Source organism: Cognatishimia sp. SS12, from assembly GCF_028369055.1.
GTDB lineage: Bacteria > Pseudomonadota > Alphaproteobacteria > Rhodobacterales > Rhodobacteraceae > Cognatishimia.
Genome location: NZ_JAQNCZ010000002.1, coordinates 54,821 through 168,630, shown reverse-complemented (window position 1 = coordinate 168,630; position 113,810 = coordinate 54,821). Strand labels below are relative to the sequence as shown.

Annotated in this window: 107 protein-coding genes, 1 tRNA gene and 1 riboswitch (2 of these 109 running past the window's edge); of the genes, 67 read left to right on the top strand and 41 right to left on the bottom strand. The window is 58.8% G+C overall.

All coding sequences use genetic code 11. The features are described 5' to 3' along the window. The 5 genes in view from N6L24_RS05395 to N6L24_RS05375 are tightly spaced (at most 35 nt apart) and all read left to right on the top strand, a layout consistent with a single transcriptional unit that may run on beyond the window. Positions 1-591 carry the 3' portion of a ComF family protein gene (locus tag N6L24_RS05395; protein WP_271843638.1) on the top strand. Its footprint begins 138 nt before the window's first position, so the window shows 591 of its 729 coding nt (coding positions 139-729); its start codon lies beyond the left edge, outside the window; it ends in the stop codon at positions 589-591. A gap of 35 nt (positions 592-626) precedes the next feature. Then, on the top strand, positions 627-884 hold the full coding sequence (gene grxC / locus N6L24_RS05390; protein WP_271843637.1) for a glutaredoxin 3: 258 nt from the start codon (positions 627-629) through the stop codon (positions 882-884). After that, positions 884-1,723 (top strand): carbon-nitrogen hydrolase family protein, encoded by an 840-nt coding sequence (locus N6L24_RS05385; protein ID WP_271843967.1) that lies wholly within the window; start codon positions 884-886, stop codon positions 1,721-1,723. Before grxC ends, N6L24_RS05385 begins: the two co-directional genes overlap by 1 nt. Beyond that, entirely contained in the window at positions 1,704-2,156 is a 453-nt protein-coding gene (locus tag N6L24_RS05380; RefSeq protein ID WP_271843636.1) for a MarR family winged helix-turn-helix transcriptional regulator, read from the top strand. The genes N6L24_RS05385 and N6L24_RS05380 overlap by 20 nt, the downstream gene beginning before the upstream one ends. Next, positions 2,153-2,308: a hypothetical protein gene (locus N6L24_RS05375; RefSeq protein ID WP_271843635.1), complete on the top strand. Its 156-nt coding sequence runs from the start codon at positions 2,153-2,155 to the stop codon at positions 2,306-2,308. The genes N6L24_RS05380 and N6L24_RS05375 overlap by 4 nt, the downstream gene beginning before the upstream one ends. Here N6L24_RS05375 and ubiG read toward each other — a convergent pair. Continuing rightward, a complete protein-coding gene (gene ubiG, locus N6L24_RS05370) occupies positions 2,305-3,051 on the bottom strand; it encodes a bifunctional 2-polyprenyl-6-hydroxyphenol methylase/3-demethylubiquinol 3-O-methyltransferase UbiG (RefSeq protein WP_271843634.1) in 747 nt (248 codons plus the stop codon). The genes N6L24_RS05375 and ubiG overlap by 4 nt on opposite strands. A 49-nt stretch (positions 3,052-3,100) precedes the next feature. On the opposite strand from ubiG, the gene pip reads away from it, so the two are divergent. From pip to N6L24_RS05355, 3 genes are all read left to right on the top strand, one after another. Beyond that, a complete protein-coding gene (gene pip, locus N6L24_RS05365; RefSeq protein WP_271843633.1) occupies positions 3,101-4,072 on the top strand; it encodes a prolyl aminopeptidase in 972 nt (323 codons plus the stop codon). A 128-nt stretch (positions 4,073-4,200) separates the two neighbouring features. Continuing rightward, positions 4,201-5,730, top strand: coding sequence for an ABC transporter substrate-binding protein (locus tag N6L24_RS05360; RefSeq protein WP_334312313.1), 1,530 nt, complete (start codon positions 4,201-4,203; stop codon positions 5,728-5,730). Positions 5,731-5,797: 67 nt separating this feature from the next. Further along, positions 5,798-6,418: a CDGSH iron-sulfur domain-containing protein gene (locus N6L24_RS05355; protein WP_271843631.1), complete on the top strand. Its 621-nt coding sequence runs from the start codon at positions 5,798-5,800 to the stop codon at positions 6,416-6,418. On the opposite strand, the gene N6L24_RS05350 is transcribed toward N6L24_RS05355, so the two are convergent. After that, positions 6,373-7,101, bottom strand: a complete 729-nt coding sequence (locus N6L24_RS05350) for a hypothetical protein (protein WP_271843630.1) — start codon at positions 7,099-7,101, stop codon at positions 6,373-6,375. The genes N6L24_RS05355 and N6L24_RS05350 overlap by 46 nt on opposite strands. A 219-nt stretch (positions 7,102-7,320) precedes the next feature. Between N6L24_RS05350 and rimP the strand changes: the two genes are divergently transcribed. From rimP to infB, 4 genes are read left to right on the top strand one after another with little or no spacing between them, the layout of a single operon-like run. Beyond that, entirely contained in the window at positions 7,321-7,896 is a 576-nt protein-coding gene (gene rimP / locus N6L24_RS05345; protein ID WP_271843629.1) for a ribosome maturation factor RimP, read from the top strand. Beyond that, the gene (gene nusA / locus N6L24_RS05340) at positions 7,897-9,522 is read left to right on the top strand and encodes a transcription termination factor NusA (RefSeq protein ID WP_271843628.1); all 1,626 of its coding nucleotides are present in this window, start codon (positions 7,897-7,899) and stop codon (positions 9,520-9,522) included. A gap of 27 nt (positions 9,523-9,549) precedes the next feature. After that, complete coding sequence (locus tag N6L24_RS05335; RefSeq protein WP_271843627.1) at positions 9,550-10,182, top strand: RNA-binding protein; 633 nt, start codon at positions 9,550-9,552, stop codon at positions 10,180-10,182. Continuing rightward, on the top strand, positions 10,179-12,677 hold the full coding sequence (infB, locus tag N6L24_RS05330; protein WP_271843626.1) for a translation initiation factor IF-2: 2,499 nt from the start codon (positions 10,179-10,181) through the stop codon (positions 12,675-12,677). Before N6L24_RS05335 ends, infB begins: the two co-directional genes overlap by 4 nt. 391 nt (positions 12,678-13,068) lie before the next feature. Here the strand turns inward: infB and mutT are convergent, their stop codons facing one another. Genes mutT through N6L24_RS05315 form a run of 3 tightly spaced genes read right to left on the bottom strand, consistent with a single transcriptional unit; the run spans position 13,069 to position 15,569 of the window. Continuing rightward, complete coding sequence (mutT, locus tag N6L24_RS05325) at positions 13,069-13,467, bottom strand: 8-oxo-dGTP diphosphatase MutT (RefSeq protein WP_271843625.1); 399 nt, start codon at positions 13,465-13,467, stop codon at positions 13,069-13,071. 17 nt (positions 13,468-13,484) lie between these two features. Continuing rightward, positions 13,485-14,714 (bottom strand): bifunctional glutamate N-acetyltransferase/amino-acid acetyltransferase ArgJ, encoded by a 1,230-nt coding sequence (gene argJ, locus N6L24_RS05320; RefSeq protein ID WP_271843624.1) that lies wholly within the window; start codon positions 14,712-14,714, stop codon positions 13,485-13,487. A 3-nt stretch (positions 14,715-14,717) separates the two neighbouring features. Next, positions 14,718-15,569: a peptidylprolyl isomerase gene (locus N6L24_RS05315; protein WP_271843623.1), complete on the bottom strand. Its 852-nt coding sequence runs from the start codon at positions 15,567-15,569 to the stop codon at positions 14,718-14,720. A gap of 170 nt (positions 15,570-15,739) precedes the next feature. Here N6L24_RS05315 and secA point away from each other — a divergent pair, with 170 nt between their 5' ends. The 3 genes from secA to N6L24_RS05300 all read left to right on the top strand — a co-directional run bounded on the left by secA (position 15,740) and on the right by N6L24_RS05300 (position 21,112). Beyond that, positions 15,740-18,439 carry a preprotein translocase subunit SecA gene (gene secA / locus N6L24_RS05310; protein WP_271843622.1) on the top strand — a complete coding sequence of 900 codons (2,700 nt, stop codon included), beginning with the start codon at positions 15,740-15,742 and terminating at the stop codon, positions 18,437-18,439. Between the two features lie 110 nt (positions 18,440-18,549). Then, complete coding sequence (locus tag N6L24_RS05305) at positions 18,550-19,527, top strand: translocase (RefSeq protein WP_271843621.1); 978 nt, start codon at positions 18,550-18,552, stop codon at positions 19,525-19,527. Between the two features lie 25 nt (positions 19,528-19,552). After that, the gene (locus N6L24_RS05300) at positions 19,553-21,112 is read left to right on the top strand and encodes a phosphate ABC transporter substrate-binding/OmpA family protein (RefSeq protein WP_271843620.1); all 1,560 of its coding nucleotides are present in this window, start codon (positions 19,553-19,555) and stop codon (positions 21,110-21,112) included. Here N6L24_RS05300 and radC read toward each other — a convergent pair. From radC to dnaK, 3 genes are all read right to left on the bottom strand, one after another. Then, positions 21,109-21,858: a RadC family protein gene (gene radC, locus N6L24_RS05295; protein WP_271843619.1), complete on the bottom strand. Its 750-nt coding sequence runs from the start codon at positions 21,856-21,858 to the stop codon at positions 21,109-21,111. The genes N6L24_RS05300 and radC overlap by 4 nt on opposite strands. A 91-nt stretch (positions 21,859-21,949) precedes the next feature. After that, entirely contained in the window at positions 21,950-23,101 is a 1,152-nt protein-coding gene (gene dnaJ, locus N6L24_RS05290) for a molecular chaperone DnaJ (RefSeq protein WP_271843618.1), read from the bottom strand. Positions 23,102-23,181: 80 nt separating this feature from the next. Continuing rightward, entirely contained in the window at positions 23,182-25,098 is a 1,917-nt protein-coding gene (dnaK, locus tag N6L24_RS05285) for a molecular chaperone DnaK (RefSeq protein ID WP_271843617.1), read from the bottom strand. Positions 25,099-25,298: 200 nt separating this feature from the next. Between dnaK and N6L24_RS05280 the strand changes: the two genes are divergently transcribed. Beyond that, complete coding sequence (locus N6L24_RS05280) at positions 25,299-25,910, top strand: alpha-ketoglutarate-dependent dioxygenase AlkB family protein (RefSeq protein ID WP_271843616.1); 612 nt, start codon at positions 25,299-25,301, stop codon at positions 25,908-25,910. Positions 25,911-25,924: 14 nt separating this feature from the next. Here the strand turns inward: N6L24_RS05280 and N6L24_RS05275 are convergent, their stop codons facing one another. Both N6L24_RS05275 and N6L24_RS05270 read right to left on the bottom strand, forming a co-directional pair. Further along, positions 25,925-26,551 (bottom strand): SH3 domain-containing protein, encoded by a 627-nt coding sequence (locus N6L24_RS05275; RefSeq protein ID WP_271843615.1) that lies wholly within the window; start codon positions 26,549-26,551, stop codon positions 25,925-25,927. Continuing rightward, on the bottom strand, positions 26,548-27,369 hold the full coding sequence (locus N6L24_RS05270; RefSeq protein ID WP_271843614.1) for an ABC transporter permease: 822 nt from the start codon (positions 27,367-27,369) through the stop codon (positions 26,548-26,550). Before N6L24_RS05270 ends, N6L24_RS05275 begins: the two co-directional genes overlap by 4 nt. A 117-nt stretch (positions 27,370-27,486) precedes the next feature. On the opposite strand from N6L24_RS05270, the gene cysQ reads away from it, so the two are divergent. After that, positions 27,487-28,284 (top strand): 3'(2'),5'-bisphosphate nucleotidase CysQ, encoded by a 798-nt coding sequence (gene cysQ / locus N6L24_RS05265; RefSeq protein WP_271843613.1) that lies wholly within the window; start codon positions 27,487-27,489, stop codon positions 28,282-28,284. On the opposite strand, the gene N6L24_RS15570 is transcribed toward cysQ, so the two are convergent. Beyond that, positions 28,281-30,083: an SDR family NAD(P)-dependent oxidoreductase gene (locus N6L24_RS15570; protein WP_334312312.1), complete on the bottom strand. Its 1,803-nt coding sequence runs from the start codon at positions 30,081-30,083 to the stop codon at positions 28,281-28,283. The genes cysQ and N6L24_RS15570 overlap by 4 nt on opposite strands. Positions 30,084-30,177: 94 nt before the next feature. On the opposite strand from N6L24_RS15570, the gene N6L24_RS05250 reads away from it, so the two are divergent. The 4 genes from N6L24_RS05250 to N6L24_RS05235 all read left to right on the top strand — a co-directional run bounded on the left by N6L24_RS05250 (position 30,178) and on the right by N6L24_RS05235 (position 35,468). Beyond that, entirely contained in the window at positions 30,178-31,191 is a 1,014-nt protein-coding gene (locus N6L24_RS05250) for a glycosyltransferase family 2 protein (RefSeq protein WP_271843612.1), read from the top strand. Between the two features lie 164 nt (positions 31,192-31,355). Then, positions 31,356-32,342 carry a glycosyltransferase family 2 protein gene (locus tag N6L24_RS05245; protein WP_271843611.1) on the top strand — a complete coding sequence of 329 codons (987 nt, stop codon included), beginning with the start codon at positions 31,356-31,358 and terminating at the stop codon, positions 32,340-32,342. A gap of 14 nt (positions 32,343-32,356) precedes the next feature. Beyond that, entirely contained in the window at positions 32,357-34,036 is a 1,680-nt protein-coding gene (locus tag N6L24_RS05240; protein WP_442872585.1) for a DUF5927 domain-containing protein, read from the top strand. A gap of 4 nt (positions 34,037-34,040) precedes the next feature. After that, a complete protein-coding gene (locus N6L24_RS05235) occupies positions 34,041-35,468 on the top strand; it encodes a nodulation protein NodH (RefSeq protein WP_271843609.1) in 1,428 nt (475 codons plus the stop codon). A gap of 10 nt (positions 35,469-35,478) precedes the next feature. On the opposite strand, the gene N6L24_RS05230 is transcribed toward N6L24_RS05235, so the two are convergent. From N6L24_RS05230 to N6L24_RS05205, 6 genes are all read right to left on the bottom strand, one after another. Next, positions 35,479-35,943, bottom strand: a complete 465-nt coding sequence (locus tag N6L24_RS05230) for a PTS sugar transporter subunit IIA (RefSeq protein ID WP_271843608.1) — start codon at positions 35,941-35,943, stop codon at positions 35,479-35,481. Positions 35,944-35,982: 39 nt separating this feature from the next. Then, positions 35,983-36,549, bottom strand: coding sequence for a ribosome hibernation-promoting factor, HPF/YfiA family (hpf, locus tag N6L24_RS05225; protein ID WP_271843607.1), 567 nt, complete (start codon positions 36,547-36,549; stop codon positions 35,983-35,985). 246 nt (positions 36,550-36,795) lie between these two features. Then, positions 36,796-37,554: an LPS export ABC transporter ATP-binding protein gene (gene lptB, locus N6L24_RS05220; protein ID WP_271843606.1), complete on the bottom strand. Its 759-nt coding sequence runs from the start codon at positions 37,552-37,554 to the stop codon at positions 36,796-36,798. A 10-nt stretch (positions 37,555-37,564) separates the two neighbouring features. Then, the gene (locus N6L24_RS05215) at positions 37,565-38,053 is read right to left on the bottom strand and encodes an LptA/OstA family protein (RefSeq protein WP_271843605.1); all 489 of its coding nucleotides are present in this window, start codon (positions 38,051-38,053) and stop codon (positions 37,565-37,567) included. 8 nt (positions 38,054-38,061) lie between these two features. Next, complete coding sequence (lptC, locus tag N6L24_RS05210) at positions 38,062-38,670, bottom strand: LPS export ABC transporter periplasmic protein LptC (RefSeq protein WP_271843604.1); 609 nt, start codon at positions 38,668-38,670, stop codon at positions 38,062-38,064. Further along, positions 38,670-39,281: a ribonuclease D gene (locus N6L24_RS05205; protein WP_271843603.1), complete on the bottom strand. Its 612-nt coding sequence runs from the start codon at positions 39,279-39,281 to the stop codon at positions 38,670-38,672. The genes lptC and N6L24_RS05205 overlap by 1 nt, the downstream gene beginning before the upstream one ends. A gap of 180 nt (positions 39,282-39,461) precedes the next feature. Here N6L24_RS05205 and N6L24_RS05200 point away from each other — a divergent pair, with 180 nt between their 5' ends. Together N6L24_RS05200 and N6L24_RS05195 are read left to right on the top strand one after the other, a co-directional pair. Further along, entirely contained in the window at positions 39,462-40,025 is a 564-nt protein-coding gene (locus N6L24_RS05200) for a DUF4202 domain-containing protein (RefSeq protein WP_271843602.1), read from the top strand. A 128-nt stretch (positions 40,026-40,153) separates the two neighbouring features. Next, positions 40,154-41,371: a GAF domain-containing sensor histidine kinase gene (locus tag N6L24_RS05195; protein WP_271843601.1), complete on the top strand. Its 1,218-nt coding sequence runs from the start codon at positions 40,154-40,156 to the stop codon at positions 41,369-41,371. 73 nt (positions 41,372-41,444) lie between these two features. Here the strand turns inward: N6L24_RS05195 and N6L24_RS05190 are convergent, their stop codons facing one another. Beyond that, positions 41,445-42,509, bottom strand: a complete 1,065-nt coding sequence (locus N6L24_RS05190; RefSeq protein WP_271843600.1) for an ABC transporter ATP-binding protein — start codon at positions 42,507-42,509, stop codon at positions 41,445-41,447. Between the two features lie 16 nt (positions 42,510-42,525). Further along, on the bottom strand, positions 42,526-43,311 hold the full coding sequence (locus N6L24_RS05185) for an IclR family transcriptional regulator (protein ID WP_271843599.1): 786 nt from the start codon (positions 43,309-43,311) through the stop codon (positions 42,526-42,528). Between the two features lie 129 nt (positions 43,312-43,440). Between N6L24_RS05185 and N6L24_RS05180 the strand changes: the two genes are divergently transcribed. The 10 genes from N6L24_RS05180 (at position 43,441) to N6L24_RS05135 (ending at position 55,449) form a co-directional block, all read left to right on the top strand. After that, positions 43,441-44,706, top strand: coding sequence for an ABC transporter substrate-binding protein (locus N6L24_RS05180; protein ID WP_271843598.1), 1,266 nt, complete (start codon positions 43,441-43,443; stop codon positions 44,704-44,706). A gap of 132 nt (positions 44,707-44,838) precedes the next feature. Further along, complete coding sequence (locus N6L24_RS05175; protein ID WP_271843597.1) at positions 44,839-45,756, top strand: carbohydrate ABC transporter permease; 918 nt, start codon at positions 44,839-44,841, stop codon at positions 45,754-45,756. Position 45,757: 1 nt separating this feature from the next. Further along, positions 45,758-46,606 (top strand): carbohydrate ABC transporter permease, encoded by an 849-nt coding sequence (locus tag N6L24_RS05170; RefSeq protein ID WP_271843596.1) that lies wholly within the window; start codon positions 45,758-45,760, stop codon positions 46,604-46,606. Continuing rightward, positions 46,603-48,687 (top strand): alpha-galactosidase, encoded by a 2,085-nt coding sequence (locus N6L24_RS05165; RefSeq protein ID WP_271843595.1) that lies wholly within the window; start codon positions 46,603-46,605, stop codon positions 48,685-48,687. The genes N6L24_RS05170 and N6L24_RS05165 overlap by 4 nt, the downstream gene beginning before the upstream one ends. Beyond that, positions 48,684-50,393 carry an IlvD/Edd family dehydratase gene (locus N6L24_RS05160; RefSeq protein ID WP_271843594.1) on the top strand — a complete coding sequence of 570 codons (1,710 nt, stop codon included), beginning with the start codon at positions 48,684-48,686 and terminating at the stop codon, positions 50,391-50,393. Before N6L24_RS05165 ends, N6L24_RS05160 begins: the two co-directional genes overlap by 4 nt. Beyond that, complete coding sequence (locus tag N6L24_RS05155) at positions 50,393-51,163, top strand: SDR family NAD(P)-dependent oxidoreductase (RefSeq protein ID WP_271843593.1); 771 nt, start codon at positions 50,393-50,395, stop codon at positions 51,161-51,163. Before N6L24_RS05160 ends, N6L24_RS05155 begins: the two co-directional genes overlap by 1 nt. After that, complete coding sequence (locus N6L24_RS05150; RefSeq protein WP_271843592.1) at positions 51,160-52,086, top strand: 2-dehydro-3-deoxygalactonokinase; 927 nt, start codon at positions 51,160-51,162, stop codon at positions 52,084-52,086. The genes N6L24_RS05155 and N6L24_RS05150 overlap by 4 nt, the downstream gene beginning before the upstream one ends. Next, positions 52,083-52,688 carry a 2-dehydro-3-deoxy-6-phosphogalactonate aldolase gene (locus N6L24_RS05145; protein WP_271843591.1) on the top strand — a complete coding sequence of 202 codons (606 nt, stop codon included), beginning with the start codon at positions 52,083-52,085 and terminating at the stop codon, positions 52,686-52,688. The genes N6L24_RS05150 and N6L24_RS05145 overlap by 4 nt, the downstream gene beginning before the upstream one ends. Further along, positions 52,688-53,533 carry an SMP-30/gluconolactonase/LRE family protein gene (locus N6L24_RS05140; protein ID WP_271843590.1) on the top strand — a complete coding sequence of 282 codons (846 nt, stop codon included), beginning with the start codon at positions 52,688-52,690 and terminating at the stop codon, positions 53,531-53,533. The genes N6L24_RS05145 and N6L24_RS05140 overlap by 1 nt, the downstream gene beginning before the upstream one ends. 8 nt (positions 53,534-53,541) lie before the next feature. Beyond that, positions 53,542-55,449 (top strand): beta-galactosidase, encoded by a 1,908-nt coding sequence (locus N6L24_RS05135; protein ID WP_271843589.1) that lies wholly within the window; start codon positions 53,542-53,544, stop codon positions 55,447-55,449. Positions 55,450-55,549: 100 nt separating this feature from the next. Here N6L24_RS05135 and N6L24_RS05130 read toward each other — a convergent pair whose 3' ends face one another. The 3 genes from N6L24_RS05130 to petA are packed head-to-tail and all read right to left on the bottom strand — an operon-like array spanning position 55,550 to position 58,238. After that, positions 55,550-56,341 (bottom strand): cytochrome c1, encoded by a 792-nt coding sequence (locus N6L24_RS05130; protein WP_271843588.1) that lies wholly within the window; start codon positions 56,339-56,341, stop codon positions 55,550-55,552. A gap of 14 nt (positions 56,342-56,355) precedes the next feature. Then, entirely contained in the window at positions 56,356-57,669 is a 1,314-nt protein-coding gene (petB, locus tag N6L24_RS05125; protein WP_271843587.1) for a cytochrome b, read from the bottom strand. An 11-nt stretch (positions 57,670-57,680) separates the two neighbouring features. Next, positions 57,681-58,238, bottom strand: coding sequence for a ubiquinol-cytochrome c reductase iron-sulfur subunit (gene petA / locus N6L24_RS05120; protein ID WP_271843586.1), 558 nt, complete (start codon positions 58,236-58,238; stop codon positions 57,681-57,683). Positions 58,239-58,456: 218 nt separating this feature from the next. On the opposite strand from petA, the gene N6L24_RS05115 reads away from it, so the two are divergent. Next, entirely contained in the window at positions 58,457-59,113 is a 657-nt protein-coding gene (locus N6L24_RS05115; RefSeq protein WP_271843585.1) for an outer membrane protein, read from the top strand. A 57-nt stretch (positions 59,114-59,170) separates the two neighbouring features. Here the strand turns inward: N6L24_RS05115 and N6L24_RS05110 are convergent, their stop codons facing one another. Then, positions 59,171-59,776 (bottom strand): glutathione S-transferase, encoded by a 606-nt coding sequence (locus tag N6L24_RS05110; protein ID WP_271843584.1) that lies wholly within the window; start codon positions 59,774-59,776, stop codon positions 59,171-59,173. Between the two features lie 73 nt (positions 59,777-59,849). Then, positions 59,850-59,993, top strand: a riboswitch (FMN riboswitch). 80 nt (positions 59,994-60,073) lie between these two features. Here N6L24_RS05110 and N6L24_RS05105 point away from each other — a divergent pair. Beyond that, positions 60,074-60,514, top strand: coding sequence for a 6,7-dimethyl-8-ribityllumazine synthase (locus N6L24_RS05105; RefSeq protein ID WP_271843583.1), 441 nt, complete (start codon positions 60,074-60,076; stop codon positions 60,512-60,514). A 4-nt stretch (positions 60,515-60,518) separates the two neighbouring features. Here the strand turns inward: N6L24_RS05105 and N6L24_RS05100 are convergent, their stop codons facing one another. Genes N6L24_RS05100 through dapF form a run of 3 tightly spaced genes read right to left on the bottom strand, consistent with a single transcriptional unit; the run spans position 60,519 to position 63,234 of the window. Beyond that, entirely contained in the window at positions 60,519-61,151 is a 633-nt protein-coding gene (locus tag N6L24_RS05100; RefSeq protein WP_271843582.1) for a glutathione S-transferase, read from the bottom strand. Next, complete coding sequence (gene mtaB / locus N6L24_RS05095; protein ID WP_271843581.1) at positions 61,148-62,407, bottom strand: tRNA (N(6)-L-threonylcarbamoyladenosine(37)-C(2))-methylthiotransferase MtaB; 1,260 nt, start codon at positions 62,405-62,407, stop codon at positions 61,148-61,150. The genes N6L24_RS05100 and mtaB overlap by 4 nt, the downstream gene beginning before the upstream one ends. Next, entirely contained in the window at positions 62,404-63,234 is an 831-nt protein-coding gene (gene dapF / locus N6L24_RS05090) for a diaminopimelate epimerase (RefSeq protein ID WP_271843580.1), read from the bottom strand. Before dapF ends, mtaB begins: the two co-directional genes overlap by 4 nt. Before the next feature lie 114 nt (positions 63,235-63,348). Between dapF and N6L24_RS05085 the strand changes: the two genes are divergently transcribed. After that, a tRNA-Lys gene (locus N6L24_RS05085) sits at positions 63,349-63,424 on the top strand. Between the two features lie 147 nt (positions 63,425-63,571). Here N6L24_RS05085 and N6L24_RS05080 read toward each other — a convergent pair. Continuing rightward, positions 63,572-64,552: an ABC transporter substrate-binding protein gene (locus tag N6L24_RS05080; protein WP_271843579.1), complete on the bottom strand. Its 981-nt coding sequence runs from the start codon at positions 64,550-64,552 to the stop codon at positions 63,572-63,574. 283 nt (positions 64,553-64,835) lie between these two features. Here N6L24_RS05080 and N6L24_RS05075 point away from each other — a divergent pair, with 283 nt between their 5' ends. Continuing rightward, positions 64,836-66,974, top strand: a complete 2,139-nt coding sequence (locus N6L24_RS05075) for a putative bifunctional diguanylate cyclase/phosphodiesterase (protein WP_271843578.1) — start codon at positions 64,836-64,838, stop codon at positions 66,972-66,974. Between the two features lie 48 nt (positions 66,975-67,022). Here the strand turns inward: N6L24_RS05075 and N6L24_RS05070 are convergent, their stop codons facing one another. Further along, positions 67,023-68,177: a winged helix-turn-helix domain-containing protein gene (locus N6L24_RS05070; protein WP_271843577.1), complete on the bottom strand. Its 1,155-nt coding sequence runs from the start codon at positions 68,175-68,177 to the stop codon at positions 67,023-67,025. Positions 68,178-68,223: 46 nt separating this feature from the next. Next, complete coding sequence (trhO, locus tag N6L24_RS05065; protein ID WP_271843576.1) at positions 68,224-69,132, bottom strand: oxygen-dependent tRNA uridine(34) hydroxylase TrhO; 909 nt, start codon at positions 69,130-69,132, stop codon at positions 68,224-68,226. A 96-nt stretch (positions 69,133-69,228) separates the two neighbouring features. On the opposite strand from trhO, the gene pncA reads away from it, so the two are divergent. Together pncA and pncB are read left to right on the top strand one after the other, a co-directional pair. Then, positions 69,229-69,825 (top strand): bifunctional nicotinamidase/pyrazinamidase, encoded by a 597-nt coding sequence (gene pncA / locus N6L24_RS05060; protein ID WP_271843575.1) that lies wholly within the window; start codon positions 69,229-69,231, stop codon positions 69,823-69,825. 40 nt (positions 69,826-69,865) lie between these two features. Next, the gene (pncB, locus tag N6L24_RS05055) at positions 69,866-71,158 is read left to right on the top strand and encodes a nicotinate phosphoribosyltransferase (protein WP_271843574.1); all 1,293 of its coding nucleotides are present in this window, start codon (positions 69,866-69,868) and stop codon (positions 71,156-71,158) included. An 8-nt stretch (positions 71,159-71,166) separates the two neighbouring features. On the opposite strand, the gene N6L24_RS05050 is transcribed toward pncB, so the two are convergent. The 3 genes from N6L24_RS05050 to N6L24_RS05040 are packed head-to-tail and all read right to left on the bottom strand — an operon-like array spanning position 71,167 to position 75,566. Beyond that, positions 71,167-72,174 carry an ACP S-malonyltransferase gene (locus tag N6L24_RS05050; protein ID WP_271843573.1) on the bottom strand — a complete coding sequence of 336 codons (1,008 nt, stop codon included), beginning with the start codon at positions 72,172-72,174 and terminating at the stop codon, positions 71,167-71,169. Next, positions 72,171-74,354: a dehydrogenase E1 component subunit alpha/beta gene (locus tag N6L24_RS05045; RefSeq protein ID WP_271843572.1), complete on the bottom strand. Its 2,184-nt coding sequence runs from the start codon at positions 74,352-74,354 to the stop codon at positions 72,171-72,173. The genes N6L24_RS05050 and N6L24_RS05045 overlap by 4 nt, the downstream gene beginning before the upstream one ends. Before the next feature lie 3 nt (positions 74,355-74,357). Further along, complete coding sequence (locus N6L24_RS05040) at positions 74,358-75,566, bottom strand: acyl-CoA dehydrogenase (RefSeq protein ID WP_271843571.1); 1,209 nt, start codon at positions 75,564-75,566, stop codon at positions 74,358-74,360. Between the two features lie 155 nt (positions 75,567-75,721). On the opposite strand from N6L24_RS05040, the gene N6L24_RS05035 reads away from it, so the two are divergent. From N6L24_RS05035 to N6L24_RS05020, 4 genes are all read left to right on the top strand, one after another. Continuing rightward, on the top strand, positions 75,722-76,570 hold the full coding sequence (locus tag N6L24_RS05035) for a LysR family transcriptional regulator (RefSeq protein WP_271843570.1): 849 nt from the start codon (positions 75,722-75,724) through the stop codon (positions 76,568-76,570). A gap of 44 nt (positions 76,571-76,614) precedes the next feature. Then, entirely contained in the window at positions 76,615-76,938 is a 324-nt protein-coding gene (locus N6L24_RS05030; RefSeq protein WP_271843569.1) for an ArsR/SmtB family transcription factor, read from the top strand. Beyond that, entirely contained in the window at positions 76,935-77,366 is a 432-nt protein-coding gene (locus N6L24_RS05025) for an SRPBCC family protein (RefSeq protein ID WP_271843568.1), read from the top strand. The genes N6L24_RS05030 and N6L24_RS05025 overlap by 4 nt, the downstream gene beginning before the upstream one ends. A gap of 95 nt (positions 77,367-77,461) precedes the next feature. Beyond that, positions 77,462-77,776 (top strand): hypothetical protein, encoded by a 315-nt coding sequence (locus tag N6L24_RS05020; RefSeq protein WP_271843567.1) that lies wholly within the window; start codon positions 77,462-77,464, stop codon positions 77,774-77,776. 46 nt (positions 77,777-77,822) lie between these two features. On the opposite strand, the gene N6L24_RS05015 is transcribed toward N6L24_RS05020, so the two are convergent. Continuing rightward, positions 77,823-78,824, bottom strand: a complete 1,002-nt coding sequence (locus N6L24_RS05015; protein ID WP_271843566.1) for an asparaginase — start codon at positions 78,822-78,824, stop codon at positions 77,823-77,825. A gap of 166 nt (positions 78,825-78,990) precedes the next feature. Here N6L24_RS05015 and N6L24_RS05010 point away from each other — a divergent pair, with 166 nt between their 5' ends. From N6L24_RS05010 to N6L24_RS05000, 3 genes are all read left to right on the top strand, one after another. After that, positions 78,991-79,521 (top strand): invasion associated locus B family protein, encoded by a 531-nt coding sequence (locus N6L24_RS05010; RefSeq protein WP_271843565.1) that lies wholly within the window; start codon positions 78,991-78,993, stop codon positions 79,519-79,521. Between the two features lie 125 nt (positions 79,522-79,646). Further along, positions 79,647-80,831 carry a 23S rRNA (adenine(2503)-C(2))-methyltransferase RlmN gene (gene rlmN / locus N6L24_RS05005; RefSeq protein ID WP_271843564.1) on the top strand — a complete coding sequence of 395 codons (1,185 nt, stop codon included), beginning with the start codon at positions 79,647-79,649 and terminating at the stop codon, positions 80,829-80,831. A 34-nt stretch (positions 80,832-80,865) separates the two neighbouring features. After that, positions 80,866-81,048 (top strand): hypothetical protein, encoded by a 183-nt coding sequence (locus N6L24_RS05000; RefSeq protein ID WP_271843563.1) that lies wholly within the window; start codon positions 80,866-80,868, stop codon positions 81,046-81,048. A gap of 3 nt (positions 81,049-81,051) precedes the next feature. On the opposite strand, the gene N6L24_RS04995 is transcribed toward N6L24_RS05000, so the two are convergent. Continuing rightward, positions 81,052-81,897, bottom strand: coding sequence for a TIGR00730 family Rossman fold protein (locus N6L24_RS04995; RefSeq protein ID WP_271843562.1), 846 nt, complete (start codon positions 81,895-81,897; stop codon positions 81,052-81,054). 205 nt (positions 81,898-82,102) lie between these two features. Between N6L24_RS04995 and dapD the strand changes: the two genes are divergently transcribed. After that, positions 82,103-82,930, top strand: a complete 828-nt coding sequence (gene dapD, locus N6L24_RS04990) for a 2,3,4,5-tetrahydropyridine-2,6-dicarboxylate N-succinyltransferase (protein ID WP_271843561.1) — start codon at positions 82,103-82,105, stop codon at positions 82,928-82,930. Between the two features lie 70 nt (positions 82,931-83,000). Continuing rightward, a complete protein-coding gene (locus N6L24_RS04985) occupies positions 83,001-83,363 on the top strand; it encodes a hypothetical protein (protein ID WP_271843560.1) in 363 nt (120 codons plus the stop codon). 2 nt (positions 83,364-83,365) lie between these two features. Here N6L24_RS04985 and N6L24_RS04980 read toward each other — a convergent pair whose 3' ends face one another. Further along, on the bottom strand, positions 83,366-84,547 hold the full coding sequence (locus tag N6L24_RS04980; RefSeq protein ID WP_271843559.1) for a Hint domain-containing protein: 1,182 nt from the start codon (positions 84,545-84,547) through the stop codon (positions 83,366-83,368). Between the two features lie 57 nt (positions 84,548-84,604). Between N6L24_RS04980 and dapE the strand changes: the two genes are divergently transcribed. Genes dapE through rnr form a run of 4 tightly spaced genes read left to right on the top strand, consistent with a single transcriptional unit; the run spans position 84,605 to position 89,052 of the window. After that, on the top strand, positions 84,605-85,750 hold the full coding sequence (dapE, locus tag N6L24_RS04975) for a succinyl-diaminopimelate desuccinylase (protein ID WP_271843558.1): 1,146 nt from the start codon (positions 84,605-84,607) through the stop codon (positions 85,748-85,750). Continuing rightward, on the top strand, positions 85,747-86,169 hold the full coding sequence (locus N6L24_RS04970) for a GNAT family N-acetyltransferase (protein WP_271843557.1): 423 nt from the start codon (positions 85,747-85,749) through the stop codon (positions 86,167-86,169). The genes dapE and N6L24_RS04970 overlap by 4 nt, the downstream gene beginning before the upstream one ends. Beyond that, positions 86,166-86,759, top strand: coding sequence for a TIGR04282 family arsenosugar biosynthesis glycosyltransferase (locus N6L24_RS04965; protein ID WP_271843556.1), 594 nt, complete (start codon positions 86,166-86,168; stop codon positions 86,757-86,759). Before N6L24_RS04970 ends, N6L24_RS04965 begins: the two co-directional genes overlap by 4 nt. 31 nt (positions 86,760-86,790) lie before the next feature. Further along, positions 86,791-89,052, top strand: a complete 2,262-nt coding sequence (gene rnr / locus N6L24_RS04960; protein ID WP_271843555.1) for a ribonuclease R — start codon at positions 86,791-86,793, stop codon at positions 89,050-89,052. Here rnr and N6L24_RS04955 read toward each other — a convergent pair. After that, positions 89,049-89,468: a DUF1801 domain-containing protein gene (locus tag N6L24_RS04955; protein ID WP_271843554.1), complete on the bottom strand. Its 420-nt coding sequence runs from the start codon at positions 89,466-89,468 to the stop codon at positions 89,049-89,051. The genes rnr and N6L24_RS04955 overlap by 4 nt on opposite strands. An 81-nt stretch (positions 89,469-89,549) precedes the next feature. On the opposite strand from N6L24_RS04955, the gene N6L24_RS04950 reads away from it, so the two are divergent. Together N6L24_RS04950 and N6L24_RS04945 are read left to right on the top strand one after the other, a co-directional pair. Then, positions 89,550-90,248: a helix-turn-helix transcriptional regulator gene (locus tag N6L24_RS04950; protein WP_271843553.1), complete on the top strand. Its 699-nt coding sequence runs from the start codon at positions 89,550-89,552 to the stop codon at positions 90,246-90,248. A 71-nt stretch (positions 90,249-90,319) separates the two neighbouring features. Beyond that, a complete protein-coding gene (locus tag N6L24_RS04945; RefSeq protein ID WP_271843552.1) occupies positions 90,320-91,666 on the top strand; it encodes a lytic murein transglycosylase in 1,347 nt (448 codons plus the stop codon). Here the strand turns inward: N6L24_RS04945 and N6L24_RS04940 are convergent. Further along, positions 91,640-92,518 (bottom strand): phosphotransferase, encoded by an 879-nt coding sequence (locus N6L24_RS04940; protein WP_271843551.1) that lies wholly within the window; start codon positions 92,516-92,518, stop codon positions 91,640-91,642. The two genes, N6L24_RS04945 and N6L24_RS04940, sit on opposite strands and share 27 nt — an antisense overlap. 214 nt (positions 92,519-92,732) lie before the next feature. On the opposite strand from N6L24_RS04940, the gene polA reads away from it, so the two are divergent. Then, on the top strand, positions 92,733-95,552 hold the full coding sequence (gene polA, locus N6L24_RS04935; RefSeq protein WP_271843550.1) for a DNA polymerase I: 2,820 nt from the start codon (positions 92,733-92,735) through the stop codon (positions 95,550-95,552). Between the two features lie 9 nt (positions 95,553-95,561). Here the strand turns inward: polA and N6L24_RS04930 are convergent, their stop codons facing one another. Together N6L24_RS04930 and N6L24_RS04925 are read right to left on the bottom strand one after the other, a co-directional pair. After that, a complete protein-coding gene (locus N6L24_RS04930; protein WP_271843549.1) occupies positions 95,562-95,939 on the bottom strand; it encodes a VOC family protein in 378 nt (125 codons plus the stop codon). A gap of 74 nt (positions 95,940-96,013) precedes the next feature. Next, positions 96,014-96,586 carry a DUF1285 domain-containing protein gene (locus tag N6L24_RS04925; protein WP_271843548.1) on the bottom strand — a complete coding sequence of 191 codons (573 nt, stop codon included), beginning with the start codon at positions 96,584-96,586 and terminating at the stop codon, positions 96,014-96,016. Between the two features lie 66 nt (positions 96,587-96,652). Between N6L24_RS04925 and N6L24_RS04920 the strand changes: the two genes are divergently transcribed. The 11 genes from N6L24_RS04920 to N6L24_RS04870 all read left to right on the top strand — a co-directional run bounded on the left by N6L24_RS04920 (position 96,653) and on the right by N6L24_RS04870 (position 110,888). Next, positions 96,653-97,660 (top strand): AAA family ATPase, encoded by a 1,008-nt coding sequence (locus tag N6L24_RS04920; RefSeq protein WP_271843547.1) that lies wholly within the window; start codon positions 96,653-96,655, stop codon positions 97,658-97,660. Further along, complete coding sequence (locus N6L24_RS04915; RefSeq protein WP_271843546.1) at positions 97,657-98,529, top strand: DUF58 domain-containing protein; 873 nt, start codon at positions 97,657-97,659, stop codon at positions 98,527-98,529. The genes N6L24_RS04920 and N6L24_RS04915 overlap by 4 nt, the downstream gene beginning before the upstream one ends. After that, positions 98,529-101,270 (top strand): DUF4159 domain-containing protein, encoded by a 2,742-nt coding sequence (locus tag N6L24_RS04910; RefSeq protein ID WP_271843545.1) that lies wholly within the window; start codon positions 98,529-98,531, stop codon positions 101,268-101,270. Before N6L24_RS04915 ends, N6L24_RS04910 begins: the two co-directional genes overlap by 1 nt. After that, positions 101,267-103,306: a hypothetical protein gene (locus tag N6L24_RS04905; protein WP_271843544.1), complete on the top strand. Its 2,040-nt coding sequence runs from the start codon at positions 101,267-101,269 to the stop codon at positions 103,304-103,306. The genes N6L24_RS04910 and N6L24_RS04905 overlap by 4 nt, the downstream gene beginning before the upstream one ends. Before the next feature lie 81 nt (positions 103,307-103,387). Beyond that, on the top strand, positions 103,388-104,908 hold the full coding sequence (gpmI, locus tag N6L24_RS04900) for a 2,3-bisphosphoglycerate-independent phosphoglycerate mutase (RefSeq protein ID WP_271843543.1): 1,521 nt from the start codon (positions 103,388-103,390) through the stop codon (positions 104,906-104,908). Beyond that, a complete protein-coding gene (locus N6L24_RS04895; RefSeq protein ID WP_271843542.1) occupies positions 104,905-106,041 on the top strand; it encodes a murein hydrolase activator EnvC family protein in 1,137 nt (378 codons plus the stop codon). The genes gpmI and N6L24_RS04895 overlap by 4 nt, the downstream gene beginning before the upstream one ends. A 2-nt stretch (positions 106,042-106,043) precedes the next feature. Further along, on the top strand, positions 106,044-107,369 hold the full coding sequence (locus N6L24_RS04890) for a S41 family peptidase (protein WP_271843541.1): 1,326 nt from the start codon (positions 106,044-106,046) through the stop codon (positions 107,367-107,369). A gap of 60 nt (positions 107,370-107,429) precedes the next feature. Then, on the top strand, positions 107,430-107,912 hold the full coding sequence (locus N6L24_RS04885; protein ID WP_271843540.1) for an RNA pyrophosphohydrolase: 483 nt from the start codon (positions 107,430-107,432) through the stop codon (positions 107,910-107,912). A 75-nt stretch (positions 107,913-107,987) separates the two neighbouring features. Continuing rightward, positions 107,988-108,464: an SsrA-binding protein SmpB gene (gene smpB / locus N6L24_RS04880; protein WP_271843539.1), complete on the top strand. Its 477-nt coding sequence runs from the start codon at positions 107,988-107,990 to the stop codon at positions 108,462-108,464. Between the two features lie 382 nt (positions 108,465-108,846). Continuing rightward, positions 108,847-109,704 carry a 3-mercaptopyruvate sulfurtransferase gene (sseA, locus tag N6L24_RS04875; protein ID WP_271843538.1) on the top strand — a complete coding sequence of 286 codons (858 nt, stop codon included), beginning with the start codon at positions 108,847-108,849 and terminating at the stop codon, positions 109,702-109,704. Then, complete coding sequence (locus N6L24_RS04870) at positions 109,704-110,888, top strand: amino acid aminotransferase (protein WP_271843537.1); 1,185 nt, start codon at positions 109,704-109,706, stop codon at positions 110,886-110,888. Before sseA ends, N6L24_RS04870 begins: the two co-directional genes overlap by 1 nt. Before the next feature lie 132 nt (positions 110,889-111,020). Here the strand turns inward: N6L24_RS04870 and N6L24_RS04865 are convergent, their stop codons facing one another. Next, on the bottom strand, positions 111,021-112,352 hold the full coding sequence (locus N6L24_RS04865) for an ammonium transporter (protein WP_271843536.1): 1,332 nt from the start codon (positions 112,350-112,352) through the stop codon (positions 111,021-111,023). Positions 112,353-112,380: 28 nt separating this feature from the next. Then, on the bottom strand, positions 112,381-112,719 hold the full coding sequence (locus tag N6L24_RS04860) for a P-II family nitrogen regulator (RefSeq protein WP_271843535.1): 339 nt from the start codon (positions 112,717-112,719) through the stop codon (positions 112,381-112,383). Between the two features lie 265 nt (positions 112,720-112,984). Between N6L24_RS04860 and N6L24_RS04855 the strand changes: the two genes are divergently transcribed. Then, a protein-coding gene (locus N6L24_RS04855; protein WP_271843534.1) for a transglycosylase domain-containing protein crosses the window boundary here: on the top strand, positions 112,985-113,810 show its 5' end (the start). Its footprint extends 1,337 nt past the window's final position; the window shows 826 of its 2,163 coding nt (coding positions 1-826); its start codon is at positions 112,985-112,987; its stop codon lies off the right edge, out of view.

Sequence of the window (113,810 nt, the reverse complement as noted above, 5' to 3'; positions counted from 1 at the left end):
GATTTATGTGGTGCGCCCCAGCTCTCCAGCGCACCTGCAGAAGCGCTGATCTGTGATGCGTGTCAGGCCATGCCGCGCCCGTGGAGACAGGGGCGGGCGGCGCTTCTTTATCAGGGAAACGCGCGGCGCTTGATCCTCGCGCTCAAACACGGGGATCGCACCGAGCTGGCGCGCCCGATGTCCCGTTGGCTGTTTGAGGCAGCGCAGCCGCTGTTCCGGCCTGATCTGATCGTGGCCCCGGTGCCGCTCCATTGGCGGCGCCTGCTCAAACGACGTTACAATCAATCGGCGTTGCTTGCGGCGGGGCTGGCCAAAATGATGCACGTCGAACTTTGCCCGGATCTTCTGCAGCGCACCAAGGCGACACCGTCGCTCGAAGGGATTTCCCGCGAGGCCCGTTTTCAGACGCTCCGCGATGTCATTCAGGTGCATCCGCGCCATGTGGACCGGATCAAGAATCGCTCTATCCTTTTGATTGACGATGTTATGACAACCGGCGCGACACTGGATGCGGCCAGCCGCGCGTGCAAGATGTCACAGGCCAATGACGTTTGCGTCATTGCTCTGGCGCGTGTGGTAAAGCATATCTAAGTCAAGGCCGAACACGCGAACTTAGGGACCGACCCATGCCGAACGTTGAAGTTTACACCCGCCCGCTTTGTGGGTTTTGCGCAGCCGCCAAAAGCCTGCTGACCAAAAAAGATGTCGCTTTTGTCGAGATTGATTGCTGGAAACACCCCGACCGCAAAGAAGAGATGATCCAGCGCAGCAATGGCGGCCGTACATTCCCGCAGATTTTCATTGATGGCGAACATATTGGTGGCTGTGATGATTTGATGGCGCTGGAACGTGCCGGCAAACTTGATGGTTTGCTTGCCGCATGATGAAAGCCGCGCTGCTGCAGATCACCTCGTCTGATGACCCGGCGGAGAACCTTGAGGTGGTTCGCGCCATGGTGGGCGAGGCCGCTGCAGCAGGCGCAGGTTATGTGCTGACTCCTGAAGTCACAAATTGCCTGTCCGGCAGCCGCACGCATCAGCGCGAGATCCTTGTGCGCGAGGCCGAAGATATCGTTCTGGCGGGGCTGCGGGCGGCGGCCAAAGCGCATGGCGTCTGGCTGACCATCGGCTCGCTTGCCCTGCGGACGGATGATGCAGATGGGCGGTTTGCCAATCGGCAATTCCTGATTGACCCCCAAGGGCAGATTGCCGCGCGCTATGATAAGATCCACATGTTTGATGTGACGGTGTCTGAGGGCGAAACTTACCGCGAATCCGCCGCGTATCGCCCCGGCACAGCCGCTGTGCTGGCCAAGACGCCATTTGCGACGCTGGGGCTGACGATTTGCTATGACCTGAGATTTCCGGCGCTACACCGCCGTTTGGCGCAATCGGGGGCCGATGTGCTTGTGGCGCCAGCCGCCTTCACCCATGTGACGGGAAAGGCGCATTGGCATGCCTTGTTGCAAGCGCGGGCCATTGAAACCGGATGCTGGGTATTGGCGCCGGCACAGACAGGCACCCATAAGGCGCGCCGCGGGCCAAACCGCAAAACATTTGGGCATTCGCTGGCCATTACGCCTTGGGGCGAGATTGTTGGTGAGCTTGGGGAAGAGCCCGGCATACTATACGTTGATATTGACCTGAAAAAAGTGGCACAAGCGCGTGAGCGTATCCCGTCCCTCACCCATGACCAAGAGTTTGATGGCCCAGACATCCAATGAATCCAATGCGCTGGCAATTTCGCTTTTCAGCGAAATTCTGATGGCCGACCAGCTGGCACGGAGCCGTCTGTCCAAGGCGCTGCCCAAGGGGATGGAACTGTCGCATTTTTCGGTTCTCAATCATCTTGCCCATAGTGCGAGCGAACGTAGCCCGGCGCAATTGGCGCGGTCTTTTCATGTGACGCGCGGCGCGATGACCAATACGCTCGGCAAGCTTGAAACCGCGGGCTACGTGCATATTCGCCCAGATTGGGATGACGCGCGGCGCAAGATGGTGGCCATCAGCCCAGCGGGCCTGCAAGCGCGCGACGCCGCGCTGGCCAGTATCGCGCCGATCATTTCCGAGGTGGTCGCAGAGATCGGAGAGAGCCGCGTGCGCGCCGCGCTGCCCATCTTGCGCGAAATGCGCATCAAACTGGAAACAACAGGGTGAAACGCAAGGCGGGGATGAACCTTGCCGCTGTGATCGTGGCGATCATCTTTATGCTGGTTTATTCTGTGCCCAGCATTCGATCGGCCATGGCGGTTGATGATTGTACCGCCACCGGCGGGCGATACGATCATCAACGTGCAACCTGCAATTAGTTGGCCTTGGTGCTGGTGGTCACATAGTTCACACTCAAGTCGCGGTCGGAAATCGACCAGCGCCAGCTCAGCGGGTTAAACACAAACCCCTTGCGATCGACTGGCGTCAGACCGGCCTTGGCAAGCATATCAAACAACTCGTCCGGGGTGATGAATTTGTGCCATTCATGGGTGCCCTTTGGCAGCCAGCGCATGATCCATTCCGCTCCGATAATGGCCGCCCCAAAGCTTTTGGCCGTGCGGTTGAGCGTTGAGCAGATCATCATGCCACCCGGTTTCACCAGCTGCTGGCAGGCGGTCAGAAACCCCTGCGGGTCTGCGACATGTTCCACCACTTCCATGTTCAGCACGACATCAAATTGTTCGCCCGCCTCGGCCAGCGCCTCCGCAGTCGTATGGCGATAATCAATCGTCAGCCCGCTTTGTTCGGCATGGACCTGCGCCACCGGGATATTGCCAGCCGCAGCATCGGCGCCAACCACCGTGGCCCCCAGACGCGCCATGGGTTCACTCAGCAATCCGCCGCCACAGCCAATGTCGAGCAGTGTCAGACCGGCGAAAGGCTGATCTGACGTTAGGTCGCGATTAAATTCCGCTGCGATCTGCTGTGTGATATAGTCCAAGCGGCAGGGGTTGAGCATATGCAGCGGCTTGAATTTGCCGGTCGGGTCCCACCACTCGGCAGCCATGGCCTGAAACTTCGCGACCTCAGCCGGATCGACGGTATTCAACGTGGGTTGCATTCTGGTCTCCATATGCTCATCTGGGCGCCCAATACTATATAGATCGACTATGGACAAACACACGGGTCAAAAACGCGCAATCCAATATTTATTTCCGCCGATCGACCCCTTCGATCAGCGCATGATGGACATGGGCGATGGCCATTCGATCTATGTCGAACAGTCCGGCAATCCAAACGGCTTGCCTGTCGTCGTGCTCCATGGCGGTCCGGGGGGCGGATGCAGCCCCGCGATGCGGCGCTATTTTGATCCCAGAACCTATCGCATCATCCTGTTTGATCAGCGTGGCTGTGGCCGCTCGCGCCCGCATGCTGCGGTGGAAAACAACACCACCTGGCATCTGGTGGCCGACATTGAACGGATTCGCGAGGCGCTGGGCATAGAGCAATGGGTCGTGTTTGGTGGCAGCTGGGGGGCCACGCTTGCGTTGATTTATGCGCAGACCCACCCGGATCGGCCGGCGGCACTGGTGCTGCGCGGCGTGTTTCTCATGACAGAGGCGGAACTGCGCTGGTTCTACGGTGGTGGCGCTGGCGCGTTTTGGCCCGAAACCTGGGCGCGCTTTGAAGGGTTGATCCCCCCGGAAGAGCGCGGTGACATGGTGCGCGCCTATCATGATCGTCTGTTTTCTGGCGACCGGGAGACCGAGGTCCGTTATGCCCGCGCTTGGGCGTCGTGGGAAAACGCAATGGCTTCGATGCAATCGGCGGGCGCTACAAGCCATGCACCAGCAGAATATGCGCGGGCCTTTGCGCGGCTGGAAAATCATTACTTCATCAACAATGGGTTTCTGGATTTTGATGGTCAGATCCTCGCGCATATGGATCGGATCAGCCATATTCCCGGGGCCATTGTGCAGGGGCGCTATGATATGATCTGCCCGCCGCGCGCCGCCTATGAATTAGCCAAACGCTGGCCCGCTGGGCGCTTGCGGATGATCGGCGATGCGGGTCACGCGCTGAGCGAGCCGGGCATCAGCGCCGAACTTGTTGAAATCATGAAAGAACTTCCAAAGCTCTGACTGGTCGGGTGATTTTGGCACCTGTACGCTCGGGCTTGAATATCTCTGCAAAGCAGGCTTTGCTGACCCGGGGCACGCGCGCGACAGAAAGGCATGAGTGACGGATGCAGCGGTTTGACAGACGGAGTTTGCTAAAGACGGGTGCTGCCGCCGGTCTGTTTGCGGCTGCCGGTCTTCCGCTTACTGCCGGGCCAAAGCGTGGCGGCGTCTTACGTCTGGGCTTGGCCGGGGCCCATCCAACGGACAGTTGGGACAGCCGCAGTCATGTGGATGCCTTTATGATCATCGCGGGTCACGGCGCGGTGTTTGACACGCTAACCCAGGTTTCGGCCACCGGCGAATTGGCGGGTGAGCTGGCCGAAAGCTGGCAGGCCGCGCCGGATGCGCAAAGCTGGGTGTTCAAACTGCGGCGCGATGCCGAATTTCACAATGGCAAACCTTTTGTGGCCGAAGATGTGATCGCATCGCTTCGTTTGCATCTGGATGTCTCCGCCGCCTCGCCGGCCCGTCATATCGTTGCGTCGATTGCGCAGATGACGGCCGTGTCCGATCACGAGCTGCGGTTTGACCTGACAGCGCCAAATGCGGATTTCCCCTTTCTTTTGTCAGACTATCACCTGTGTATTTATCCTGCGGGGCAGATCGCCGAGGCGATGCGCCAAGGCATCGGCACCGGGCTTTACAAAGTGATCCGCTTTGAACCGGGCCAACGCGCGCTGTTGGCACGGGTATCGGGGCATTACAAAGACGGACAGGCAGGCTGGTTTGATGCCGTGGAGTTGCACGCGATGCCCGACCATGCACAGCGCATGGCAGCGCTGAGCAAAGGGCAGGTGGATGCCATCAATCAGCTCGCTCCCGGCGCGAGCGATCACATCTCACGGACTCCGGCGCTGGCGCTGGCAGAGGTGACAGGCAGCCAACATTTTGGCCTGCCGATGCGCAGCGATATCGCGCCCTTTTATGACCCCGACGTGCGCCGCGCGCTGAAACATGCCATCGACCGGCCGACCTTTTTGGATCAGGTTTTGGGCGGGCATGGTGCCATTGCCCATGACCAACCCATTGGTCCGGCCAATCAGTTTTACCTGCCCGAGCTATCAGGCCATAGCTATGACCCCGAAAAGGCGCGGTTTTTGCTGCGTCGCGCTGGGCTGGGTGGGCATCGCTTTGAGCTCACGCTTTCAGAGGCGGCCTTTCCACTGCCCGAGGCGGGCGTTGCGCAATTGAAAGATGCCTTTGCCAAGGCGGGTGTGAACGTTGGTTTCCGGCAGGCTCAGGCACCGGGCTATTGGGCTGGGGCATGGGGGGCCTCCCCTTGGCGCGCCAGCCGGTGGTCGGGCCGCGCCACCGAGGATTGGATGTTCAGCGCCTCGGCGCAGACGGGTGCCGCCTGGAACGAAACCCACTGGGATAACGCGCGCTTCCAGCAGATGCTGCTGGCCGCGCGCGCCGAGCTTTCGACAGCGCGGCGCCGGGCGCTTTACCATGATATGCAGGTTCTGATGTCGCAAGAGGGCGGCGCATTGATACCTGTGTTTGCGAATTTCCTGGATGCGCATCACACGCGGCTGGCGCATGGGCCGGTGCTGGGCAACCTGCATGGCATGGACAGCGCGCGTTTGATCGAACGCTGGTGGCTGAAAGAAAGCGCCTGAACCAAGCGCCGATTAGGGGATCGCCGCGAATCCCGCTAACGTGGTCTGGCAGTGGAGGAGGACCATTATGAGCGATAACCCCAGTATCACCGCGCGCGAAAACGGCCCGCTTGTGGTCAAAGGCGTGAGCCGCATGCAAGGGCGCGACGGCGAAGAGGTGGAGTGCAAACCCGTTATGGCGCTGTGCCGCTGCGGTCATTCCGGCAACAAACCCTTTTGCGATGGCAGCCACAGTAAGGTGGGGTTTGACAGTAGCGCTGGCACCCCGGCCGGGCGCGACCGCCTGCTGAACTACGTGGGCAAAGACATCACCGTGACGTTCAATCCGCTGCTTTGCTCGCATGCCGCGCAATGCGGCAAGCTGGCGAAACATATCTTTAATGCAGCGGAAAAACCTTGGGTGCAGCCAGACAATGGCACGGTAGAGGAGGTGCGCGAAGTGATCGCTGCCTGTCCCTCGGGCGCGCTGGCGCTGACAGAGGAAGAGGGGCCGCATCTGTTTCCAGACCGGGCCGAGATCACAGTTGAGAAAAACGGTCCCTACTGGGTGCTGGATGTGACCGCGCCCGCGCCAACACAGGCCGAACGTCAATCGGAACGTAAATTCGTGCTCTGTCGGTGCGGCAAATCTGGCAATAAGCCTTATTGCGACGGCACCCATCGCGACGCCAAGTGGCGCGACGACTGATCAGCTTGGGCGGGCAGGGCGATTTGCCGCTCTGCATATCCTTTGCGCAGCCAGGCGAGGCAAAAGGCCCAAATGCCCAGAGCTTCGAGCCAGAAAATAATATGCAGGTTTTCCACCAGACTGCGGGCGGAAAACCAGTCAAAGGCGCGCATGAATGAGGCAAATGTAGCGGCGAGCCCGGCTGAGATCACCATCCAGCCGCAGATGCGATAGATGCGCCGGTCTGCGGCGCTGGCGGTTTCGGCAAAGCGGATCAGGCAAAAGGCGGTGAGTGCCGTCAAAAACACGAAGGACGACAGAAAATGCAGCGTCACGCTGATCCGGTCGTCCATGATGGCGTGAAAAAAGGTTTCGACGCCGCGTGTGTGCGGCTTGTTTGGAAACAGCGCCAACCCGATGGAGGCCAGCCCGGCTGACAGGCCCAAAACATCCTGCTGCCACGCTGATCTGCGCGGCCGGTCGCCGCGATAGAACATCAGGAATATCCCGATTGCCACCAGCGCCCCAACCACAAAATCGCGCATTGAGGAAAAGTAATAATCGCTGATCGAGGGCAACACCGCCCCTTCGGTGATATATCCGCCAAGCAGGATCACAATGGGAAAGGCCGCCGCAATCAGGCCAAGGGCGGTACGAATTTTGAAATAGGTCGTCAAATAGGCTGTCGTATCAATCTGGTGCATTGCAAAGCCGCTCTGAAAATCGAAAATTGGTTTGGGCAAATAGGCCTGTCCATTTAGGCGTGCATCGGTTTAAGAAGCAGTTAAATGACAAGGGTCTTGCAGACTCAGAACGAAGCTCGTATACCGCCCCTCAACAGCGGCGCGCTTAGCTCTGGTTTGGCGCACCACCGAGAAATATCGACGGGCCGCGGGCCCGTTTTTTTGTGTTTGGATGAATTCATGAGCACCCTGATTGCAAAATCTGCGATGGATCGCCGGCTGGCCGATATCGTGGCCCCTGTCATCGAGGACATGGGCTTTGAATTGGTGCGCCTGCGGTTGCAGGGCGGTAAGACGCACACGCTGCAGATTATGGCCGAACGCCCCGATGGCGGCATCGAAGTGGATGAATGCGCGCAGATCAGCAATGCGATCAGCGCGGTGTTGGATGTTGAAGACCCATTGGTGGACTCTTATGTCCTCGAAGTGGGCAGCCCCGGCATTGACCGGCCGCTGACCCGGTTGAAGGATTTTGAGACCTTCGAAGGTTATGACGCCAAGATCGAAACCACTGAGTTGATCGACGGGCAGCGCCGCTTTCGCGGCATTCTGGCTGGCGTTGAGAACGAAGAAATCCTGATCAACATTGATCAGGGCACCGTTGGACTACAGTTTGATTGGCTGTCCGACGCCAAGCTGGTCCTGACCGATGAGCTGATCGCCGAGATGCTGAAACAGCGCAAGGCGACGGGTGCTTTGAACGAAGATAATTTTGACGATATCGAAACCGAGTCCGGTTCTGAGGAGACTGAGTAAATGGCAATTACTTCTGCAAACCAGTTGGAGCTTTTGCAAACCGCTGAGGCCGTGGCCCGCGAAAAGATGATCGACCCGGGTCTGGTTGTCGAAGCGATGGAAGAGTCGCTGGCGCGCGCCGCCAAGTCCCGCTACGGCGCGGAAATGGATATTCGCGTGTCCATCGACCGCAAGACCGGCAAAGCCACTTTCACCCGTGTGCGCACCGTGGTCGAAGACGAAGAGCTGGAAAACTATCAGGCGGAAATGAGCGTCGAGCAGGCCAAGCAATATCTTGAGGCCCCTGCTGTTGGCGACACCTATGTCGAAGAAATTCCGCCGGTCGAATTGGGCCGGATCGCGGCACAATCCGCCAAGCAGGTTATTCTGCAGAAAGTGCGCGAAGCAGAGCGTGACCGCCAGTACGAAGAATTCAAAGACCGCGCCGGCACCATCATCAATGGTTTGGTGAAGCGTGAAGAATACGGCAACGTGATTGTGGATGTGGGTCGCGGCGAAGCGATCCTGCGTCGCAACGAGAAAATCGGCCGCGAATCCTATCGCCCGAATGACCGTATTCGTGTCTACATCAAAGATGTGCGCCGCGAGACCCGCGGCCCGCAAATCTTCCTGTCGCGCACCGCGCCAGAGTTCATGGCGGAACTCTTCAAGATGGAAGTGCCAGAAATCTATGACGGCATCATCGACATCAAGGCCGTCGCGCGTGATCCGGGTTCTCGTGCCAAGATCGCCGTGATCTCCTATGACAACTCGATTGATCCGGTCGGGGCCTGTGTTGGTATGCGCGGCTCGCGCGTGCAGGCGGTTGTAAACGAACTCCAGGGTGAAAAGATCGACATCATTCCTTGGAATGAAGATCAGCCAACCTTCCTTGTGAACGCGCTGCAACCTGCGGAAGTGACCAAGGTGGTTCTGGACGAAGAAGCCGGCAAGATCGAAGTTGTCGTGCCCGAAGAACAGCTGTCGCTGGCCATCGGTCGCCGTGGTCAGAACGTGCGTCTGGCCTCGCAGCTGACGGGTCTGGACATCGACATCATGACCGAAGCGGAAGAATCCGCCCGGCGTCAGAAAGAATTCGAAGTGCGCACCAAACTCTTTGTGGATGCGCTCGATATCGACGAATTCTTTGCCCAGCTTCTGGTCTCCGAAGGCTTCACCAACCTGGAAGAAGTCGCCTATGTCGAAATCGACGAGCTTCTGGTGATTGACGGCGTTGACGAAGGCACCGCAGGGGAGCTTCAGGCGCGTGCGCGCGATTATCTGGAAGCGGCAGCAAAAGCAGCCCTCGAAGCGGCCCGTGCGCTCGGCGCAGAGGACAGCCTGATTGAATTTGAAGGCCTGAGTGCCCAAATGGTAGAAGCACTGGCAAAAGACGACGTGAAAACGCTCGAAGATTTTGCCACCTGCGCCGACTGGGAACTGGCCGGCGGCTGGACCACGGTGGATGGCCAGCGCAGCAAAGATGACGGTGTTCTGGAACCTTTCGGTATCACCCTCGAAGAAGCGCAGGACATGATCATGACCGCGCGTGTGATGCTGGGCTGGGTTGATCCCGAGGAGCTTCTGGGCACCACCGAGGAGGAGGACGCGAGCGAAGACGCTGCTGAAACCGAGGCGGACGCCTGATTGACACCTCTGTAGGAACGGCACGACATGGCGCGCGGCGGACAGGATAAACACCGGGAAGATGGCCCGGAACGCAAATGCATCGCCACTGGCGAGAGCCAGCCCAAATTTGGGCTGGTGCGTTTCGTGGTTGGCCCGGATGACATGGTTTATCCCGATATCCTGGGCAAATTGCCCGGGCGCGGGATGTGGGTTGCGGCGGACCGCAAGGCCATCGAAACCGCCGCCAAGAAAGGGCTGTTCGCGCGGGCGGCCAAGCAGCAGGTCAAAGTGCCTGACGGTTTGGTCGACGAGGTGGAAAAACAATTGGCCCGGCGCGTGGTTGACCTGATCAGCCTCGCCCGGAAATCCGGTGACGCGATCACGGGATATGAAAAAGTGAAGGACTGGTTGTCCAAAGAGGTGGCCGAAGTCCTGATTCAAGCCGTGGACGGTTCTGGCCGCGGTAAGACCAAACTGAGCACGCCACACTACGGTTCTTATATCGGGTGGTTGACGGCAGATGAGCTTGGTTTGGCTTTCGGACGACAAAACGTGATACATGGGGCGCTTGCGTCTGGTGGACTCACGCAACGTGTTGTAGAGGAAGCCCAACGACTAAAGGGCATACGCGAAATTGCGGCGGCAGGGGCCGTCGGAAAGGGTAAGACAGCTACATGAGCGATAACGACGGTAAAAAGACACTGGGTCTGCGAGGCGCTGGCGCCCGCCCTGGCAATGTAAAGCAAAGCTTCAGCCACGGCCGGACCAAGAACGTCGTGGTAGAAACCAAACGCAAACGTGTTGTGGTTCCCAAACCCGGCGCGTCCAAGCCGGGCACCGGAGGCTCCCGTCCGGGGGGCGATCCTTCCAAGCGACCGGCCGGCATTTCTGATGCTGAAATGGAGCGCCGCCTGAAGGCACTTCAGGCCGCGAAAGCGCGCGAAGCCGAAGAGGCAGAGCGCCGCGCAGCGGAAGAAAAGCAACGTGAAGAAGAACGCAACCGCCGTCGTGCCGAGGCTGAGGCCAAGGAACGCGAGCAGCGCGAAGCTGAACAGCGGGCCCGCGAAAAGGCCGAGGCCGACGAACGCGCGCGTGTCGAAGCGGAAGAGGCCAGCAAACGCGCGGCCGCTGCGGCTGCGGCAGCGAAAGAAGCGCCAAAAGCGGACGCAGCGCCACGCCGCGATCTGTCCAATAAACCTGCGCCGGCCGCAACGCCGCGCAAATCTGATCGCGAACGCGAGCAGCGCGGCCGTGGCCGCGGCCAAGACGATGGTCGCCGCTCTGGCAAGCTGACGCTGAGCCAGGCAACCGGCGGGGCCGGTGGTCGTCAAAAATCCATGGCCGCGATGAAGCGCAAACAAGAGCGCGCGCGGCAGAAAGCCATGGGTGGCCCGGTTGAACGTGAAAAGGTGATCCGTGACGTGCAGCTGCCAGAGGCGATTTTGGTCTCTGAATTGGCGAACCGCATGGCGGAGCGTGCAGCTGACGTGGTGAAATCGCTCATGCAAATGGGCATGATGGTGACGCAAAACCAAAGCATCGACGCGGACACTGCCGAACTGATCATCGAAGAATTCGGCCACAAGGTCGTGCGTGTTTCCGACTCGGATGTCGAAGATGTCATCACCGACGTTGCGGACCAGGACGACGACCTGAAGCCGCGTCCGCCGGTCATCACCATCATGGGCCACGTTGACCATGGTAAAACTTCGCTCTTGGACGCGATCCGCGACGCTAAGGTTGTGGCGGGCGAAGCTGGCGGCATCACCCAGCACATCGGTGCGTATCAGGTGACAACCGACAGCGGCGCTGTCCTGTCGTTCCTGGATACGCCGGGCCACGCGGCCTTCACCTCCATGCGCTCGCGCGGGGCACAGGTCACGGATATCGTGGTTCTGGTTGTGGCGGCGGATGACTCGGTCATGCCGCAGACCATCGAGGCGATCAACCACGCGAAAGCGGCCGAAGTGCCGATGATCGTGGCGATCAACAAGATCGACAAACCCGCAGCAGACCCGAACAAAGTGCGCGCAGAACTGCTGCAGCACGAGGTGATCGTCGAAGCGATGTCCGGCGAAGTGCAGGATGTTGAGGTTTCGGCCGTGACCGGTCAGGGCCTGGACGAGCTGCTGGAAGCCATTGCGCTGCAGTCGGAAATTCTGGAACTGAAAGCCAACCCAGATCGCGCCGCACAGGGTGCCGTGATCGAGGCGCAGCTGGACGTTGGCCGCGGCCCTGTTGCCACCGTTCTGGTGCAAAAGGGGACGCTGCGCCAAGGCGATATCTTTGTTGTGGGTGAGCAGTACGGTAAGGTCCGTGCGCTGATCAATGATAAGGGCGAGCGCGTTCAAGAAGCGGGTCCATCGGTTCCTGTAGAGGTTCTGGGCCTGAACGGCACACCCGAAGCCGGCGACGTTTTGAATGTGACCGAGACCGAAGCGCAGGCGCGTGAGATCGCGGAATATCGCGAGCAGGCAGCCAAAGACAAACGCGCTGCGGCCGGTGCGGCCACCACGCTTGAACAGCTGATGCAGAAGGCCAAGGATGATGAAAGCGTCTCCGAGCTGCCAATCCTGGTGAAAGCTGATGTGCAAGGGTCCGCCGAAGCGATCGTGCAAGCCATGGAAAAAATCGGCAACGATGAGGTGCGCGTGCGCGTGCTGCACTCCGGTGTGGGTGCGATCACCGAATCCGACATCGGTCTGGCGGAAGCCTCCGGTGCGCCTGTCATGGGCTTCAACGTCCGGGCCAACGCCTCTGCACGCAACACTGCGAACCAGAAGGGCATCGAGATCCGCTATTATTCGGTCATCTATGACCTTGTGGATGATGTGAAAGCTGCGGCCTCTGGCCTGCTGTCTGCCGAGATCAAAGAGAACTTCATTGGCTATGCCAACATCAAGGACGTCTTCAAAGTGTCCAATGTGGGCAAGGTTGCGGGTTGTCTTGTGACCGAAGGGGTGGCGCGCCGCTCTGCTGGTGTGCGCCTCTTGCGCGACAACGTGGTGATCCACGAAGGCACGCTGAAAACCCTCAAGCGCTTCAAGGACGAAGTGGCTGAGGTGCAATCCGGTCAGGAATGCGGCATGGCCTTTGAGAACTATGACGATATCCGCGCTGGCGATGTGATCGAGATCTTTGAGCGCGAAGAAGTTGAGCGTTCGCTGGACTGATCATTGTGACATGAACAAGAAAACGCCGCCTCAAAGTGAGGCGGCGTTTTTGTTTGCACCTAACCCAATCTACAGATCCAACTCAGCATGCGCCTGGTGAGAGTGGGATGGGATCGGCTTATACGGGTTTGCCCTGAAAGTTTTGATTGCCAACGCGCACGACAATCCGGCCGTTTGGCAGAGATTTCACAAAGAATCCCTGAACAGAGATGCAACTTCCCAGGATGATTGTCTTCAACATATGCATTCCCCCATAGCGGCATGGATTTTGATATTGCGCTGTAAAATGTGGCAAAGCCGTCATGGTATCGCCACATTATTGACATAATATCAAAGACACGGGGCTAATCCAAAGGATTAGTATTGATCTAACCGATAGGATAGGGGCGGCCTACAGCCAGTCGCGCAATATCGGGATCAGCGGAATGTCTGCTGGTGGCATCGGATAATCGCGAAAATCCTTTGGATAGACCCACTTAAGCACTTGCCCCTCTTTCGGTTGGGGTGTGCCATCCCATTTGCGGCAGGCGAAAAGTGGCATCAAAAGATGAAAATCATCATAGCTGTGCGATGCAAATGTCAGCGGCGCAAGGCAGCTTTGCCAGGTATCAATGCCCAATTCTTCATGCAGCTCGCGAATCAGCGCCGCTTCGGGGGTTTCTCCGGCTTCGATCTTGCCGCCCGGAAACTCCCACAGCCCCGCCATGGATTTCCCCTTCGGGCGCTGCGCCAGCAGCACCCGCCCGTCGCGGTCAATCAGCGCCACGGCAGAAACTAAAATGGTTTTCATCGGTCAGCCCTTGCGCGTCAGGAGCGGTAATCCGCATTGATTGAGATATACCCGTGGGTCAAATCGCAGGTCCATACTGTGGCTGTGCCCGACCCCAGTCCAAGGTCAACGCTGATCTGAAGCTCTTGCGCTGTCATATAGCTGGCACCCGCCTCCTCAGAATAGCTTTCGGCGACCCAGCCATTTTCGGCCACAAGAATGTCGCCAAACCGAATGGCCAGTTTGTCCCGATCTGCGGCGGCCCCGGATTTGCCGATCGCCATGACAATGCGGCCCCAATTGGGGTCTTCGCCCGCGATCGCGGTTTTCACCAGAGGTGAATTGGCAATTGCCAGCGCGTGGGTGCGTGCGTCCGCATCGTCCGCAGCGCCGGTAACGGCAACCTCGACGAATTTGGTTGCGCCTTCGCCGTCCCTGACCACCAGATGCGCCAGCTCAAGCATCACGTCATGTAGCGCACTGCGAAAGCCGCTGTGGCCTGCATCCACAACAACGCCTGAGGCCCCTGTTGCGCCCAGCAGAAGTGTGTCGGAGGTCGATGTATCGCTGTCCACGGTGATGCTGTTAAAGGTCACATCTGTCAGATCAGAGAGCAGGCTCTGCAGGTCCGGCTGGGCAATCTTGGCGTCGGTAAAGATATACACCAGCATTGTGGCCATATCCGGCGCAATCATGCCCGAGCCCTTGGCGATCCCCGCGATTTTCACCGGCTGGCCGTCGATCTCAACTTGCGCGGTGGCCCCTTTGGCAAAGGTGTCGGTTGTCATGATCGCTTGCGCGGCGGCTTCGATCTCACTTTCGGACAGCCCGTCCACCAATTCGCCGATCTTGGCCGTGATACGGTCATGCGGCAGCCGCTCCCCGATCACGCCGGTCGACGAGGTAAAGACCCGCGCCGCAGGCAGACCGGTGCCCTCAGAGACCGCATCGCAAATCGCCGCCACGGAGCCTTCGCCCGCCTTGCCGGTAAAGGCATTGGAGTTGCCCGAATTGATGATAAAGGCCGCGCCCGCGTCTGAGGCGCTGCCAATCTTGGTCTGACAATCCAGCACATTGGCCGAGCGGGTGGCGGATTTTGTGAACACCCCCGCCACGCTGCTGCCCGGGGCCAACGTGATCAGGCAGACATCTTTGCGGTTTTGGTATTTCACACCCGCTTCCACCGCCGCAAATGCCACGCCGCCAATCACCGGCAGGTCTGGAAACGTGGCAGGGGCCAGCGGCGAGACTTTGTCGACTTTTGCCAAAGATCAGTTCTCCAGAATATCGGCTTGTTTCAGCACCGCAGGGTCCAGACCCTCAGCACCGGCACGGTCAATCTCTGCTGTTTCGGTCAAGCGTGCGATTTCCGCTTCGATCACGGCGCGCTGTACATCGCCTTCGATCTCGGCGCGCACTGCGTCAAGCGCTGGCGCCGCCTGGGTGCGGCTATCGTTCAGGCGAATGACATGCCAGCCAAACTGGGTCTGTACGGGGTCAGAGACCTCTTCGACCGCGAGGCTCGCGACCGCAGTTTCAAAGGCGGGCACCATCTGGCCCGGTCCAAACCAGCCGAGTTCGCCACCATTGGGGCCAGACGGGCCGGTGGATTTTTCCTTGGCGGTTTCGGCAAAATCTGCGCCGCCCCGCACCGCTTCGGCGATGGCGGTGGCCTCTTCTTCGCTGGCCACGAGGATGTGGGACGCATTGTATTCCGGCGCACCTTCGAAATCTGCGTATTTCGCGTCATAGGCGGTCTGAATGGCGGCATCCGTCACCTGATCCTCGATGAGGTCTTGCAGCACTTCGGCGGACAAGAGCGCAACACGCTGGTTTTCCAGCGCCAGCGTCACACGTTTGGGCGCATCGGCCCCAAAGCTTTGCGCCAGCATCTGTTGCTGGACAAGCTGATCCAGAATGCCGTTGAACAAAACGTCATCAGGAAGTGAAAGATACTGCGGGTTCAGCGTTTCGCGCACTGCGGCCATATGGCCAAGCGTGATGTCTTGGCCGTTTACCGTTGCGACAACCGTGTCTGCATTGGCCGAATCGTCCGAAAGTGCTGGCGTTGCAACGAGCAGGGCAAGCGCTGCACCGCGCAGAAAAGTGGTGGTTTTTGACATCGTATCGTCCTTGGCTTTGGCTGCATGAGCAGGTGACGTTGACACTGTTATATAGGCCCCTTACATCGCTTTGAAGCTTGCGCAAGGTTCGTGTCCCCGTTTGTAGGAGCAGGGGGCCAGACGAGCAAGCGTTAGCGGCGCAAGAAATTGTCAACAAAGGACAAGTGAACATGTTGGGTTTTGGAAAATTGACCAAAATGGTCTTCGGCACACCGAATGACCGCAAGATCAAAGCAACCCGACCGATCGTCGCCAAGATCAACGAGCTTGAAACCGAATATGCGGCGCTGTCCGATGCGCAGCTGATTGCCAAAACCGAAGATTTCAAAGCGCGAATTGCCAAGGGTGAGGCGCTGGATGATATCCTGCCCGACGCCTTTGCCAACTGCCGCGAGGCGGCCAAGCGCGCCCTGGGCCTGCGCGCCTTTGACACCCAGCTCATGGGCGGCATCTTTCTGCATCAGGGCAATATTTCAGAAATGAAAACCGGCGAGGGGAAAACCCTTGTGGCCACCTTCCCGGCCTATCTGAATGCGCTGACTGGCAAGGGCGTGCATATTGTGACGGTGAATGATTATCTTGCCCGCCGCGACGCTGAATGGATGAGCAAGGTTTACAGCGCGCTTGGCATGACCACCGGCGTTGTTTATCCGCAGCAGCCGGATGACGAAAAAAAGCAGGCTTATGCCTGCGACATCACCTATGCCACCAACAACGAGCTGGGCTTTGATTACCTGCGCGACAACATGAAATCCGAACTGGCCGACATGTATCAGCGCGACCATCATTTCGCGATTGTTGACGAAGTTGACTCGATCCTGATTGACGAAGCCCGGACCCCGCTGATCATCTCTGGCCCGGCGCAGGACCGCACCGAGCTTTATCAGTCGATTGATGCGGTGATCCCGGCGATCAGCGAAGAGCATTACACGCTGGATGAAAAAACCCGGAACGTGTCTTTCACCGATGAAGGCAACGATTGGCTCGAAGCGCAACTGCTTGAGCGCGGCATTCTGCCCGAAGGCCAGTCTCTGTATGATCCGGAAAGCACCACGATTGTGCACCACGTCAACCAGGGTCTGCGCGCGCACAAGCTGTTCACCAAAGACAAAGACTATATCGTGCGCGACGATGAGGTGGTTCTGATCGATGAATTCACCGGCCGCATGATGGCGGGCCGCCGCCTGTCCGAAGGGCTGCACCAGGCGATTGAGGCCAAGGAAGGCTGCTCGATCAAGCCGGAAAACGTCACGCTTGCGCAGGTGACATTCCAGAACTTCTTCCGCCTTTATGACAAGCTGGGTGGCATGACCGGCACCGCGTTGACCGAGGCCGAAGAATTTGCCGAGATTTACGGCCTTGGCGTGGTCGAAGTGCCAACAAACCGCCCCATCGCCCGCGTGGACGAAGATGACGCGGTCTATCGTACGGCGCAGGAAAAGTTCAAAGCCATCGTTGAAACTGTCAAAGAGGCCCATGAAAAAGGCCAGCCGACTTTGGTGGGCACCACGTCGATTGAAAAATCCGAATTGCTGTCGCAGCTTCTGCAGCAGGAAGGCATCCCGCACAATGTTCTGAACGCGCGCCAACACGAGCAAGAGGCGCAGATTGTGGCCGACGCTGGTAAGCTGGGCGCTGTCACCATTGCCACCAACATGGCGGGCCGCGGCACCGACATCAAACTGGGCGGCAACGTCGAGTTCAAGATTATGGAGGCGATTGCCGCCGATCCGGACGGCAACCCAGATGAAATCCGCGCGCGTATCGAAGAGGGGCACAAAGCCGATGAAGATGCGGTGAAAGCCGCCGGTGGCCTGTTTGTTCTGGCAACAGAACGTCACGAAAGCCGCCGCATCGACAATCAGCTGCGCGGCCGCTCTGGCCGCCAGGGCGACCCGGGGCGTTCTGCTTTCTTCCTGTCGCTGGAAGATGACCTGATGCGCATCTTTGGGTCTGATCGCCTCGACAAGGTGCTGTCGACACTCGGGATGAAAGAGGGTGAGGCGATTGTGCACCCTTGGGTCAACAAATCGCTGGAGCGCGCGCAGGCCAAAGTCGAGGGTCGCAACTTTGATATCCGCAAACAGTTGCTGAAGTTTGACGATGTGATGAATGACCAGCGCAAGGTGATCTTTAGCCAGCGCCGCGAAATCATGGAAGCCGAGGACCTGTCGGAAATCGTCACCGATATGCGCCATGAGGTCATTGATGATCTCGTGAACCAATATATGCCGCCAAAAACCTATGCGGACCAATGGGATACCGAAGGTCTCGCTATGGCCGCCCGCGAGCAGTTGGGCATCAACGTGCCCGTGGTGGAATGGGCCGCCGAAGAAGGCGTGGACGACGAAGACATTCAGGAACGGCTGGAAAAGGCTGCGGATGAGCTGATGGCGCAGAAAGCGGCGCAATTTGGTGTGCCGCAGCTGCGCAATATCGAAAAGCAGATCCTGCTTCAGATCATCGACAACAAATGGCGCGAGCACCTGTTGACCTTGGAACATCTGCGTTCGGTCGTGGGTTTCCGCGGTTATGCGCAGCGTGATCCGCTTAACGAATATAAGAACGAAGCCTTTCAGCTGTTTGAAAGCATGCTGGATTCGCTGCGCAGTGATGTGACCCGCAATCTTGCGATGATCCGCCCGCTCACCGAAGAAGAGCAGCGCAACATGATCGCAGAAATGCAGGCGCGTCAGGCGGCGATGATGCAAGCGGCGCAGCCCAACGAGCCCACCGCCGAAGCGCCAGAAGCGCAAGTGGCCGGGTTTGATGAAAACGATCCGAACACCTGGGGCAATCCGGGCCGCAACGATGCCTGCCCTTGCGGGTCGGGCAAGAAGTTCAAACATTGCCACGGCAAGCTGGCCTGATCGTTTAGATCGGGGCGACAGCCCAAATCTTCAGGGATTCACCATAAGGGCGCCACATCGGCGCCCTTTTTTCTGTGCAGGCTTGGCCGGTCAGTTTTGGGAGAAATCCGATGAAACTAGTGAGAATTACAGAACGCAGCCGCCGTATCGTTATGGCGGGCGCAACATTTTCGGTTGCGGTTGCCGCCGGGCTTTTTGTGCAGAGCGGCGCGCCGACCGAAGCCGCAGCCGTTGTCGAGGCCCCCGCCAAGACCATAGCGCCGGCAATAAGTGCGTCAAACGGGCTGCCGCAATGGCCGCGTTTTGACGATACCAACACCGCCTTTCCGATCCAGCGTGTGGCGCTGAATGTGGCCAGTGATCAGCCCACGCGCAGCATGCCATCTGAGGTCGCGACACCGCTGTTGCAATGCAGCCCGCGCCTAAGCGCGCAACCGGCTGTTGCCGCGCTGGTCAATCTTGAGGTCACGGCGTCTTGCCTGCCAGGCGCGCGCGTGGTGATTTCGCATGCGGGTCTGAGTTTTACCGAGTTGCTGGATGACGAAGGCGCGCTCGCCATCACCGTGCCTGCGCTGCACGAAGAGGCGCGTTTTGACGTTACATTTCCAAATGGCAACGTGATTGAAACCTCTGCCGCTGTACCCTCGCTGCGGTTTTATGATCGCGCCGCGCTACAGTGGCAGGGCGAAACCGGGCTACAGATCCATGCGCTTGAATTTGGGGCCGAGTATGGCGGCACCGGGCACGTCTGGTACGGCCATAGCCGCGACCTCAGTGCGGTCATCGGCGGCAATGGCGGCTTTCTGCTGCGTTTGGGCGATGGGCTGAGCGAAGTCTCGCAGATGGTTGATGTCTATACCTTCCCTTCAGGCAGCGCCGACCGTGACGGCACCGTAGCGCTTTCGGTCGAAGTGGAGGTGAACGGCAGCAACTGTAACCGCGATATCAGCGCCACAAGCCTGCAAATGCAACGCGGCGGTTCGCCAACCACGCGCGCGCTGGAAATTGCAATGCCAGATTGTGGGGCGACAGGCGACTTTCTGGTGTTGAAAAACCTGCTCCAAGACCTGACAATCGCGCAGAAGTAAAAAAGCGCAAAGCAGGGTTCCAGACATGAAGATCATGCGTGCGGCGGTTTTCGCCGCACTTTCCATTTGCCTGAGCGGTCTGCCAAGCTGGGCGCAAGACATCACCCTGCGCTCGCCCGACGGGGCGGTTGAAATCAACGGCCTGCTCCTTGGCTTTGACGGGGAATTCTATCGCGTCCAAACACGCTATGGGGAGCTCAGCATAGATGGCTCTGGCGTGCAGTGTGAGGGGCCGGGCTGCCCGAACCTGACCGAGTTTGTGGCCGAGGTTTCGATCTCGGGCGCGGCGGGCATGGCGGATGTGTTGATGCCTGCGCTGCTCGACGGTTTTGCGCTGCGTAATGGCTTTAAAGTCGCGCGCTATTCCCATGACCGAACGCATTTCACCTATGAATTCAGCGATCCAGACAGCGGCGCGGCCTTGGCGCGGTTTCACCTGCGCGCCGCCACGAGCGCAGAGGGTTTTGCCGATCTGCTGGCCAACGAAGCTGACATTGCAATGTCCCTGCGCGAAATCCGCGAGGCTGAGGCACGGCTGGGGTATGAGGCCGGGCTCGGCAATCTGCGCGGCAAGAACCGCAGCCGTGTTGTGGCCCTTGACGCGCTGGTGCCCGTCGTTGCGGCAGGCAACCCGGTCACGCGCATTTCGGCGCGCGATCTGGCCTTGGTTTTTGCGGGGCAGATCACCAATTGGCAGGACATTGGCGGCCCGGACGCTCCGATCGCGGTGCATGTGCCCCAGCGGGACACAGGCCTGCTGGAGGCGCTCGAGGACCTTCTGATCCAGCCCGCGAACGTGGCGCTGAGTGACGCTGTGGTGGAACACGCCCAGATGGCCGCGCTGGTAAGCGCGGTGCAGCGGGATCCGTTTGCGATCGGCATGGCCACCCATTCCAGCGCGCGCAGTGCGTCTGTTCTGCCGCTTTCGGGTGGCTGCGGCTTTGGTATTCATGCCAGTCGCCGGGCGATCAAGACCGAAGATTACCCGCTCAACGCGCCCATGTTCCTTTATCTTCCGGCGCGCCGCTTGCCCAAGATGGCGCGGGACTTTCTGGCCTATATGCGCGGGCCTGCCGCGCAGATCGTGATCCGCCGCGCAGGGTTTGTCGACCAATCCCCCGAAGAGATCACTGTTGCGCAACAAGGCGAACGATTTGCCAATGCCATTGCCCAGGCCGGGCAGGCGGTGCCTTTGGAAGATCTGCAGTCTATTGTCGCGCGTCTGGGCCAGCACAGTCGCCTGACGACAACATTCCGCTTTCAGCCGGGCGTTTCGGCGCTGGATGCGCAATCGCGCTCCAACGCCCAGCAGCTGGCGCGGGCGCTGGAGCTGGGCACGTATGACGGGCGCGAGCTTGTGTTTGTCGGGTTCAGCGATGGCGCGGGCTCTGCCGAGGCAAACCGCGAGATTGCCCTGCGCCGTGCCAATGCCGTGAAAACCGCCGTGCTTGCCGCAGCTGAAAACGCCGATACGACCCGGCTTGCGATTGCCGTCGAGGCCTATGGCGAGGCGCTGCCCATGGCCTGTGATGAAAGCGCCTGGGGGCGGCAGGTGAACCGCCGGGTTGAGATCTGGTTGCGCTAAGCGTGCAGCAGCCCTTCGCTGGCAAAACTGATGTGGGTATTGCGCCCAATGATCAGATGGTCGTGCAAGGTGATCGACATCGCCGCCGCGGCCGTGGCGATTTGCGCGGTCATGTGAATATCGGCCTGCGACGGTGTTGGATCGCCGGATGGATGATTGTGCACCAGAATGAGCGCGCTGGCATCCAGCTCTAGGGCGCGTTTGATCACTTCGCGTGGATAGACCGGGACGTGATTGACCGTGCCCTGCGCCTGTGCCTCATCTGCGATCAGCGTGTTCTTGGTGTCCAGAAACAGAATGCGGAACTCTTCGGTGGCGCGATGGCCCATGGTGGCCCGGCAATAATCCAGCAGGGCCTCCCAAGAGCTGAGGACGCGCCGCTGCATCACCCGTGCGCGGGCCAGGCGATGCGCGGCCGCCTCAACGATCTTGAGCTCACAGATGACAGCTGGACCAACCCCGTTGATCTCTCGCAGGCGCGGGGCTGGCGCGGAGATCACAGCATTGAAACTGCCCAGAGATTTCAGCATGCGATGCGCCAGCGGCTTGACGTCTTGCCGGGGCAGGGCGCGAAAAAGCACCAGTTCCAGCAATTCATAATCCGGAACCGCGTCGGCCCCGCCGTCCATGAAACGCGCGCGCAGGCGCTTGCGGTGGTCCGCCAGATAAGAGGGGGTCTTGCCAACGCTGGCCGCCGGCGCGGGCAGATCAAACAGAGGGGGCTGTGGGTGTTTGGAGGCAGGCATAACCGCAGCATGCAGCCTGCGCGTTAGCAAGGGCTTAAAACAAAAAAGGGCGCATCCGCGGATGCGCCCTTTTTGGTGCATTCTCTGCCAATTAGCTTTTCATCGAATCCCAGAAACCTTTGACCGATTTGAAAAAGCTGCTGCTTTCCGGGCTGTTTTCTTCGGACAGCTGATCAAATTCGCGCAGCAGTTCCTTTTGGCGGCTGGTCAGATTGACCGGGGTTTCCACCGCCAGTTCAATGAACATGTCGCCCTGACCTGCGCCGCGCAATGCGGGCATGCCCTTGGAACGCAGACGCATCTGACGGCCTGATTGGCTGCCAGACGGGATCTTTACACGGCTGCGGCCGCCATCAATGGTGGGCACTTCGATGTCCCCGCCGAGTGCAGCTGCGGTCATGGAAACAGGCACACGGCAAAAGAGGTTGGTGCCTTCGCGTTCAAAGATGCTGTGTTTGGCCACTTCGATGAAGATATAAAGATCCCCCGAAGGCCCGCCGCGCAATCCGGCTTCGCCTTCGCCTGCAAGGCGGATACGCGTGCCGGTTTCAACACCAGCCGGGATATTGACCGACAGGGAGCGATCCTTTTCGGTGCGCCCGATGCCGCCACAGTTGCCGCAAGGGTTTTTGATAATCTGGCCAAGGCCGGAACAGGTCGGACAGGTGCGTTCAACGGTAAAGAACCCTTGTTGCGCGCGCACTTTGCCCATGCCGGAACAGGTGGGGCAGGTGGTCGGCTCTGCGCCGCCCTCTGCGCCTGATCCGTTACACGAGGTGCAGCCAACCGAGGTTGGCACCTGAATGGTTTTTTGCAGACCGGAAAAGGCCTCTTCCAGCGTGACGCGCAGGTTGTAACGCAGATCAGAGCCGCGCGCGGCCCGTTGCCGCCCACCGCCACCGCGCTGGCCGCCCATGAAGTCGCCAAACAGGTCGTCGAATACATCCGAAAATGCGCTGGCGAAATCGCCATTGCCGGGATGGCCGCCGCGTGCGCCGCCGCCGCCGCCCATGCCGCCTTCGAAGGCCGCATGACCATATTGATCATAGGCCGCCTTTTTGTTGGCGTCCTTCAGGATCTCATAGGCTTCGTTGGCTTCTTTGAATTTTGATTCTGCGTCCGGGTTGTCGGCATTGCGGTCCGGGTGAAATTCCTTGGCCTTCTTGCGATAGGCCTTTTTGATTTCATCCGCAGAGGCCCCTTTGCCGACGCCGAGCACATCATAGAAGTCGCGTTTTGCCATGGGTTACTCCTCTGGGCCGGAATATGAAAAGGGCCGATCCGGCGAGCGGACCGGCCCGATGTCATGATCCGACCACGTGCTTAGCGCTTGTCGCCGTCCAGATCTTCGAAGTCCGCGTCAACGATGTCGTCATCCGCCGGACCCGCTGCGTCGTCAGCTGCGGCGGGTTCATCCGCGGCTTCCTCAGCAGAGGCTTTGTAGATCGCTTCGCCCAGTTTCATGGCCGCTTCGGTCACGTTCTGAACGCCAGATTTGATCTTGTCGGCGCCTGCTTTTTCGTCTTCCAGATCGTCTTTCAGCGCGGCAATCGCCAGCTCGATCGCTTCGATGGTGGTTGGGTCAACCTTGTCAGAATGCTCTTCCATCGACTTTTCGGTCGAGTGGATCAGGCTTTCTGCCTGGTTGCGTGCTTCCACCAGCTCTTTGCGTTCTTTGTCGGCCTCGGCGTTGGCTTCGGCGTCTTTCACCATTTGCTCAATATCCTCGTCGGACAGACCGCCGGAGGCTTGAATGGTGATGTTCTGCTCTTTGCCGGTGCCCTTGTCCTTGGCGGATACAGACACGATGCCGTTGGCGTCAATGTCAAAGGTCACTTCGATCTGTGGCATGCCGCGCGGTGCGGGCGGGATGTCTTCCAGATTGAATTGGCCAAGGATCTTGTTGTCCGCTGCCATCTCACGCTCACCCTGGAACACACGGATGGTTACGGCGTTCTGGTTGTCTTCGGCGGTCGAGAAGACCTGAGACTTCTTGGTCGGGATGGTGGTGTTGCGGTCAATCAGACGGGTGAACACACCGCCGAGGGTTTCGATACCCAAGGACAGCGGGGTCACGTCCAGCAGAACAACGTCTTTCACGTCACCTTGCAGAACACCGGCCTGAATGGCGGCACCCATGGCCACAACCTCATCCGGGTTCACACCTTTGTGCGGCTCTTTGCCAAAGAATTTTGTGACCTCTTCGATCACCTTTGGCATCCGGGTCATACCACCAACAAGAACAACCTCGTCGATGTCACTTGCGGACAGGCCAGCATCTTTCAGAGCAGCTTGGCATGGTTTCAGCGAGTTTTTGATCAGATCAGAAACCAGCGATTCCAGCTTGGCGCGGGTCAGCTTCATCACCAGGTGAAGCGGCGCGCCGTCTTTGCCCATCGAAATGAACGGTTGGTTGATTTCGGTTTGGGAGGCAGAGGACAACTCGATCTTGGCTTTTTCTGCTGCTTCTTTCAGACGCTGCAGGGCCATCTTGTCTTTGGACAGATCAACGCCGTGCTCTTTTTTGAACGTGTCAGCCAGATAGTTGACGATGCGCATGTCAAAGTCTTCACCACCCAGGAAGGTATCCCCGTTGGTGGATTTGACTTCGAACAGGCCGTCGTCGATCTCAAGGATGGTCACGTCAAATGTACCACCACCAAGGTCATAGACCGCGATGGTTTGGGTTTCTTCTTTGTCCAGACCATAGGCCAGGGCTGCCGCAGTCGGTTCGTTGATGATGCGCAGCACTTCGAGGCCGGCGATTTTGCCGGCGTCTTTGGTGGCCTGACGCTGAGCGTCGTTGAAGTACGCAGGCACGGTGATCACCGCTTGCGTGACTTCTTCGCCAAGATAGGACTCGGCGGTTTCTTTCATTTTGCCCAGAGTGAAGGCAGAGATTTGCGATGGCGAATATTTCTCGCCTTTGCATTCAACCCATGCATCGCCATTGCCGCCGTCGACGATGGCATATGGCACCATTTTCTTGTCTTTCTCGACAGCGGCGTCATCAAAACGGCGGCCGATCAGGCGTTTCACGCCAAAGATGGTGTTTTCTGGGTTGGTGACGGCCTGGCGTTTCGCCGGCTGGCCTACAAGGCGCTCGTCATCCGTGAACGCAACGATCGAAGGCGTAGTGCGTGCGCCTTCGGCGTTTTCGATCACACGTGCTTGTGACCCATCCATGATGGCCACACAGGAGTTCGTTGTACCGAGGTCGATACCAATAACTTTGCCCATATTTGATCCCTTCTGACTTAAGGCGATTTTCAGAGACGCGGACCCATTGCGGCATCCGGCCCCGATCCTGGGCGCAGGGGCCTTTGGCCCTTACGCTTCGGAGGGTATATAGGGAGCAGAAAAAGCCGCTGCAAGCATCAGATGCGGGATGAAAGCGTAAAAACGTGGGAATCTCGCCCCAAGACGGAGCGTGGGGGACAATGGCCGATGTTACACCGCTGACAATCCGCGATTTTCAGGTTTTCAAGGGGTTTCTGTCACCCCAAGCGCAGGCAGATATGGTGGAGGATATTCGCCAGATCGCAGCGGTCGCGCCCTTTGTTGCACCCGTCACGCCGCGTGGCCAGCCCATGTCGGTGCGCATGACTTCGGCGGGTTCTGTCGGCTGGGTCACGGATCGCGCGGGCTATCGCTATCAGGCGCATCACCCGGGCGGACAGGCTTGGCCGGATATTCCCGCGTCGGTGCTTTCGGTTTGGGCTGCGGTCAGCGGCGTGGACCGCGCGCCGGATTGCTGCCTGATCAACTATTATGGCGAATCTGCCCGGATGGGTATGCACCAAGACAAGGATGAGGCCAGTTTTGACTGGCCGGTTGTCTCGATTTCTCTGGGGGATGACGCGCTGTTTCGCATGGGCAATCGGTCGCGGGGCGGCAGAACCGAGTCGCTCTGGCTCACGTCAGGGGATGTGGTGGTGATGAGCGGGGCCGCGCGGCTTTGCTATCACGGCGTCGATCGTATCCGCTATCAAAGCGCGCGGCTTCTGCCCAAAGGCGGGCGCATCAATCTGACGCTGCGTGTGGTGACATAGGATGAGGTGATGCCCTAGGGCGAAAGCGTGCAGCAGCCGTCAAAGCCGGAGGTCGCGCCATCGCGATGCAGATAAAGCCGCAGGCGCAAGGCATCCGTGCGATCGGACATGCCATCATTGCAGATCTGGTTTTCTATCAGCGCTGTAAAACCTTCGGTCAGATCGCCGCCGCCCATAGCGATACTGTCTACCCAGCGCGCCGCAATGCTGGACTGCCAGTCTACGGCATAGCTGCGCAGGTCGGTATCGATCGCTTCAAAATGGGTTGCGGCTGCGCCTGCCGCGATGTCAAAATCCCAAAATGGTTCGGTCCCGGTACAGCGCAGGGGGCGCTCAAACCTGTGCCAGGGTGCCTGCGCGGGCACGTCGAAATACCGCAGGCTGATCCAGCCACTGCCTTCGCCGGTGTTGACCCGTCCCCAGCGCTGATCCGCGCTTTTGTCGACCAGTTCGATATTATCGCTGTTCGGCGCAAGGGTGCCGATCACCTCGCTTTGGGCCGATGGGTCTAGCCGGATATTCAAAACATCATCTGCGGCGACATTCACAACCTGCCCAAGCACGGGAAACGCATCCGGCATATGCCCTTCGGCCAGAGCGAGGCTGGGCAGCACTGCAAATATGCCAAGCCAGCGCCTCACCGTTTTGACCCCCAGCTGAGCGAGGCCTGGCGGCGGGTGTAAAATTCGCCCATCAGGCCAATCATCAGCAAAATCAGCCCCACCACCAGCGGATAGGTGGTGCTGGTATTGCGCGGCACATAGTTAATGAACGTATAGCCGCGCGCCTGATCAATGGTGTGAAACAGCGGGTTCCAATCAAACATCGCCAGCATGAAACTTGGCAAAGTATTGGCGACGAACATCTTGCCCGAGGCGATCATGTTGACCCGTGCATAGACCGTATTGGCAATGGAGACAAAGGTTGGATACCAGGGTTTGATCGCCAGCAGCACCAGCCCGATGCCAAAGCCTGTAAACCAGGACAGCATCATCATGCCCAGCGCATGGATGGGCTGCTCAATCACGATGGGGGTAAAGCCGACGTGGTAGACAAACAAAATCATGACCATCGACAGCGCCTGGATATATAGCGTCCCCAGCGCGGCCGCGAGAATGGCAATCGCCGTGTTCATCGGCGCATGTTTCATCATCGGCGAAGATGGCCCTTCCGCCCCGACCACAGCCCCCATGGTTTTGGTGTGGGTCATGAACATGAAAATTCCGGTCATCATGTAAAGCAGGAAGTCGCCGCGAATGGCCGCCCCCTTGAGACCCAAGACCGAAAACATCAGAAAGAAGGCGAGCACAAAAATTACCACCTGCAGCATATTCAGCAGGATCGACAAAACCGCATTGTTATGGGTCTTGCGCACTTTGCGCACAATCGAATGATACACCAATTCTGAAATGGTGAGGGCCGATTGCAGCGTGGTTTTTGGGCCGGTTTGCTCAAACATTAACGATTGGCGGCCTTTCTGCCTCTGTCAGGGTATGGATTTCTTGCTGTTCCGTGTTGCTCGCAGCATAAGGGCGCCATGTTAAATTTTCAACAAATCCCTCTTTAGGAGTCTGCCGTGAATTATGAAACACTTGTCCCGCTGATGCGTCGCCTGTCTATCGAAGCGGGCAACAAAATCATGGAGATCTACAACTCCGATGATTTTGAGGTGAAGGTGAAGTCAGACGACAGCCCTGTGACCGCAGCAGATGAGGCCGCAGATGCCATCATTGCCGCCGGTCTGCGCGCGGCATTTCCGGATGTGATGCTTGTGACCGAAGAGCAGGCCGATAGCCACAAGGCCAAGGGCGATACCTTCCTGATTGTTGATCCGCTGGATGGCACCAAGGAGTTCATTCACCGCCGCGGCGATTTCACGGTGAATATCGCCTATGTGGAAAACGGCGTGCCGCAGCGCGGGGTGGTCTATGCCCCGGCGCGCGAACGCATGTTTTTTACCCAGGCCGATGGACAAGCAGTCGAAGAGACCGGCAGTTTTGATCCAGAAACGCTGGGGGCTGTCAGCCCGATCAACGTCGCTGAGGCGGACAATACGGCGCTGATGGTGGTGGCATCAAAATCCCACCGTGATCAGGCGACCGATGATTACATCAATAAATACGCCATCAAAGACAGCAAAAGCGCTGGCAGTTCGCTGAAGTTCTGTTTGGTCGCGACCGGCGAGGCGGATCTTTATCCGCGTGTTGGCCGCACCATGGAGTGGGATACAGCCGCCGGTCATGCCGTCCTGCTGGGCGCGGGCGGTGATGTGGTGCGCTTTGATGACCACACGCCGCTGGTCTACGGCAAGGAGGATTTCGCCAATCCGTTTTTCATTGCCTATGCCCCAAGTGTAGAGCTGAAAGAGGCTTAAGCTTTTCTTTCATGTCGATGTTCGGCGGTGGTGTTCACTGGACCCGTCGCCCATTGGTCAATAACCGCTGCGGCCTCTGCGTCGCAGCGGTTTTTTAGTGCCTGATCCAGCTGTCTTAGCAGTGTGGCGACCTCGATTTCGGTCGGGCACGGGTCAGGTGCGCGGTGAATGCGTGGATGGGGTGTGGGGTGCAAGGCCCCTGATAGTGACAGTTCTTCTGAAAGTTTTTCGCCAGGGCGCAAACCTACATAGGTGATCGCAATGCCGTCACGGCGGCGCCCTCGCGCTTGTGGCGTTTTGCCTGCGCTGCGGATCATACGTTCTGCCAACGTGGCAATCCGCACCGGCGGCCCCATCGTCAAAACGTTGATATCGCCATTTTGCGCCGTTTTTGTTGTGGTCAGCACAAGGTCCACCGCTTCGGACACGGTCATCAGGTAACGGGATATGTGCGGGTCGGTGACGGTGACGGGCCCGCCCGCCGCGATCTGCGCCTCAAATCGGGGCACCACAGAGCCGGAACTGCCCAGCACATTGCCAAACCGCACGATGGAAAAGCAGGTGGCTCCGCTGCGGGTGGCCATATCTTGCAGCACAATTTCAGAAAGGCGTTTGCTGGCCCCCATCCGGGATTTGGGGCGGACAGCCTTGTCTGACGAGATCAGCACAAACCGCGCCACCCGCGCCTTGCGCGCCGCCTTGGCCAGCCGCACTGTGCCGCGCACATTGTTGTGCAGCGCTGGGCGCAGGTTATCTTCAAGCAGGGGCACATGTTTGTAAGCCGCGGCATGCAGGACCACATCAACATTGCGGCTCTCAAACAGCTCCTCCAGCAGCGCGGAATCGGTGACAGAACCAAGGATTGGCATCACCGTCATCTGGGGCCAAATTTCCGTCAGCTCTTGGCAAATCTGGTGGAGCGCCAATTCGCTCTGCTCAAGCAGGATCAACTCGCGTGGATGGCAGCGGGCGAGCTTGCGGCAGATTTCTGACCCGATTGATCCGCCTGCGCCGGTGATCAGAATGCTGCCCCCGGCAAATTCTGCCGCATAAAGGCCCAACTGGCTGCCCATCGGGGCGCGGGCCAGCAAATGGGCATGGTCCGCGCGCGGCGCGGGGCCGCGGCGCTGGGCGCATTTGGCGATTGGGCGAATGTGCGGGAAAACGGTGGCCGCAATAATTCTAAGATCTGTCGCAAGGCTCTGATGGGCAACGTAAATCCGATCAAGCTGTGCCTTGCGCGGCACGCAACGGCGCAAGTAGACCTGATCATTTTCTTCGGCCGATCGGCTGCGCGCCAGCAGGCGCCCCTCGGTCTTGCGGTAGACCACGGTCGCCAGCCCGGTGAGGCCCGGGCGTGCTTGTAGCACAGCGCCATACAGATCCGGGCGCGCCTCCACATATCGCCGAAGCGGCGCGCGCGGGCCGACAAAGGACATATCGCCCTTCAGGATATTTAAAAGCTGCGGCAATTCATCCAGGTGGGTGCGCCGCAGAAAGCGCCCGTACCAACCCAATGATGGCATTTTGTGACCGCCGGTGGCTTTGCCATCGTTCTGCTCACCGGGCATGCTGCGCAGCTTGATCATCTGAAAGCCGTGCGTGGGCGAAGCCATGCGCTCTGACACGAAAAAAACCGGACGCCCATGGGTCAGCACCGCCAGGAGCGCCAGTAGCCCCAGCAATGGCAGCGCGAGCGGGGCCAGAATGAGCACAAGGCTGACGTCAAACAGCCGTTTGTGCAGGGCCTGGAAAGGAGGGCGCGTTGACGCAGTTGCGGTGCTTGAAAGATTTAGCAATTGATCCGCGCCCCCATAGTCGTGCAAAGCTGAAGGGGACTTGCCCCGCCTGTGACGCACTATGCAGAAAAGATCGTTAATTGATGCTTACCGGATGCGCTTGAAACGGCGGCGGCTGTTGTGGCGCGCGTTTCGCGCGCGCCATGCGCTGACGCCGGTCAAGGACCAGACCGGCGATCTTGCGGCTGATGACATTATTGCGGTGTCGGTCATGCGCAACGAAATGACCCGGCTGCCGTTTTTTCTGGCGCATTATCGTGCGCTGGGCGTGGCGCAGTTTTTGATCGTGGACAATGGCAGCGACGATGGCAGCCTGGCGTATTTGCGGGCGCAACCAGATGTATCCCTTTGGCAAACCGATGCGGGGTATCATGCTGCGCGTTTTGGGCTGGATTGGCTGACATGGCTGCAATTCAAACATGCCCACAATCGCTGGTGCCTCATGGTGGATGCGGATGAGGTGCTGGTCTATGCGGCGCAGGATCAGGTGCCCTTGAAAGGATTGACGCAGTGGCTGGATTCGCAGGGCCGGCGTGCCTTTGGCGCGATGATGCTGGATCTTTATCCTAAAGGTCCCGTGAACGGCCAAAGTTATACGCCCGGCGATGATCCGCGGGACATTCTGCAATGGTTTGATGTCGGCCCCTATCGCGCGCAGCGCCAGTGGCCGCTCGGCAATTTATGGGTGCAGGGCGGCGTGCGGGAACGGGTGTTTTTTGCCGAGGATCCGCATCGCTCACCCACGTTGAACAAATTGCCGCTGGTCAAATGGCACCGCAAATTTGCCTATGTGAATTCCTGCCATTCCATTCTGCCGCCGAAGCTGAACTATCAATATGCGGGCCCTGGCAGCGCAGGGCCGTCTGGTGTGTTGCTGCACACAAAATTCCTGCCTGAGATTGCTGCCAAATCGGAAACAGAAAAGCAGCGCAAACAGCATTTCAACCGGCCCGAGGATTTTGACGGCTATTATGATCAGATCATGACGGCCCCGGATCTTTGGCATACTGGATCCGTCGCCTATGAGGGGCCAGAACAACTGGTCCAATTTGGGTTAATGTCCCCGCCAATGTGGACCGAAGCGCTTTTGCCCTTTCAACTGGGTTAAGGGCTGTCGCCGATTGGCGACAACCGGGGCTAACGCTTTCTAAATCCATTGCTTTCAAGATTATGACTGTGACATAACATTGAAACGCGGGCGCACAGGCAGGGCGTCACGGAATAGCAATTAAGAAGTGGTGTGCAACGGTGGGGCTTTGGGACTCGTATCGCATGCGGATTCGCCGCAAACGCCGGATCATCCGGGCGGTGCGAAAGTCACGCCAACTGCGGTGCAAACAGGATCACACGGGGCATATCAAACCCGGTCACACACTGCTTGTGACAACGGCCCGCAACGAAGCCATCCGCTTTCCCTATTTCCTGCAATACTACCGCGACATGGGCATTGATCATTTCCTGGTCGTGGACAATGACAGCACAGATGGGTTGATGGACCTGTTGCGCGGTATGCCGGATGTGTCGGTCTGGTATACCAAGGGCAGTTACAAGGCGGCAAATTTTGGCGTGGATTGGATGAACGCGCTGAAACGCAAATACGCCCATGGGCATTGGACGCTGGTGGTCGATCCGGATGAGTTTTTCATCTACCCCTTTTGTGACAGCCGTCCGATCAAGGCACTGACCGATTGGCTGGATAGCGGATCGCTGCGCAGTTTTTCTGCGATGCTGCTGGATATGTACCCCAAGGGGCGGATCGACGAATTTCCCTATGCGGCGGGTCAAAACCCGATGGACATCGCCAGTTGGTTTGACGCGGGCAATTACTCCATCAAAAAGAACTATGAGTATGGCAACCTCTGGATTCAGGGCGGCCCGCGCGCGCGTGCTTTTTTTGTCGACAAGCCCTATCAGGCGCCAGCGCTGAACAAAATTCCACTGGTGAAATGGGACCGCCACTATGCCTATGTCAGCTCAACCCATGCGCTGTTGCCGCGCGGGCTGAACCGCGTTTACGAAGAATGGGGCGGAGAGAAAGCCAGCGGAATGCTCTTGCATACCAAGTTTCTCAATACCTTCCCGGTGAAAGCGCAGGAAGAGTTGGCCCGCAAGCAGCACTATGGCGATAGTGTCGAATATGAGGCCTATGCCGCGACGCTGCAGCGCAACCCTGACCTTTGGTGCAAATGGTCCGAGCGCTATATCAATTGGCGCCAGCTTGAGATTTTGGGGCTCATGTCGAAAGGAAACTGGGCGTGACGCTGGGGGTGATCATGCTGGTCCATGAGGCGCTGCACCGCGCGACAGAGGTGGCGCGCCATTGGACGGCATCAGGTTGCCCGGTTGTGATCCATGTGGATGCATCGGTGCCGCGCAAGACCTATCGCAGTTTTCGCGAGGCTTTGGCACAAGACCCGCTGATCACATTCAGCGCGCGCCATAAATGCGAATGGGGCATGTGGGGGCTTGTCGCCGCGGCACAATCGGCAAGCGAGTTGATGCTGGAGCGCTTTCCTGACGTGCGCCATGTCTATCTGTCCTCTGGCTCCTGCTTGCCGCTGCGCCCGGTGGCGGAGCTGAAAGACTACCTTGATGCCCGCCCGCGCACTGATTTCATTGAATCAGCCACCACGGCGGATGTGCCTTGGACGGTTGGCGGATTGGACGCAGAGCGGTTTACCTTGCGCTTTCCCTTTTCATGGAAAAAGCACCGCTTCTTGTTTGATCGTTACGTGAAATTTCAGCGCCGCATCGGGATGAAACGCCGCATACCCAATGGTCTGGTGCCGCATATGGGGTCGCAATGGTGGTGCCTGACGCGACAGACGTTATCGGCCATTTTGCAGGACCCGGAGCGTCCGGCTTATGATGCCTATTTTCAGAAAGTGTGGATCCCGGACGAAAGCTATTTTCAGTCTCTGGCGCGGCTTTATTCCACGGATATCGAAAGCCGCTCACTGACCCTGTCCAAGTTTGATTATCAGGGCAAACCACACATCTTTTACGACGATCATCTACAGCTTCTGCGTCGATCCGATTGTTTTGTTGCGCGCAAAATCTGGCCGGGGGCCGACCGGCTTTATAGCGCGTTCCTCAAACCCGAGACCGCCGAGCGCCGCACAGCCGAACCCAACCCGACAAAAATCGACCGGCTTTTTGCCAAAGCGGTAGAGCGGCGCACGATTGGCCGGCCCGGTCTATACATGCAGTCACGCTTCTTGCACCACAGCTGGGAAAACGGCGTGACCTCAGCCCCCTATTCGGTGTTTCAGGGCTTTGCGGAACTGTTTGAAGATTTCGAACCCTGGCTGGCGCGCGCCACGGGCTGTCAGGTGCACGGGCATCTGTTTGCACCCAAGCGGGCAGAATTTGCCTCCGGGCAGCATATCCTGAACGGCGCGCTGACCGACAACGCGGCATTGCGCGATAACAACCCGCGCGCGTTTTTGACCAATCTGATCTGGAACACCCGTGGGGAACGGCAGTGTTTCCAATATGGCCCCGGTGACAAGCAAGGCAACAATTGGCTGATGGCCAAGGATTCCAATGCGCAAATCTCGGTCATTTCCGGGGCTTGGGCCGTGCCTTTGTTCAAATCCAATCTCAACTTTGCAGATATCCGCAAGGAAGCGGCAAAACTGCAGAAAATCGAATCTGAATTTCTTGATGTTCTGCGGTCACCCTGGGCCAAGGCGAGGGTGCGCATCTGGACCATGGCCGAATTTATTGAGGCCCCGATGGAGCCTTTGCAAAGCGTGGTTGACGAAATTCGCATCCGCTCTCCGCATCGCCTGACCGAGGCCCCGCGCATGACTGATCTTACAGGATTTGGGAAGTTTCTGCAGAACCTGAAAAATCAGGGCATGCATCCTTATCTGATGGGTGATTTTTCTGTGACGCCGGATGACCCAGATTCCAGCAACCTGCCGCGTCGCCCCTATTTGGTGCAGTGACTTCATGACCCAACAGTTCGACTATTTCGTTGTTTTTGCAGAAATGCGCACGGGCTCCAATTTTCTGGAAGCGAACATCAATGCTTTCCCGGGGCTGGCCTGTCTGGGCGAGGCCTTTAACCCGCATTTCATTGGCTACCCCAACAAACAGGACCTGCTGGGCGTTTCCCAGGCCCAGCGTGACGCAACACCAGAACTTGTGTTGGATGCCATCAAGGCCACGCCCGGCACGCTCAGTGGGTTTCGGTTCTTTCATGATCATGATCCGCGCATCTTGGATGGCTGCGTACAGGATCCGCGCTGCGCCAAGATCATTCTGACCCGCAATCCGATGGACAGCTACGTCAGCTGGAAAATTGCCCAAGCCACCGGGCAGTGGAAGCTGACCGATGTGCGCAAGCGGCGCGACAGCAAGGTGACGTTTGAGGGCGACGAATTCATTGAATTCACCGCCCGCATGCAGGGGTTTCAGGTCTATCTGCTGAACGCGCTGCAACGCAGTGGCCAGACGGCGTTTTATGTCGCCTACGAAGATCTGCAGGATGTATCGGTGATGAACGGCCTGGCCCGCTTTCTGGGGATTGAGGCGCAGTTGGAGATGCTGGACAACAAGCTCAAGCGCCAAAATCCCAGCCCGCTTGCTGACAAGGTCGAGAATTTTGACGACATCCCCGCGGCCCTGGCCCAGTATGATCTGTTCAACCTGAACAGAACGCCGAATTTCGAACCACGCCGTGGGCCTGCGGTGCCCTCTTATGTGGCAACCCCGGAGTCCGGGCTGATGTTCCTGCCAATTCAAGGGGGACCGACTGAACAGGTCAAAGCCTGGATGGCGGCGCTGGATGGGGTGCCCGTTGACGCGCTGCTGACTGAGCTGAACCAGAAGGCGGTGCGCCAATGGAAACGCCGCAATGTACCGCATCGGGTGTTCAGCGTGCTGCGCCATCCGGTGGCGCGGGCGCATGCGTCTTTTTGCCAGATGATCCTGCCGCATGATCGCGGTTTTCCCAAGATCCGGCGCACCCTGCGCAATCGCTTCAAACTGCCCATCCCCGAAGAGATGCCAGACGCCGGATATGATGCCGCCGCCCATCGGGCTGCCTTTAAATCCTACCTGGAATTCACCAAGGCGAATCTCGCCGGGCAGACCGCGATTCGCCAAGATGGCTATTGGTCGACGCAGGCCAGCATCCTGTCTGGATTTGGTGTGCTGGCGGTGCCGGATATGGTGCTGCGCGAAGATGATTTGGCGCGTGATCTGGCCTATCTTGCCGCGAAAGTTGGCCGCTCGGATGCGCCCGCGCTTGGGGCGGCTGAGCCGATTGGACCGATCCCGCTGGCCGAGATCTATGACGCAGACATTGAGGCGCTGGCGCGAGATGTCTACCAGCGCGACTATATGGCGTTTGGATTTGAAAACTGGCAGCCCTAAGCGCGCTGGCCTAAGCGGCCTGAACCGAATCCGTTTCGGTCAGAATGGTGAACAGCGTCGAGGCTTCGGGGTTGGCCCGCAGTTTGGAGCAGGTCGTGGGTTCACGCAGGGTACGTGACACGAAGGCCAAGGCTTTCAGATGTTCAACACCCGCGTCCATCGGCGCAAAAAGCGCAAAGGCAAGATCGACGGGTTGGCGATCTACAGCGTTGAAATCAACAGGTTTTTCCAGAAGGATAAAGGCACCGGTCACGGTGTCGATGCCATCAAGCCGCGCGTGGGGCAGCGCAACGCCCTTGCCAACTCCGGTTGGCCCAAGGCTTTCACGTTCTTGCAGCGCACTCACGACCTCAGCCGGATCAAGGCCATAGCAGCTTCCGGCGATTTCGCCGAATTCTTGCAGCAAGCGTCGTTTGCTAGAGGCGGCCGAAATCACTTTGACCGCCTCAGGGCGTAGAAATGTAGATAGGTCCATCGAGCCTGTATCTCCGGCCGGGATGGTCCCCGACACTCTTTACTGCGGATCGATCCAACCGATGTTGCCATCGTCGCGGCGGTACACCACGTTCAATCCGTTTTTCCCCTCATTTCGGAACACCAGAACCGGTGCGCCAGCAATTTCCATCTGCATCACAGCTTCGCCAACGGACAGGGACGGGATCTGGGTCTGCATCTCTGCCACGATAATCGGCTGCAGTGTGTCTGGTTCCGTCTCATCCTGAGCGTTGTCGGTGGCGAGGATATAAGATGATGCCCCCGAAAGTTCAACCGGTTCGCTGCGGTCCTTGTGATGGTCCTTCAGGCGCCGCTTGTATCGGCGCAGCTGTTTTTCCATTTTTTCAGTGCAATTGTCGAAGGCTGCATAGATTTCTGTTGCGCGACCTTTCGCTTGTGCCGTCAATCCGGTGGACAGATGCACCGTGGTTTCACAGACAAATTCATGAGCGCTTTTGGAAAAGACGATCTGGGCGTCGGTCGGGCGTTCCGCATATTTGCCGACAATTCCGCCAAGCTCTCCCTGCACATGTGTTTGCAGAGATTCGCCGATATCGATCTGTTTTCCTGAAACTTGATAGCGCATGTTGTCTCCTTCTTAGTGAACATTGCTGAAAACGGTCTGCCCCTGCGAAGCGCAGGGCAGGCGAGGTTCAGAATGTTGGAATGGGACGCAGGTGCAGCTTGCTCTCAAGGGTTCCCAGAATTGAGAGCGCCAAGATCAGCAAGGAAAAAGTCACGAGCGTCATATCCACATTGGGACAGGCAGGGCGCGAATTGTCAATCGCGACTCACATTGAATTGGAAGAAATTCGCTGACGATTTGATCGGATCAGGAAATTTTGAAGCTGTCGCCAAGGTAAACGCGGCGTACATTTTCGTTTTCCACGACTTCATCCGGGCTGCCGGACATCAGGACTTTGCCGTCATGCAAAATATAGGCCCGATCGACGATCTCCAGCGTTTCGCGCACGTTGTGATCGGTGATCAGCACGCCGATGCCACGTTTTTTCAGGTCAGACACAAGATGGCGGATGTCACCGACGGAAATGGGATCAACGCCCGCAAACGGTTCATCCAGCAGCAGGTATTTCGGGTCCGCAGCGAGGCAGCGGGCGATTTCAACCCGGCGGCGTTCCCCGCCCGACAGCGCCAGCGCCGGCGCGCGGCGCAGGTGTTCGATCGAAAATTCTGACAGCAATTCTTCCAGCCGTTCGCGGCGCTTGTGGCCATCAGAATGGGCAATATCAAGGATCGCCATGATATTGTCTTCAACGCTCAACCCGCGAAAAATCGACATTTCCTGCGGTAGATACCCGATGCCCAGCTTGGCGCGGCGATACATCGGCATCGTGGTCACATCGCGCCCATCAATGCTGACCTTGCCGCCTTCGGGCACAACCAGCCCGGCGATGGCATAAAAACTGGTGGTCTTGCCGCTGCCATTGGGGCCAAGCAGCGCCACGACCTCGCCGCGCTGCAATTCAAGCGCGACATCGCGGATCACCACACGTTTGCGATAGCTCTTGCGCAGGTTCTCGACGCGCAGGCCAGAGCGGCCATCCGTGACAGTAAGTTTGGGTTTCGCCATGTGATCCCCGTCAATTTGCATTGGGGCGCAACACGGTGCGCACCCGGCCGTGCATTTCGGCGGTTGAGTTGGTCACATTCACGGTCATGCGTTCTGCGCTGATGGAATTGACGCCCTGCACCAGCAGAACCTGACCATTCATGCGGATCAAACCGGCATCAACATCGTATTCTGCATTTTGCGCTTCGGCGGTGTCCTTGCCGCTAAAGATCGATACGCCGCCACTGCCAACAAGACGTGCGATGGCGCTTTGGTCTTCGTTATAGAACACGTCAACCACGGCGGCTTCCATACGCATGTCACCCTGGGTGATGATCACATTGCCATCAAATTGGGCGGCCCCGGTGTCCTGCGTGATTGACAGCGCATCCGCATTGACTTCGATGGGGGCATCTGGGTCCTGGCTGGAAATACCGAAGTCGACCTTAAAGGTCTGAGCCTGCGCCGTGGCGACGGCGCACAAGCTAAGACCTATGGCCAAGATGATGAAACGCAGCATTTCAGACCTCATTCTTTTGCAGGTGTGTATACCAGCTTGACGCCGTTTGTGAAAAGGAAACGGCTATTCTCGCCCTCGGGTGGATTGAGCAGCTCCATCGCTCCCGCAGTGAATGTGCCGGCGGGGCCCGTTCCCTGTACCTCGGTTTCAGAGGTGGCGCTGCCCGCATCCATATTCAAGGCCAAGCTTTCTGTAACCATCTTGTAGCCGTTGCTAGAAGTGATGGTCACAACGCCCGACAGGTCGGCCAAACGGTTCAAACTGTCGACCTCGGCGCTTTGCGCATTGAGGTCGACAATATTGCCGTCCGCCAGTTTGATGGTCGCAGCCACGGATTGCGCTTCGGTCAGGCGCGGGTCTTTCAAACCTGGCTGTGCAAAATCCGCTTTCACAGAAATATCGTATCCGGCGCTGGTCTGGCCGGCAAAAAACGGCGCGGTGATGCGCTGATCACGCGCCCGCTCTTCCAATTCGAAATCCGCAAAGGGCAGGGCACCAGAAGGGGCGTTAGAGCGCGAGAACAGAAACATCGTCGACAGCAGGGCCAAAGCGATGACCGGCAGGCCAACCTTGAGCCAGGCAATCACCCGGGAATATGTCAGCCCGCGCCGTGCCATCAGTGCGAAAAGATATCGATTTCAGGCCAGCCTGCGAGGTCAAGCTTGGCGCGGGTCGGCAGGAAATCAAAACAGGATTGTGCCAGATCCATCCGCCCCTCGCGGGCCAGCCGCGCATTCAGCTTGTTGCGCAACTCATGCAGGTAAAGCACATCAGAGGCCGCATAGTCCAACTGTGCGGCGGTCAGTGTTTCCGCGCCCCAATCGCTCATCTGTTGTTGTTTTGAGATGTCGACATTTAGCAGCTCTTGCAGAAGGTTCTTCAGGCCGTGGCGGTCCGTGTAGGTGCGCACCAGTTTGGACGCGATTTTGGTGCAATAGACCGGCGCCGTCAGCGCGCCAAAGGCGTTGTACATGGCGGCGATATCAAAGCGTCCAAAGTGAAACAGCTTGAGCACGTTCGGGTCTTCGAGCATTTTGCACAGGTTCGGCGCAGCGGTCTGGCCTTTGGTGACCTGCACCAGATGGGCATCGCCGTCGCCGCCTGACATCTGGATCACACACAGGCGGTCGCGGTGCGGGTTCAGCCCCATGGTTTCACAGTCAATTGCCACAACCGGGCCCAGATCAAGCCCGTCGGGCAGATCGCCCTGATAAAGATGGTTCGCCATAGTCGCCTCGGTTTTCTGTTCCCTGTGGACTTACGGCTTTGATCTGCTGGTTTCAATCATATCCCAAGGGGAAAAGCCGTAATTCAGGATCATGTTCACCATATAAGCGGCGATCCGCACTGGGAGGCAAGCCATGCGCTGTGTTAACCTTTGCTTGCAGTAGAAAAGGAATATCGGCAGATGAGCGACCGGCTGACACAGGTTCTGAACGCGATTGATGCGGCAAATGAAAAAGATCCGCGACTAGACGAAGGGCAACCAGAGGCCCTGCTTTACGGACAACGCATGAGTCAGCAACTGGCCCGTCTCTTTCCGAACGCCAGTGAAGAACTGCAGATCGCAGCGCGCGGCCAGCACGTCGAGCGCTGGGTTCTGGCCCGTGCCGATTATCCCGATGGGCGCGCGGGCTATTTGACCTGGCGCAAGGATTTGGCGGCGCATCATGCCAAGCGGGTTGGTGGTTTTATGGCAGCGGCCGGTTATGACGCCGAGGCCATCGAAGAAACCGAAAAGATGCTGCGCAAAGAGGGCATCAAGCGACATGAGAACGTGCAGGCGCTGGAAGATGTCATCTGCTTTGCGTTTCTCACATGGTATTTTGCACCCTTCGCCGCAAAACACCCGGAAGACAAAGTCCAGCGTATCGTGGAAAAAACCGCGCGAAAGATGTCGGCTGAGGCGCGGGCGCGGGTGTTGAAAGAGTTTGAGCTGCCAGAAAATCTGGCCCAGGCATTCGCGATCTAAGAGAAAATTCATGGCTCACCCGGCAGGGTGGGTCGTCCGTGTCTCAATTTGGAACCAATTTAAACGCCAAATGAACCGAATCACCCTGTCTTGTTGGGGCAAGGCGAACAGATTTTGGATTTTGAGACATGAGAACATACCCCATCCCATTTAATGAAGAGGCGCGCGTGCGCGCCGTTTCGGCCGTCAAAGGCCTGTCGCGTGACAATGATGTGCTGTTTGACAGCCTCTGTGACGCCGCGCGCAAACTGTTTGATTGCCCGATTGCGCATATCAGCGTGATCGAGGATGCCACGCAGTGGTACAAATCCGTGGTCGGCATTGAACTTGGCGAGATGCCCAAAAACAATTCATTCTGCACCCACACCATCATGTCCGGTGAGGCGATGGTGATCCCGGACCTCAGCAAAGACGCCAAATTCGCAGAGCACCCGATGGTGGCAGCAGGCGGTCCCCAAGCGCGGTTCTATGCGGGCGTGCCGCTGGTTCTGTCTTCCGGGTTTCGGTTTGGCAGCTTGTGTGTGCTTGATGTGAAACCCCATGAGCCGCCGAGCGAAACACAGATGGCCGTGCTGCATGATCTCGGCAAAGCCGTGGTGGCCGCGCTTGAGCGGGAACCGGCGGCCCCGGCTGCGCCTGCGGATTCGGCAGCAAAGTCGACCTTTATGACCCTGGTCGGTCATGAGCTGCGCACGCCGTTGACGGTGATCAAAGGTGGATTGCAACTCCTGGAGCTGCGCACACGGGATGAGGCAAACACCAAGATGGCACGCGGGGCCCTGCGCTCTGCAGAGCATCTGATGCGTTTGGTGGAGGCTGTTCTGAGCTTTAGCAACACGACCACGGGTGAATTGCAATTGAACGACGCGCCGGTGTCACTGAAAGAGCTGTTGGGCGAGCTGCAGGACATTCACGCCAGCGCAGCAACCGAAAGCAGCAAGACCCTGCGCTGCGATACGGATTTGCCAGAGGTTCCGGTCACGCTGGACGAAAGCCACATGAAAACCTGCCTGTCTGCATTGCTGTTAAATTCGCTGTTGCACGGCGGCACAGAGATCAAGCTGGGCGCGCAGATTTCGGAAGGTGGCTATCTGGAATTGAGTGTGACGGACAACGGCCACCTACATGACCATGTGGAGCTGGCGCAGCTGTATGAACCCTTTGTTGTCGGCGGGAATATGGATCACCGCGGCACCGGCGGCGGGCTGGGCCTTGGTCTGCCGCTCACGCGCAAGCTGGTGGATCTGCACGGGGGTGAGTTTGAAGTGCATACATCTGAGGACAGCACCACAGCGCTTATTCGTCTGCCAAAATGGCGCAGCCAGCCTGTCGAGGATGTGGCCTAAGCGCGCTGAAATTTACGCACAAAAAACGCCCGCTGACCTTGCAGCGGGCGTTTTGCATTGATCAGCCGATGCCTCAGCGCAGGCGCGCTTCGGTTTTGGCGTCAAAGAACATGACGCGGCTCGGATCGAAAGCGACCTTCACGGTATCGCCTTTGGGCAGCACATCGTCATCTTTGGATTCTACGATGATCCGCTCGCCGGTTGCTGCGCGCAGGTATTCATAGGACACGCCGCCGAGTTGCTCGGCCAGTTCGACCTTGACGCTAGAGGCCGCATCAGAGGTCACGCCCAGATGTTGCGGGCGCATGCCGACGAGAACTTCGGTGCCGTCTGCTGGCAAAGTTACCGTGGTTTCGATCACTTCGTCATTCAGCGCCGGGACGCGCACGCTGCCACCCTGAACCACGCCAGTGAGGAAGTTCATCGACGGTGAACCGATGAAGCCAGCGACGAATTTGTTGTCAGGATCACGGAACAGATCCATGGGTGCGCCAACCTGTTCAATATGACCGGCGCGCAGCACCACGATCTTGTCTGCGAGGGTCATCGCTTCGACCTGGTCGTGGGTGACGTAGATCATGGTTGCGCCGATTTCGCTGTGCAGGCGCGCGATTTCAACACGCATGTCCACACGCAGTTCGGCGTCAAGGTTGGAGAGGGGTTCGTCAAACAGGAACACCTCTGGGCCACGCACAATGGCACGGCCGATGGCCACACGCTGACGCTGACCGCCCGAGAGCGCTTTGGGTTTGCGCTTCAAATATTGGTCAAGCTGCAGAATCTGCGACGCCTCGGCGACCTTCTTTTCGATTTCCGCCTTGGGCACGCCGTTCATTTTCAGACCGAACCCCATGTTCTCTTCGACGGTCATATGCGGATAAAGCGCATAGGTCTGGAACACCATCGCCACACCGCGTTCGGACGGATCAGCGTGGGTCACGTCGCGGCTGCCAATTTCGATGGTCCCGCCAGTGGTTTCTTCAAGACCGGCCACCATACGCAACAACGTGGACTTGCCGCAGCCCGATGGGCCAACAAATACACAAAATTCCCCGTTGTCGATTTTCAGATCGACCCCGTGAATGACCTGGGTTTCGCCGTATTTCTTGATGACGTTCGTGAGTTCTACACCCGACATTTAGATTCATCTCCACTTAGTTTGGTGAGGGAAACTGCCACGTGGTGGCCGCATCGCCGATTTTTTTCGTTGTTTCAGTCAACAGAGCCTTAAAATCCTGAAGATCGCTCAGCGAATGACGTGTGGTGGACGTTGCGATTGAAACTGACCCTACAACTTTGCCGTTGTTCAACAAAATGGGTGCCGCAATCGAAATGATCCCTTCTTCATGCTCCTCCCGATCGAATGCCACACCACTCTCTCGGATTTCCTCAAATTCTCCTATTAGACTGTCGCGGTCCCGATGCGTTGCCTTCGTATAGGGGACGAAAGCCTGCTGTCGCAGGGCCCGTTCAAGCCTTTCCGGGCTCATAAAAGCCAGAATTACTTTGCCAACGCCAGTACAATGTGCAGGGGCCACCCGGCCGGTTTGGGCCAATGTATCAAAGAGAGATGAGCTTCTGCGCTTGTCCACGAAGAGGACCTGACCATTCTCCATTTGTGCTAAATGAATGGTTTCGTGTACATTTTTGGCCAAATCGTCCATTATTTCCGAGGCGATTGGAGCGAGCGAAGCGTTCTTCCAGGCGGCATGTGCAAGGCGTAAAACTTTTAGTCCGATTCCGTAGGTTTGATGCGATTCATCATACGAAAGCATCCCCTGATTCGTTAAAGTCTGTAAGAATCGATAGACGGTCGCCTTTGGATGATCACTGCGCGCCAGCAATTCTGAAAAGCGCACAGGTCTTTCGAAATCCGCGACGAGCTCGAGAATTTCCAAAGCTTTACCGACCGTGCCGTCCTTTTTTTCCGGCTTGATCATTCTATGTTCCTCCCTGTCCCGGCGTTTCCCCGCCGCCGAAACATGTTGACAACGTTACTTCTACGTTTCATTGTTTTCAATAGTTAAAACTTGGTCTCAATATTTGGAACCTAAATGGGGAGGAAAACCATGTTCCTTAAATCGAAGTCTGTTTTGGCGTCACTTGCTGCGACAGTTGCCCTTACTACGGGCGCGTGGGCTGAAAGCCACGCTAAACTGTCTGGCGATCTCGTCATTTTCTCGGATATGTCCAACCCGGCACCCCGTGCCGTTATGGAGGGCATGGTTGAGCGGTTTGGGGAAATGCACCCCGACCTGAACATCGAACTGACAGTGATTGATCGCGAAGCTTACAAGACGCAGATTCGCAACTTCCTGACAGCCAATGCGCCAGACGTTGCAAACTGGTACGCGGCAAACCGCATGAAGCCATATGTTGACGCGGGCCTGTTCGAAGACATCTCTGATGTTTGGACCGACCCAACGCTGGCAGATCTGGCATCCACCAAAGGTGCGATGACTTTGGATGGCAAACAGTGGGGCGTGCCCTACACCTATTATCAGTGGGGTGTTTACTATCGCAAAGACATCTACGAAGAGCTGGGCCTGAACGAACCAGCAAACTTCGAAGAAATGAAGTCTAACTGTCAGGCAATCTTGGATTCGGGCCGCAAATGTTATGCGCTGGGCTCTAAGAACTATTGGACGACAGGTGGTTGGTTTGACTATCTGAACATGCGTACCAACGGCTATGACTATCACGCAAAGCTGACCGGCGGCGAAATTCCATGGACCGACGAAGGCGTGGCAAAGACCTTTGCAAACTGGCGCGAACTGCTCGATATGGGCGCATTCATCGACAACCACACCGCCTATAGCTGGCAAGAATCTTTGCCGTTCTTCGTTTCAGGCGATGCGGTCGAAATTCTGAAGGGTAACTTCGCGGTGGCACCGCTCCGTGATGCAGGTCTGGATGACAGCAAGCTGGACTTCTATCAGTTCCCAGCGATCAACCCAGATGTGGAGCTGGCGGAAGACGCGCCAACCGATACTTTCCACATTCCTTCGGGCGCTCAGAACAAAGAAGCGGCAAAAGAATTCTTGAAATTCGTCGTTTCTGCCGACAACCAGACCCTCATCAACAATGGGGACAACCTGGGTCAGCTGCCTGTGAACGCGAAATCTTCTGTGGATGACGACAAGTTCCTGAAAGAAGGCTTTGTCATGCTGTCGCAAAACAGCCCAGGCGGTGTTGCGCAGTTCTTTGACCGTGATGCACCTGCTGAAATGGCGAAGGTCGCCATGGAAGGGTTCCAGGAATTCATGGTGAAACCTGACAACCTCGATAAGATCCTGGATCGTTTGGATCGCGCCGCAAAGCGCATCTACAAGTAATCCATCTTGGAAAGGCGCAGCACAGCCGTGCTGCGCCTTTTTCTCTGAAAATTCGCGCCGTCATCAGGCCCACACCAGACTTTCCGGCCTCAGATTTACGAGACGCGAATCCCCTTTATATCGGAGATCGACATGTCTTTATCCACTGAGACCCCGACGCAATCGTCGTGGTACAAGCGGAATGAGATCGCCGTAACGCCTTGGCTCTTTCTAATTCCTGGCGTCGCGTTCTTTCTGCTTTACGTAATTTATCCCATTTTCTCTTCTGTCAGCGTCTCTTTCTATGATTGGGACGGGCTTGGCGAGGCGACCTGGGTTGGCCTTGGCAACTATGAAGAATTGTATTGGGATGATGCGTTTTACGTTTCTTTGCGCAACAACCTGATCTGGCTGGTCCTGTATCTCTTGGCCATTCCGGCTGGCTTGCTGATTGCGCTTTTCCTCAACCAAAAAGTGACGGGCATCCGACTTTACAAAGCGCTGTTCTTTTTCCCATTCGTTATTTCGCAGGTTGTCGTTGGGCTGGTGTTCACCTGGTTTTATGATCCGAGTTTCGGCTTGCTCAACCAGTTCCTCGGCCTCTTCGGGATCGACCCGGTGAATGTTCTTGGCGATGAACGCTATGTGACCTACGGCATTATCGCTGCGGGCCTTTGGCCGCAGACGGCCTATTGCATGATCCTGTATCTGACGGGTCTGAACGCGGTTGATCCAGAACAGATCGAAGCGGCGCGGCTTGACGGTGCAAAGGGGTGGCGCATGCTTTGGCACATCATCGTGCCGCAGCTGAAGCCGGCGACCTTTATTGCCTTTGTTGTGACCATCATCGGTGCGTTGCGGTCCTTTGACCTGATTTCGATCATGACCAATGGCGGTCCATTCGGCGAAAGCCGCGTGCTGTCGTTCTACATGTTCGAAGTGGCGCTGTCTGAATATGGTTTCCGTATGGGCTATGGCGCGGCGATCGCCGTTGTCCTTTTCATCATCATGCTCTTCTTCATCGCGTACTTCCTGTACTCGATGTACCAAGACGACAAAGGGGGCCGTTGATATGTTTCCGACACCCATCGATAAAACCTCCCGCAGCTGGCAGCTGACCTATCAAGCGCTGCTGCCGATCGCCCTGGTGCTGTGGCTGCTGCCATTGCTTGCAGTGGCGGTCTTTTCCATCAAGCCGGATGCAGATTTCACCACGGGTAACTACTGGGGTCTGCCGACGTCTTTTGAGCTGCTGGAAAACTATGGCAAGGTCTTCTTTGCCTCGGACATGCCGCGCTACATGTTGAACTCGGTCCTGATCACGGTGCCCACCATGGTCGGCTGTGTGGTCCTGTCGTCCATGACGGGATTTGCGCTTGGGATCTATAAGTTCAAATCGAACCTCTGGATCTTTTTCATGTTCGTGGCCGGCAACTTTGTGCCGTTTCAGATCCTCATGGTGCCCGTGCGGGACATTACGTTGGATATGGGGCTGTATAATACCATTCCAGGTCTTGTACTTTTCCACATCGCGTTCCAAACCGGCTTCTGTACGCTGTTCATGCGCAACTTCATTCGGGCGCTGCCTTTCGATCTGATCGAGGTGGCGCGTGTGGAAGGTGTCGCAGAATGGCGGATCTTCTGGTATGTGGTTCTCCCGCTCATGAAACCCGCGCTTGCGGCCATGGCGGTGTTGATCTTTACCTTCATCTGGAACGATTTCTTTTGGGCAATCGTGCTGACGCAGGGGGCTGAAAGCCAGCCCGTCACCGCAGGGATCACGAGCTTTAATGCTCAGTATCGTGCGGCGTATCACCTGATGAGTGCGGGGTCCATTGTCGCCGCTTTGCCTCCGGTTGCTATGTTCTTCCTGATGCAAAAGCACTTTATCGCAGGCCTCACCTTAGGAGCCGTTAAATGATTCGATGCTGGCGTCTTGATGACTCGCGTCAAACGCTCGTTCTTGGGTCCCAAAATGACCACCTCGCTGAGGTGGTCTATTGGGGCCCAAGGCTTTCTGATTCCGAAAATCTAACCACCCTGTACCAAGCCCAAGTGCTGGATGTGACAGGGGGGATGCTGGACCAAAATCCAGAGCTTTCCATATGTCCGGAGGCAACGCGCACGTTCCCCGGGCAGCCGGGTATGAGTATCCGGGGCGCAGACGGTTCGCCGCTGCTGCCAAAATTCTGTTTCCAAGAGGCCAAGGAAGAGGACAACGCCCTGACGTTGACCTTTGTCGACAAATCCCTGTCGCTGACCTACGCAGCCTCGTTCACCATTGATGCGTTCACGCATGTAATCGAGGCGCAGGCCTCGGTTCAGAGCGAAAAGCCCGTGCACCTTCACTGGTTGTCTGCGCCCGTATTCCCGGGCCCGCAGTTTTCTGACGAGATGATTGATTTCGCCGGCCGCTGGTGTGGTGAATTCCAGATGAATCGCACGCCTTGGTCTGCCGGTATGCGGTATCGTGAAAATCGCACGGGGCGCACCGGGCATGAACATTTCCCCGGCCTGATCGTGCCCTGCCGTGGCGCAACCAATGCCAGTGGGCATGCCTATGCCTTCCACTACGGCTGGTCCGGTGGCCATCGCATGGCGGCCGAAGAATTGCCAGATGGGCGTCGCCAGATTCAATTTGGCCATGCAACCCGTGTTGAGATGACGGCACAAAAAAGCTTCAGCACCGCGAAGCTTTACGCGATGTTCTCTGACGATGGAATCAACGGTTGCGCCGTGGCATTCCAGCGCCATCTGCGCGATCGCGTTGTGGATTGGCCCGGCGGCGAGATGAAGCGCCCGGTGCATTACAATTGCTGGGAAGCGGTCTATTTCAACCACAACCTGCCAGAGCTGAAAGATATCGCGGACCGCGCGGCCAAGCTTGGGGCGGAGCGTTTTGTGCTCGATGATGGCTGGTTTGGCAACCGGGATGACGACACGCAGGCGCTTTCAGATTGGGAAGTCGACCCGCGCAAATACCCGGATGGGCTAAAGCCGCTGATCGACCATGTGCAAAGCCTCGGCATGGGGTTTGGTATCTGGTTTGAGCCGGAAATGATCAACGAGAATTCCAACATTCACCGCGCGCACCCGGAATGGGCGCTGGGCGGCGAAGATCAGATCCTGGGTCGTCAGCAAAAGGCGCTGAACATGGCGCTGCCTGAAGTGCGCGATTTCCTGTTTGAACGTATTGGGGCCATTCTGCGCGATCACGAGATCGAATATATCAAATGGGATCACAACCGCGTCCTGCCGATGCCGGATGCAGCGCAGACCCGGGGCTCTTATGCGCTGATCGACCGTCTGCGCGCCGCGTTCCCGCATGTCGAGGTCGAGAGCTGTGCCTCAGGCGGTGGCCGCATCGACTTTGGCATTCTCAGCCGCACGCACCGTGTCTGGCTGTCGGACTCCAACGATGCGCTTGAGCGTCTGCGCATGCAGCACAATGCGGCGATTTTCTTGCCGATGGCTGTGACCGGCTCGCATGTGGGTCCGCGTGAATGTCATACCTCTGGCCGCGTGTTTGATATTCGCTATCGGGCTTGGGTCGCGGCACAGCGTCATATGGGGTTTGAAATGGACCCGCGTGAGTTGACGGAAGATGAGATCCAGGTTCTGACGGATGTCACGCAATGGTGGAAAGACAACCGGGACTGGACGTTGCGCGCCGACATCCTGCGACTGGACAGCCCAGACCCGGCGGTGATTGCCGAACAGCAGCTGGCCGAAGGCGGCGGGCGCTTTGTCGTGTTCGCCGGGAAGGCGGATACCTCGGCGCAGATTGCGCCCCGTCCGCTGCGTCTGACCCGGCTGACACCAGACGCGACCTATCGCATTGAGCTATTGAACCGGGCGGATGCACCTGAGCTGTCCCGTGGGACACCGCTGTTGAAGTCCGAGGCACTGGAAATCAGCGGGGCCTATCTGATGAACCACGGACTGACCCTGCCGTGGAGCTTCCCCGGAACTATGTGGGTGATCGAAGGAACTCGGCTATGACCAAGGAAAGACGCAATCGCAATTGGTATGGCATGATGGACAAAGATGGCTTCATCCGGCGCAGCTGGATGAAGAACCAGGGCTTTCCAGATCATGCGTTTGACGGTCGCCCGGTCATCGGAATTTGTAACACCTGGTCCGAACTGACGCCCTGCAACTCTGGCCTGCGCGAGTTGGCCGAGGGGGTCAAACGGGGCGTCTGGGAAGCTGGCGGGTTTCCGGTTGAATTTCCGGTGATGTCGCTGGGCGAAACACAGATGAAACCCACGGCCATGTTGTTCCGCAATCTGCTGGCGATGGATGTCGAGGAATCGATCCGCGCCTATGGCATGGATGGTGTTGTTCTGTTGGGTGGGTGTGACAAGACCACGCCGGGCCAACTCATGGGCGCGGCCTCGGTGGATCTGCCGACCATCGTTGTGTCCTCCGGCCCGATGCTGAACGGCAAGTGGAAGGGGCGCGATCTTGGCTCGGGCACCGACGTACGCAAATTTGCGACCGCGGTGAAAGCGGGTGAAATGACGCTGAAAGATTTCATGGCAACCGAATCCGGTATGAGCCGCTCCAAAGGGGTCTGCATGACCATGGGCACCGCCTCAACCATGTCATCTCTCTCCGAAGCGATGGGGCTATCCTTGCCGATGAACGGCTCTTTGCCGGCGGTCGATGCGCGGCGCATGGCGCTGGCGCATATGACCGGCAAACGCATCGTTGAGATGGTGGATGAGGACCTGAAACTGTCTGATGTTCTCACCAAGGCAAATTTTGAAAACGCCATTGTCGCCAATGCCGCGCTGGGTGGCTCGACCAATGCGGTGGTGCATCTGCTGGCGCTGGCGGGCCGTGTGGGCATCGACCTGACCATGGAAGACTTCGAGATCGGTGGAGAGATCCCGCTGCTGGTCAACTGCATGCCGTCCGGCAAATACCTGATGGAAGATTTCTGCTATGCGGGGGGCGTGCCTGTGGTGCTCAAGGAAGTGAGCCACAAACTGCGCGCGGCCAATACCGTAATGGGCAAAGATATCTCGCATTATTACGCCGAGGCCGAGTGTTACAATCGTGATGTGATCTTCAGCTATGATGAACCGCGCAAGCCAGCCGCGGGCCTGCGTGTGTTGCGCGGCAACATTGCCCCCAATGGGGCGATTGTGAAGCCATCGGCGGCCAGCGATCATTTGCTGGAACACGAGGGCGAGGCCTATGTGTTTGAAACCATCGAAGAGCTGAAAGCCAATATCGACCGCGATGATTTGCCGGTGACGAAGGATAGTATTCTGGTGCTGAAACACTGCGGCCCCAAAGGCTATCCGGGCATGCCCGAGGTCGGCGACATGCCAATCCCGGCCAAACTGGCCAAAGAGGGCGTGCGCGATATCGTGCGCGTATCTGATGCGCGCATGTCGGGCACCGCGTTTGGGACGGTCATTTTGCACGTCGCCCCCGAAGCGACGGCAGGCGGGCCGATTGCCTTGGTGCAGACCGGCGACCGCATCAAAATCTCGGCTTCGACCGGGGTTCTGGAATTGCTGGTCTCTGAAGAAGAGCTTGAAAAACGGCGTGCAGCCTGGGTTGCGCCGGAACCGTATTACACCCGTGGATACGCCAAAATGTACGTCGATCACGTATTGCAGGCGGATAAAGGGGCCGATCTGGACTTTTTGGTGGGGAAAGACACCCGCCCAGTGACGAGGGAGAGCCACTGATGTCGATCAATGCAACATTTCATGACCTGAAGGGCAAATCTGTCTTCATCACCGGCGGCGGGGCTGGCATCGGTGCCTTCCTGACCGAGGGCTTTTTGGAGCAGGGGGCCAATGTCGCCTTTGTACAGCGCTCAGACAGCACCGCGTTTTGCGATGAGATGGAACAGAAACACGGCAATCGTCCGTTGTTCATCAAATGCGATATCACCGATATCCCGGCGCTTAAGGCCGCCATTCAGCAGGCCTCTGCGGCGCATGGCCCTGTGACCGCGCTGATCAACAACGCAGCCAACGACAAACGCCACAGCACCGACGAGGTGACAGAAGAGTTCTGGGACTGGTCTCAGGCGATCAATCTCAAGGCTTATTTCTTTGCCTGCCAAGAGGTTGTGGCGGGAATGAAAGCCGCTGGTAGCGGTACCATTGTGAATTTCACATCCATATCGTATATGATGGGCAACGCGGGCTATCCGGCCTATACAACTGCCAACTCGGGCCTCAATGGCATGACCCGAAGCCTGGCGCGCGAATTTGGTCCGGACAAGATCCGTGTCAACGCATTGGCACCGGGCTGGGTCCTTACGGACAAGCAGAAAGAGCTTTGGGTTACGCCCGAGGCGCTCGACGAACATCTTGGCCGCCAGTGTCTCAAAGATACTTTGGGGCCCGAAGATATCGTCGGCGCGACGCTTTTCCTGGCGTCGGACGCAAGCAAGATGATGACTGGTCAGGCCCTCGTTGTGGATGGCGGAGTAGTGGTTACAGGATGACCAAAACAATTCAAGACAGCGTTGCGCTGGTGGCCGTGGACTGGGGAACCAGCAATCTGCGGCTTTCTTTGCTGGATGAGGCGGGCCAGGTTCTGGCCGAACGCGGATCCGACCGGGGCATGGGGTCGCTCGACCCGTCCGAGTTTGAGGGCGCGCTGCTTGAATTGATTGATCAGGATCTGCCAACTGGCAAAGTCACACCGGTGATTTGCTGCGGCATGGTAGGCGCTGCGCAGGGCTGGAAAGAAGCCACCTATCAAACCGTGCCTTGCGCCCCGCCGGATGGCAAAGGGGCCACGCGCGTTTCCGCACAGGATGCGCGCATTTCGGTTTGGATTCTGCCGGGGCTGAAACAACAAAGCCCGGCTGACGTCATGCGCGGCGAAGAAACCCAGATCGCTGGTTTTCTGGCCGACAACCCGGATTTTGATGGCGTCTTGTGCCTGCCCGGCACCCATACCAAATGGGCCCGCATCTCTGCGGGCGAGGTTGTCAGCTTTCAGACCTATATGACCGGAGAGGTCTTTGCGCTGCTGTCCAAACAATCGGTGCTGCGCCACACGGTGAACGGCGACGAATGGGATGCAGATGAATTTGCAAGCGCTTTGGCGGACACCATGAGCAGGCCGCAAGGCGTGGCCAGCAAATTGTTTGGCCTGCGGGCCGAGGCACTGGTTGCGGGCATGTCCGCTTCAACGGGCAAGGCCCGGTTGTCCGGCTATCTTGTTGGCCTTGAGCTGGCCGGCGCGCGCCCCTACTGGCTGGGCATGCCCGTCGCTTTGATTGGTGCCCCGGCGCTGTGCAAGCTCTATCAGGCTGGCTTGGCGACGCAGGGCTGCGAGGCAACGCTGCATTCCGTGACTGAAATGACCCTGAATGGCCTGAAAGCGGCCTATTCTGACGTAAAGGATATGAACACATGAGCCGAGAAGTAATTGCGATCCTGCGTGGTGTGAAACCCGATGAAGTGGTCGGAATCTGCGCGGAAATCCTCGAGGCGGGCATCGACCGCATCGAAGTGCCGCTGAACTCGCCGCAACCTTTGGACAGCATTGCTGCCATTGCAAAAGAATTCGGTTCAAACGCATTGATCGGTGCGGGCACCGTGCTGACGCCAGACGATGTTCAGCGTGTCAAAGATGCGGGCGGCGAGCTGATCGTATCGCCTGATGCCTGCGTGCCCGTGATCGAAAAAACCAAAGCCCTGGGCATGCAATCTTTTCCCGGTGTGATCACCCCAACCGAAGCTTTCGCTGCCCTGCGCGCGGGGGCCGATGGGCTCAAGATTTTCCCGGGTGATTTGCTAGGCATCGCGGGTTTGAAAGCCATGCGCGCTGTGCTGCCACCTGAAGTCGGCGTTTATGCCGTTGGCGGTGCTGGCCCGGACAATTTTGCAAAATGGATCGAAGCAGGAGCCAACGGCTTTGGCATCGGCAGCGGCATCTACAAGGCTGGCATGTCGGCATCCGAAGTGCGCGCCAAGGCTGACGCGATTGTCGCGGCCTACGACAAGGTCACAGCCTAATGGCCCCCAGGGTATTTGACGCGCGGCCATGTGCCCTTGGCGAAGGGCCTTTGTGGCACCCGCTGCGCCGTCAGATGTTCTGGTTTGATATCCTGGGCAAAAAGCTTTTGACCCAGGAGCAAGGCAGTGAGCGAGAGTGGGCTTTTGACGAACATGTCTCCGCCGCCGGTTGGGTGGATGCGGATACATTGATCATCGCGTCTGAAACTGGCCTTTACCGGTTTGATCTGACCAGCGGTGCAAAGGATCTCTTGGTTTCGCTGGAAGCGGACAATGCAGTCACGCGGTCAAATGATGGCCGCGCTGATCCGCAAGGTGGCTTTTGGATCGGCACCATGGGGTTTAACGCAGAACCCGGCGCAGGGGCGATCTATCGCTTTTATCGCGGTGAGCTGCGTCAGGTTTTGGGTGATATCACCATCTCAAACTCGATCTGCTTTTCGCCCGAAGGCGATCTGGCTTATTACTGCGATACGGCTACCAAAAAAATCATGAAAGTGTCCTTGGACGCGGCGGGCTGGCCCAATGCGGACCCTGCCGTATTTGTTGATCTGACCGAAGACGGTTTGAACCCGGATGGGTCGGTCGTGGATGCGGCGGGCAACCTTTGGAATGCGCAATGGGGCGTTCACCGCGTCGCGTGTTACAACCCCGAGGGCATCTTTCTGACGGCGGTGGAATTTGACGCCGAACAGATCAGTTGCCCGGCCTTTGGCGGTGACACTCTCAATGAGCTTTATGCCACCTCAGCAGCGATTGGGCTGACGGGGGACGCAGAAGGCAAAACATTTGTGATCGAACTGCCTGACGCAACGGGGCAGGCCGAACATCAGGTCATCTTGTGAGCTAATCCATGAAACGAACCCTAGGGACGTGTTATTACCCTGAGCACTGGTCAACAGAGCTTTGGGCCAAGGACGCTGAGCGTATGGTAGAGGCGGGCCTGACTTGGGTCCGCATCGGTGAATTTGCATGGTCGCGGCTGGAACCGACACCTGGGGATCTGCACCTTGAGTGGCTCGATCAGGCGATTGAGGTCCTTGGCCAGGCGGGCCTGAAGGTGGTGCTGGGCACGCCAACGGCGACGCCCCCGCGGTGGATGATCGACAAATACCCCGACATGCTGGCCCATGACGCCGAGGGGCGTGCGCGCAAATTCGGCTCCCGCCGCCATTATTGCTTTAGCCACGCAGGCTACCGCCGCGAATGCGCCCGCATCGTCGAGATTTTGGCCAGGCGCTACGGCAAGAACCCGCATGTGGCGGCCTGGCAGACCGATAATGAATATGGCTGTCATGACACCACGATTTCTTACAGCGAGGCCGCGCGGCGCGCGTTCCAGGAATGGTGTCAGGCGCGCTATGGCGATATCGCCGCGCTTAATGCGGCCTGGGGCAATATCTTCTGGTCGATGGACTATAATGATTTTGCACAGATCGAGCTGCCCAATCTGACGGTGACAGAGCCGAACCCGGCGCATGTCTTGGCGTTCCGTCGCTTCTCTTCTGATCAGGTTGTCAGTTTCAACCGTCTGCAGGCCGAGATTATTCGGGCGCACTCCGCTGCGCCAACGGCCCATAACTACATGGGCCGGATCACCGATTTCGACCACTTTAAGGTGGGCGATGATCTTGAGATCGCCAGCTGGGACAGCTACCCCATGGGCTTTCTGGAGGATCGCGTTGGCGCAGAACCTGCGCATCAGAAGGCCTATGCGCGTCAGGGCGACCCGGATTTTCAGGCGCTGCACCACGATCTTTATCGTGCTGTGGGGCGCGGGCGCTGGTGGGTGATGGAGCAGCAGCCCGGCCCAGTCAACTGGGCCCCCTATAATCCCGCCCCGCTCCCGGGCATGGTGCGCCTCTGGTCCTGGGAGGCCTTTGCCCATGGCGCTGAAGCGGTGTGTTACTTCCGCTGGCGGCAGGCCCCGATGGCGCAGGAACAGCTGCATGCGGGGCTCTTGCGCCCTGACAGCGTGGATGCGCAGGCCATGGACGAAGTGCGCGCTGTGCGCGATGAAATTGCGCAGGCGCCGGATGTGGCCCCGCATCAGGCGCGGGTTGCGCTGATCTTTGATTATGACGCTGATGCGGCCTGGGCCGTGCAACCGCATGGCGCTGGGCTGAGCTACTTTGGTCTGGTGTTTGACGTTTACAAAGCGCTGCGCGCCATGGGGCAGTCCATCGACATCCTACGCCCAGAAACGCGCGATTTCTCGGGCTATGATCTGATCCATGCGCCGGGTCTTATGCATATGGATGCCGCGTTGAAAGCCGCGCTTATTGCGGCGCAGGGGCATGTTGTGTTTGGCCCGCGCAGCGGAGCGCGCGATGCGGATATGACCATCCCGGTGCCGTTGCCGCCAGCGATTGCTGGGCTGGATGTCACGGTAGATCGGCTGGAATCCCTGCGCCCGGATTCGCCCATCGCGCTGGAAGGTGGCGGGGCTTTCACAGGCTATCGCGAACTGCTGCAGGGGGGCGCGGATGTGGTGCTGCGCACGGCTGATGGTGAACCTGCGGTGATGCGCAGCGGCCAGCTGAGTTATGTGGCCGGCTGGGCGGATGTCGCCGGCTGGCGCGCGATCCTAACGCCGCTGTGCCAAGAGGCAGGGCTGACGGTGCTGGATCTGCCGGGCGGGCTGCGCCTGCGCGACACGGCGTCTGAGCGGTTCTGGTTCAACTATGGTGCCGCGCCGATCAACTATGAAGGCCGCCAGTTTGCGCCCGCCTCGGTGCTGCGCGAAACCCGCAAAGATTAGACCCAAGACTGCGCCCCTCGCGGGCGCATTTTTTTGGTGCCGCAACGAAAAAGCCCCGCCGAAATGGCGGGGCTTTCGTTTTACGTATCGGGGACCAATCTTAGGCTTTCTTTTTGCCTTTGATCGGGGCCCAGATCCGTTTGTTGGTCAGATAAAGCAGCACGGTGGTGATCAGCAGGATCAGCACGCCGACAAAGCCAGCCTGCTTGCGCGCCATCATCTTTGGCTCTGCAGTCCACATCAGGAAGGCCGCAATATCTTCGGCTTGATGATGCAGGCTGTTGTCGTGACCATCGTCAAATTCGACCAGACCGTCTTCCAGTGGTGGGGCCATGGAAATCCAGCCACCTGGGAACGCGGTGTTCTCATAGAAGGTGGTGCCAGCGGACTCCATGGTTTTGCCGGTGTAGCCCGTCAACAAGGACACGATGTACTCTGGGCCACCGATGCCTTTGAAGAACTGGTTGATGCCGGTGCCTTGCGGGCCGTGGAAGCCAGAGCGTGCCTTGGCCATCAGAGACAGGTCAGGCGCGTTTTCCAGGTTGGAGCCAGGGAAGAAATCCGCTGGCTTGGCTGGGCGCGTGTCGTCGATTTCGGCGTCGAAGGTTTCAAAGTTCTCCGCTGCATAGGCGCGTACCTGTGCTTCGGTGAAATGTGGGCCACCTTCGTCTGACAGGGTGCGCAGTGGCACATAGCGCAGACCGTGACAGGCGGCACAAACCTCGGTGTAGACTTTCAGACCGCGCTGCAGCTGGTTCTGGTCAAATTTGCCGAACGGACCCTCAAAGGAGAAATCCGTGTCGTGCACATGACCAGCGCCACCAGCGGCGACTGCGGCACCTGCCGAAAGGGACAGGGCGGCAACTGCGGAGATCGCAATTTTCTTAAGCATGTTCCTGTATCCTCTTATTCGGCTGGTTTGCCGTAGTGGGCATTAAAGTCGTCTTCGATTGTCGCGGGGGCCTCGGTTGGCTTCTCAATCACACCCAGCAGCGGCAGGATGACGAGGAAGTAAGCAAACCAATAGGTCGCGCCGATCAGCGAGATGGTGGAGTAAGGCGGCTCTGCTGGCATCGCACCGGCCCACATCAGGACCAGGAAGTCGAGCACCAGCAGGCGGTACCACCATTTGAACATCGGGCGGAAACGGCCCGAGCGTACACTAGACGTGTCCAGCCATGGGGTCAGCGCCATAACTGCGATCGCGCCGAACATCGCCAGAACCCCAAAGAACTTCGCGTCGATGATGCCGCCGGTGATCCAGCTTGCGAACATCACAACCCAAACGTCGCCGGTAAAGGCCCGCAGGATGGCGTAGAACGGCAGGAAGTACCATTCAGGCACGATGTGTGCCGGTGTCGCCAGCGGGTTGGCTTCGATGTAGTTGTCCGGGTGGCCCAGGTAGTTTGGCATAAAGCCAACGATGGTAAAGAACACAACCAGCACCACGCCCAGCGCGAACAGGTCTTTGATCACGAAATAGGGCCAGAACGGCAGCGTGTCTTTTTCGGCCTCTTCTTTGGAGCCGCGACGCACTTCAACACCAGTTGGGTTGTTGTTGCCAGTGTGGTGGAAGGCCCAGATGTGAACAATCACAAGGCCGGCAATCACAAACGGCAGCAGATAGTGCAGCGAGAAGAAGCGGTTCAGCGTTGCGTTATCAACCGCAGGCCCACCCAGCAGGAAGGTCTGCAGCGACTCGCCGATGAACGGGATCGCGCCAAACAGGCCGGTGATAACGGTCGCACCCCAGAAGGACATCTGACCCCAAGGCAGAACATAGCCCATGAAGCCGGTCGCCATCATCAGAAGGTAGATGATCATCCCGATGATCCAGGTGATTTCACGTGGTGCCTTGTAGGAACCGTAGAAAAGACCGCGGAACATGTGGATGTAAACGGCAAGGAAGAACAGAGATGCGCCGTTTGCGTGCAGATACCGCAGCATATGGCCGCCGTTCACGTCACGCATGATGTGTTCAACCGAGGCAAAGGCCATGTCAACATGCGGCGTGTAATGCATCACCAGAACGATGCCGGTAACGATTTGAAGTGCCAGGCAGAAAGCCAGCACAATGCCCCAGATCCACCACCAGTTCAGGTTTTTCGGAGTTGGGATCATCAGAGTGTCATAGAGAAGGCCAACAACCGGAAGACGGTGGTGGACCCATTTCTCAATGCCAGACTTTGGCTCGTAGTGATCGTGTGGAATACCAGACATGATCGCGTTCCTTATCCAAGCACCAGTTCGCTGCCCTCGAAACGAGCGACAGGAACAGGAAGGTTTTCAGGTGCCGGACCTTTGCGGATACGGCCGGATGTGTCGTAATGCGAGCCGTGGCACGGGCAGAACCAGCCGCCGAACTCGCCAGCGCCGTCACCCAGTGGGACGCAGCCCAGATGGGTACAGACGCCCATCATCACCAGCCATTCGCCGGATTCGTCCATGGCGCGGTTTTCGTCGGCGGCGTCAGCGGCGCCAACGTTGGCGTTGCGGGCTTCGCCGTCGATCAGATCACCGAGGTCAACATTGCGGGCCGCCTCGATCTCTTCCGGGGTACGGCGGCGGATGAAAACCGGTTTGCCGAGCCATTTGACGGTGAGTTGAGTGCCAGGCGCAATGCCGGCTGTATCAACACGGATCGAGGCCAGAGCCTTAACGTCCGCGGAGGGGTTCATCTGATTGACCAGCGGCCAAACAGCGGCGCCTGCGGTCACTGCACCTGCGCCAGCGGTGGCGTAATAGAGGAAATCCCTCCGGGTGCCTTCGTGATCTTCTGCGTGGGACACGAGGTTTACTCCAATTTTTTGGGCCGGACTGGCCTATACCGGTTCGGGCCGCGCAATGCGCAGCCTCTCCGGATCGCTTATTAGCGAAGCGAAAACACTGCGTCCAGCGCACATTCACAAGATCAGGTGGAAAGCGTTGATCTGTCGCGCTTGCGACCTATGTAAAGGCGATGTATTGGCGCATATGACGCGCGTATTTGGTATTTATGAGGTTCGCGATGCGGCAATTTGGCTTTCACACACTCACAGCGCTTGTGATTCTGGCGACTCCGGCGGCGGCTGAAATGGAAATCAGCCTGTATCTTGGCAGCCAATCGCTGCCACACAGCAATTTTTCCGGCGATATTGCGGGCACCCCGGTGAACCGCACCATGAAACTGGAAGGGCGCAGCTTTGAGCTGCCGCCGTATTACGGTGCGCGCGCCGTCTACTGGCGCGAAAGTGGCTGGGGTTATGGCCTGGAGCTGACCCATGCCAAAGGCTATGCCTCGGATGCTGACCGGGCCGCGCTCGGCGTGGATCGGTTTGAATTCAGCGATGGGCACAACATCATCACCGCCAACTTGCACCGCCGCTGGGACGATCTGTGGTGGAATGGCCGCCTGACGCCTTACGTTCTGGGCGGGGTCGGCGTGGCCTTGCCGCATGTCGATATCGAGCCGACCGGCGGTGCCCATACCTATGGCTATCAGCTCACTGGCGCAGCCATGCGGGTAGGGGCAGGCGTTTCGATTGACCTGACCGACCGTATCAGCGCGTTTGGGGAATATCAGTTCACCTATTCGCAAAACACCGTTGACCTGAATGGCGGCGGCACAATCAATGCCGACCTCAAGACCAACGCCATCAACCTTGGCGTCAGCTACCGCTTCTGAGGTCACATCGCTTTCACGACAAACCCCCGCCAACGGCGGGGGTTTTTTGTGCGGGGCTTATTCTTGTGGCACCGTGGCCTGCATTGAGGGGCGCTCGGAAAACGCTGCATACCACAAGGCCAAAGCAGTGTTGTCAGCCCGCCAATTGCGGTCTGAATGGCGAAAATCCAGATATCCCAGCGCAACGCCCACGGCGACGTGGCCCATCGTGAATTGCCCCTGCAGGTGGCTCATCCATTTGCTATTGAGCGTCGCCACCGAGGCCGTCACCTTGGACCATTGCGCCTCGATCCAGGCGTCGCTTTGCTGCGTGTCTGGCCGCAGACGTTTTTCATACACCATCAAAAGCGCGGCCTCGATGATGGCGCAGGCCGTGGCTTCCAGTGTCAGCACCTCCCAAAGATGTGCCTCGGGGTACAGGCCAGCCGCGGCCCGTGCGTCCAGATAGCGGCAGATCACGCGGCTGTCGTAGATCGCCGGACCGTCCGGGCGCAGCAGAACTGGGATCTTGCCAGCCGGGTTGGCCGCCTGAACGATCGGGTCAACCGCAAGGGGCGTTGTTGCCGGGCTGATGATCTCAACGGAGTCATACTGCCCCGTCTCGTGCAGCAAGACTTTGACCAAGCGGCCAAACGGTGAGGTGGCGGAGGATAGAAGCTTCATGACTATTCTCTATTTTTTACGTCACATGGGTCACTTTGGATGTTGCAAGCTGCCGGACGGATTGGCAAGGTGCGCGCGTTCTCAGGGCGGGGCGAAATTCCCCACCGGCGGTATGTGGCGCAGGCCATAAGCCCGCGAGCGGCGCGAAGTTCGCGTGTCAGCAGATCTGGTGAGAGGCCAGAGCCGACGGTTAAAGTCCGGATGAAAGAGAGCGACGGAAAGACGTGCAGGGCTCCTGCGCGGCTTTGTGTTCGTGATCGCCTTGGGTGACGTGTCAGTTGCTGAAGGAGAAATGAAATGACACACACCCGATTTGCTTTCATCAAGGCGCAATGGCATGCCGACATCGTTGACCGCGCGCTCGACGGGTTTTGCGAGACTATTCCAGCCGAACAGGTGGATGTCTTTGACGTGCCCGGCGCTTTTGAAATGCCGCTTTTGGCCAAACAACTCGCGGCATCGGGGCGCTATGGCGCGGTGGTCTGCGCGGCCTTTGTTGTCGATGGCGGCATCTATCGCCATGATTTTGTGGCGCAGGCCGTGGTTGATGGGCTTATGCGGGCCGGGCTCGACACCGGGGTGCCGGTCCTGTCGGTGTCCCTGACCCCGCATCAGTATCAAGAGACCGATCATCACAATCAGATCTATCGCGCGCATTTTGTCGAAAAAGGCCGCGAAGCGGCGCGTGCGGCCCTGATGGTGACGCAACCCAATGCGGTGGCGTCAGCCGCCGCCTAGGGGTTTAGGTTTCTGATAAAAAGAAAGTGGGCGGATCGCCCGCTTTCCACATCGGGTATTTCGACATGATACGCGCGAAGGCCTCAGATGTGACAAAGGCTTCGAGCCAGCGCGAAAGATTAGGCCAGGGCTGCGCGTCAAACCGTGGCTTGTCGATATTTGCGAACTGCCGCACAAACGGCAGGATCGCCATATCCGCAAGGCTCGGCGTATCGTTAAAAAGAAACGCGCCCGTCAACTGCGCGTCAAGCGCGTGCAGGAATTCATGCGCCTTGGCGCGCTCTGCCTCGGGGTCTTTGTCTGGATGGCGCACCGCGTATTTCGTGTGATCAAGCGCCTTTTTGAAGGGGCCGTCTGCCTTGGCAATCAGGTCATGTCCCGCCTCTGGCATGTCGAGCCATCCTTCGGGATCACATTGCCGCAAGGCCCATTTCATGATGTCGAGCGATTCATCAATCACCGCGTCCGGGGTTTGCAGGCAGGGCACCGTTGCGCTGGGGCTGGCGGCTAGAAATTCAGGTGCTTTGTCGCGCAGCAACACTTCGCGCAGCTCGACCTGCACACCAGAGGCCGCGATGGCCAGCCGGGCGCGCATCGCATAGGGGCAGCGCCGAAAGCTATAGAGGATCACGCTCATGCGGTCAGCTGCGCACCGCGAGTGCCGGTGATGGCAGCGGTCACGATGCTGCCTTCAACCTGCGGCAGGTCAAAGCGCACTTCGGTAAATTGTTCGGTCCGGCCCATATGCGGATTTTCCATCAGGATGCGATGGGTCTTGCCGATTTGCGATTTCAGATGGGCCGCCACCTGTGCATCGCCAGCGGCCCGCAGCGCTGCCGCGCGGGTTTTTATGGTGGCCCCGTTCACCTGATTGGGAATTTTCGCCGCCGGCGTGCCGGCGCGTTTGGAATAGGGAAAGACATGCAGCCATGTCAGGGTGCAGTCTGTCACCAGTTTCAACGAATTTTCAAAATGCGCGTCACTTTCAGTGGGAAAGCCCGCGATGATATCCGCGCCAAAGGTCATGTCGGGCCGTAGTTTCCGCGCCTCTTGGGTAAAGCGGATGGCATCTTCCCGCAGATGGCGGCGCGCCATACGCTTGAGAATCAGATCATCGCCATGTTGCAACGACAAATGCAGATGCGGCATCAGGCGCGGCTCTGTCGCGATGGCTTGCATCAGGTTTTCGTCCACCTCGATGGAATCGATTGAACTGATGCGCAGGCGCGGCAGGTCCGGCACCAATTTGAGAATGCGCATCACCAGATCGCCAAGCTTTGGCTGCGCAGGCAGATCCGCCCCCCAAGAGGTCAGATCTACGCCGGTCAGCACCACCTCGTTGAACCCTTTGTCGACCAGACGCTTGATCTGATCGACAACCACGCCAGCCGGGACAGAGCGAGAATTGCCGCGGCCATAAGGGATGATGCAAAAGGTGCAGCGATGGTCGCAGCCGTTTTGCACCTGCACATAGGCGCGGCTGCGGGTGCCAAACCCGTCGATCAGGTGCCCGGCGGTTTCGGTGACGGACATGATGTCATCCACCTGCACCTTTTCAGTGTCGCCGATGAAATCTCCGGCCATGCGCTGCCAGGTTTCCGGCTGCATTTTTTCGGTATTGCCGATGACGCGGTCCACCTCGGTCATCTGGGCAAATGTCTCGGGCTCTGTCTGGGCGGCGCAGCCCGTGACGATGATGGAGGCGGCGGGATTGTCGCGGCGCAGTTTGCGAATTTCCTGCCGCGCTTTGCGCACCGCTTCGGCAGTGACGGCGCAGGTGTTCACCACGATGGCGTTTGACAGACCGGCGGCCTGGCTCAGCTCTTTCATTGCCTCGGTTTCATAGGCATTCAGGCGGCAGCCGAGCGTGGTGAATTTTGGCGCATCTGTCACGACGCAGCCTCCAGAAAGTCGAGCGTGAATTCGCCCGAAAACACATGCATGGTTGCGCCGGTCATCCAGACGCCATCTTCGGCCCAATTGATATGAAGCGTGCCGCCATCCAGATCGATGCGCACCTTGCGCCCGGTCAGCCCGCGCCGCGCCGCGGCAACGGCGGTGGCGCAGCTGGAAGAGCCGGAGGCAAGCGTGGTGCCAACGCCACGTTCCCAGACCCGCATGCGCAGATGATTCTCGCCCCGCAGAGACGCAAATTGGACATTGGTCCGCTCCGGGAAAAGTGGATCGGTTTCGAATCGCGGCCCCAGAACCTCAAGGTCAACGGCCTCGGCGTCCTCGACAAAAAATGTGCAATGCGGATTGCCCATACCCGTCGCCGTCGGCCCGCCCTCAAGCGGCAGGTGCAGCGTGTCCATGTCGCGGGCAAGCGGGATGTCATCCCATGTCAGCTGCGGGTGCCCCATATTGACCGAGACCAGCCCATCGCCCGCCTCGCGCGCATAAAGCGTGCCGCGTTCCGTGGTGAGCGTCAGCTCGGATTTTCCGTTCTCATTCAACAGTTTGCGCGCGATGCAGCGGGTGGCGTTGCCGCAGGCCGCAGAGGTGCTGCCATCGCTGTTGTAAAACACAAGATGCGCGTCAGCCGCACCCGATTCGATGACGGCCAGCTGGTCAAAGCCGACGCCGCGGTGCCGATCGGCAATTGCCGTGACCAAAGCTGGGCTCAGCCCGTCAGGGTCATGGCGTGCGTCAATGACCACGAAATCATTGCCCAGACCGTGCATTTTCTCAAATTTAATAGTGCGTCGCGTTTCTGTCATAAACGCGCATATAACGGTGCTGATCCGCTATTTCCAGCCACGGCGAATTTTTGTGACTTTTTGGGTTGACCCTCTGCGCCGTTCTTCTTAGAAGCCCCCCACGCACAGCGATGTGGGCCGTTAGCTCAGTTGGTAGAGCAACTGACTTTTAATCAGTAGGTCGAAGGTTCGAACCCTTCACGGCTCACCACTTTGCAAAAAAGGCCTAGGCAGAAATGCCTAGGCCTTTTGCGTTTGCAAATACGGGTTCTTTTATTGTGGTGAGGCAGGGCAAGACGGCACCGCAGATCGGTGCCGCCCAGGTGATCCATGGTGTCAGGCTGCGCCCTGCGCCGCCTTAGGGCAGCGCCGTAATCGAAACAGGGACCTGCGAAAAGTCCAGCCCGTATTGATCCGCGCTGCCGTCTTTGACGACAAGGTTGACGCCATCCATGTTGACGCGATTGACGGGGATCGCGCCGGGGTCTGCCCCATTCAGGATTTGAATGGCAGAGCGGGCCGTGGCGATACCGCGTTCAAAATAATCCGGGCCCAAGGCAATGGCGGCACCCGCCTCGACATATCGCCCGACAGCACCGACAATAAAGATGTCCTTGGGAAGCGCCTCAAAGACGGCATCTGCATTGGCGATCAATGAGGATGCGGATGGCACGTATAGCAGATCAAGGCCCTCTAATTCTTGGTCCAGCCGGTCTTCCTGTTGGCTCAGGATGCCTTCTTCGGGGACGATGCGAATGGGCTTTATCGTTTTGCCCATACCCTCAAGCACGCGGGTTGCGGTGCGCATTTGCACCACGGTGTTCTCTTCGTTTGGGTCAAACAGAAAGCCGATGGTTTGGAAAGGCTTCACCTTGTTGATCAGGTCAAATGCCACGTCCAGCGGCACCACATGTGTTGTGCCTGTGACCCAACCGCCGGGTTGATCAAGCGAATTCACGATGCCGGCCGCCACCGGATCGCTGACAATATTGAACACATGCTTTGTCTGGCCGCCCCCGGCGGTGTGCAACACCTGTGAGGTCGTTGTGCCAAAGGTATAGACCACGTCTGCTTTGGTCAGCTGGTCCAGATTGTCGCGAATATAGCCGGCCAGCGCGGTACGGTCGCGGTTTGCATCAAAGCTCGTGATCGCGGCATCCACGCCGGCGTCACTTAACCCCTGACGAAAGCCCTGTTCCGCCGGCGTGTCACCACGCCAGGTCAGCATCACGACCTGCGCTTGTTCGGCGGCGGCCGGCAGGGCGCTGACGGCGATCGTTGAAACGAAACCCGCGACCAGGGCAATTGACGGGGCGAGGACGGTCATCATTTTTTTCATCGGGGTCCACCATTCGAAATAAACATGCGCCCAAAGCTAGGTCTGATATCTTTACAGTCGGTGAACATCTGCCGCGCGCTTACTAAGCGATTGTTAGGGTCTTGGCGCTAGCGTCGCGCTATGACCTGTTGTGCGCGCGATTGCAAAATTCGGAATACGGCCTGTGAAGATTGGGGTTTGATAGCGCGACTTCCGTCGTCTGTGTTGCCCTGCCAGGCCCAATATATCGCCCGCCGCACAGCCCGGGATGCCGCGCGGATATCGTGCCTTGAGCTGCTTGAGTATGATGATGCTTAGCGCGCGGCCCACGGGTAATGGGGCCAAGCCCCAGCGATCGCTGAGCAAGGCGCTGCTGCGCCGGACATTGGCGCTGGCGTTCTTGCTGGGGTTGTTGGCGTCTCTCATCACATTTGCGGGGGATCTGCAAAGGGAGAAGCTGGCGCTGGAAAGCCGGGTGCTAGATGTTCTGACCAGTGCGGTGCCCTCCGCGGCCTCTGCGGTCTATGACTATGATCAACAGGCGGCCGTGCAGGTTGTTCGCGGGCTGATGCTGCAAAACGCCGTGACGCACGTTCAGATCTTTAATGGCGGCCATGTCATGGTGGATGAGCAGCGCACAGTTGTGCCGACGCTGCCGCAGCTCGGTTTTATCGGTGCCGCGGACGTTGTCGCATTTGAACGGCCCCTGCACGCACCGGGGGATATCAACAGCGACCAGGACATTGGTCGCATGCTGATCACAATCGACAGATCCCTTGTTGCGCCCGAAGTGTTGGAACGACTGCTCAGCTTTGTGCTTGTCACCACGGGCAAGAATGTTGCCTTTGGGGTGCTGTTGTATTGGCTTGTGTTCAACGTGCTTGCACGCCAGATCGCGAGGTTGAACCAGGTGATGGCACAGTGGCGGCCCGGCGATGGCGGCCTGCACTTGCCGCTTGTGCGCGGCATTCTGCGCGCGACCGAAGTCGATGGGCTGCACCAGCGCTTTAGCGAACTGACCGCCCTGTCCAATTCTGCACTGAAGGTCCTGCAAGAGTCTCATGACAGTGTGCTGGTTGATAATAGCGAGCTTTCTCAAGCGGTCTCAGACCGCACTCAAAAACTCGAAGAGGCCAACGAGCGCCTGCAACATCTGGCGGATCATGACGGTCTGACCGGGCTGAAAAACCGCGCGTCGTTTGATCGTTATTTTGCCAAGGCTTATGAAAAGGCAGTGAAAACCAATGGGCCGCTTGAGGTTGTGTTGATCGATGTTGATCACTTTAAGGCCTATAATGATTTTTACGGTCATCAGGCTGGCGATAAGGCGCTGGCGACGCTCGCTGATATTTTGCGGTCCGTCGCCCAGAGGATGGGGTGTTTCCTGGCCCGCTATGGGGGCGAGGAGTTTGTTGGCATTGTCATGTCCGCTTCGGTGACGGCAAATGACGTCGCCCATGCGGTGCACCGTGCGCTTGAGGCAGCCAATATCGAACACCAGCATTCGACCGTTGCGCGGCGGATCACTGTTAGTATTGGCACCGCATCTTTCAGCGATTTCCGATCCGTTGCCCGACCTGATGTTCTGGTGTCGGCGGCGGATGACGCGCTTTATGAAGCGAAATTCTCTGGGCGCAATCGGACGGTCGCGTCGACGCCGGAAATTCGCGCAATTGCCGAGGAAAAACGCCTTTCGGTTCAGGCATTGCTGCATGCGGTCGAAGAGCGCGCATTTGAGCCTTATGTGCAGCCTCAGGTGGATGCACGCACCGGGGAGGTCGTCGGGGCCGAAGCCTTGGCGCGCTGGGTGCAGGACGACGGCAAGGTCGTTGCGCCGGGCGGGTTTATGGATATCGCGGAAAAAACCGGGCTGATCAAGAAGATCGACATGATCATTCTGGACAAAATACAGGCGTTTTTATTGGCCAATCCGGATGTCGTGCCAAAAATGTCGTTTAACGTGACCGGCGAAAACCTCAGAGATGTGGATTATGTGACCCGCGTTGTCGATATCGCTGGCGCGACAGGGGTAAACCTTGTTGTCGAGTTGCTGGAAACCGCCTTTCTCGATCAGCCCGACGATCTTGTGCTTTGGCACCTTGATACGCTGCGCGACGCGGGGGTTGAGATCCATATCGACGATTTTGGCACTGGGCGCAGCTCTATCATGGCGCTGATGGCGATCCGGCCCCAGCGGTTGAAAATTGCGCGCGAATTGGTCATGCCGCTGGGCCAACAGAAAGGCCAGCGCGAGCTGTGCAAAAACGTGATCGAAATTGCGAAACTGCTTGATATGGACGTGATCGCCGAGGGGGTTGAGACAACTGAAGCGGCGCAGATCATGGTCAAGATCGGCTGTCCGGTGCAACAAGGGTATGTGCACTATCGTCCCATCTCGCTTGACGCGCTTCTGGAGATGGGCGCGCAAAGCCAAGCCTCCTAGCGCGATGCTGATGCCGCTTGGCACCGTTGGTGACAGGGACCGGCTTGGTCAGGCGAGGGTCTGGCATCCAACAAATCGCGCAAGACGCCGAAGCTCGCTGTCGAGTTTGCTTTGACGCGCGGTGGACCAACGAACACCGGGTTCTGACCAGAAATTTACAACCGTCAGCGTGCTGGATTTGCGCTCTGCCTTAAGTTCGATACGCCCAACAAACCGATCACCTTCCAAAATCGGGTAAACGTAATAGCCCCACTTGCGTTTGGCGGCGGGGACGAACATTTCGTTGCGATATTCAAACCCAAAGAGCCGTTCAAGCCGCGCGCGGTCGCGCACGGCCGGATCAAAGGGGTTTAGAATGCGCAGGCGGGTGCTGGGCGGTGTCAGCGCATCAAGGCGCGCTTCGATATCATCGGCCGCAAAACTGCGGGTCAGGCTGCCATCGGCGCCTTCGATCATGACTTCGCGCGGAAGCGCCGTGCCAAGCCATCCCTTGATCTCTTTGGCGCTGGCCGCGTCCCAAAACCGCTGCACCTCACCCTGTGTGCCGAAACCGAGGCGCATGAGCGCCGCGCGACACAGCCAGTCCAGCTGCGCAGCATCAGTGAGCGGGCTGGTCCCTCTGTGATCGGGAAACACATTCTCAGGCAGATTGTAGAATTTTACAAAATCGCGGCGATGGCAGGTCGCCAGTTCGCCGACATACCACATGTAATCGAGCGCCTTTTTATGCGCTGGGCGTGCCCACATTTCCTTTGGGCGTTCTGTGGCCGAGTCAAATGCATGGGTCGACAGCGCGCCTTCGGCCGCGATACGGGCCTTGATGGCGGCACGCTCTTTGGGGCCGGACATGTTTTTGAACCAGCCATTATTTGCGAATTTCGCGCGAAATCGCTGAAATTGCCGCTGCCACATGGGCAGAAATTCCATCGGAATGACGCTGGCGTCATGGGTGAAATGTTCGAAAACGCGCCGTTCATCCGCCAAGAGCGGGTTTAGCATGTGCTCTCGATACGCCTGATTGCGGCTCCAGAGAATATGGTGGTGCGCGCGCGCGACAACCTGAATGGTGTCAAGCTGCACAAACCCTAAAGAATGGATAATGCCATAGACATCCAGCGGCCCGGTGGGCGCTTGCAAAAGCAGATTTGTGCTCAGCCACAGGCGGCGCGCCTGCTTATTGGAAATGACGGGTATGGTCTGCATCTGCCCTCACAATCTGGGGGCATGAAACCCGAGAAGGCCGGTCAGATCAATCCAAGCCGATGATGTGCTGTTCGCCGCGGGCGCGGGCGAGTTCCATCTGCTTTTGACGCTCGCGGAACCGGGTTTTGTCACGCTCAGAGGTTTCGTTGATACATTGATGACAGCTGACGCCGCTTTCAAATTCTGGGCGGTTCTGATCGTCGGGCATGATCGGTCGGCGACAAGCGTGGCACAGAAGGTGCGGACCTTCTTTCAGCCCGTGCCCGACAGAGACGCGCCCATCAAACACAAAGCATTCCCCTTCCCAGGTGCTCTCGTCCTGCGGCACTTCTTCGAGGTATTTCAGAATGCCGCCCTTGAGGTGATAGACGTCTTCAACGCCTTGCCCGAGCAGATAGTTTGTTGACTTTTCACAGCGAATGCCGCCGGTGCAGAACATCGCCACGCGCTTGTTGTGAAACCGCTCTTTGTTTTCTTCCCACCAGGCCGGAAAATCGCGGAAGGTTTCGGTTTCCGGGTCAACCGCACCTTTGAAGGTGCCGATGGCAACCTCATAGTCGTTGCGGGTATCAATAGTGACAACATCCGGCGATTGAATGAGGTCATTCCAATCTTTGGGGTCAATATAATGGCCCACATGCGCGGTCGGATCGACATTGGGTTGGCCCAGGGTCACAATCTCTTTTTTCAGCTTCACTTTCATGCGCGGGAAGGGCTTGGCGCTTGCCGTGCTTTCCTTCCATTCGAAATCCGCGCAGCCGGGCAGGGACTGAATATGCGCAATCACCGCGTCAATGCCTTTACGCGGCCCGGCGATGGTGCCGTTGATGCCCTCGTGTGCCAACAGCAGCGTGCCGGTGATATTCTCGGCCTGGCACAGCTCAAGAAGCGGGCCGCGCAGGGCAGGTGGGTTGTCGAACTGGGTGAAGTGATAGAGAGCGCATACGGTAAACATGGCCGCCAGATACGCCCAAATCGACTCTTGGGCAAGCGGCAGCGTTGACGCAGCCTGCAGGGCAACCTAGGCATGAAGTGTGAGAAGGAGCGCGCCATGTCTAACGCATTGATTGTCATTGATGTTCAGAATGATTTTTGTCCGGGCGGTGCCTTGGCCGTGACGGGGGGCGATGACATCATCGCTGGCATCAACGCGCTCATGCCGCAATTTGAGGCTGTGATTCTGACGCAGGACTGGCACCCTGACGGGCATCTGTCTTTTGCGTCCAGCCATGCCGGGCGTGCGCCATTTGAGATGACCGAGATGCCCTATGGGCCACAGGTGCTTTGGCCGGATCATTGCGTGCAAGGCACGCAGGGCGCGGCGTTTCACCAAGCGCTCGCCACCGATCCTGCGGATTTGATCGTGCGCAAAGGGTTCAATCCAGCGATTGACAGCTATTCTGCGTTTTTTGAGAATGATCACAAAACGCCTACCGGGCTTGAAGGGTATCTGCGCACCCGGGGTCTGACCGGCTTGACACTGGTGGGCCTCGCCACCGATTTTTGTGTGAACTATTCGGCGCAAGACGCGGCGCGCCTTGGGTTTGACGTGACCGTGCGGCAAGATCTGTGCCGCGCCATTGATATGGATGGCTCGCTTGACGCCGCGCGCGCAGCGATGCGCCAGGCCGGCGTCACGCTGGCCTAATGAGCGGTCAGTAAAGGACGCTCAGGGGCGAGGGGGATCTATGGTTGATATCGCAGCACGTGTTTGGAATCACAGATGGAAGATTGACCCGATTGTGCGGTCGCTTCTGGATACGGATTTTTACAAGCTTCTGATGTGTCAAAGCGTGTTTCGCAACAAGCCGGACACGCAGGTGCGCTTTTCGTTGATCAACCGGTCCAGCCATGTGCCCTTGGCGCAGCTGATTGACGAGGGTGAGCTGCGCGAGCAGCTTGATCATGTGCGGTCCTTGTCTCTGTCGCGCGGGGAAAGCACCTGGCTGCGCGGCAATACGTTTTACGGCAAGCGCCAGATGTTCCGCCCGGATTTCATGGAGTGGTTTGAGACCCTGCGCCTGCCAGCCTATCATCTTGAGCGCGTGGGCGATCAGTATGAGTTGACGTTTGAAGGCAGCTGGCCCGAGGTCATGCTGTGGGAAATACCGGCGCTGTCGGTTCTGATGGAACTGCGCAGCCGCGCCGTATTGAACGACATGGGCCGGTTTGAATTGCAGGTGCTCTACGCCCGCGCCATGACCAAACTTTGGGAAAAAATCGGCAAGCTGCGCAGCCTGGATGGGTTGCGGATTGCGGATTTCGGCACCCGGCGGCGGCATTCCTTTCTGTGGCAGGACTGGGCGGTGCAGGCGATGCTAGAGGGGCTGGGCGACAAGTTCATCGGCACGTCAAATTGTTTGATTGCCAAGAACCGTGATCTGGAGGCGATTGGTACCAACGCGCATGAATTGCCGATGGTTTATGCCGCATTGGCACCTGACGACGATGCGCTGGCGCAGGCCCCCTATCAGGTGTTGGCCGATTGGCATGAGGAACACGATGGCAACCTGCGGATCATTCTGCCCGACACCTATGGCACCGCAGGCTTTCTAGAGCGCGCGCCCGATTGGCTGGCGGGCTGGACGGGGATTCGTATAGATTCCGGCGATCCGGCCGAGGGCGCAGAGCGCGCGATTGCCTGGTGGCGCGCCCGCGGCGAAGATCCGGCGCGCAAGCTGGTGATTTTTTCCGACGGTCTGGATGTCGATAAGATATGCGAGTTGCAAGGCCAGTTCGCCGGGCGCGTTCAGCCCTCCTTCGGGTGGGGCACCTTGCTGACCAATGATTTTCGGGGTCTCACGCCCGGTGATCAACTCGCGCCGTTTTCCTTGGTGTGCAAGGCGGTCAGCGCCAATGGCAAGCCAACGGTGAAACTGTCGGACAACCCGAACAAAGCGATGGGGCCAAGCGACGAGATTGCGCGCTATCGCCGTGTGTTTGACGCCAAGGCGCAGCCGGCACAGGAGGTCATTGTTTAGACCTTCCCTCAGCCGCCCATGACAATCAGGCTCGGCTCGGATTTTTCCGCAGCTTGGAAACCCGCTTTGTCTTTCCAGCCCTTCCACCCGCAGCGGATCAGCGATTGCGCAACCGCGCCGGACAATGTGCTGCCGGGCCCCAGGATGATGAACACATCTGGGCAGAATTCCTGCGCGGCCATGCGGATGGCGGCGGCAAAGTCATAAGGTTCGGTCACTTGGTGGCCGAGCGTGTATTCATAAAGCGCGGCAAGATCCGCGCTGCCAGAATGCCAAAGCCCACCACGCCCATCGATCAGCGGCAGATCCGGTTGCGAAAACAGAGACTGTTTCAGCTGAATTTGGCCTTTTTTGGCAACGGGCACCTGCAAGGCACTGTGAAAAGCCCCATGGTTGGGCAGGCGCATTGGAAAGCGTTGGTCGCGTTTTGGAGCCGCGCTTTCAAAGGCGGCAAGCCCCGCTTCGTCCCCGGCCAAGACCAATAACCCGCCAAGGTCGATCGACAGGCGCAGGGTATGATCCTTGCGCTCGTCGATGTCGTCCGCCAGCTGCATCACGGTCGCGCGCTCTGCCGCCCCGCCCCGCCAATTGGCATCGCTGTAGGGGTAGATCAGCTGCCCGCCAATCATCGCGTCCTGCATCAGCGCGCCCATGGTGTTCACGACGTCAAAACCACCGGTCGGCGACAGCGCCCCGGCACAGCTCAGCGCGATATACCAGCCCATGGAATTGCCCGTGACACCGATGATGTCAAAGCGGTCGCGATCAATCGACAGAAAATCCGCATAGGCGCAGGCATAGATCAGCGCGCTGGCATTGTCGCCGCGGGTATGCACGGCGGCGTCAAACCGGTCGGCGCGATCCAAGGCGCTGAGCGTGGGCTGCCCGAGTGCGCGGCGCTTGTCATTAAAGGTTGCGATCAGACCCGCCTGTGCTCCATGGCGGCGTAGATAGCCCAGCTCTGCTTTATTGTAGGTGCCGCGCCCGGGCGCGATGACGATGGCGGTCTGTTTCATAGGCGTCCCCAAAGCGCGCGGGCGGCGTCTGCAATGCTGTCAGCTGAGGGCATGGTCGCGGCAAAGGCCGGGCCCGTGGCAATAAAGCTGTCGGCGGCCGCGTGCCGTGCCAGGGGCCATCGTCCTTTTTCCTGCAGCAATGTCATCACCCCTTCGGAAACGTTGCCCGAGCGGCGGCATTCATCCACGATCAGCACGTTTTGCGCGCCTTCCAGCGCTGCGATCAGGCTCTCTTCCGGCAGGGGGGCCAGCCAGCGCAGGTCAATCACCCGTGTGTCGATACCTTCAGCAGCGAGCGCATTCTGCGCCTTTGTGCTCAGGTATCGGCCATTGCCATAGGTCACGATGGCCAGGGGGCCGTCGCCGGTCACACCGACCTGCCCAAAAGGAATGCGCAGGTCCGGTGCCGGATAGGGGGCCATCCAGCCGCCGTCTTTGTCGGTGTGCAAATCGCGCATCGGGTACAGCGCGATCGGCTCTACAAACACGACAACGCGCTGTTCTTCTTGCGCCAGACGCAGGCATTCACGCAACATTTTGGCTGCGTCATCGCCCCGCGACGGGCAGGCCAGAATGATGCCAGGGATATCGCGCAGCACGGCCAGCGAATTGTCGTTGTGAAAGTGCCCCCCAAAGCCCTTTTGATAGCCCAGACCCGCGATCCGCAGCACCATCGGGTTGGTGAATTGACCGTCCGAGAAAAAGGACAATGTCGCCGCCTCGCCGCGCAATTGGTCTTCGGCGTTGTGCAGATAGGCTAGGAACTGGATTTCCGGGATCGGAAGAACGCCATTGTGGGCCATGCCAATCGCCAGACCCAGAATGGATTGTTCGTCCAGCAGCGTGTCGATCACACGATCTGCGCCAAACCGGTCGGCCAGCTTTTGTGTGACGCCATAGACGCCGCCTTTGCGCCCCACATCTTCGCCCATCATCACGATGTTTGGATGCGTCAGCATCAGATCGGTCAGGGCCCAGTTGATCAGGCGCGACATCGGTTGCGGCGTGCTGAGCATCTTGGCATCCGCGCCAAAGGCCTTCATCCGGGCCTCTGGGCTGGGGCCATTGGAGCTGGCTGCGGGCCGCGCGGGCGGGATCAGGCTTTGCATGACCTGGTCTGCGGTTCGCAGGCGGGGGCGTTTGCAGACTTCGCGTGCCACCCGCGTGCATTGCGCCTCGGTGTCTGTGTAGATGGAGAGTAGGTCGGCGGCATCCGCCACCCCCGCCGCGATCAGCAAGCGCGCAGAATGCAGCAGCGGATCATCCGCTTCCCAGTCTTCAAAGACATCACGCGGCAGATAGGCCTGCTGCACATCAGATCCAGCGTGCCCGTAGAGCCGCACGGTGCGCAGGTGCAAAAACACCGGTTTGCGGCTTCGGCGCACATGGTTAACGGCCTTCGCAGCCACCTCATATGTCTCGAAGAGATCCAGCCCATCGGCGGCCATGTATCTCAGCCCGGGCTTGTGTTGGAAATTCGCGGCGATCCAGCCGCGCGGTGTGCGTGTCGAGATGCCAATCCCGTTGTCCTCGCAGACAAACAGCAATGGCATGGGCACTGACTGATAGGCCGCCCAGCTTGCGGCGTTGATGGCCCCCAATGCGGTGGAATGATTGGCAGAGGCATCGCCAAACGAGCAGCAAATTAGGCTGTCATCGGCGAGGGGCGTGTCTGCCAGCGCCAGGCGTTTGGTCAGCCCGATGGAATAGGCCGCGCCGACGGCTTTGGGCAGGTGACTGGCGATGGTTGAGGTTTGCGGCGGAATATTCAGCGCCTTGGAGCCGAGCACCTTGTGTCGCCCACCCGAAATTGGGTCCTCGCGGGCGGTGGCAAAAGACAGCAGCATGTCCCAAGTCGGGCTGACACCGGGTACTTGATAGGACCGCATGGTCTGAAACGCGCCGTCCCGATAATGCAAAAACGCCATGTCATCGGGGCGCAATGCGGCGGCCAGGGCGGCCATGCCTTCGTGACCCGAGGAGCCGATGGTATAAAACCCTTGTCCCTCGGCCTGCATTTTTCGCGCGCGCCGATCCAGATTGCGGCTAAGACATTGTGCGCGAAAGATCGCCAGCGCCTGGGGGGCTGAAAGCGACCCGCTGGGGGGCTCCCCTTCTGGAAAATCGCCCGCCAACAGCCGCCGGCGAAAAGCCTGATCTACGACATCCGCGCGATCCATCGGTCAGACAAAGGCCTGTAGGTCAGTCTGGGCTCGCCCCAAGATCAGGGCGTGCACGTCATGCGTGCCCTCATAGGTGTTGACCGTTTCCAGATTGAGCATGTGGCGGATCACGTGGAACTCCAGCGAGATGCCGTTGCCCCCGTGCATGTCACGCGCCGCGCGGGCGACATCAAGCGCCTTGCCGCAGTTGTTGCGCTTGATCAGCGAGATCATTTCCGGCGCCGCCTGCGCGGCATCCATCAGGCGTCCCACTTGCAAAGCCGCCTGCAGCCCAAGGGCAATTTCGGTCTGCATATTGGCAAGCTTCAGTTGAAACAGCTGCGTCGCGGCCAGCGGTTTGCCAAATTGCCTGCGATCCAGCCCATATTGCCGCGCCGCCTGCCAGCAGAATTCGGCGGCCCCCATCGCGCCCCAGGCAATGCCATAGCGCGCGCGGTTGAGGCAGCCAAACGGCCCCTTAAGGCCCGCGACTTCGGGCAACAGCGCGGTGTCTGGCACCTCGACATTATCCATAACGATTTCGCCGGTGATCGAAGCGCGCAGACTGGCCTTGTTGCGGATTTTCGGGGCGGAGAGGCCGGGGGTGCCCTTGTCGATGACAAAGCCTTTGATCTTGCCGCCATGGGCATCTGATTTGGCCCAAACGACAAAGACATCGGCAATCGGCGCGTTGGATATCCACATCTTTTGCCCGTTCAGCACATATCCTGCGTCGGTCTTGCGGGCGGTGGTTTTCATGCTGCCGGGGTCAGATCCGGCATCCGGTTCTGTCAGGCCAAAACAGCCGATCCATTCGCCGCTGGCCAATTTGGGTAGGTATTTCACGCGCTGCTCTTCGGTCCCATAGGCATAGATCGGATACATCACCAGCGAACTTTGCACCGACATCATCGAGCGATAGCCGGAATCCACCCGTTCAATTTCCCGCGCGACAAGGCCATAGGCCACATAGCTTGTGCCCAGCCCGCCATAGGTTTCGGGGATGGTTGTGCCCAATAGGCCCATTTCGCCCATGCTGCGAAAAATCTCTGGGTCGGTCCGCTCCTCTTCAAAGGCCTGCGTGATCCCAGGCAGCAATTTGTCTTGCGCATAGCTGCGCGCCGCATCGCGCAACAAGCGTTCATCTTCGGTCAGTTGCTGCTCCAGCAGCAGCGGGTCCTGCCAATCAAATCGATTGAGGTCGGGGGCATCTTTCGGGGTGAGGCGCATGGCGGGTCCTTGGTGTCGACTGGGGACAAAATATTCGTTTTGTCATAATCTAACGGGGTGATTGCCAGAAAAATAGCGATATACTGGCATAAGTTATTTCCAAAATGGAATGGTTTGTGCTGACACGACGCTCCCTCCCTCCGGTTTCCTGGCTGATGGCATTTGATGCAGTGGCGCGCAGCGGATCGGTGACTTTGGCCGCACAGGAACTAGACCTCACACAGGGTGCCGTCAGTCGGCAGATCAAAAAGCTGGAAGCTTTCTTGGAATATCCGCTGTTCACCCGCGAAAAAATGCGGCTGTCTTTGACGCCAGTTGGGGCAACCTATGCCAATGCCGTGCACGAGGGGTTGGCGCGCATTGCCACTGCGACGACCGATCTGCGTGGAAACCCGCATGGCGGTGTCTTGAATTTGGCCATCCTGCCCGCCTTTGGCGCGCATTGGCTGGCACCGCGCCTATCGGGGTTTCTGGGCGCGCATAAGGGCGTGACGCTCAACCTGTCGACACGCCTGGCCCCATTTGATTTCGGTCGCACCAATTTTCATGCCGCCATTCATTTTGGCCGTGACGATTGGGCGGGGGCACATTCTGTTAAGTTGATGGAAGAAGAACTGGCACCAGTGATGTCTGAACATTTGGCGCGCGGACGCAAGGTGACGGTGGACATGATCCCGGGGCTGCCGCTGTTGCATTTGGATACGCGACCAAAGGCGTGGCAGCGGTGGTGCGCGCAGAATGGCATCGAGGCACCGCCGCGCGCCGGAATGGTGTTTGATCAATTCGCCACAATGCTGCAGGCCGCTGCCGGCGGGCTAGGGGTCGCGCTGGTGCCGCGGTTCCTGCTGGAGGATCCGGCGCAACGCCGCGGGCTGGTGGTGCTGGATCAGGCGCGACAAATCAGCAATGGGGCTTATTATCTGGTGTGGCCAGAGACCAAAGTGCTTTACCCGCCGCTCGCCGCCTTCCGGACCTGGGTTCAGGCACAGATTTCGCAACTTTAATTTAACTGTTGCATTAAATAACAATCTAGTTAATAAAGGGACTCATGAAAGATCTGAGAACAGTTTTTGCCGCCCTTTCAGATGAGACGCGCTTTGAGATTGTTGAGCGTCTGATGGCAGAGGGGGAATTGCCCGCTGGCGATCTGGTGCCCGCATCGGGAATCAGCGGACCTGCCATTTCGCGGCATTTGAAAGTGCTGCGCGAGGCGGGTGTTTTGGATCAGCGTGCCGTTGGCACCAAGAGGTTTTACAAGGTGCGCCCGGATGCGTTGCGCGGCATTGCCCAATGGACAATGGACCACCGCAGCTTTTGGGAGGCCGGTTTTGACAGGATGGCTGCTGCCTTAGCGGCGGAGGAGGGGCTATGACAGATATTCGGCTTGAGCGGGAGTTTGCAGTCAGCCAAGAGCGGCTGTTTGACTTCGTGACCAAACGGCACAATGTGCTTGAATGGTTCGGATACGAAGGGATGACCTTTCCCGCGGATGACATGGACTTTTCGCGCACTGGTCCCTGGTTCGTCGATATGCGCACCAAAGATGGCAACCCGCTGAAACTTTCCGGCCATGTCACCCATGTGAAACCGCCGGATTCCGTGGGTTTCACATGGGCGTGGCATGATCCTGAGGGCAAGCGCGGTGCCGAAAGTCATGTTACAATGACGGTGGTGGAAACCGCCAATGGTGCCAAGCTGATCGTCGATCACCGTGATTTGGCGGATGGCGACATCGGTGCCAACCACGAGGCCGGATGGACCTACGCGCTGCGCACGATGGAGCGCATCTTGCAGGGATAAGAGCTGGCGCTTGCCAGATGTGAACGACCGGATGCAGCCCGCTGTGTCTGACCCAAACGGGCTGCCTGCCCATCATTTCAACAGGAGTAAAGAGAATGGCAAAATTTGCATTTGTGTACCACGGTGGCGGTAAGCCTGAGACACCGGAAGAGGGTGAAAAGGTCATGGCCAAATGGATGGACTGGTATGGCGGCATGGGGGCCTCGGTCGCCGACCCCGGCGCGCCGGTGGGCATGTCCAAGACGGTCACAGCATCGGGTGTGCAGGATGACGGCGGTGCAAATCCGACCTCTGGCTACACCATCGTGACCGCGGATAATATGGACGCGGCGCTGGAAATGGCCAAAGGCTGCCCGATCCTCGATGGGGGAAAGGGCACCGTCGAGGTCGCCGAAATTATCGAAATGTAAGCGCTTTCGCAGACCGCGCGCGGCCCGGCATGTCCGGGCCGCGTGTTTATTGTTGCAGCAGCCCGGCGGCGGGCCGCATATAGCCCGTCACATGCCTGCGCTGATTTAAGATCGGCGCATTGATATAGCGCTGCGCGTCAGGATGTGCGGCGTCCAGCACCCCCAGGCGCACCAATAACGCCGCAATAGCGCATTCGGCGGCGCGGGTTGCGCCATCAGTGATCTTCAGGGCAACGCCCAGTTTCCGTTCCGGGATCACCGCGACAAAAAACGCCTCGGCCCCAAATTTGACCGCAACCTTTCCCTTCATGGCCCGCATAAGCCGGGTGCAGGCGCGGGCTTCTCCTGCGACCAGCTCGGGATAGGCGGTCATGGCCTTAATCAACCGGGCGGCGGCGGCACTACGCGCGCCGCCATCCGGGCGGGCCGCTGCGAAAAAGGCCATAGCGCGGGCCATGCCCAGCAGCGACGCCGCATGATTGGGGGCAGAACAGCCATCAATGCCAAAGCCCGGGCTGAGTTCCTCAGTCAGGGCATTGAAGGCACTTAAACACGCCTGCTGCACCGGATGATCCATGTGATGATAGTCGGGCCCCGCGCCAAGATGCTGCGCGAGCGTCAGGAACCCGGCGTGTTTGCCAGAGCAACTGTTGTGTAGCTGGCAACCGGCTTCGTCGCGCTTCAGCAGCGCGTGCCGCGTTGCGCGATCAAGGGGCGTTTGCGGCCCGCAGCGCAGCGCGTCCTCTGACAGGCCAAGCCCCACGAGCCACTCCGCAACCGGCTGCGTATGCATTGCTGCCCCGCTATGCGAGGCGCAGGCCAGCGCGAGGTGATGGTTCTTCAGCCCAAAAGCCTTGGCTGCGCCACTTTCGATCAGTGGAAGGGCCTGAATCATCTTGGCAGAGCTGCGGGGCAGAACAATTTGCATGGGATCGCCCCATGCTTCGATGATTTCGCCCGTCGCAGAACATACGACCGCATGCCCGCTGTGCCTGCTTTCGACAAAGGGGCCTCGGGTAATTTCGACCAGCGGGGCAGGATGCGTCATCGTCACCTTCAAATATGGGCAATTTCGTGCCAACGGGGCTTTCACCGCCTGACAAAATCAGGATAAAGTACAGCCATCGAGAATGACAATGCCCGCCAGGTGAATATCGGTGAACAGATAGGGGCGCGGCATGGGATTGAGGGTACACAGCTTGGAGGCTGTTGATATGGGATTTACGAATTTGCGCGCGGGTCTATTCGGCGTGGTGGCACTGGCGATGGCCGGCACGGTCGCTGGGGCACAGGAAAGCACCAATCAGGTCGCCGCCAAGACCGACTGGAGCGTGTTTGAAGAGACCAACCCGCGCGAATGCTGGGCGGTCAGCACCTTTAAAGAAAGCGTCAACACCCGCAACGGCGCGGTGGTTGCTGTGCGGCGCACGCAAACGCTGTTGATGGTCTTTTATCGCCCCAATGGTGGCGTGACAGGTCAAGTGGGCTTTACCGGCGGCTATCCGTTTAAATCGGGCTCGACGGTTTCGATGAAAATCGATGATGAGTCCTATGACCTGTTCACCGAAGGTGAATGGGCCTGGCCCGCCAGCGCGGATGATGACGCCAAGATTGTTGCCGCAATGAAACGGGGCAAGACAGCCGTTTTGGTTGGGTCCAGCGGCCGCGGGACGCGCACCGAAGACACATTTTCCCTGCTGGGCTTCACGGCAGCGGTGGATGACGCAAACCGGCGGTGCAGCTAACGGCGCCTCGGCCCCGGGCCGAGACTACACGACTTAAAGCGTTCCAAACGGCTGGCGTCATGTTAGCCGTTTGCTTTTGTGGTCAAATGGTGTAACCCACGCGCTTGATTTCCTGGAGACTCGCCATGACCAATAGCGCGCCCATTACGCAAGACGTCCATACTATTCCGCGCAAGCTGCCCGAAGGCGGCAAGGTAAACCTTGTTGGCCTGACACGTGAAGCTTTGCGTGATGTGCTGATTGCGCATGGCACCCCTGAGAAACAGGCCAAGATGCGCGTCGGTCAGATCTGGCAATGGATCTACCAATGGGGGGTGCGTGATTTTCACGCCATGACCAACCTGGCGAAAGCCTATCGTGCGCAATTGGACGAAGCCTTTGTGGTCGAGATCCCGGAAGTGGTCTCAAAACAAGTGTCAAGCGATGGCACACGCAAGTATCTGGTGCGCATTGCCGGGGGCCACGAGGTTGAGGTGGTCTATATCCCCGAAACCGATCGCGGCACGCTTTGTGTGTCCTCGCAGGTCGGCTGCACGCTGACCTGTTCTTTCTGTCATACCGGGACACAGAAACTAGTGCGTAATCTGACGGCGGGCGAGATCGTCGGGCAGATCATGATGGCGCGCGATGATCTTGGTGAATGGCCGGTGCCCGGTGCTCCGAAGGACGAAACACGTCTGTTGTCCAATATCGTGCTGATGGGCATGGGTGAGCCCCTGTATAATTTTGAAAATGTCCGCGACGCAATGAAGATCGCCATGGATGGCGAAGGCATTTCGCTTTCGCGCCGCCGCATTACGCTGTCGACCTCGGGCGTTGTGCCGGAAATTGCCCGCACCGCCGAAGAAATTGGCTGTCTGTTGGCGGTGTCCTTCCATGCGACCACCGATGAGGTGCGCGACAAGCTGGTGCCCATCAACAAGCGCTGGAATATCGAAGAGCTGCTGAACGCGCTGCGCGACTATCCGCGTCTGACCAATAGCGAACGGATCACGTTTGAATATGTGATGCTGCATGGTGTGAACGACAGCGATGAAGATGCGCATCGTCTGGTGAAGTTGATCGAAGGGATCCCGGCCAAGGTGAACCTTATTCCGTTCAATGAATGGCCCGGCGCACCCTATAAACGGTCGTCCAATAACCGCATCCACGCCTTTGCCAATATCATCTATCAGGCGGGCTATGCCTCGCCGATCCGCACTCCGCGCGGCGAGGATATTCTGGCGGCCTGTGGTCAGCTGAAATCAGCGACCGAACGTGCGCGCAAGTCGCGCAAACAGATCGAAGCGGAAGCTGGCGTCAAGAATTAACCCTTTGGTAAGGCGCGTTGCGCCACCTTGGGGCATGGATGAAATCACTGTGATGTTCGAGTTGGATCGTGCGGTGTTTGACACGCTGCGCGACGCTGCTGATGCCAATGGTGTCAGCCCGGCGGATATAATCCGCCTGGCCATCATGCGTGACCTCAGCGCGCGCCGCTTTGCCCCGGTGGAGCAGGCGGCAAGCCCCGCCCGCACCGCAAATTAGGCGTTAGCAACGACCGGGGATTGAATCGCGCATTTGTGGCGTTCCCCAATTGTCGATGGCTGCAATGGCCTCTTCTGCCGTTTCCACAAACCGGAACAGGTCAAGGTCTTCGGCTGAAATTGTCCCGGCGTCGCTGAGGGCATCCCAGTTGATGATCTTTTCCCAAAAGGCACGTCCAAACAGCAAGAATGGCACCCGTTCCATGCGCCCGGTCTGGATCAGTGTAAGCGCTTCGAACAATTCATCCAGCGTGCCAAACCCACCGGGAAAAACGCAGATCGCGCGGGCACGCATCAAAAAATGCATCTTGCGAATGGCAAAATAGTGAAAATTGAAACAAAGTTCCGGGGTGACATAGGCATTGGGGGCCTGCTCAAAAGGCAGCACGATATTCAGCCCGATGGAGACGCCCTTGGCGTCCACCGCCCCGCGGTTGCCGGCCTCCATCACGCCGGGGCCACCGCCCGTGACGATCACATCTTCGCGCCCGCCGGTTTCGTTGGATCGCAGCGTCATCAAGCGGGCAAATTCACGCGCTTCGTCGTAAAAGGCTGACAGATCCGCCAGTGTCTCGGTGCGGGCCTGATCCTTTTTTGCTGGCTCTGGAATGCGCGCACCGCCGAACATCACAATCGTGCTTTTGACGTTCTGTTCATCCAGCAGCATTTCCGGTTTCAGCAGCTCCAGCTGCAAACGGACGGGGCGCAACTCTTCGCGGCAAAGAAAATCATCATCGGCAAAGGCAAGACGATAGGCGGGCGCACGGGTTTGCGGAGTATCCGGCACCTCTTTGGCTTTGGTGCGGTCGGCATGTGCGTCGCGAAACGGTGTGCGATGATCGTCTTTCATACTGGATAAGTCCTCGTAATTGCGCATTTCCTTAGCCCTAGCGCGTTCCGGGCGATGTGGCCAGAAACGCTTTGGGCTGCTCAGGATAACATAGCGCGGGGCAGATGCATGTCACATCTTGATGACCAAGGGCACCCTTCTGGGGTGACGTTTTGGGAACGTTTCGCTATGTAAGCTCGAATCCTGACGAATGGAGCCAAAAGTCATGTCAAACGCGCAACTTGAAACGGCGATCGAGGCGGCCTGGGACGCCCGCGACACCATCACTCCCGCCACGACCGGCGAAACACGCGAAGCGATCGAAGATACGCTGAACGCGCTGGACAGCGGCAAACTGCGCGTTGCAGAAAAGATGGAAAATGGCGATTGGCATGTCAATCAATGGGCCAAGAAAGCTGTTTTGCTTGGGTTCCGCCTGAAAGATATGGAAGAGCAATCCGGTGGTCCACAAGGCTCTGGCTGGTGGGATAAAGTCGACAGCAAATTCAAAGGCTGGGGCGAAAACCAATGGCGCGCGGCTGGCTTTCGCGCCGTGCCCAACACCGTAGTGCGCAAATCTGCCTTTATTGCGCCCGGCGTTGTCCTGATGCCATCTTTCGTTAACCTTGGCGCTTATGTCGACGAAGGCACCATGGTGGATACCTGGGCCACGGTCGGCTCCTGTGCGCAGATCGGTAAGAACGTGCACCTGTCTGGCGGCGTCGGCATTGGCGGCGTTCTTGAACCGATGCAGGCCGGGCCAACCATCATCGAAGACAACTGCTTCATCGGGGCCCGCTCCGAAGTGGTCGAAGGCTGTATCATCCGCGAGGGGTCGGTTCTGGGCATGGGCGTATTCATTGGTCAGTCCACCAAGATCGTTGACCGTGAAACCGGCGAAGTCATGTATGGCGAAGTGCCACCCTATTCTGTTGTTGTTGCGGGCTCCATGCCGTCCAAGAACGGCATCAACCTCTATTGTGCGGTGATTGTGAAACGTGTGGATGAACGCACACGCTCCAAGACCGGCATCAACGAGTTGCTGCGCGACTAAGCGCGGGCGACAAACTTCTGCCATCCGCGCCCCGCGGGTGGCAGGCCATTCTTCAGAAAGTATGCCCCCAATGGACAAGCCCAAGAAACCATCGCGTCAGCAAGTTTATACCCTGCTTGTGCAAGTGGGCCGCAAGGATGGTGACGGGCTGCCCGAGGATGCCACCGGCGCGGCGCTGATGATCTATGCCTCGGGCGTGGACGAAGCCGAAGCCGTGCGTGAAACGGTTGCCATTCTAAAGCAGGCCGACCTCGCCCCGCTGGATGTCACCGGCTATGGCACGCTGGATGAACGCAAAGCGCAGGGGCATGAAATCGATGCGGACGAGCGCGAATTGATGCAGCGGGCACTTGATGAGAATTCCGTTGTGGTTGCGCATATGACGCCATTTTTCAATGGCGAGGAAAGTGCCGAAGAAACGCTGCCACAGTGATCCTAGGCGGCGCGATGCTGCGCCAAGGTCACGGCCTCAAAGTGTTTGAGGATCGCATAGGTGGTTTTGGAATGCTCCGGCAGGGACTGCGGATCAAACTGGCCTAGCAAGGTGTGCCTGAGCAGATCTTTCTTGCGGCGCATGCGCCCGATGCCCAGACTTTCAAGGGCCGTTCCATTGACCATGATCGCTTCGTGATCGGGCAGCAAGAGCTGTACAAATGTCACCAGCTGGTGCCCCGCCTCGGGATGGGCAGAGGCATTGGACATCAGATGTTTGACGGGGACCAACACATTTTCCGCGCCAAAAAGATACTCCACCTGGGTACCCCCGACGAGCAACCGGGCCTCGGGGGTGACAACGATATCGTGGGTTAGCCCGAAATATGGGGCGCGCAGGCGCACGGGTTGAAAGGATCCGCGCGCCGGTAGGGTGTGGCGCAGGCTGTGTATAACCGGCACGGAGTCCCCCGCCAGCGTCGTGACCAAGTCGCCGCGTTTCAGTGCGCCAGCGGGCTTTTCCCCAAACGGGGTCATGATCGGTGTGCGAGGGCAAAGCGTGGGCAACGGGCCCACTGGCTCCACCCGGTCCGACAAGGCCATAAAGATCACCTCATCGCCAACAAAACGATGTGAGGTCGGGCACATCAGGGATCGCAATGCCGCTTGGGGGATGGGGTTGGCGGCCGGAAATACATGCCGCCAGATGTGCGGTGTGCCGGGCATCTCAACAACGAGATGCGCGTAGCCCTGCGCGACATTCCACGCATAGCTGATGCGCAATATGTCACTTGGATCAGAGGCGGTCGGTGAGAGGGCGGCGTGCTGGTGGTGCCCTGCCTGCTGCAAAAAGAAATGAATGCCGCCCGTGGGCATGGCTTGCAGCGCCAGGTCAAATGGTGCCCCGCCCGGCAGCGTCAATGCCAAGAGCGGTTTGGGCCGATCATGCGGAGAGAGCCGCGCCTCAAGCATCAATGTGCCGCTTGGCCAAAGCGCCTCGGGGGCCAGCCGGGCCATGGCGCGCGACAGGGCATGCCCCTGTGCATCTGCCAGGGCGCACCAGCTCATCGCTGGGCCTTTGGGGCGAAAGGTTTCATATCGCTGCTCATCCCGCTGTGATCCGGGTTTCGTTTTGGAATAGCACGCTTCGCCTGACCGCCACAGCAATTTCTGCGCCACGCTCATGAATTGCACCGCTCTGCGTTCCAAGGTAGGGCTGGGGCACGTTAAAATGAGGATACCATGTCAAACGTCGATGCCGCCGCGCTGACCGCCCAGTTGATCCAATGCCCGTCGATCACACCCGAAGAGGGCGGCGCGCTCACCTTGCTTGAAGCGCAGCTGAGCGCGGCCGGATTTACCTGCACGCGGGTCGACCGCAATGGCATCAGCAATCTTTTTGCCCGTTGGGGTGACAAGGCCCATGCAAAGACATTCGGCTTTAACGGCCACACCGATGTGGTGCCGCTGGGCGATGAAAGCGCCTGGAGCATGCCGCCCTTTGGCGCTGAGGTGAAAGATGGCGTGATGTATGGGCGCGGGGCCACGGATATGAAATCCGGTGTTGCGGCCTTTGTGGCGGCGGCGATTGATCATGTGCAAACGAGCCCGCCCGAGGGCGCAATTGTTCTGGCCATCACCGGCGATGAAGAGGCCGAGGCGCTGGACGGCACCCTCGCGCTGCTGGACTATATGGCCGAGGCGGGCGAACAGATGGCGGTCTGTCTGGTGGGGGAGCCGACCTGCCCCAATGAGATGGGCGAGATGATGAAAATCGGCCGTCGCGGTTCGATCAACACCTGGTTCACCTTCACCGGGGTGCAGGGCCATGCCGCCTATCCACATCGCGCCAAAAACCCTTTGCCCGCCATGGCCCAGCTGATGGCGCAGCTTTCAGCGCATGAGCTTGACACGGGCACGGCGCATTTTGATCCATCCACTTTGGCGGTTGTGACCATGGATACCGGCAATCCGGCCACCAATGTGATCCCCGCCGAATGCCGCGCGACGGTCAACATCCGGTTCAATGACGCCCATTCCGGTGCATCGCTCACCGACTGGCTCAAGGCGCAGGCAGATGCGGTTGCCGCCCAGACCGGGATTGAGATTGACATGAAGGTCAAAATTTCAGGCGAGAGCTTTATCACACCGCCCGGCGCGCTTTCGGACCTTGTGGCCAACGCGGTCGAGGCCGAAACCGGCCGCCGGCCAGAATTGTCCACCAGCGGCGGCACATCCGACGCGCGGTTTGTGCAGCACCATTGTCCGGTTGTCGAATTCGGCCTTGTGGGCAAAACCATGCATCAGGTGGATGAATGCGTTGACGTGGCGCAGATCCATCAGCTCAAGGCGATCTACGCGCGCATTTTGCGGGATTATTTTGCATGACTTGGCAAATCTTTGTCACCGACGATATCGAGACCTGCCTGGCGTTGCGGCGCGTGGTTTTTATCGAAGAACAGAATGTGCCAGAGGCCGAAGAGATTGATGACCTTGACGATCAGGCCATCCATCTTTTGGCCACCGTCGACGGCAGTCCCAAAGCCACGGCACGGCTGTTCGTAAAGGGTGACACAGGAAAAATCGGCCGTGTTTGCGTCGTCAAATCGGCGCGTGGCACCGGTCTGGGCGTCGCAATCATGCAATATGCGATGGACCATCTGAAAACACAGCCGGGGGTCAAGCGGCTGATGCTCAGCGCGCAGGAGCAGGCGATGGGTTTTTACGAGCGGCTTGGGTTTGTGGCCTATGGCGACAGCTATGATGACGCGGGTATTCCGCACCGCGATATGGAAGTGCAGCTGTGAGAGCCACGCTGGTTGTCATGGTGAAAGAGCCGCATCCCGGCCGGGTGAAAACCCGCCTTGGGCGCGACCTCGGTATGACCGGGGCGGCCTGGTGGTTCCGTCATCAGGTGGCCGCAGTGTTGCGCCGCCTGCAATCGCCGAAATGGGACCTGGTACTGGCAGTCGCGCCGGATCATGAGGGATTGCAAAGCCGTGTGTGGCCCGCGCATTTGGCGCGGATACCGCAGGGTGCCGGCGATCTTGGCGCGCGGATGGCGCGCATTTTTCGTACGCTGCCGCCGGGGCCGGTCTGTATTATCGGCGCCGATATTCCCGGGATTACACAGCAGCATATCGCCAGCGCCTTTGCTGCGCTGGGCACGCAAGATGCCATCTTTGGCCCCGCCCCAGATGGCGGCTATTGGCTGGTGGGGCTGAAACGCGCTCGCGCCGTGCCCGCCGGTCTGTTTGAGGGCGTGCGCTGGTCTACCGAACACGCGCTTTCTGACAGCATCGCGACCATGAAAGATTTGCGCATCGCCAAAATTGCAACCTTGCGTGATGTTGACACGTTGTCAGACCTGAAGACCCTGACCGATCTTTCCCGGTGACGATACGGGCACAACATGCTAGGGCGCAAACATGAGAATGCCATCAAAAGAGGAAATCCTTGAGTGGATTTCCGAAAACCCGACCCTGACCAGCAAGCGCGACATTGCCAAGGCCTTTGGAATCAAAGGCGCCGCGCGGATCGACTTGAAACGTATCCTGCGGGAGCTTGAGGCCGAAGGTCATCTTGAGAAACGGAAACGCAGCTATGCGGACCCAGACCGCTTGCCGCCCGTTTCTGTGCTTGAGGTCATGGGCACTGGCGTGGATGGCGATCTTTATGCGCGCCCTCTGGAATGGCAGGGGAGCGGCGCGGAGCCGGTGATTTTACTGATGCTCAAGGCGAGCGATCCGGCACTGGGAGAAGGTGACAGGTTGCTGGCCCGGCTGACGCAGGTCGGCGGGGAAGAGCATCAATATGAAGGGCGGTTGATCCGCCGGATCGGCACCAACCCAACGCGCATCCTGGGCGTCTTTCGCAAAACCGCTGAGGGCGGGCGTATTCTGCCCATCGACAAGGGCGAGGCCAAGGAATGGATGGTGCCCGCCGGGGCAGTCAATGACGCCAAAGATGGCGAATTGATCGAAGCCGAACAGATCGGCCCAAAGGGCCGCATGGGCCTGCCGCGCGCCAAGGTTGTCACCCGCTTGGGCGATCCCAGCGCGCCCAAGGCTGTATCGTTGATTGCCATCCATCAGCACGGCATTCCTGACAGTTTTCCCGATGCGGCCATTGCTGACGCGGATTCAGCCAAACCCGCGCCTTTGGGCAAGCGCACCGATTTGCGCGATATGCCCTTGGTCACAATCGACCCGGCCGATGCGCGGGATCATGATGATGCGTGCTGGGCCCATGCGGATGATGACCCCAAAAACGAAGGCGGTCATATCGTTTGGGTCGCGATTGCCGATGTGGCGCATTACGTGCGCCCGGGATCCGCGCTGGATCGCGAGGCGCGCAAGCGTGGCAACTCCAGCTACTTCCCAGACCGCGTGGTGCCGATGTTGCCGGATCGCTTGTCAGGCGACCTCTGTTCGCTGCACGAAGGTGTGCCGCGCGCCTGTATCGCCGTGCGCATGACGCTGGATGCCAAGGGCCGGATGATCGCGCATAAATTTGTGCGCGGCATGATGCGCTCTGTCGCCTCGCTGAATTACGAAGAAGTTCAGGCCGCGCAGGACGGCGCGCCCAATGCGCGTTGTGCCGAACTGATGGATGAGGTGATTGCGCCGCTCTATGCCGCATATGCCGCAACAAAGCTGGCGCGCGCTGAACGCCAGCCGCTTGATCTGGATCTGCCGGAACGCAAAGTTGTGCTGACCGACGAAGGCCAGGTGGCCTCAATCAAGTTTCGCGATCGGCTGGACGCGCATCGCCTGATCGAAGAATTCATGATCATGGCCAATGTCGCGGCGGCCGAAACCCTGATCGCCAAGCAATCGCCGCTGTTGTTCCGCGTGCATGAAGAGCCAAATCCGGAAAAACTGGACAGCCTGCGCGAAGTGGCGCGCGCGGCGGGGTTCAATATGGCCAAGGGGCAGGTGCTGAAAACGGCCCATCTGAACAAATTGCTGAATGACGCTGCGGGCACAGAAGAGGCTGAACTGATCAATCTTTCGACTCTTCGGTCAATGACGCAGGCCTATTATGCGCCCAGCAACTTTGGTCACTTTGGTCTGGCGCTGCAATCTTATGCGCATTTCACGTCGCCCATTCGACGCTATGCCGATCTGATTGTCCATCGCGCGCTGATCACGGCGCATGGCTGGGGCAAGGATGGGCTGACGCCCGAAGACATCGAAACGCTGGAAGACACCGCAGCGCATATTTCCCAGACCGAGCGGCGTTCAATGCTGGCGGAGCGCGACACCACAGATCGCTATCTTGCGTCTTACCTGTCGGAACGGGTTGGCAATGAATTCACCGGCAAAATCAGCGGGATTGCGCGTTTTGGTGTGTTTGTGAAACTTGATGAAACCGGGGCCGACGGGCTGGTGCCAATGCGCGACCTTGGGCGCGAATATTTCCACTTTGATGCGGAAAACAATATTCTGGTTGGCTCGGATACCGGGATGACCATCGGGCTGGGGCAGCGCGCGCTGGTCCGCCTGGCCGAGGCAACCCCTGTCACAGGCGGGATCGCGCTGGAGCTGCTGGAACTGGATGGCGTGCGCCCCGGCAAAGGCGGCGGCAATGCGCGTCGTGGACGCGGGCCTTCGGGCAAACGCAAGCTGTCGGCGGCCAAGAAAAAGGCTGCCAAAACCCGCCGCACTGTGGCGCGCAAGCGCCGTTAATGCGCGGCCTGCTCCGGTTGCTTTAGATGGTAGGTCAACGCATGGCGGATCAATGTCGCAAGGCGAAAGGGTTCGATATCAGTGATGCTGTCAAACAGCACCGCTCGATTGCCATCGAGCCGATCCCACCCCGGAAATCGCATCGCATAGGTTGAGATCACCCCGGATTGGCAGTGCGCAAAAAGCGCAAAGCTGGCAGATTTATGCGTGCCAAGCCGCAACGGCGTGGCCGCGCGCCGCTTGGGTGTGATGTAGGACGGTTGCCCCCAGCGCAGCACTTCGGCCAGAGGGCCGATCTGAGGCAGAGTATTGGCCTCTTCGAAAATCAGCTGCCGTAATAACAAAAGCCCGGCGCGCGCCTCGGGGGGATAGGCGTGGAAAGTCGCGTCAAGGTCCGGTGTCAAAGCTGGGGGCATTGCAAAGCCTCTTGGGGTCTTTGCAGAATTTAACATGGCCTCTTGCCAATTTCTGTCAGTATGGCCGACTATAGCGGGGTCATGTCCCGTACCGCCCGCCTGTTTCAGCTTATGCAATCCCTGCGCAGTCTGTCGCCGCCTGTGACCGCAGAGGTGCTGGCCAGTGAACTTAGCGTGTCGCAACGCACGATCTATCGTGACATCGACAGTTTGCGCGGACTCGGCGCTGTGATCGATGGTGAGGCGGGTTTTGGATATACGTTGATCGAAGACGCGAGCCTACCGCCGTTGGCCTTTGAGGATGAGGAATTGGAAGCGCTGGTTCTGGGTCTGCGCGAGGTGATGGCAGTGGGCGACCCGGCGCTTGCCCAGGCGGCGGACTCTGCGTTTTCAAAGCTGCGGGCGCGTTTGCCGGATGGGCAGGCGCACCGCTTACGCCATGCGGTGCTGAGCGCGCAAAGTTTTTCGCCGCCGCCGGCCCCCACCGTGGATGCGCGCGTTTTGCGCCGGGCGGCCTGGGAGGAGCGGCGCATTGCCTTTGACTATATCGATGCCGTGGCCGCGCAGACCCACCGCGAGGTGGACCCGCTGTCGATTGTCTATATGCAGATGAGTCATTGTCTGTTGGCATGGTGTCATCTGCGGCAGGATTACCGGGCCTTCCGGCTGGATCGCATGCAAAACCTCACGGTGCTGGAGCAAAGCTTCCGCCCGCAGCGTGTTCCGATGCTGCGCATCTATCTTGAGCGGATGCGCGCGCATTCGCCGGGAAGCTGCTGATCCCAAGTTTGCTATTCTCCGGCTGCCGTCTATCTGATTAGCTAAAGCTATTGAGGATCGAGGGGGGCAAAATGCAAATACGGCATTTGAAACGCGCCTGCGCGAGTGGGTTAATTTTATTGGTATCGATGGGTCCGCTTTGGGCCAATGCACCGGAGCGCTCGCTGCGCCCTGTGCCGCGCGAGTCAGCGCCACAGCCAGAGGGCATTCGCGTCGCGGCGGTTGGGCCGGTGGCCATGTCGGCGCGGCCTGTGGCCCGGCCGGACGATTTGCTTCTGCGGCCCGAGGTCACTTTGGCGAATGCCCGATTTGAAAATTGGATTCGCAGTTTCAAATCCCGGGCCAAGCGGCAGGGGATTTCTGGGGCGGTGCTGGACCGCGCGTTTCGCGGGGTCAGCTATAATGCCGATGTGGTGCGCCGGGACCGAAACCAATCCGAATTCACCAAAACGCTCTGGGAGTATCTGGATACCGCCGCCTCTGATACGCGCGTGAAAAACGGGCGGGCCGCGTTGCGCAAACATGCGCGCACGCTTGAAGCGATTGAGCGCACCTATGGTGTGGACAAAGAAGTGGTGGTCGCCATTTGGGGCCTTGAAAGCGCCTATGGCGCGGTGCGCGGCGATACCCCGGTCATCGAAGCTTTGGCCACATTGGCCTTTGATGGGCGGCGCGGGCGTTTCTTTGAGGCGCAGTTGATCGCTGCGCTTAAGATCCTGCAAAGTGGCGATACCGTACCAAGGCGTATGGTTGGCAGCTGGGCCGGGGCGATGGGGCATACGCAGTTCATCCCGACGAGTTACCTGTCTTTTGCCGTTGACTTCACAGGCGACGGAAAACGCGACATCTGGTCTGATGACCCCACAGATGCGCTGGCGTCAACCGCCGCTTATCTCAAACGCTCTGGCTGGCAGTCGGGCGTGCCTTGGGGCATCGAAGTGTCCCTGCCGCGCGGTTTTAATTATGGGCTGGCCAATCGCAAGATCAAGAAGATGCCCAGCGAATGGGCGGGCCTGGGGGTGCGCGCGGTTGATGGAACCTCTGTGCGTGACTATGGCCGCGCGTCACTGCTGTTGCCCGCAGGCCATCGCGGCGCAGCTTTTCTGATTTTCCGCAACTTTGATGCGATTGAACGGTACAACACGGCGGACGCCTATGTGATCGGTGTCGGGCATCTGAGCGACCGCATCAAAGGGGGCGCCAAAATCAAATCGAGCTGGCCGCGCAATGACCGGGCGTTGACCTTCTCTGAGCGTAAAGAATTGCAACGTCGCCTGACCGCCAAAGGGTTTGATACGGTCAAGATCGATGGCAAGATTGGCCCGCTGACGATTGAGGCGGTGCGCGCCTATCAACGCGCCATCGGCATGGAGCCCGATGGCTATGCCTCGCTAGATATCCTCAAGCGCCTGCGCTAGGGCGACGATCTCGGCGCAATAGCCGTCTTCGTAATCCGGGGCGTCGCGCTCGGATTGCCAGAGGCAATAGGCGGCAAGGCGAAAGTGATAAAAAGGACAAAGCATACGATAGCGTATGTTTTGCCCCTCTGAGAATTGTCCAAGAAATTCAGATACCTCCGCCGCCGCCAAGGGCGTGCCACGATACAGCATCTGCATGCCTGGCGAGAGGAAAGTTGCCAGATCTTCGGTGGCGTCACCAATCGCCGGGCATTGCCAATCGATCAGGTGGAGACCACTGGGATTGCGGATGAGATTGCCGGCGACGATATCTGTGTGCAGCAATACATGATCCTTGGTTGGCAGAACTGAATGCTGCGGGCGCAGGGCGCTCAGTGACGCGACGTTGCGGCACTGCGCCAGAATTGCATCTGCTTGTGCCAATAGCGCGTCGCTGCCATTGGCAGCTTGCCGCAGCCCCTCAGGTGGGGGGATGGCGTGCAGTCGCTTGATCAACCCGGCGACGTCTTTTGTACCGTCGCGCCACTGCGCCCCGGGAATGGCTTGATAGAGGTTGAAGTGGCCCAGCCCGTGGTCTGCGCTGGCAATCAGCTCCGGCGCAAGGCCGGTGCCGGAAAGGTGCCGCAGCAGTATTGCCTCGGCCTTGGGGTCATTGGGAAAGAGCGGGTTGCCAGCCGGGGCGCGATAGAGTTTCAGAATGACCGCATCCGCTGTGCCTCGGCGCGTCAGTCGCCAGGCACTGTTGGTGCGCCCGCCAAACAGGGGGTGCCAGTCACCGTCTGTGGCCCAGGCGACATGTGTCGCGACCACGTGGCGCAAAGATTGCGGAGGCTGCGTTGGGGTCAGGATCACGGTCAGGCCTTTGGAATTCCGGTGAGGGGCAGAGTATCTTTGTCCGCTCAGAGGCACAATATGGTCCCCTCTGCCTCGGCCATACGCCCCCGTATTGTGATGCAAGGTCTGGGCCAGGCTGGTAAATGCCCCCGCTGGCCTTCTGCGATGCGGTTCCTGCTGGCCCCTCGCGCAGCGCCATGGCAAAAGAAAGTACCTAACGACGGAGCGCGCCATGACCGACACTGCGAAGACTTCATTTGGCAAAGGCTGCCATCTGCATCTGATCGACGGATCGGCCTTTATCTTTCGCGCCTATCATGCCCTGCCACCGTTGACCCGCAAATCGGACGGGCTGCCCATCGGTGCGGTTGCCGGGTTCTGCAACATGCTCTTCAAGCAGGTTGAGGACAACAAAGGCCCGGACGCACCAACCCATGTTGCGGTGATCTTTGATTATTCGGGCAAATCGTTCCGCAACGATATGTATGACCAGTACAAGGCCAACCGCCCGCCGGCACCCGAAGATCTGGTGCCGCAGTTTCCGCTGACCCGCGAGGCGACGCGCGCCTTTAACATCGCCTGCGAGGAAGTCGAAGGCTTTGAAGCTGATGACATCATTGCGACCCTGGCCTGTCAGGCCCGCGCTGCCGGGGGCCGCTGCACCATCATCAGTTCCGACAAGGACCTGATGCAGCTTGTTGGCGACGGCGTTGAAATGCTGGACGCCATGAAGAACAAGCGCATTGACCGCGACGGGGTGTTTGAAAAATTCGGTGTGACCCCGGAACAGGTGGTGGATGTGCAGGCGCTGGCAGGGGACAGCGTCGACAATGTGCCGGGCGCGCCTGGCATTGGCATCAAGACCGCCGCGTTGTTGATCAATGAATATGGCGACCTGGAAACACTGCTGGACCGTGCCGAAGAGATCAAACAGCCCAAGCGCCGCCAGACACTGCTCGACAATCGCGATCAGATCGAACTGTCAAAGCGGCTGGTGCAACTGGATTGCGAGATGGACCTGCCCTTCACGCTTGACGATCTTGAAGTGCAAGAGCCCGATCCAGAGGTGTTGCTGCCGTTCCTGGCAGATATGGAATTCCGCACCCTGACGAAACGCATCGCCGAACAGGCCGGCATAGAGCCACCCGTGATCAGCGATACGCCGTCACCTGAGGCAAGCTCCGCAGCAGATGCCCCTGAGGACATGGGCTTTGATGTTGACGCCTACGAACATGTCGCTGACGCCGCTGCGCTGCAGGCCTGGGTGGCCAAAGCGCGCGGCCGTGGCTGGGTGGCGGTGGATACCGAAACCACCGGGCTGAACGAAATGCAGGCTGACCTTGTTGGCGTCTCGCTTTGTGTTGAGGCGGGTGAGGCCTGCTATATCCCGCTGGCGCATGTCAAAGGCGATGCGGACGATCTTTTTGGCAGCGATGAGCGCGTGCCAGATCAGATGGCGCTTGAAGAGGCGCTTCAGATTCTCAAGCCGCTGCTTGAAGATGACGCGGTGCTGAAGATTTTTCAGAACGCCAAATATGATTGCAAAATCTTCAAACGTTACGGCGTCACGGTTGCGCCCATTGATGACACGATGTTGATGTCCTACGCGCTGAACGCCGGGCTACATAATCACGGCATGGATGTGCTGAGCGAGAATTACCTGAGCCACAAGCCGATTTCGATCAAAACACTTTTGGGCAGCGGCAAATCTGCGATCACTTTTGACAAGGTGCCCGTGGCCGACGCGGTGAAATATGCCGCTGAAGACGCCGATATAACCTTGCGGCTGTGGCAGCGGTTCAAACCGCTATTGCACCAGAAACAAGTGACAACCGTTTATGAAACGCTGGAGCGCCCGCTCGTGCCTGTGTTGTCTGAAATGGAAATGCACGGCGTGAAGGTTGATCGCGATACGCTCAGCCGCATGTCCAATGCCTTTGCGCAGAAGATGGCGCAATTTGAGGCGGAACTGCATGAAATGGCGGGCAAACCTTTCAACGTGCAATCGCCGGCGCAGGTTGGCCAGATCTTGTTCGAAGATCTCGCGCTGGAGGGCGGCAAGAAAACCAAGACCGGCCAATGGTCGACCCCGGCGGATGTGCTGGAGGATCTGGCGGCCACGCATGAATTTCCGCGGCGGGTATTGGATTACCGCCAATTGCAAAAGCTGAAATCGACCTACACGGATGCTCTGCAGGATCACATTGATGCCGACACCGGCCGCGTGCACACATCTTATTTGCAGACCGGTGCCAATACTGGCCGTCTGGCCTCGACCGACCCAAACTTGCAAAACATTCCAGTGCGCAGCGAAGAGGGTCGCCGCATCCGCGAGGCCTTTGTGGCCGCGCCGGGCAATAAGCTGATCAGTCTCGATTACAGCCAGATTGAGCTGCGCATTCTGGCGCATATGGCGGATATCGACGCGCTTAAACAGGCGTTCAAGGATGGGCATGACATTCACGCCATGACGGCGTCAGAAATGTTTGATGTGCCCCTGGACGAAATGACGCCAGAGGTACGCCGCCAAGCCAAGGCCATTAACTTTGGTGTGATTTACGGCATTTCTGCCTTCGGTCTGGCGCGCAACCTGCATATTCCGCGTGCGGATGCGCAGGCTTTCATCACTCGGTATTTTGAACGGTTCCCGGGCATTCGCACCTATATGGATACCACGAAGGCCTTTGCCAAAGAGAACCTCTTTGTACAGACACTTTTTGGCCGGAAAATCCACATGCCGCAGATCAACGCCAAAGGCCCGCATGCCGGTTTCGCGCAACGCGCGGCCATCAACGCGCCGATCCAGGGCACCGCAGCCGATATCATTCGCCGGGCTATGGTGCGGATGCCTGATGCCATCGCCGACCTTCCGGCGAAGATGCTTTTGCAGGTGCACGATGAATTGATTTTCGAAGTGGCCGAGGATGCGGTCGATGACACAATCGCGGTGGCGCGCCGTGTCATGGAGGGGGCGGCAGACCCAGCCGTGAAGCTGGATGTGCCTTTGATTGTGGATGCAGGTGTGGGCGACAATTGGGCTGAGGCCCACTAGAGGCCCGGCTTAGCTGGATTTCTGGAAAATCCCGATGGAATTTCCAAAAGGATCAACCGCATATTGAAAACGCCCGTCGGGCAGCGGAATCGGCTCCCCCAGGATTTCGGCACCGCTTTTGCGAATGCGTTCAATGGTGGCTTCCAGCGAATCTGGCGCATGCAGGTGAATGGTCGGGCCGCTGCCTTTTGGGGCAGGGGTCCCTTCGTAAAGATGCCCGGCGACATCCATCGCGCCATCCTTGGGGAAAAAGGCGACGTCGTTGGGCTCCATTTTTGTGCGCGGCATTTCGGTGTTAAACAGGCTCTGATAAAAGGCAATACCTTCGTCCAGATTGGTGACAGGGATCTCGGCCCAAACAACGGTGTCTTTTACGGGGTAAGTCATAGTGCACTCCTTAATGTTCACGGAGTGTTCCTATCAGGCCCTGCTGTCAGTTTTCGCCAGTAGGCGGGGTGCGTTCAAAGCGCGTCGCTGCGGATGATCGGAAAAAACGCACCGCCTGAATAGATGCCAAGCCAACCATCTTCTTCGGTTGCGCAGTCCATCAGGCGGTAAAATGTTTTGCGATCAATCAACGCCTGAAGGCCGTTGCGCACCATGACATAAGGGGCCGGCGTGCCCGCTGCTTGGTCAATGACCACGCTGATCGGGTGATCTGGCCCTGCGTGCACGACATCACCGACATGGGTCTCAAATGTCAGAACTTGCGCCGCGCCTTCGCCACTGCGGCTCACATCGAGGGCCACAAAGGGCGCATCCTCAACGGTAATTCGCCATTTTTCCACCGGCGTGACCAGACAATACTCTGCCCCTTCCTTTTTCAGGATCGAAGAAAACAGTTTCACCAGGGCAGGCCGTTGAATGGGGCTGCCTTCGTGAAACCAGGTGCCATCGCGGGCAATGCGCATATCCATGTCGCCGGACAGCGGCGGATTCCACAGATGCACCGGCGGCAGCCCGGTCTTACGTGCTGCCTCTGCCGCCTTCGCAAGGCTGGCGGCGCTGGGATTTACAACATTTTGTGTACTCATTGTTTTTGCCATTTTACACGAAGGCGATAGACTTCCCCTAAGCATAGATAAAACGGGAGATTTGTCATGTCCGATCCAGAGGCGCTGCTGAGCGAAATTGATGCCCTTGGGGCCAAGCTTGGCGCAGCCAAAGCGACGATCACCCGGCAGTTCATCGGGCAGGAACGTGTGGTGAACCTGACCTTGGCGGCGCTGCTGTGCGGCGGGCATGCCTTGCTGATTGGTTTGCCGGGGCTCGGCAAGACTCGGCTTGTTGAAACTTTGTCGACGGTAATGGGCCTCAACGGCAATCGCGTGCAATTCACGCCGGATCTGATGCCCGCCGATATTCTTGGCTCGGAAATCCTGGAAAAGGTCAAAGGTGGTGCCCGCGAATTCCGTTTTGTGCCCGGCCCGATTTTTTGCCAGCTGTTAATGGCGGATGAAATCAACCGCGCCAGCCCGCGCACCCAATCCGCGTTGCTGCAAGCCATGCAAGAACGCAAGGTGACAGTGGCCGGAGAGGATCGGCCATTGGACGCGCCATTTCATGTGCTCGCGACCCAAAACCCGATTGAACAAGAAGGGACCTATCCGCTGCCAGAGGCGCAGCTCGATCGGTTTTTGGTTCAAATTGACGTGCCCTATCCTGATCGCGAAACCGAGCGTGACATTATCTTGGCAACAACCGGGACCGAGGAAGAGCTAGCACAACAGGTGTTTACCGCCGAAGAGCTGATCGCGGCGCAGGCGCTGCTGCGACGGATGCCGGTCGGTGAAAGCGTGATGGAGCGGATTCTTGATATCGTGCGCGCCTGTCGACCTGATGATGACACCGCCAGCGCGCGCGTTCACGATGTCGTGTCATGGGGCCCGGGGCCACGTGCTGCACAGGCCTTTATGTTGATGGCCCGTGCCTGGGCGCTGCTGGATGGGCGGCTTGTGCCCTCCATTGATGATGTGATGGACCTCGCCGGACCTGTGCTGAGCCACCGGATGGCGCTGAATTTCGCAGCACGCGCCCGCGGCGAAAACCTCTTGGACGTTATTGATGACGTGGTCGCTGCCGCAGACCGCGCCGAGGCCGCTGCGTGAGCGCCCACCCCCAGCTCCGGCGGCGCGCGGAAGCGGCAGCAGCACGTTTGCCTGCACTTTTGGCGCGGGCGGACACGCTGGCAAATACTGTCTTGCTGGGGGAACATGGGCGGCGACGCTCGGGGCTGGGGGATGATTTCTGGCAGTACCGGCCTGTGCAGCCCGGCGACAGCTACCGCATGATTGACTGGCGCCGCTCGGCCAAGAGTGATGCGCAATTCGTGCGCCAAAAAGAATGGCAGATCGCGCAGTCGGTTGCGCTTTGGATCGATGATGCCGCCTCAATGCGCTACGCCAGCCACAAGGATCTGCCCACCAAAGCTGACCGCGCCCGGCTGCTGGCGCTGGCGATTTCAATCCTGCTGATCCGGGCCGGTGAGCGCGTGGGCCTGACCGGCCCGACCTTGCCTCCGCGCCGCGGTGATGGGCAGATCTGGCGGCTGACCGAGGCGTTGATGCAAGACGGCGCGACTGATTATGGCGTGCCCGAGGCGCGGGCATTGATCCCACGTTCGCGCGCCTTGTTCATTTCCGACTTTCTGGGGGATTTCGACGCCTTTGAATTTGCGCTGGCCAAGGCCGCAGATCGCGGCGTGCGCGGCGTTATTTTGCAGGTGCTTGATCCGTCCGAGGCCGAGTTTCCGTTTCGCGGGCGGACCATTTTTGAAAGCATGGGGGCTGAGGTCTTTCACGAAACGCGCAAAGCGAATGAGTTGAAGGACCGGTATCAATCGCGCCTGCAGGACCGGCAACGACAATTGCGGGCATTGGCGCGCGCTACAGGCTGGCAATATCACTGGCATCATACAGATGCGCCGGTGCAATCGGCCCTGTTGTGGCTCTATCGCGCGATGGAACGGGGGCACTGATGCTGGGTTTGCCACTCGCCTTTTCTGCGCCCTGGGTTCTGACCGCGCTGATTGCCTTGCCGATCTTGTGGTTCCTGTTGCGCGCCGTGCCCCCCGCACCCATCCGCAAACGCTTCCCGGGTGTGGTCCTGCTGCTTGGCTTGCAAGATGACGAAAGCACTATGGATCGCACGCCCTGGTGGCTGCTTTTGATGCGCATGCTGCTGATTGCTGCGGTGATCATCGGCTTTTCCGGCCCGGTGTTGCAGCCGGATGGGGCCGCGCCCTCCGGCCGCCCGCTTTTGGTTGTGATGGACGGGGATTGGGCCGCGGGCCCCGGATGGGCGCGTGACCGCGCCGCGATTGAGGACGCTTTGGCCGAGGCTGAGCGCACCGGGCGTACGGCGGCGATGTTGCGGCTGACTGCCCCGGAACCGGCGCAGTTTCTGCCAGCTGGCGTCTGGGTCAGGCGGGTGGCGGAATTTGCCCCACTGCCTTGGACCCCATCTGAAACCGGCATTGCCACGGCCATCAGCGCCCTGCCTGACGATGATTTTGACACGCTTTGGGTGTCCTCGGGCTTGGCTTATGTGGGCCGCACCGACATGTTGGCGGCCTTGGAAGCGCGCGGTCAGGTGGCCGTGCTGCAGCGGGCCGCCCCTCTTTTGGCACTGGATGATGTGTCTTTGGCCGATGGCGTGCTGACATTGTCCACGCAGAAGCTTGGCCCCGGCGCGGCGGCGCAGACTGTCTCTGTGATTGGCGAAGACCCTAATGGTGCCGAAGTTGCGCTGGCACAGGCGGAGGTGCAGTGGGGCGCTGCGCGCGCTGAGCAGTCTGAGGTGCAATTTGCGCTTCCGGCTGAAATGCGCGGTCGCATTTCACATTTTCGCATTGATGGCGTGTCCTCGGCCGGCGCACGCTTTATGACCGACGATCGCATCCGCCGCCGAGAGGTTGCTTTGGTCGAGGTGCGCGGGGATCGCGAGGGGTTGGAGCTGCTGTCGCCGACCCACTTCCTGCGCCAGGCGCTTGTGGAAAGCGCCGAAGTGATTGACGGCGCGATCCCCGACATCATTCCCGCCAACCCCGATGTGATCATACTGGCCGATGTTGCCGCCCTCGCCCCCTCTGAAGAGGCGCGTTTGCTGGAGTGGACCGAAAATGGCGGCCTGTTGTTGCGCTTTGCCGGGCCACAGATGGCCGCCAGCGACCTGAGCCGCGCCGAGGAAAATCCGCTGATGCCGGTGCGCCTGCGCGCGGGGGGGCGCACGGTGGGTGGCGCGATGAGCTGGGGGGAGCCAAAAGCGCTGGCCCCGTTTTCGCCGCAGGGGCCATTTGCTGGCCTGAAAGTGCCGGACGATGTGCGGGTCACGGCGCAGGTGCTGGCGCAGCCAGATCCAAATCTGGCGGATCGCGTCCTGGCAGAGCTCAACGATGGAACGCCCTTGGTGACACGCAAGCCGGTGGGCGCCGGGCAGGTGGTGCTGTTTCATGTCACGGCCAATGCCGAATGGTCCGGCCTGCCGCTTTCGGGGCTGTTTGTGCAGATGCTGGATCGGCTGGCTGTGCTTTCGGCTGGCTCCGCTGATGCTGCTGAGATCATGGCCGGAACCATTTGGACCCCGATTGAGGTTCTGGATGGGCTGGGCCGCATTCAAGATGGCCAGACCCTCACCGGGGTGGAAGGCGCGGCGCTGCTTTCAGCGCCCCTGAGCGCCGCGTTGCGCCCGGGCGTTTACCGCGATGGCGGCAAGACTGCGGCGCGCAATGTGCTGCGTAAGGGCGAAAAAATTACGCTGTTTGATTGGCCCGCGCATGTGGCCATTTCCGAAGGGGCGGCAGCAACAGCCAAAGAACTGAAACCCTATTTCCTGAGCCTCGCGTTGGTATTGCTCCTGGCGGACACGCTTGCTGCGCTGATCTTGGCAGGGCGGCTGAGTAACTGGCGCACCGCCTTGATTGCGTTTGCGCTGGTTGCCGCGCCGTCGCCGGGTGACGCGCAAGCGACTGGGACGCTGCCGGGCACCGATGAAATAGCTCTGGCATATGTCCTGACGGGAAATGCCGCGCTGGATGATCTGTCTTATGCGGGTCTTTATGGGCTGAGCGATATGCTCTACATGCGCACATCGGTTGAGCCGGTGAACCCTGTTGGGGTGGATTTGGCGCAAGATGAATTGGCGTTTTATCCGTTTCTCTACTGGCCGATTTCTCCGGATCAATCCTTGCCGAGTGATACGGCTTACGAAAAGCTGAACGACTATCTCAGATCCGGCGGGCTGATCTTGTTTGATACCCGGGACGCGGATGTCGCTGAACTGGGCGCGTCCAGCCCGAATGGGCGCAAGTTGCAGGCCATCGCCCGTGCGCTTGATATTCCGGCGCTTGAGCCGGTGCCAGGCGATCATGTTCTGACGCGGACCTTTTATTTGTTGCAGGATTTTCCCGGGCGCTATGCCGGGCGTGGCGTTTGGGTCGAGGCGGCCCCACCGGATGCCGAACAGATCGAAGGCATGCCGTTCCGAAACCTGAATGACGGGGTGACGCCTGTGGTGATTGGGGGCAATGACTGGGCCGCCGCCTGGGCAACGGACACAAGGGGCACGCATCTTTATCCTGTGGGGCGCGGCAGCACGGGCGCACGCCAGCGCGAGCTTGCCTATCGCTTTGGAATCAACCTGATCATGCATGTGCTGACGGGCAATTATAAGTCGGATCAGGTGCATGTGCCTGCGCTGCTGGATCGGTTGGGCCAATGACAAATACGATCTATTGGGCCCCGATGTTGCCAATCTCGCTGATCCTCGCACTTGTGGTGTGCTGCGTGCTGTTTGTCGGCCTTGCCCTTTGGCGCGGGCTGAGTGGCTGGTGGTTGCGCGCGGCTGGGGCCGGGGTCTTGATTTTGGCGCTATTGGGGCCGGGGCTGCAACGCGAGGACCGCGCGCCGCTTTCTGATATTGTGATCCTCTTGGAAGATCAAAGCGCAAGCCAACGGTTGGGCGACCGCGCCGAGAGGACCAGCGCCGCCGCCGCGCAATTGGCGGCGCAGATTGCTGCCCGGCCCAACACTGAGGTCCGGCGCGTTCCGGTACCGGACGGTGCCGGTGATGCGGGCACCGCATTGATGGAAGCGTTGACAGATGCACTGAGGCGCGAGCCGAGCGCGCGCGTCGCGGGCATGATCGCGCTTTCTGATGGCCGGGTGCATGATGCCGATGCAGCGCCGGACTTACCCGCGCCGCTGCATTTGCTGACCACCGGGCGGGCCTCTGATTGGGACCGGCGGTTGACGGTCAGCAACGCCCCTGCCTTTGCCATTCTTGATGAGCCGATCACATTGTCGCTGCGTATTGACGATACGGGCGCAGCGCCCGGGGCGGCCGAAGCCCCCTTGGAGGTCTCTGTGGATGGCGATGAGCCGCAGCGCTTCATGATCCCGGTGGGCGTGGAGATGGATGTGCCCGTGACCTTGCCTCATGGCGGGCGCAATGTGCTGCAGTTTACGGTCCCGACCGCAGATGGCGAATTGACGGACCGCAACAACACCGCAACCATCCAGATCAATGGCGTGCGTGATCGCCTGCGCGTCCTGCTGGTCAGTGGCGAGCCGCACCCGGGTGGCCGGACCTGGCGCAATCTTCTGAAATCTGACAGTTCGGTGGATCTTGTACATTTCACCATTCTGCGCCCCCCTGAAAAACAGGATGGCGTGCCCGTGGACGAGCTTTCGTTGATCGCTTTTCCCACGCGCGAATTGTTCCTTGAGAAGATCGACGATTTTGATCTGATCATTTTTGATCGCTACAAACGCCGGGGGATTTTACCTGCGATCTACCTCGATAATGTGGTCGACTACGTCAAGAATGGCGGCGCGGTTTTGCTGGCGGCGGGCCCTGATTTTGCCACTGCCGAAAGCCTCTATCGCTCCCCCCTGTCCGAAGTATTGCCCGCCGGGCCGTCCGCACTTGTGATCGACCAATCCTTTGTGCCCAATGTCAGTGACCTTGGCGCGCGTCACCCCGTGACCGCCGGGCTGCAAACCCCAGAACCCTGGGGGCCTTGGCTGCGCCTTGTCGATCTGATTCCTGATCGCGGTCAGATTCTGATGACGGGGGCCGGGGAACGGCCGTTGCTGGTGCTGGACCGCGTTGAAAATGGCCGCGTTGCGCTGTTGGCCTCTGATCAGGCCTGGCTGTGGGCGCGCGGCTATGAGGGGGGCGGGCCGCAGCTCGAACTTCTGCGCCGCTTGGCACATTGGATGATGGCGGAGCCAGACCTTGAGGAAGAGGCGCTTTGGGCCGAAGCGAACGGGCAAATGATGCGCATTTTCCGCCGCTCATTATCCGAAGAGGTCGGCGCGGTCACAGTGGAAACCCCGAGCGGCGAGCAGGTCACTTTGTTGTTGACCGAAACCAGCCCGGGATTGTTTGAGACGCAATATGAGGGCGCAGAACTGGGTCTCTATCGGCTGACAAATGACGATCTGAGCGCCGTGGTTGGCCTTGGGCCTGCTGCGCCGCGCGAATTTTCTGAGGTGATTGCGACCGGGGAGGTGATGGCCCCGGTGATTTCACCGCTGCGGGGCGGGATCAAATCGCTCGAAGAGGGGCTGCCTTCGTTGCGCAATGTCCGCCTGGGGCGACCAGCCGCGGGCAATGGCTGGCTGGGTCTGACACCACGGGGTGCCTATGAAACCCTCAGCGTGTCGCGGACGCCATTGATGCCCGGTTGGCTTGTGCTGCTGCTGATTTCTGCGCTTGTGATTGGCGGTTGGTTGCGCGAAGGGCGGCAATAGCGCCGTTGGCTGCATAAAGCTGTTCAATCCGGCCGCAAGCCGCGATAGAACGCTCATGACATTTACCATCGGAGCGAATTGATGCCTGCACCCAAGCCTGTTGTCCTTTGTATTCTTGATGGATGGGGTCTGAGTGATCGCCGCGAGGGCAATGCGCCGCTTTTGGCGGACACCCCTGTGTTTGACGCGATGATGGCCGAGTGCCCCACAGCGACGCTGATCACCCATGGCCCGGATGTGGGTTTGCCACGCGGGCAGATGGGCAATTCTGAGGTGGGCCATACAAATATTGGCGCTGGGCGCGTGGTGGCGATGGATCTTGGGCAAATTGACCTCGCCATTGAAGAGGGCTCGTTTTTCCAGAACGCCGAAATTCTGGCCTTTGCAGACAAGTTGAAAACCTCGGGCGGCACGGCGCATCTCATGGGGGTGATCTCGGACGGTGGGGTGCATGGCCATATCACCCATGTGCTGGCCGCCGCCAAGGCGCTGACCGATCAGGGCGTGCCTGTTGTGCTGCACGCCATCACGGATGGGCGCGATGTCGCCCCTAAATCGGCGCTGGGGTATTTTGACACGCTGCTTGCCAACCTGCCCGAAGGCGCGCGGGTCGGGACCGTGACCGGGCGCTATTTCGCCATGGACCGGGACAACCGCTGGGAGCGGGTCAGCAAGGCCTATGAGGCCATGATCAAAGGCGAAGGCCTGGAAGCGCAGGATGCCAAGGCCGCGTTGGAGGCAGCCTATGGCCGGGATGAGCTGGATGAATTTGTTCAGGCCACGGTCATTGACGGCTATGCCGGGGCGCAAGATGGTGATGGGGTTTTCTGCCTCAATTTCCGTGCGGACCGCGCCCGGGAAATTCTGGCCGCTATGGCGCAGCCAGACTTTGATGGCTTTGACACTGGCGCGCGTCCCGATCTGACCATGCTGGGCATGGTGGATTATTCGGACAGCCACAAAACCTACATGACCTCGGCCTATCCCAAGAAAGAGATCGTGAACACGCTGGGCGAATGGGTTGCCAAACAGGGCAAAAGTCAATTTCGCCTGGCGGAGACCGAGAAATACCCACATGTGACCTTCTTCCTCAACGGTGGCGAAGAGACCCCCAGCGAAGGCGAAGATCGCTATATGCCGAAATCGCCCAAAGTGGCCACCTATGATCTGCAACCTGAGATGTCGGCTGGTGAAGTCACCGAGAAATTCGTCGCTGCGATTGAACATGGTTATGATCTGATCGTCACCAATTACGCCAACCCGGATATGGTCGGCCACACTGGCGATCTAGAGGCGGCCAAGGCGGCCTGCGCCGCAGTGGACACGGGGCTTGGCGCGGTGCGCGCGGCATTGGAAAAGGCGGGCGGCACCATGATTGTCACTGCCGACCACGGCAATTGCGAGGTGATGATTGACCCTGAAACCGGCGGCGCGCATACGGCGCATACCACCAATCTGGTGCCGGTCATTCTGGTCAATGGCCCGGAAGGGGCGCGGTTGCGCGATGGCGGGCGACTGGCCGATCTCGCGCCCAGCCTGCTGGCGCTGATGGATCTGCCACAGCCCGAGGAAATGACCGGCGAAAGCCTGATTGAGCAATGAAATTTGCCGCAGCTCTGCTGTCCCTGTTGATTGGGTTTGGCACCGCCGAGGCGCAGAGCACTGCGGCTGATACGGCGCGGGCTGCGGCGGCGCATTTGGAGCAGGCGGCCCTATCGCTTGAGCAGGCCGAAAGCGCACGCAATCGCGTGAAGGCATTGACCGAAACCGTGCAAGCCTATGAGACGGGCCTTGCCGCGATGCGCGAAGGCCTGCGCCGGGCGGCCATCCGCGAGCGCCAGCTTGATCAGCAACTCAAGGCTCAGGAAACGGAAATCGCGCGCCTCTTGGGTGTCCTGCAATCCATGGGCGGCAATCAAAGCCCTGCGGTTCTTTTGCACCCCGATGGGGCCGAAGGGACCGCGCGGGCGGGAATGATCTTGGCGGATATCGCGCCGGCGCTTGACGCCGAAGCTGCCAAGCTGCGTGAGGCCTTGCAAGAGGTTCAAATTCTGGCAGAGCTGCAAAAGAGCGCGGCAGAAACCCTGCAAAACGGGCTCGCAGGTGCGCAATCCGCGCGGCTCATGCTGTCGCAGGCGATTGCAGAGCGGACGAATTTGCCGAAACGTTTTATTGAAGATCCGGTGCAAACCGCGTTGCTGATCGCGGCGACCGAAACCCTCGAAGGGTTTGCAAGCGGACTGACCGAAATGGCGCCGGAACCGGAAGGGATTGCGCCCCTGCCGGATATTTCCCACCGCAAGGGCAAGTTGCCCCTGCCGGTGCAGGCCGAGATTCTGCGCCGCGCCGGAGAGGCCGACGCCGCCGGTTTGCGGCGACCGGGGCTGGTTCTGGCGACACGGCCCAACGCGCTGGTGGCAGCCCCCGCGGCAGCAACGATTCGTTATCGTGGCCCCTTGCTGGATTATGGCAACGTCATGGTGCTAGAACCGCAGCCGGGCCTCTTGTTTGTTTTGGCCGGGCTAGAGACGGTTTACGGAGACGTGGGTGAAGTGGTCCCAAGTGGCACCCCGGTCGGTTTGATGGGCGGAAAAGATCCAGAAATCAGTGCCATTCTTTCACAGTCCGGTGAAGGGTCTGGTCAGGACCGCACGGAAACGCTCTATATAGAAGTCAGACAAGGCAAGATTCCGGTAGACCCGGAAGATTGGTTCCAGACCAACAAGGATGGATGAGCATGAGAAGATTTGTTGTGGCCGCGCTGGGCGGCACTTTGGCCGGGATATTGGCCACCACCCAGATCGCCGGGCCGCTGATTGCGCAGGAAGCCGACCGCAAGGCTAGCGTTTACGAACAGCTTGACCTGTTCGGCGATATCTTTGAACGGATTCGCGCGCAATACGTGGAAGAGGTCGACGAAAGCGAGCTGATCGAGGCGGCCATCAACGGCATGCTGACGTCGCTTGATCCGCACTCCAGCTACCTTGCGCCTGATGACGCGGCGCAGATGCGGCTGCAGACTCGCGGCGAATTTGGCGGTCTGGGCATCGAAGTCACGCAGGAAGAAGGCTTTGTCAAAGTCGTCTCGCCGATTGATGGCACCCCGGCCTCCGAGGCGGGGGTCGAAGCCGGGGATTTCATCACCCATGTAGATGGCGAAAGCGTCTTGGGGCTGACCCTGGATGAGGCGGTCGAGATGATGCGCGGTCCGGTCGGATCTGAAATCATCATCACCATCGCGCGCGAAGGCGAGGCCGAGCCATTTGATGTGTCGATCATCCGCGACACCATCAAACTGACCGCCGTGCGCGCGCGCACCGAAGGCGACACTTTGGTGATGCGTGTCACCACCTTTAACGATCAGACCTATCCGAACCTGCGCGACGGGATCGAAAAAGAGATCGAAGCCGCAGGCGGGCTTGAGAATCTCAACGGGCTTGTGCTTGATTTGCGCAACAACCCGGGCGGTTTGCTGACCCAGGCGATCCGCGTGTCTGATGCTTTCCTTGAAAAAGGTGAAATCGTTTCAACCCGTGGTCGCGAAGCCGCTGATGGCGAACGGTACAATGCCACCCCAGGTGATCTGATTGACGGCAAACCTATCGTGGTTCTGATCAACGGCGGCTCAGCCTCGGCATCCGAGATTGTGGCTGGCGCGCTGAAAGATCACCGCCGGGCGATTGTGGTTGGCACCAAGAGCTTTGGCAAAGGCTCGGTTCAGACGGTGATGCCGCTGCGCGGGGATGGCGCGATGCGCCTGACCACCGCGCGGTACTACACGCCGTCCGGTCGATCTATTCAGGCGCTGGGTGTTTCGCCCGACATCGTTGTGGCGCAGCCACGCCGTGAAACGGAGCCACAGGAAGAGCAAGACGCCCGCCGCTCGCGCTCCGAAGCAGATCTGCGGGGCAGCCTGAATAACGATAGCCTGAGCGAAGATGAAATCCGCCAGATCGAAGAGGACCGCGCCCGCGCCGATGCCGCCGCGAAACTGCGCGAGGATGATTATCAGCTGGCCTATGCCATTGATATCCTGAAGGGTTTGACCGCCCTGCAGCCATAATTATTTGCCGGCGCGCGGCTTATTGCTGCGCGCCGGCATTTCTTTTGTGACGGAAGACCCATGTCCCCTGACGAAATTGCCAAACTGCCCTATCGCCGCAATGTCGGCGTCATGCTTGTGAACCAAGAGGGCGCGGCTTTTGTCGGTCAGCGCCTGGACAGCGAAGTGCCTGCCTGGCAGATGCCGCAAGGGGGCATTGATGCTGGGGAAACCCCAGCCGAGGCCGCGCTGCGCGAGCTGGAAGAAGAAACCGGCGTCACGCCTGATCTGGTGACGCAGATCGCGGAAACTGACGGGTGGATCGCCTATGATTTGCCCCATGACATCGTGCCGCGTATCTGGAAAGGCCGCTATAAGGGGCAGGAACAGAAATGGTTCTTGTACCGGTTTCATGGGTCTGACGAGCACGTGAATATCGAGGTCGATCATCCAGAGTTTTCTGAATGGCGCTGGCTGCCGGTAAGCGAGCTTGTCGACAATATCGTGCCCTTTAAGCGCACAGTTTACGCACAGGTTGTTGCCGCATTCTTACCGCATCTTTAACTGCGGCAAACGCGCCCTATCTCAATTGGGAATCCCGTGGACAGCCGTCCGGTGGGCATGTAAGCAAGTGCGACTATGGCTAATAAACCCAAATCTGACCCGAATTACAAAGTGATCGCCGAAAACCGGCGCGCACGGTTTGATTATGCCATCGAAGATGACATCGAATGCGGTGTGGTGCTGACCGGGTCAGAGGTAAAATCGCTGCGCGAAAACTCGGCCAATGTCGCCGAAAGCTATGCAGAGGTCAAAGACGGCGAACTGTGGCTCGTGAACAGCTATATCGCGCCCTATGAACGCGCGATGTTCAGCCATATGGAGCGCCGTCGCCGCAAGCTTTTGGTCAGCAAACGGGAACTTGCGCGCCTGTGGAATGAAACCCAGCGCAAAGGCATGACCATCGTGCCCATGGTGCTGTATTTCAATCACAAGGGATTCGTGAAACTCAAGGTTGGTATCGCGAAGGGTAAGAAGCTGCATGACAAGCGCGCCACAGAAGCCAAGCGCGATTGGGGGCGGCAGAAACAGCGGCTGCTGCGCCACGGCGAATAAGGCGCGCTGTGCGGGCGGACAAAAATAAACCCCATGCTATCAGTTGATAGCATGGGGGTACTCATAACTCCCTGGCACTCGTATTCCGAATCTCGAATCGAACTGTCTTAACCCTATCATACCTAAATGAACGAAGTTTTGGGACTTTTGTGTTCACATTTGTGACATCAGTGGGACAAGTGTTTCACTTGGCGCGACTTCTGGAGCGGACTTTCACCTCTGGCGGCGGCAGGCGGACGCGCCCGTGTATGGCGTTTCAAATCGCGCAGCGGAAAGAATGTTGCGCCGTTCTTGACGTCTGGCGCGGAATCCGCAGCGCTCCTCTTGCCACTGATCGCATCGGGTAGTAGGCAAGGTACGTTTTTACCGCGGGGCGATAACGATGCAGGACGATCCCAAAACGCTGGTTTCAACCGATTGGCTGGCCAACCATTTGAAAGACCCGGATCTGCGGATTCTGGATGCATCCATGCCCCCGATCGGCAGCACCGGTGTAGACGTCCGCGCCGAATACGAAGCGGGGCACATCGAGGGCGCGCGTTTCTTTGACATTGATGATGTCTCTGATCATCGCTCTGACCTTCCGCATATGGTGCCCCCGGTCGAAAAATTCATGTCGCGCGTGCGCCAAATGGGTGTGGGTGATGGCCATCAGATCGTGGTTTATGACAGTCAGGGGCTGTTTTCTGCGGCGCGTGTTTGGTGGCTTTTCAAACTCATGGGGCAGGACAATATTGCCGTATTGGATGGTGGGCTGCCCAAATGGCGAGCCGAGGGGCACCCGGTGGTGACAACACCGCCGGTGATCCGCGACCGCCATATGTTCGTGCAACGCCGCGATGACATGGTCAAGGACGTGACCGAAGTGTCCCATGCCTCTAAGCTGCGCGATTATGCGATCATTGATGCGCGCGGTGCGGACCGCTTCAAAGGTGCCGTGCCCGAGCCGCGCGAAGGCATCCGCGCCGGGCATATCCCGAATTCGCGCAATGTGCCGTATACCGATTTGCTCAACGACGACAAAACCATGAAAGACCCCGAAACCCTGCGGGCTATCTTTGAGGAAGCGGGCGTCGATCTGAGCAAACCCGCGATCACAACATGCGGATCCGGCGTGACCGCCGCGATCCTTTGTCTTGCCATGGAGCGTTTCGGCAAAACCGATCATGCGCTTTATGACGGCTCATGGACAGAATGGGGGGCTTTCCCAACTGTCCCAATTGCAACCGGAGAAGCCTAATGCTGAGCAACCTAAAAGCCCAACCTGCTGACAAGATCCTCGCCTTGATGGCGAAGTTCAAAGAAGATCCGCGCCCCATCAAGGTGGATCTAGGCGTTGGCGTTTACAAAAACGCCGAGGGTGTCACCCCGGTCATGCGCGCAGTGAAAGAGGCTGAGCGTCGTTTGGTCGAAGAACAGACCTCCAAAAGCTATGTGGCGCTTGCGGGTGATCCTGCGTTCTCTGACGCGATGATCGACCTGATTTTGGGCGATACCGTCGCGCGTGATCGCATTGCTGCGGTGGCCACTCCGGGCGGGACCGGCGCGGTGCGGCAGGCGTTTGAACTGGTGAAAATGGCCAACCCGGATGCGCGGGTTTACGTGTCCAATCCAACCTGGCCCAACCACCTTTCGATCCTGAAATATGTTGGCATCGAAACCGTTGCCTACCGCTATTTTGATACAGAGACCCGCGCCGTCGATTTCGAAGGCATGCTGGCGGACCTTGGCGAAGCGCGCGAAGGCGATGTGGTGCTGCTGCATGGCTGCTGCCACAACCCAACCGGCGCGAACCTGAACCTCACCCAATGGCAGGCGGTTGTTGATCTGATCAACGAAAAGGGTCTGATTGCGATGATCGATATCGCCTATCAGGGCTTTGGGGACGGTCTGGAAGAAGATGCCGCCGCCACGCGCCTTGTGGCGTCTTCGGTCAAGGAATGTCTGATCGCAGGCAGCTGCTCCAAGAACTTTGGTGTTTACCGCGAACGTACCGGCATCCTGATGGCGATTTCGACAGAGGCTGAAGGCACAGCTGTGGTGCAGCAGAACCTGAACTTCCTCAACCGCCAGAACTATTCTTTCCCGCCCGATCATGGCGCGCGGGTGGTGACGACGATCCTGACGGATCCAGAGCTGCGTGCTGATTGGGCCGCTGAACTGGAAGAGATTCGCCTGGGCATGCTGGCATTGCGTCAGCAACTCGCGGATGAGCTGCAAAAACTGTCCGGCTCCGACCGCTTTGGCTTCATTGCCGAGCATCGCGGTATGTTCAGCCAGATTGGCACCACGCCAGACAAGGTCGAGCAGCTGCGTGTCGACAATGGCATCTATATGGTTGGCGACAGCCGCATGAATATTGCCGGTCTGAACAAAGACACGGTGCCGCTGCTGGCCAAGGCGATTGTCGACGCCGGCATCTGATCTGCAGAAAAATCTGATCTGATAAAAGGGGCCCCGCGGGGCCCCTTTTCTTTTGCTTGCACGTGAGGAGTGCGCAAAAGAAAAAGCCCGGAGCAGACGCCCCGGGCTTTCTCAATTCACTGTCCGAAGGTCTTAGCCTTTGGAGAACTCTGGGTAAGCTTCCATACCCAGCTCCGCCATATCCAGACCGTTGATTTCGTCTTCCTCGGTTACGCGGATACCCATGGTGGCTTTCAGGATGAACCAGACCACACCGGAGGTCACGATGGTGAAGAGACCAACCACAACGATGGAGTAAAGCTGCGTGCCCAGAGACGCATCACCGTTGGTGAAGACAACCGCGATTGTGCCCCAGATACCGGCGACCAGGTGCACAGGGATTGCGCCCACAACGTCGTCGATTTTCAGCTTGTCCAGCATTGGAACCGCGAAGACCACGATTACACCGCCAACAGCACCGATCAAGGTCGCGCCGCCCAGGGTTGGTGTCAGAGGCTCAGCAGTGATCGAGACGAGGCCCGCCAGTGCACCGTTGAGAACCATGGTCAGGTCAGGCTTTTTGTACATGAACTGTGTCAGCAGCAGCGCCGCGATTGCACCACCAGCAGCCGCTGTGTTGGTGTTGGCAAAGATGCGCGATACGTCTGCAACGTCGCCGACTGTGCCCATCGCCAGCTGAGAGCCGCCGTTGAAGCCGAACCAACCGAGCCACAGGATGAATGTACCCAGGGTCGCCAGTGTCAGGTTGGAACCTGGCATTGGGATGGTTTTGCCGTCTTTGTACTTGCCGATACGTGGGCCAAGGATGATGGCACCGGTCAGAGCGGCCCAGCCACCTACAGAGTGCACAACAGTCGACCCTGCGAAGTCCAGGAAGCCCGCTTCGTCAAGGAAACCACCGCCCCATTTCCAGGAAGCCTGAAGTGGGTAGATGATGGCTGTCAGAACGATCGTGAAGATCAGGAATGGCCACAGTTTGATACGCTCAGCCAAAGTACCGGACACGATGGACGCGGTGGTGGCACAGAACATCAGCTGGAAGAAGAAGTCAGAGCCGGTGGAGGCATAACCGTAGTCATCCGCGCCGTCACGGCCTACGCCAACGTCTTCCAGAACACCTGGGCCCCAGACGCCAGACAGAACGCCGTCAACCGACCATGTGCCCAGCGGGTACATCAGGTTGTAGCCGATCAGATAGTAAAAGATCGCGGCAAGAGAGAAGAGCGCGATGTTTTTGGTCAGCTGCATGGTCACGTTTTTACCGCGCACCAGGCCCGCTTCGAGCATGGCGAAACCAGCCGCCATCCAGAAGACCAGGAAGCCGCCGACCAGGAACAGCAGCGAGTTAAGAATAAAGATGGAGTCACTGGATGCGTCGACGCCGGGGGTGGCGTCCTGCGCGAGCGCCAGCGAAGGCAGTGCGACCAGAGCGCTGGCCAGCCCGATTTTGCTTGCGAGTTTCATTGATAGAAGTCCCTTTCCCTGGCGCGCTTTATAGCGCGTCCTCGTTGGTTTCGCCGGTCCGCACACGCACAGCCTGCGCCACGTCCAGAACAAAGATTTTGCCGTCGCCGATCTTGCCGGTACGGGCGGTGTTGCTGATGGTTTCGACAACCTGGTCAACCATGGAGGCAGCGACAACGAGCTCCAGTTTGACCTTGGGCACGAAATTCACGGTGTATTCCGCGCCACGATAGATTTCGGTATGGCCCGACTGAGCACCGAAACCCTTGATTTCTGTTACCATGAGACCACGTACACCGATGTCAGTCAGCGCCTCGCGGACCTCCTCCAGCTTGAATGGTTTGATCGTTGCAATAATCAGTTTCACACTGATCCCCTTTCCACTGGCTGTTAGCCTTTTGCGCAAAGCTTGCGCTTGCCGTCGCAGAAAACCGCCTATGCGCCGCAAACCGAAGCAAAACGCTGCAAAATTGCTCAGCATATGCGCAATAAACGCACATTTTTTGCACAAAACATGATTGTCGATTAAAATATAGGCAGTTTTAGAAGGGTTTCTCCCTGTCAGATCCGCTCTACATTTGCCAATAGGTTGGTTAAACTGCGCCCAACAACAGACGTGAGCAGGCCGAAAGATGAGCGATTCCAAACGACGTAAACCACCTTTGGTGGCCGAAAAGCGCTATGGCAAAAGCCGCACCACCACCAAGAAAGCTGCTCCGAAAAAGCCCAAGTCCGGGGCCAACAAACGTCGGCGCGGGGCGGCGCGCCGCAAATCCGCGCCCAAGCGCACGGGGATCCTTGGGTTCTTTCGCAATCTGATTGGCTGGGTGCTGCATCTGATTTGGTCGCTTGTCTGGCGCAGCGCGGCGATTGTGATGCTGATCATCGGCGCGGCAGTTGGCTATGTGTATCTTCAGCTGCCGGATGTCACGGCTTTGCTGGATGGTCGGGCGCAGGGGTCGGTGACGCTTCTGGATCGCAACAACGAAGTGTTTGCCTGGCGTGGCGATCAGTTTGGCGGGGTTGTGCGGGCCTCCACCGTGTCGCCGCATCTGAAAAACGCCGTCATCGCCACAGAAGACAAACGCTTCCACCAGCATATCGGCGTCAGCCCACGCGGCATCGCCTCTGCCGTGCGCATCAACTTGCGCGAAGGACGCGGCCCCCTGTCTGGCCACGGCGGCTCCACCATTACCCAACAGACCGCAAAACTGCTTTGCCTTGGTGTTGAGTACGACAAATCCGTTTGGAAAAACGAGGCAGCGTATGTCGCCGATTGCCGCCGCACCTCGATGGCACGCAAGATCAAAGAGGCGATTTATTCGCTGGCGATGGAGGCGAAATATTCCAAGAACGACATTCTGTCGATCTATCTCAACCGCGCTTATATGGGCGGGGGGGCTTATGGGGCCGAAGCCGCAGCACAGATTTATTTTGGCAAAGAGGCGGTGCAGCTGA

Coding starts and splice junctions, on each gene's coding strand:
- grxC (WP_271843637.1), top strand. CDS start 627: ATGCCGAACGTTGAAGTTTACACCCGCCCGCTTTGTGGGTTTTGCGCA.
- N6L24_RS05385 (WP_271843967.1), top strand. CDS start 884: ATGAAAGCCGCGCTGCTGCAGATCACCTCGTCTGATGACCCGGCGGAG.
- N6L24_RS05380 (WP_271843636.1), top strand. CDS start 1,704: ATGGCCCAGACATCCAATGAATCCAATGCGCTGGCAATTTCGCTTTTC.
- ubiG (WP_271843634.1), bottom strand. CDS start 3,051: ATGCAACCCACGTTGAATACCGTCGATCCGGCTGAGGTCGCGAAGTTT.
- pip (WP_271843633.1), top strand. CDS start 3,101: ATGGACAAACACACGGGTCAAAAACGCGCAATCCAATATTTATTTCCG.
- N6L24_RS05355 (WP_271843631.1), top strand. CDS start 5,798: ATGAGCGATAACCCCAGTATCACCGCGCGCGAAAACGGCCCGCTTGTG.
- N6L24_RS05350 (WP_271843630.1), bottom strand. CDS start 7,101: ATGCACCAGATTGATACGACAGCCTATTTGACGACCTATTTCAAAATT.
- rimP (WP_271843629.1), top strand. CDS start 7,321: ATGAGCACCCTGATTGCAAAATCTGCGATGGATCGCCGGCTGGCCGAT.
- nusA (WP_271843628.1), top strand. CDS start 7,897: ATGGCAATTACTTCTGCAAACCAGTTGGAGCTTTTGCAAACCGCTGAG.
- N6L24_RS05335 (WP_271843627.1), top strand. CDS start 9,550: ATGGCGCGCGGCGGACAGGATAAACACCGGGAAGATGGCCCGGAACGC.
- infB (WP_271843626.1), top strand. CDS start 10,179: ATGAGCGATAACGACGGTAAAAAGACACTGGGTCTGCGAGGCGCTGGC.
- mutT (WP_271843625.1), bottom strand. CDS start 13,467: ATGAAAACCATTTTAGTTTCTGCCGTGGCGCTGATTGACCGCGACGGG.
- N6L24_RS05315 (WP_271843623.1), bottom strand. CDS start 15,569: ATGTCAAAAACCACCACTTTTCTGCGCGGTGCAGCGCTTGCCCTGCTC.
- secA (WP_271843622.1), top strand. CDS start 15,740: ATGTTGGGTTTTGGAAAATTGACCAAAATGGTCTTCGGCACACCGAAT.
- N6L24_RS05305 (WP_271843621.1), top strand. CDS start 18,550: ATGAAACTAGTGAGAATTACAGAACGCAGCCGCCGTATCGTTATGGCG.
- N6L24_RS05300 (WP_271843620.1), top strand. CDS start 19,553: ATGAAGATCATGCGTGCGGCGGTTTTCGCCGCACTTTCCATTTGCCTG.
- radC (WP_271843619.1), bottom strand. CDS start 21,858: ATGCCTGCCTCCAAACACCCACAGCCCCCTCTGTTTGATCTGCCCGCG.
- dnaJ (WP_271843618.1), bottom strand. CDS start 23,101: ATGGCAAAACGCGACTTCTATGATGTGCTCGGCGTCGGCAAAGGGGCC.
- dnaK (WP_271843617.1), bottom strand. CDS start 25,098: ATGGGCAAAGTTATTGGTATCGACCTCGGTACAACGAACTCCTGTGTG.
- N6L24_RS05280 (WP_271843616.1), top strand. CDS start 25,299: ATGGCCGATGTTACACCGCTGACAATCCGCGATTTTCAGGTTTTCAAG.
- N6L24_RS05270 (WP_271843614.1), bottom strand. CDS start 27,369: ATGTTTGAGCAAACCGGCCCAAAAACCACGCTGCAATCGGCCCTCACC.
- N6L24_RS05250 (WP_271843612.1), top strand. CDS start 30,178: ATGCGCTTGAAACGGCGGCGGCTGTTGTGGCGCGCGTTTCGCGCGCGC.
- N6L24_RS05245 (WP_271843611.1), top strand. CDS start 31,356: ATGCGGATTCGCCGCAAACGCCGGATCATCCGGGCGGTGCGAAAGTCA.
- N6L24_RS05240 (WP_442872585.1), top strand. CDS start 32,357: ATGCTGGTCCATGAGGCGCTGCACCGCGCGACAGAGGTGGCGCGCCAT.
- N6L24_RS05235 (WP_271843609.1), top strand. CDS start 34,041: ATGACCCAACAGTTCGACTATTTCGTTGTTTTTGCAGAAATGCGCACG.
- N6L24_RS05230 (WP_271843608.1), bottom strand. CDS start 35,943: ATGGACCTATCTACATTTCTACGCCCTGAGGCGGTCAAAGTGATTTCG.
- hpf (WP_271843607.1), bottom strand. CDS start 36,549: ATGCGCTATCAAGTTTCAGGAAAACAGATCGATATCGGCGAATCTCTG.
- lptB (WP_271843606.1), bottom strand. CDS start 37,554: ATGGCGAAACCCAAACTTACTGTCACGGATGGCCGCTCTGGCCTGCGC.
- N6L24_RS05215 (WP_271843605.1), bottom strand. CDS start 38,053: ATGCTGCGTTTCATCATCTTGGCCATAGGTCTTAGCTTGTGCGCCGTC.
- lptC (WP_271843604.1), bottom strand. CDS start 38,670: ATGGCACGGCGCGGGCTGACATATTCCCGGGTGATTGCCTGGCTCAAG.
- N6L24_RS05205 (WP_271843603.1), bottom strand. CDS start 39,281: ATGGCGAACCATCTTTATCAGGGCGATCTGCCCGACGGGCTTGATCTG.
- N6L24_RS05200 (WP_271843602.1), top strand. CDS start 39,462: ATGAGCGACCGGCTGACACAGGTTCTGAACGCGATTGATGCGGCAAAT.
- N6L24_RS05195 (WP_271843601.1), top strand. CDS start 40,154: ATGAGAACATACCCCATCCCATTTAATGAAGAGGCGCGCGTGCGCGCC.
- N6L24_RS05190 (WP_271843600.1), bottom strand. CDS start 42,509: ATGTCGGGTGTAGAACTCACGAACGTCATCAAGAAATACGGCGAAACC.
- N6L24_RS05185 (WP_271843599.1), bottom strand. CDS start 43,311: ATGATCAAGCCGGAAAAAAAGGACGGCACGGTCGGTAAAGCTTTGGAA.
- N6L24_RS05180 (WP_271843598.1), top strand. CDS start 43,441: ATGTTCCTTAAATCGAAGTCTGTTTTGGCGTCACTTGCTGCGACAGTT.
- N6L24_RS05175 (WP_271843597.1), top strand. CDS start 44,839: ATGTCTTTATCCACTGAGACCCCGACGCAATCGTCGTGGTACAAGCGG.
- N6L24_RS05170 (WP_271843596.1), top strand. CDS start 45,758: ATGTTTCCGACACCCATCGATAAAACCTCCCGCAGCTGGCAGCTGACC.
- N6L24_RS05165 (WP_271843595.1), top strand. CDS start 46,603: ATGATTCGATGCTGGCGTCTTGATGACTCGCGTCAAACGCTCGTTCTT.
- N6L24_RS05160 (WP_271843594.1), top strand. CDS start 48,684: ATGACCAAGGAAAGACGCAATCGCAATTGGTATGGCATGATGGACAAA.
- N6L24_RS05155 (WP_271843593.1), top strand. CDS start 50,393: ATGTCGATCAATGCAACATTTCATGACCTGAAGGGCAAATCTGTCTTC.
- N6L24_RS05150 (WP_271843592.1), top strand. CDS start 51,160: ATGACCAAAACAATTCAAGACAGCGTTGCGCTGGTGGCCGTGGACTGG.
- N6L24_RS05145 (WP_271843591.1), top strand. CDS start 52,083: ATGAGCCGAGAAGTAATTGCGATCCTGCGTGGTGTGAAACCCGATGAA.
- N6L24_RS05140 (WP_271843590.1), top strand. CDS start 52,688: ATGGCCCCCAGGGTATTTGACGCGCGGCCATGTGCCCTTGGCGAAGGG.
- N6L24_RS05135 (WP_271843589.1), top strand. CDS start 53,542: ATGAAACGAACCCTAGGGACGTGTTATTACCCTGAGCACTGGTCAACA.
- N6L24_RS05130 (WP_271843588.1), bottom strand. CDS start 56,341: ATGCTTAAGAAAATTGCGATCTCCGCAGTTGCCGCCCTGTCCCTTTCG.
- petB (WP_271843587.1), bottom strand. CDS start 57,669: ATGTCTGGTATTCCACACGATCACTACGAGCCAAAGTCTGGCATTGAG.
- N6L24_RS05115 (WP_271843585.1), top strand. CDS start 58,457: ATGCGGCAATTTGGCTTTCACACACTCACAGCGCTTGTGATTCTGGCG.
- N6L24_RS05110 (WP_271843584.1), bottom strand. CDS start 59,776: ATGAAGCTTCTATCCTCCGCCACCTCACCGTTTGGCCGCTTGGTCAAA.
- N6L24_RS05105 (WP_271843583.1), top strand. CDS start 60,074: ATGACACACACCCGATTTGCTTTCATCAAGGCGCAATGGCATGCCGAC.
- N6L24_RS05100 (WP_271843582.1), bottom strand. CDS start 61,151: ATGAGCGTGATCCTCTATAGCTTTCGGCGCTGCCCCTATGCGATGCGC.
- dapF (WP_271843580.1), bottom strand. CDS start 63,234: ATGACAGAAACGCGACGCACTATTAAATTTGAGAAAATGCACGGTCTG.
- N6L24_RS05080 (WP_271843579.1), bottom strand. CDS start 64,552: ATGAAAAAAATGATGACCGTCCTCGCCCCGTCAATTGCCCTGGTCGCG.
- N6L24_RS05075 (WP_271843578.1), top strand. CDS start 64,836: ATGATGATGCTTAGCGCGCGGCCCACGGGTAATGGGGCCAAGCCCCAG.
- N6L24_RS05070 (WP_271843577.1), bottom strand. CDS start 68,177: ATGCAGACCATACCCGTCATTTCCAATAAGCAGGCGCGCCGCCTGTGG.
- trhO (WP_271843576.1), bottom strand. CDS start 69,132: ATGTTTACCGTATGCGCTCTCTATCACTTCACCCAGTTCGACAACCCA.
- pncA (WP_271843575.1), top strand. CDS start 69,229: ATGTCTAACGCATTGATTGTCATTGATGTTCAGAATGATTTTTGTCCG.
- pncB (WP_271843574.1), top strand. CDS start 69,866: ATGGTTGATATCGCAGCACGTGTTTGGAATCACAGATGGAAGATTGAC.
- N6L24_RS05050 (WP_271843573.1), bottom strand. CDS start 72,174: ATGAAACAGACCGCCATCGTCATCGCGCCCGGGCGCGGCACCTACAAT.
- N6L24_RS05045 (WP_271843572.1), bottom strand. CDS start 74,354: ATGGATCGCGCGGATGTCGTAGATCAGGCTTTTCGCCGGCGGCTGTTG.
- N6L24_RS05040 (WP_271843571.1), bottom strand. CDS start 75,566: ATGCGCCTCACCCCGAAAGATGCCCCCGACCTCAATCGATTTGATTGG.
- N6L24_RS05035 (WP_271843570.1), top strand. CDS start 75,722: ATGGCATTTGATGCAGTGGCGCGCAGCGGATCGGTGACTTTGGCCGCA.
- N6L24_RS05030 (WP_271843569.1), top strand. CDS start 76,615: ATGAAAGATCTGAGAACAGTTTTTGCCGCCCTTTCAGATGAGACGCGC.
- N6L24_RS05025 (WP_271843568.1), top strand. CDS start 76,935: ATGACAGATATTCGGCTTGAGCGGGAGTTTGCAGTCAGCCAAGAGCGG.
- N6L24_RS05020 (WP_271843567.1), top strand. CDS start 77,462: ATGGCAAAATTTGCATTTGTGTACCACGGTGGCGGTAAGCCTGAGACA.
- N6L24_RS05015 (WP_271843566.1), bottom strand. CDS start 78,824: ATGACGCATCCTGCCCCGCTGGTCGAAATTACCCGAGGCCCCTTTGTC.
- N6L24_RS05010 (WP_271843565.1), top strand. CDS start 78,991: ATGGGATTTACGAATTTGCGCGCGGGTCTATTCGGCGTGGTGGCACTG.
- rlmN (WP_271843564.1), top strand. CDS start 79,647: ATGACCAATAGCGCGCCCATTACGCAAGACGTCCATACTATTCCGCGC.
- N6L24_RS05000 (WP_271843563.1), top strand. CDS start 80,866: ATGGATGAAATCACTGTGATGTTCGAGTTGGATCGTGCGGTGTTTGAC.
- N6L24_RS04995 (WP_271843562.1), bottom strand. CDS start 81,897: ATGAAAGACGATCATCGCACACCGTTTCGCGACGCACATGCCGACCGC.
- dapD (WP_271843561.1), top strand. CDS start 82,103: ATGTCAAACGCGCAACTTGAAACGGCGATCGAGGCGGCCTGGGACGCC.
- N6L24_RS04985 (WP_271843560.1), top strand. CDS start 83,001: ATGGACAAGCCCAAGAAACCATCGCGTCAGCAAGTTTATACCCTGCTT.
- N6L24_RS04980 (WP_271843559.1), bottom strand. CDS start 84,547: ATGAGCGTGGCGCAGAAATTGCTGTGGCGGTCAGGCGAAGCGTGCTAT.
- dapE (WP_271843558.1), top strand. CDS start 84,605: ATGTCAAACGTCGATGCCGCCGCGCTGACCGCCCAGTTGATCCAATGC.
- N6L24_RS04970 (WP_271843557.1), top strand. CDS start 85,747: ATGACTTGGCAAATCTTTGTCACCGACGATATCGAGACCTGCCTGGCG.
- rnr (WP_271843555.1), top strand. CDS start 86,791: ATGAGAATGCCATCAAAAGAGGAAATCCTTGAGTGGATTTCCGAAAAC.
- N6L24_RS04955 (WP_271843554.1), bottom strand. CDS start 89,468: ATGCCCCCAGCTTTGACACCGGACCTTGACGCGACTTTCCACGCCTAT.
- N6L24_RS04950 (WP_271843553.1), top strand. CDS start 89,550: ATGTCCCGTACCGCCCGCCTGTTTCAGCTTATGCAATCCCTGCGCAGT.
- N6L24_RS04945 (WP_271843552.1), top strand. CDS start 90,320: ATGCAAATACGGCATTTGAAACGCGCCTGCGCGAGTGGGTTAATTTTA.
- polA (WP_271843550.1), top strand. CDS start 92,733: ATGACCGACACTGCGAAGACTTCATTTGGCAAAGGCTGCCATCTGCAT.
- N6L24_RS04930 (WP_271843549.1), bottom strand. CDS start 95,939: ATGACTTACCCCGTAAAAGACACCGTTGTTTGGGCCGAGATCCCTGTC.
- N6L24_RS04925 (WP_271843548.1), bottom strand. CDS start 96,586: ATGAGTACACAAAATGTTGTAAATCCCAGCGCCGCCAGCCTTGCGAAG.
- N6L24_RS04920 (WP_271843547.1), top strand. CDS start 96,653: ATGTCCGATCCAGAGGCGCTGCTGAGCGAAATTGATGCCCTTGGGGCC.
- N6L24_RS04910 (WP_271843545.1), top strand. CDS start 98,529: ATGCTGGGTTTGCCACTCGCCTTTTCTGCGCCCTGGGTTCTGACCGCG.
- N6L24_RS04905 (WP_271843544.1), top strand. CDS start 101,267: ATGACAAATACGATCTATTGGGCCCCGATGTTGCCAATCTCGCTGATC.
- gpmI (WP_271843543.1), top strand. CDS start 103,388: ATGCCTGCACCCAAGCCTGTTGTCCTTTGTATTCTTGATGGATGGGGT.
- N6L24_RS04895 (WP_271843542.1), top strand. CDS start 104,905: ATGAAATTTGCCGCAGCTCTGCTGTCCCTGTTGATTGGGTTTGGCACC.
- N6L24_RS04890 (WP_271843541.1), top strand. CDS start 106,044: ATGAGAAGATTTGTTGTGGCCGCGCTGGGCGGCACTTTGGCCGGGATA.
- N6L24_RS04885 (WP_271843540.1), top strand. CDS start 107,430: ATGTCCCCTGACGAAATTGCCAAACTGCCCTATCGCCGCAATGTCGGC.
- smpB (WP_271843539.1), top strand. CDS start 107,988: ATGGCTAATAAACCCAAATCTGACCCGAATTACAAAGTGATCGCCGAA.
- sseA (WP_271843538.1), top strand. CDS start 108,847: ATGCAGGACGATCCCAAAACGCTGGTTTCAACCGATTGGCTGGCCAAC.
- N6L24_RS04870 (WP_271843537.1), top strand. CDS start 109,704: ATGCTGAGCAACCTAAAAGCCCAACCTGCTGACAAGATCCTCGCCTTG.
- N6L24_RS04865 (WP_271843536.1), bottom strand. CDS start 112,352: ATGAAACTCGCAAGCAAAATCGGGCTGGCCAGCGCTCTGGTCGCACTG.